Consider the following 81749-nt stretch of genomic DNA (forward strand, 5'->3'; position numbering starts at 1 on the left):
GCTGCGCAGACCGGCCTCTTGCCAACCCAGCCGATCACAGCTCAGATCAACCTAGGACTCTCGTTATGGCTGGATGAGAAACGGGGGTCACGTCATCCATAACGACGCCGCGAATGGCCCCTTCCTCCTCCAGCCGGAAACGGATGTCGCCTAGTCGGTGCGTCCCCTTGGCGAGGACAATCGCCTGCACCCGACGCACCATTTCCTGATCTACGCTGCCTCGCAGGGTCGGGGCGATCAGCTCGGCGTTCACCTGACGCTGTGTGCGAATGGTGCGTTCGGTCACCACGCGGTAGCCGACATCTCTCTCGGCGAAATACCGGCGAGCGGCGCGGTACTTCGGCGCCAGTGTTCCATACCCCGAGCGTAGGATCGCCAGCGGTTTCACCTCGAAGACCACGCGTCGAAAGCCGTGAGGCCAAGGCGAGCGTGTCTGCCAGACCGCCATGATGTCGGGCGTATAGGTACGCGCCTGGCCATCGACCGTAAGACTGATCGTCATCGGCTGAGTGACCACGTCGCGGATGTGGCCGTCCACCTCCAGCGACATCAGGAAATCGCGTTCCAGTTTGGACTCGTAAAGAAGCGGTCCGCTCGGATAGCGCGAGGGCATCTGCCCTGTCACTGAGCGGCGGCCCGGCGGAATGCGTCGGCGCTTATGCACTTCGGTATCTTGTCGCATTATTTGCCAAAGTCCTAGATTTTGTCGCAGTTTTTGGTGGATGAAATCGGAGCTTTGGGCACCGCTAACGGGTCATTTCAGGCTTGGTTTGTCGCATCGGGTGCCGGAACTCACACCTGGGCCGCCGCCTCGACCTCGACATCCCACGCCCCGGCCGCCGGCGAATGGCGCCAACGGACGCCGGGCGTCGCCAGCCGGCGGTTTCGGGTCTGCTGGTCCGCGTCATCGCTTTCGGTCAGGCCGTAGACATAGAGGTCGAGCGACCGCCGCTGGCCGAGGTCGCGAGTCCAAAACAGGCCGGCGAACTGCAGGTTGGAACTCTCTCGATCCCACGCGATCCGATTGTCCTCGATGGCGGCCCTGTCGTCCGGCAACCGCACCTGCGGCATGACCCAGAAGGCCGTCAGCGCGCCGTCGGCCAGGGGCGTGTCGAAACGGGCGCCGGTATAGGCGTTGGTGGTGTTGCGAAAATTCTGGCGAGAAACGAAACGCTTGGAACCCAGATCCATGGTGAAGCGGCCGAGTTTCAGTGTCCGCTCACGTCGCGCGCCGAGACGGATCTTGGCGTAGGCCTGAACCAACTCCAGCGCATTGACCTCGCCAACGCCGACCGACGACAGCGGACCTTGCCCGAACGCCCGCGAATCGAACACCTCGCCCGAACGTCACGTGACCCACATCCCGCTCGACGGCCAGCGTCAGCCGCGTCGTCAGGACGGCGTCGCTTGGCTCCGCCATCGGACAAAACTGGCCTGACAGCGTCTCTCCCCGCGCGCGCGCCGATCCGGAGACGCGCCAGCTATCCTGGGCGTCCGTGGGTTGCCCGGCGGCGGCGATCGCACCGCTCATGAGGAGGCCCATCAGCACCGGACAAGCGTTCCCGTGGTTGGCGCGGGCCTCTTGATGTCTCCCATCGTCGTTTCCTGCTGCGTTTTGTCGCAACAGGCCGGGCCAAGCTTAAGCCAGCCTTAAGGTGATTGCGACGGCATCCGCCGCCCAAACCAGCGGTCCACGCGATCGGCGTAGGCGGACCAGGCTGGCCCGAAGAGGGCCGTCAGGTGTCGTTCCTCGCGCCGGATGGCGAGGCGGTCGGTGGCGAAGGCGGCGACGGGGGCGGCCACGAAGAACCAGGCGTTGTCGAACAGGCCGCCGAGGCCGAGCAGCAGCAGGCCGTTGGCGAGATAGATCGGGTTGCGGCTCCAGGCGAACGGACCGGTCGTGACCAGAGCGGTCGCCGCCCGGTGCGGCAGGATGTTGGCGCGCCACCGCCGCATCACCAGCATGGCCCAGAGGTCCAAACCAAGGGCGAGCCCGACCAGGAGGCCGCCAGCGGCGAAGGCGCCGGGGAAGAGAGCGGGCGGGGACCACAGACGCGCCGTGATGAGCGCGACAAGGACGGCGCCGCCCGTGATGAGCGGCGGCCAGGGCCAGCGGTTCGGCGCCTGCGGGCTCACCCCCCGGCCAGCTTGAGAACGCCGCGCAGCAGATAGGCGACGATGCCCAGGACGCCCACGCCCAGCGCCCAGAGCGCGACGAACCAGAGGCCCTGCCGGAGCCCGTTTGTGGAGCCGCGACGCATCAGTGGTAACCGTCGTCGCCGACCTTGCCGCGGAACACCCAGTAGGCGTAGGCGGTGTAGGCTAGGATGATCGGGATCAGGATCAGGGCGCCGACCAGCATGAACAGCTGGCTGGAGGCGGGAGCTGCGGCCTGCCAGAGGGTGATCTCGTCGGGTACGGCGTAAGGGAAGACGCTGACGCCCAGCCCGGCGAAGGTCACCGCGAACAGGCCCAGCGACAGCAGGAAGGGCCAGACCTCACGCTTCTGACGCATGGTCCAGAAGAAGGCGGCCGCGACGATCAGGACGAGCAACGGCACCTGGGCCGTCAGAAGCACGCCGGGCCAGTCGAACCACCGGCGGGCGTATTCGCCGTCGAGGAACGGGGTGGCCAGGCTGACCGCGCCGATCATCAGCAGGGTCGCCGGACCCAGTTTCCAGGCCTGCGAGCGCGCGTGGGTCTGGAGCGCGCCTTCCGTCTTCATGTTCAGCCAGGTGGCGCCCAATAGGGCGTAGCCGACGACGACGGCGGCGCCGGTCAGCAGGCTGAAGGGGCTGAGCCAGTCCCACGAGCCGCCGCCGTAGGCGCGACCGGACACCTCGACCCCTTGCAGAATGGCCCCGAGGGTCACGCCCTGGGAGAAGGCGGCCAGCAGGGAGCCGCCAAAGAAAGCGACATCCCAGATGGGCTTGGCCCGCACCGTCCGCCAGCGATATTCGAAGGCGACGCCCCGGAAGACCAGCCCCAGAAGCATGGCGATGATCGGCGTGTAGACCGCCGGCATCAACACGGCGTAAGCGAGCGGGAAGGCGGCGAACAGACCGCCGCCGCCCAGGATCAGCCAGGTTTCGTTGCCGTCCCACACCGGGGCGATCGAGTTCATCGCCTTGTCGCGCTGATCGCCGGCCTTCAGTGTCGGGAACAGGATGCCGACGCCCAGGTCGAACCCGTCCATGACGATATAGGCGAAGACGGCGAAGGCCAGCAGGCCGGCCCAGACCAGGGTCAGATCAACGCTCATGATCGGTCTCCTCGCCGGTCGGGATGGGGCGGTCCGGGTCGATGGCGGGGGCGGGGGTGATGCCCGCCGTGCGGATCGGGGTTTCCGCCACGCCCGGCTCGTCCCGGTGCGGCGCATGGCTCATCAGACGCAGGATGTAGAAGACCCCGGCGCCGAAGACGGTGAAATAGACCACGGCGAAGGCGGCCAGGGAGGTTGCGACGGCGGGCGCCGCCAGGGGCGCAGCGCTGTCGGCGGTGCGCAGCAGCCCATAGACGGTCCAGGGCTGGCGGCCGACCTCGGTGGTGATCCAGCCCGCCAGCACGGCGACGAAGCCCATCGGTCCCATGATCAGGGCGAAGCGGTGCAGCCAGGGGGCGTCGTAAAGGCGTTTGCGCAGCCGGGCGTACAGCCCCCACAGCCCCAGCATCAGCATGGCCATGCCGAGGCCAACCATGACGCGGAAGGACCAGAAGACGATCTCCACCGGCGGCCAGTCTGCACGATCGATGGTGTCCAGACCCGCCAGGGGCGCGTTCGGATCGTGCTTCAGGATCAGGGACGACAGCTTGGGGATCTCGACCGCGCCGTGGACGGTGGCCGCCTCTCGGTCAGGAATGCCGAACAGGATCAGCGGCGCCCCGTCCGGGTGGCTTTCGAAATGGCCTTCCATCGCCATGACCTTGGCGGGCTGATGCTCCAGGGTGTTCAGCCCGTGCATGTCGCCGATGAAAATCTGGACCGGGGCGGCGACCAGGATCATGCCCATGGCCATGGCGAACATCTTACGCGCCCCCTTGTTGGTCCGCTCCTTCATCAGGTGCCAGGCCCCGACCGCGCCGACCACGAGGCCGGTGGTCAGATAGGCCGCCAGCAGCATGTGGGCGAGGCGATAGGGGAAGGAGGGATTGAAGACGATCTTGAACCAGTCGGCCGGTACGAACTGGCCGACCTCGTTGATGGCGTAGCCTTGCGGCGTCTGCATCCAGCTGTTCACCGACAGGATCCAGAAGGCCGAGGCGAAGGTGCCGATTGCGACCATCAGGGTGGCCAGGAAGTGCAGTTTCTTGCCCACGCGGTTCAGGCCGAAGAGCATCACGCCCAGGAAACCCGCCTCCAGGAAGAAGGCGCTGAGCACCTCATAGGCCATCAGGGGGCCGATGACCGGACCGGCCTTGTCGGAAAAGACCGACCAATTGGTGCCGAACTGGTAGGACATGACCAGGCCCGAGACGACGCCCATGCCGAAGGCGACGGCGAAGATCTTCAGCCAATATTTGAACAGGTTCAGATAGAGGTCTCGCCCCGTCTTCAGCCACAGGGCCTCCAGCACGGCCAGATAGCTGGCGAGGCCAATGGAGAAGGCCGGGAAGACGATGTGGAAGGCGACGGTGAAGGCGAACTGCATCCGCGCCAGGATCAGGGCGTCAAGTTCCATGGTGTGGTCTCACCCGATCAGGCCGAGCGCGCCGGCGCTGCGGTAAAGCATATAGAAGGCGACGACGAAGATCAGCCCGGCGAAGACGGTGTTCAAGACGCCTTTTTGTCCCGACAGCGCCTTGGCCAACCGCGCGCCGACGAGGCCCCCCAAAACGCCGCCGCCGATGAACACCGCCGCCAGGGGCCAGTCGACCCAGCCGTCCAGAGCGTAGTTGAAGGCCGTGGTCAGGCCGAAGGCGGTGACGCCGACAAGCGATGAGCCAACCGCATAATAGATCGGCATCCGGGTCGAGAACATCAGGCTGGGCACGATCAGGAAGCCGCCGCCGATGCCGAAGAAGCCCGACATCACGCCCGTGGCCAGGCCCGTGCCGACGAGCTTGGGTGCATTGCGGCGATCAAGCTGGACGTTCGGGTCACCGCCGGCGGAGCGGCCCCGCAACATCAGCACCCCGACGACAAGCATCAGGACGGCGAAAAGGGCCAGCAGCTTCTGACCGTCCACGGCCTTGCCCAGGCTCGAACCCAGAAAGGCTCCGAGCACCCCAGCGACCGCGAACAGACTGGCGATTTTCCATTTCACCGTGCCGTGGCGGGCATGATTGATCACATTGGCGAAGGCGTTGGCGGCCACGGCGAAGGCGCTGGTGCCGATCGCCAGATGCGGCTCCTTGACCCCGACCAGATAGACGATCAGCGGCACGGCCAGGATGGACCCGCCGCCGCCGACCAGGCCCAGGGTGAAGCCGACGAGCGAGCCGGCGCCGGCGCCGAGGCCGTACTGCAGCGGAGACAGGTCCATGATCAGGCTCAGGCGACAGCAGGGCGAAGCTGGGGGGCGGGTTCGATGTGGTGGGGGCCGGCCAGCCATTCGCGACCGCGCAACATCCCAAGCCAGTAGATTTCGGGCAGGGCCTGGGCCTTCAGATGCCAGGCCAGACGGGTCGGCTTGGTCCCGTCGAGCATCCATTTCGGGAAGCTGGGCAGGAGCTTGCCGCCATAGCCGAACTCGGCCAGCACGATCTTGCCGCGCTCGACCGTGAGCGGACATGAGCCATAGCCGTCATAGACCGCCCGCATCGGCTGGCCGTCCAGCAGCGACAGGATGTTCTCGGCCACCACGGGCGCCTGTTTGCGGGCGGCCGCAGCAGTCTTGGCGTTGGGCGCCGAACAGGCGTCGCCCAGACCGAAGACGTTTTCGAACCGCTTGTGGCGCAAGGTGGCGTCATCCACCTCGATCCAGCCGCTTTCGGCGGCCAGCGGACTTTCGCGAATGACGTCCGGCGCGGTCTGCGGCGGGCAGACGTGCAGGAAGTCGAACTCGCGCCGAACCTGACTGACTTCGCCTTCCGCGTTCGTCACGGCGAAGGTCGCCGTCCTGGCAGGACCATCCACCGCGACCAGTTTCGATCCGAAGTTCAGGTCGATGCGGTATTTGCGAACATATTCCATCAGGGCCGGGACGTAGTCCTTGACCCCGAACAGCACGGGCCCGGCGTTGTGGAATTCGATCTCGATGTCGTTTCGGCCGTGGTCGCGCCAGTGATCGGCCGACAGATACATGGCCTTCTGCGGGGCGCCGGCGCATTTGATCGGCATGGGCGGCTGGGTGAAGATCGCCCGGCCGCTCTTCATCGCCTGCACCAGCTTCCAGGTGTAGGGCGCCGTCTCATAGCCGTAGTTGGAAGTGACGTTGTTGCGCCCGAGCGTTTCCGCCAGGCCCGGGATGGCGCCCCAGTCCAGCTTCAGTCCCGGCGCCGCGACCAGCATGCGATAGCCGATCCAGCGGCCGTCGGTCAGTTCGACGCGATCGTGGATGGGGTCGAAAGCCGCGACCGAACCCCGCACCCACTGGGCGCCTCGGGGGATCAGGTCCTCGGTGCGGCGCCGGGTCCGCTCGGGCGTGAAGACGCCGGCGCCGACCATGGTCCAGCCAGGCTGATAGTAGTGATGCTCGGACGGCTCGACGATGCGGACGTCGAGACCCGGGCGACGGCGCAGGAGGCTGGCGGCTGTGGCGATGCCGGCGGATCCGCCGCCGACGATCAGGACATCGCAGGACTCCAAGGGGGCGTACTGGGCGCTCATGATGCGGCTCCTTCAAGACGGGGACGCAGGGCGCCGAGGTCGTAGCCGGCGCTCTTGGCGCGGGCGATCAGATTTTCAGGAGTTTGTGCGCCGGCGTTCGCCAGCGCCCACAGGGTGGTCGTGCGCGTACCGGTGCGGCAGAAGCCGAACACAGGCTGGGGCAGGTTGGCCAGAGCCTCGCGGAAGTCCGCCACGTCCTGGTCGGAGATGGCGCCGCCGACCACGGGGACATGGGCGAAAGCCAGTCCCGCAGCCTCGGCGGCCTGGCGCAGATCTTCGGCGCTGGGCTGGCCGGGCTCTTCGCCGTCGGGTCGGTTGGAGATCACCGACCGGAAACCCTGGGCCGCGATGGCGGGCAGGTCTTCCGGGGCGATCTGGGGCGAGGCGGACAGGGCCTCGTCCAGGGGGCGGATATCCATGGCTTTGTCTCCCTAGGGTCTTTTCTGGTTCAGGCGTTTCGGTCGAGCGTCAGGCGGAACAGCGCCATGCCGGCTACGAGGGCGCCCACGAAGACGAAGGCCTGCCAGGCGCCGGTCGTCAGGGCCGCCAGCGCGGGGCCGGGGCACAGACCGACCAGGCCCCAGCCCAGGCCGAACAGGACGGCCCCGCCGACCAAGGGGGTGTCGATGTTGCGGCTCTCAGGCACATGGAAGGTGTCAGCCGCGACCGGAGCCTCCATGCGCCGGCGGATCAGATAGGCGATGGCGGAGGGGATCAGCGCCCCGCCCATAACGAAGGCCAGCGAGGGGTCCCAGGCGCCCGTCACATCCAGGAAGGCCAGGACGCGGGCCGGGTTGATCATGTCGGACACCACCATGCCGGCGCCGAACAGCAGGCCGCACAGGACTGCGACGATCAGCCGGTTCACGCCAGGCCTCCCAACAGGTGTCGGGTGATGAAGACGGTGAGCGCCGCGACCGCCATGAAGACGCCGGTGGCCACGATGGAGCGGGGCGACAGGCGGGCCAGGCCGCAGACGCCGTGGCCGCTGGTGCAGCCCGAGCCCCAGCGGGTGCCGAAGCCGACGATCAGGCCGCCGAGCACCAGCAGCCAGACCTCCGAAGTGATCTGCACCTCGGGCCTGCGGATCAGCGCCGAGGCCAGGGCCGCGCCGCCCAGCAGGCCGGCGATGAAAAGCAGGCCCAGAATGCGCGGCGCGCCTTTTGACAGGCCGGTCGCTGCGGCGGTCAGGCCGGAAATCCCGGCCACGCGCCCGTTGAGCAGCAGATAGAGGCCAGCCGACAGGCCGACCAGCAGACCGCCGGCCAGCGGCCAGATGAAGGGGAGGGGCTCAAGCATCGGGGGCTCGTCTCACAGCGCGTTGAGCGGGACCTTGAGGTAGCGCACCCCATTGTCCTCGGGCTCGGGCGGGCGGCCGCCGTTCATGTTCACCTGAACCGACGGCAGGATCAGCTTGGGCATGGGAAGGGTGGCGTCGCGCTGGGTGCGCATGGCCACGAACTCGTCCTCGCTGACGTCGTCGCGGATATGAATATTGCCGGTGCGTTGGGCGCCGATGGTGGTCTCCCAGGCGAACTCGGTCCGGCCCGGGGGCGCCTTGTAATCGTGACACAGGAAGACCCGCGCCTCGTCCGGCAGGGAGGTCAGGCGATGGATCGAGCGATACAGGGTCCGGGCGTCGCCGCCAGGGAAGTCGCAGCGCGCCGTGCCGTAGTCGGGCATGAACATGGTGTCGCCGGGGAAGACGGCGTCGCCGATGACATAGGCCAGACAGGCCGGGGTGTGGCCGGGCACATGCAGGACCGTGGCCTTCAACCCGCCGATCTCGAACCGGTCGCCGTCGTTGAACAGATGGTCGAACTGGCTGCCGTCGCGGCGGAAGTCGGTTCCTTCGTTGAAGATCTTGCCGAAGACCGCCTGGACGGTGAGGATCTCATGGCCGATGGCGAGCTGACCGCCGAGCTTTTCCTGAAGATAGGGCGCCGCCGACAGGTGATCGGCATGGGCGTGCGTCTCGAGCAGCCACTGAACCGTGAGACCTTCGGATTTTACGTAATCAATGAGCGCATCGGCCGAAGCGTGCGTGGTGCGGCCCGAAGCCGGATCGTAGTCCAGCACGCTGTCAATGATGGCGCAGACATCGGAGCCGGGATCGCGCACGACATGGCTGACGGTGAAGGTGGCCTCGTCGAAGAATGATTTGACCAAGGGGCGTTGAGCGGGATCGGCGAGCGCGGCGCGCACGATGTCGGCGGCGTGGTCGCGGGCGGGATCGGGGATGGGCGAGGACATGGCGTGTCTCCGTTTCGGTGACTCAACACATATACCAATTCATAGTTCATACAAGTATGTATTTTAATGTAGCGGAAAGGGCGTGAAGCGCTTAGCTTGCCGCCATGGAAACGACAGACACTGCGCCGACCGTCGACACCGCCGCGATGCGCGCCCTGCGCATCAACGACACGGCGCCGGATTTCACCGCGCGCACGACCCAGGGCGAAAAGCGCCTCAGCGACTACCGTGGACGCTGGCTGGTGCTGTTCTCGCATCCGGCGGACTTCACCCCGGTCTGCACCAGCGAGTTCGTGGCTTTGGCCCGACAGGCCGACGCCTTCGCGGCGATCGACTGCGATCTGATGGCCCTGTCAGTCGACAGTCTGTATTCGCACTTGGCCTGGCTGAAGGACATCTACCGCCGCTTCGGCGTGAAGGTGCCGTTCCCGATCATCGAAGATCCCTCCATGGCCATCGGCCACGCCTTCGGCATGGTGGACGCCGGCTCAAGCGACAGCGCGACGGTGCGCGCCACTTTCGTGATCGATCCCGAAGGCGTGGTGCGCGCCATCAGCTGGTACCCGATGAACATCGGCCGCTCGGTTGATGAGCTGCTGCGTCTCGTCACCGCCTTGCAGACGTCTGACCGTGAGGCGGCCTCCACGCCGGCGGGCTGGACGCCCGGCGACGCCCTGCTGGAGCCGGCCGCCACCACTCTGGACGCCGCCATCGCCGACGGTGACGGCGATGCGCCCTGGTACTATCGCGAGCGCCGCGCATGACCGACGATCAAGCGGCCGCCATGGAGCGGTTGAAGGAAAAGGCGCCGGAGGCCGCAGAGCTGTTACGCCAGCTGGCCAACGCCAACCGGCTGCTGATCCTGTGTCACATCGCCGAAGAGGAGCGCTCGGTGGGCCAGCTCGAGGCGGACCTTGGCATCAAGCAGCCGGCGCTATCCCAACAACTGGCTGAGCTGCGCCAGTATGGCCTGGTCAAGACCCGCCGTCAGTCCCGCTCGATCTTCTATTCGATCGCCGACGACCGGGCCCAGGCGGTCATGGGCATGCTCTACGAAATCTTCTGCGGCGATGCGAAGGCGGTCGGCGCGCGAGCCGCCGCCCCGGCGCCCCGCACATCGACGCCGGCGCGCGGCGACACGGCGCAATTCGCCCGCATCACCGCCGTCGCACGGCGCTGACGGCAAACCCGCACAGGAGACTCTCGTGAAGGGCTTCATCGACAATATCGAACGTCTGACGGAAGAGAACACAGACTTTCGCCGCGTTCTCTACACCGGCCACAATCTGCAGCTCGTCCTCATGGCCATTCCGCACGGCCAGGAGATCGGCGAAGAGGTCCACGACGACCGCGACCAGTTCTTCCGCATCGAGGCGGGCGAGGGCGAAATCTGGATCGACGGCGTTCGTCATGCCGTGAAGGCGGACGACGGGGTCATCGTCCCTCGGGGCGCCCGCCACAATGTGGTCAGCACGGGGTCCGAACCGCTTCGGCTCTACACCCTTTATGGTCCGCCGGAGCATCGCGACGGTACGGTTCACGCCACGGTGGAAGAGGCCTCCGCCGACCACGAGCATTTCGACGGCCGCACGACCGAATAACCGTCAGGGGCCGACGTCGTCCGCATCGGCGCGCCGGTCGTCGGGCCGCGGCAGCTGCAAGGCGATACCCAACGCCTCCGCCAGACGGGTGTCGCGACGATAGATGTCATCGCGAAAGGCGACGCGGCCCTGGCCGTCCAGAAAGGCCGTCCAATACAGCAGGCGCACGTCGATCGGCCGACCGGTCGCCACCCGGACGGTCTCGCCGCTGTCCAGCGCGGCGTCGAATCGGGCGAGCCTTGCGGGGTCGGGCGCGAGCAGTAGCCGAGCGAAGCCGACCGCGTCCTGCACCCGCACGCAGCCGTGACTGAGATGGCGGAAGCTCCGCTCGAACGCACCCCGCGACGGGGTGTCGTGCAGGAAGATGGCGTAGCTGTCCTGAAGTTCGAACTTGACCTGGCCCAGGGCGGCGTTCGGGCCGGCGCGCTGAACCACCATGCCATTCTGAATCGTCATGTTGTTCGCCCGCATATAGGCGGCGCCGCGCGGCAGGATCTCGCGCTGGGCGATGGAGGTCGGCACCGTCCAGGGCGGATTGGCGACGACCGAGGCGAAGGGCCGTTCGAGGCTGGGCGTCGCATTGTCGGCGTCACCCGTTACGACCCGCATCGAATGCACGGGCCGGCCGTCCTTCCAGTAGACCATGATGGAGGCGGCGGTGTTCACCTCGATCCGCTCCGGGGCGACGTCTCTCTTTAGCCAACGGCGGCGTTCCAGATTGAGCGCGATCTGGCGAGCACGGGCCTCGGCCGAAATCGACAGCGCCCGCTGGGTCGCCGGGCCGATGCGGGCGTCCGCCTCCAGACCGTGGCGCACCTGGAACGCCCGAACGGCCTCTTGCAGAACAGAGCCGTAGTCACCGCCAGACGGGCCGATCATGGAGGCGGCGGCGTCGCTGAGATCGCCTTCCACCCGAAGGCGCGGCAGGAGGGCGGGAAGGCGGGGGTCGGACGCAAACGGTTCGATCGTCGCGCCCATGGCGAAGGGCGGCCAGCCGCCGCGGTCGGCGATGGCGCGATAGCGGAGGAAGCCGTCGCACAAGCCCTGATAGCCGCGGTCCTGGGGCGCAAGGCCCGCCATCGTCTCGGCCAACGTTCCGTCCTCGACGGCCTTGGCCAACAGCGGCGGCGTGTCGACCTGGTTGCGATCCATCTCCCAAAGGGTCTCGACCGTTGCCGGGTCGACCCGGCCATGGGCGAGCGCCTCGGCCAGGGTCAGGACGGCCTGTGTCAGCTCGGCTTCGCCCAGGGCGAGGCCGTCGGGCGCTGATAGGCCGTGGCGGTCCGCCAGAGCCAGGGCGTCCATGGCTTGCCGGCGCGCTGGCCCCGCCCAGGCGGGGCGTCCGCCGCGGGCGGCGTAAAAGGCTGCGGTCAGGGCGGTGATGTTCGATGTCGCGGGCGCCGACGCGGCTCGCGCGGTCGTCGAGAGCCAGAGCGGCGCCGCGGCCGCCAGCAGGTGTCGGCGGTTCAGGGTGAAGGAGCGACGGTTGGCCATGCCGCCGACACCGCAGGGTTCACCTTAAGGCAGGCTTAAGGTTGGCCGGTCCGCCAGCCCCACCGCGCGAAGATGGCGGCCCCCTCGTCGGACTTCAAAAAGTCTAGGAAGGGCTGGGCGTCGGCGTCCTGGCGGCCGGTCTCGGTCACAACGGCGCCGGCGTCGCGGTAGATGCGATAGGGCTCTTTGACCTCGACCACATCAGCGAGGTCCGGATTGGCGACCTGCCAGATGCCCCAGATGATCCAGGCGTCCAGCGTCGGGTCGTCGATCCAGGCCTGTCGGGCCTCGGCGCTGTTGCGGGCGTAGACGACGATGTTGCGACGCAGGGCGCGCACCTTGGCGATGTCGCCGGTGCGACCGGCCATGTCCTCCCACAGGCCGTTCTGGCCCGCGCCGTTGACAACCAAGACCCGGCGATCGGGCTGGAAAAGATCCTCAAGGCCGCCGATGCCGTCCGGATTTCCCGGCCGAACGAGGATGGAGGCGGTGCGCAGATAGAGCGGCTCGACCGCCTCGGCGCGGATGCGGCCCTCCAGGGCGCTGACGAAGTCGGTCATCATCGTCTCGGAGCCTGAGAAGATCAGGTCGCCATCCGCCTTGGCCTGGTCCAGCCATTGGGGCGTGGGTCCGGCGACGACGGCCACGGCGCGACCGGTGCGCGCCTCATAGGCCTTCGCGGCGTCGCGCATGGCGGGGGAGGGGCCGCCGGGACCGTAGACATGAAGTGGATCGGCGGGCGTCTGGGCGTGGGCGGCCAGGGCCGTTGCGCTCAGGAGGGCGGCCAGCGTCAGTGCGGACGGGCGCATCAAGAATTCTCCTGGGGTGGGGCGAAGTGATTGGCGGGAATCTTGAAATAGACGCGCCCGTCCGGCGCGGCCGGCGGCAGCACCCCGCCGCGGATGTTCACCTGAAGCGCGTAGAGCATCAGATTCGGCAAGGGCAGGGTGGCGTCCCGATCGTCGCGGAGCCGCACGAAATCCGCCTCGCCGCGTCCGCCGCCGACATGGATGTTGTCCGCCTTCTGCTCTCTCACGGTGCTGAAGCAGGCGGGCTCGCGGCCATCCGGGCCATAGTCGTGGCCAACGAAGACGGCGGTCTCTTCAGGCAGGGCCAGGATGTCCTGGATGCTTCGGAAGAGAGTCTTCGAGTCGCCGCCCGGAAAGTCGGCGCGCGAGGTGCCGGCATAGGGCATCATCAGGGTGTCGTGGACGAAGGCGTTGCCGCCAATCACATAGGTGATGGAGGCCATGGTGTGCCCCGGTGAGAACATCACCCGCGCCGGCAGGTCGCCAACAGCGAACGTGTCGCCAGCCTTGAAGAGTCGGTCCCACTGGCGACCATCGGCCGGAAAGTCGTCGTCCAGGCCGTAGATGTCCTTCCACAGCTTCTGGACGCCGATGACCTTTTCGCCGATGGCGGTCGGCGCGCCCAGTTTCTCGTTGAGGAAGGGCGCGGCGGAGAAGTGGTCGGCGTGGGGATGGGTGTCCAGCAGCCACTCGACGGTCAGGCCCTCCGCCTTGACGTAGTCCAGGATGGCGTCGGCGTTGCGGGTCGAGGTCGCCGCCGCCTTCTCGTCGAAATCCCAGACCGGATCGATGATCGCGCATTTGCGGCTGACCGGGTCGGAGACGACATACTGCCAACTGCCGGTCTTCTTGTCGTGGAGCGCCGCGATGCGCGCTCCGCCGTGGTCGATGATCTGCATGAAGGCTCCGTTTGGTTTGCGAAGAAAAAGGCCGGACCGCTTGCGAGGTCCGGCCGGAATCCGATCAGGCGGCTTTCGGGGCGTCGGGGAGGTCGCGCGTCGAGAAATACCAGTCGGTGTAGACGTAACCCTCGGAAGCGCGAGCCTCGGCCGCCTCGGCGGCCTTGGGCGGGGGGACGATGGCCGGTTGGCCAGGGCGCCAGTTCTCAGGCGTCGCGACCCCGTTGGCGTCGGACGCCTGGAGCGCGGTGAGCAGCCGAACGAACTCTTCGATGCTGCGGCCATTGCTCATGGGATAGTAGACCATGGCGCGCAGCTTGCCTTCCGGATCGATCAGGAAGGTGGCGCGAACAGCCGAGGTGTCGGCCGCCCCGGGGTGGATCATTCCGTAGGCCTGGGCCACCTCCATCTTCAGATCCTCGATGATGGGGAAGGGGATTTCGACGCCGAACTTCTCCTTGATGTTCCGGGTCCAGGCTAGGTGCGAGAAGATGCTGTCTATCGAGAGGCCCAGGAGCTCGCAGTTCATGGCGGCGAACTCATTCGCATGCTTGGCGAACCCGATGAACTCGGTCGTGCAGACCGGGGTGAAGTCCGACGGGTGCGAGAAGAGGATCAGCCATTTGCCGCGGTAATCGGCCAAGCTGCGATCCCCGTGCGTGGTGCGGGCGTGAAAGTCGGGGGCGGGTTCGTTGAGGCGGGGCAGTCCGGTCATGTCGATATCTCCTTCAGACGCCCCAATGAACAATTACATAAATACTTACGCAAACTAATAGTTCTTATGCTCAGGAAAGGTTCCGCCTATGCCGAGCCGTCAGTTCACAACCAGGGCGTATCCGGCCTGTTGAAGGTGGATGACCGTCATCAGGGCGGCGAGATCAACGCTCACGCCCGCTTCGAGATCGGCTTGCGCGATGCCGTTCCCCGCCATGGCCTGGCCGCACAGTCGAACCTGGACGCCGGCGGCGATGAGGGCGCGGATCAGGGCGCTGTTGGGGTTGGCGTCGCCCTTGCCGCGCGCGGTCCAGGCGGCGTCGGAGAGAACTGCAGGGGTGGCGGCGCCGTGCAGGACGACCACGATCTGACGGTGGTCGGCGTCCACGCCGCCCGCCGCCAGCATATTCACCAGCCGCGCGACGCGATCCAATCCCTTCAGCGGCCTGTCGTCCGCACCGCCCTGGGACACGTCGAAGATGACCCGATAGATGCGCGACGGATCCGGCTGTTCGCCGGCCTCGGGCAGGGGCTTGAAGCCGCCGAAGCCTGAGACAGCCTGGGCGAAGCTCGGGGAGGCCGCCAGGGAGGCGGCCAAGGACAGGGCGATCACGAGGGTTTTCATGGCGGGTTCCGGTGTGCGGGCGCTGGGGGTCAGGGACGGCGGGCGATGAGATCGATCAGGGCGGACCGGCCGCTGTGGCCGGCGCCTTCGGAGACGTCGCTGTCGTGGCTTTTCAGATGCAGGATGTCGAAGTCGGCGAAGGCGTCGCGGAGCAGCGCCTCGGTGTAGAGGTTCTCGACCTGCCCCGGACCGCCGGTGCCATAGGCGATCTGTTCCGGCCGATAGCCCTGCAACAGGACCAGGCCGCCAGGCTTCACGGCCGCCTTCATACGCTCGAAAAGTCGGTCGCGCTGGGGAGGCGGGGCGAACTGAATGAAGACGGCGACCACGACGTCGAACGCACCCTGCGGCCAGCCCCAGGTCTCGAAGTCCGCCACCTGGGCGTCCAGTGTGACGCCACGTCGCTCGGCCAGGGCGAGGGCCTTCTCGACCGCGCGCGGGGCGATATCCGTGGTGGTGACGGCCAGGCCCTGTTCGGCGAGCCACACGCCGTTTCGGCCCTCGCCGTCGGCGACCGCCAGAGCGGTCATGCCGGGCTGGAGCCGCGCGATCTGAGCGGCCAGGAAGGCGTTGGGCGTCTCGCCGAACAGATAGTCCTGGCGGTCATAGCGGCTGTTCCAGAAGTCGCGGGCGGCGACGGAGTCCATAAGGTGTTCCTTCAGATGATGAGGACGCTGACGGGCAGATCGGTCTCGCCAGGCGTATGGTCGGCGAACCAGGATTCAAGCGCGCCCACAGTGTCGATGTCGAGCGTCCGGCGGTCTCGCCCGTAATGTTCGGGCACCCCTTGGGCGGTGACGAAGGCCACCAGATAGTCCGCCTCCGGCTCGACAGGGCGGTCTCCGACCAGCAGGCGGTCGAGGCGCTGCCCCTTGGGATTCTCAAGCTTCACGAAGGCCGTGAGACCCCGGCAACGTTTGATGTAGCCGCCCATCTGCTCATACGGGTCGGCGGCGAAGGTGCGCTCCAGATTTTCTTCCAGCATCGCTTGCAACTCGGCCCCGGTCAGCGTCGTGCGTGAGATCGGCGGATTCATCGGCGCCATATTGTAGAGGTCGCCCAGAGTGACCGGACCCGGCGCGACGGGCGCGCCGTAGCGCCAGCCGTTGGAGAAGGCGATGTCCACGCCCGCCGCCTGCGCCGCCGCCGCCAGCAGGACGTCGTCCATCGGCGCGCTGGCCATGGCGTAGCGGTGAAGGGGGATGGCGGTGCGGCCGACGATGCGCGCCAGACGCTCGCGCTCGGGCGCCAGGGCCATCTCCACCAAGCCGGCGACTTGATCGTCTTCGGGGCCAGCGTCCACGGCTATGAGCCGATGGCGCCGCAGGCACACGCGGCCCTCTGCAATCTCCAGATCCAGCCGGCCGATATAGGCGCCGTGGCAGCCGGACTGGATGATCAGGGTGTCGCCGACGCGGGCCGGTTCGTGCAGGCGGTTATGGGTATGACCGCTCAGGATCACGTCGATGCCCGGCGTTTCGGCGGCCAGCTTCAGATCCTGCGGAAAGCCCAGGTGCGACAGCAGGACGACCAGATCGACCTTTTCCTCGCGGAGCTGGTGCAGCTGCTCGCGGGCTTCGGCCACACCCATTTCAAACCGCACGCCTTCAGAGAAGGCGGGGGGCATCGTCTTGTCGATGATGGGGCAGGCCAGGCCGATCACGCCGATCCTCAGACCGCCGCGCTCGAACACCCACCGCCCGTCGAACTCCGGCGCGCCGTCATCCTTGCGGAAGACATTGGCGGCCAGGACGGGATAATCCAGTCCCGCCGCCAACGCCTTGAACCCCGCCGGGCCATAGGCGAACTCCCAGTGCGCCGTCATGGCGTCGATCTTCAGGGCGTTCATGATCGGAACCAGCGCCTCGCCCCGGCTGGCGACGGCGACCCGCGTGCCATGGAAGGTGTCGCCGTTGTCCAGGGTCAGGCATGCACCTTCGGCGCGCGCCTCTTCGAAGAGGCGCGCGATGCGGGCGACCCCGCCCAGCCGTTCGAACCGCCAGCCGCCTTCGGTGCGCACCAGTTCGGGATGCGGCTCGAGATAGCCGTGGAGGTCGTTCAGCTGGAGCAGGGTCAGGGTGGTCATGGTCGGCTTCAGCGCAGCGGTTGTCCGGAGCGGATACGACCGATCACCGCTTCGAGTTGCGCCTGGGGCATGCCGCCGGGGATCAGATTGCCGTTGATGATAAAGGCGGGCGTGCCCTGCAGGGCCAGGGCCGCCGCTTCTCGACCATTTCGGTCCAGCACCGCGTCGATGTCTGCGCGGTGTTCGGCCAGGTCCTGATTCAGGCGCGCCATGTCCACGCCGGCCGACTGGACCAGACGGGTGATGTCCGCCTGGTCGCCGATGCGCGACGGCGACAGCATGAAGGCGTTATGGACGGCCTCGTACTTGCCCTGATAGGCGGCGGCGAGGGCGGTCCGGGCGGCGGTCTCCGAGACGTCGCCGAAGATCGGCCAATCCTTGTACAGGACGCGCACCTTGGTGTCCGCCTTCAGCAGGCCGTCGATCTCAGGCTGCATCTTCTTGCAGTAGGGGCAGTTGTAATCGACGAAGCCGATGATGGTCACATCGGCGTTCTCGGCGCCGATGAAGGGCGCTGCGGGATCGCGCAGCAGGTCATTGAAGCCGACCTGGGCGATGGGCGGCATGTCTTGTCCGGAGGCGGCGGAAGGGCTGGCGGGCGCCGCGCCGTTGTCGGCGTCGGCCGGGCCGCAGGCGGCGAGCGCCAGGACGGCGGCGAAGGCAGGGGCGAAGGTGCGGTTCATGGAAGCTCCGTGAGGCGAGGGGGTCAGTGCAGACGCGCGATTTCGGTCGCGATCTGTTCGGGGGCGATTTCCCCCATGTGGGCCTTGGCCAGACGGCCGTCGGCGTGGAGGAACAGGGTCACCGGAATGCCGGCCGTACCGTAGTGGCGGGGCAGCGCCATGGCCTCGTCGAACAGCACATGGTCGAGGGCCAGCCCCTGGCTCTGCAGAAAGGCCCGAACGCCGGCTTCGCCCTCGCCCTGGTTGACGAAGAGGAAGCGCACATTCGGATGGGCTTTTTCGGCCTGGGCCAAAGCCGGCATCTCGCGCCGGCAGGGCGGGCACCAGGTGGCCCAGAGATTGATCACCGTAGGCCGATCGATCGGCGCCGAAAGGTCGATCGCCGGTGCGTCCATCGCGGCCAGCGTCAGGGCGGGCGGCGCCATGGGCTGCGTCGCCGAGGCCAACTGATGGGCGGTGGTCCAAACCAAGGCGCTGGCCAGCACAGGCGCAATGGCCCAGGCGCGTTCGCGCGTCGTGCGCAGCAGCAGAATGGTGGCCAGGATCACGACCGGCGCGACCCAGATCCAACTGAATCCGCCCTGCCAGACCGCGAGCGCCCGCCACGGGTCAGCCCCGAAATACTCCCAGTGCGTCGCCACGTGACCGAGGCGGGCGACCGCCAGACCGCCGAAGACTAGGACCGTGCTCCACAGGTTGAAGCGCGGGCTGACCCGGCTGGCCAACAGCCCGACGCCGATCATGAAGACGAACACGCCGGCGATGATGGCGAACCGCTCGCCCGACAGGACGAGCGGGCCCAGGGTGATGGCGTTCATGCGGCGGCTCCGGCGCTCTGCAGGGCGGAGGCGACGTCTTGGGCCGACATCTCTCCGATCAGTCGGCTGCCCGGCGCTTCGGTCGCCGAGGGCGACAGGAAGATCATCGTCGGCGGTCCGATCACTCCGTGCCGCTCAAGAAGCGCGCGCGCCTCGGGCGTGCTGCGCGTGACGTCGACCTTGATGAGGTCGGTGTTCGAAAGGCCGGCGATGACCGCGGGGTCCTCGAACACCGTCCGCTCGATCACCTTGCAGCTGACGCACCAGTCGGCGGTGAAATAGACCAGGGCGGGACGTTCGCGCGCGGCGGCATCGGCGACGGCGCGGTCGAGCGCCGTCTGATCCAGCACGACCGCTGCGGTTTCGACCGGCGCGGCGGCTGAGATTCCAGCGGGCCGCGCCAGGGGCTCAAGCGGACGCCACGGGTCGTCCGCCCCGAGACTGAGGCCGACCAGCAGCAACAGGCCCCAGGTCGCGGCCGCCAGGCCAGCGACACGTGCGACGCCGTTTCTCAGATTCGGGCTCAGCGGCTGGAACAGGCCGAGAGCCGCCGCCAGACCGAGCGCCAGCGCCGCGCCGAAAGCCAGCGTCGCGCTCGGCGGCAGGATGCGGCCGGCCAGCCACCAGGCCATGCCCAGGAAGATGAAGCCGAACAGCATCTTCACCCGGTCCATCCACGGCCCAGCCTTGGGCAGGAAGCGCGCGCCGACCGTGCCGAACACGATCAAGGGCACCCCCTTGCCCAGGCCCAGGAAGAACAGGGCCGCCGCGCCCAGCCCAACGTCGCCGGTCTGTGCGATATAGAGCAGGGCGCCCGCCAAGGGCGCGGTGACGCAAGGGCCCACGATGAGGGCGGAGACGAAGCCCAGACCTGCGGCTGAGGGCAGGGACCGCCGTCCGTCACCGCTGTCGCGGGACAGGCGGCTGGTCCAGGCCGAGGGCAGTTGCAACTCGAAGCCGCCGAACATGGACGCGGCGAGAACGACGAAGACGACAACCAGAGCGCCGATCGCCCAAACCGACTGGAGCGCCATCTGCAGGTTCTGTCCGGACCAGGCGGCCGCGACGCCCAGCAGGGCGAAGGCGACGGAAAGGCCCAGCACATAGGCGACCGAGAGCATCAGGCCTCGGCGCGTACCGCGCCCGTCCACGCCGCGTCCGATGACGCCGGCCAGGATCGGGTACATGGGAAAGACGCAGGGCGTGAAGGCCAGAAGCACGCCGAAACCGAAGAAGGCGAGCAGGACCCAGGTGGCCCCGCCCTGCAGCGCCAAGCGATCGACGAAGCCCGGGCTGGGGTCCGGGATGACCGCCGGCGATGGCGCGACCGGCGGAGGCGCCAACGCGCCCTCATCACTCGCGAGTGCGGGTGTGGGTGCAGCGCCCGGCGCCTGGATCGCCAGCAGAGCGGCGGCCTGAGCGGTCTGCGCATCGGCCTCCCGAGCGGCAACCTCGGACTGCGGCCGGGTCGGCACGTCCACTGTCCGCGTCATCGGCGGGTAGCAGATCGAGTCCTCGAGGCACCCCTGGTAGGTGATGTTGACCGACGTCGGGCCGCCAACCTGCGTCAGGGTCTGCGCCGATAGGGTCGCGCGACCCTCGTCATGCCAGACGTCGACGACGCCAAAGCCCGGATCGTCCTTGGTTTCGCCGGTCGCAAGCTCCAGAGGCAGCGATGCTTTCCCGCCCGGCGTGCTGGCGACGGTGTGGTCACGATAGAGATAATGGCCGGGCGCAATGTCCCAGGCGAAGGCCAGGTCGCCGTCAGCCTCACGCGTCACCGTCAGGGAGAAGGCCTTGTCAGGCGATAGCGGAGCCTGACCCAATGCCGAACCCGGAAGGGTGAAGGACAGGATCGCGAGAGCGGCGGGCAACAGTCGGCGGAAAAACCTCATGGCCATCTCGTCGGCAAACGAGCTTAAGTCAGGCTTAAGCCGCAACTTCCACCTCACGCCGCATGAGACTGCTCGCCATAGAAGATGATCCCGTTCTCGCCGACGGCCTCCAGGTCGGGCTCAGCGCCTGCGGCTGGACGGTCGAAGTCGTCGGGCGGGTCGAGGACGCCCTCGCGGCGCTGGAAAGCTCGGCGTTCGATGCGGTCGTGCTGGATTTGGGTCTTCCTGATGGCGACGGCCTTTCGGTGCTGCGTTTCGTTCGCGAGCGCGACATGGATGTCGGCGTGGTGGTCTTGTCGGCGCGCGATGACAGTCGGGACCGCATTGTGGGTCTGGACGCCGGCGCGGACGACTATGTCGGCAAGCCTTTCGATCTCGACGAACTGGCGGCGCGACTGCGCGCGGTGCGGCGTCGCCTGCTTGGGCGCTCGGCGCCCGCCTTGCGCCACGGCGGGGTGACCCTTGATCCCCAGTCGCGTCTGGCTTGGCGTGAAGAGGGGGACCTGCCCCTTTCGAGACGTGAGTTCGCCATCCTGGAGGCCCTGATGGAACGGCCTGCACAGGTCCTCTCGCGCAGTCAGCTAGAAGAACGCCTGTACGGTTGGCAGGAGGAGATCGGCTCTAACGCGGTGGAAGTGCACATCCACTATCTCCGGGCCAAGTTGGGAGCCGGCTTCATCCGCACCGTCCGCGGCGTAGGATACACCCTGCAATGAGCTCGATCCGCCTGCGTCTGTTCGCCACCCTCGCGCTCGTGACCGCCCTCGTCTGGGGCGGCGCGGTCGTCTGGGTCGAGATCCAGACCCGGGCCGAGGTGCAACGGGTGCTGGACCGGCGCCTGATGGAGTCGGCCCGCATGGTCTCGTCCCTGATGCAGGCCGGCAGCGTGCGCCCGGCGATGCAGGCTCCGGAAAGCGGGGCCGCCGATGTCTACGACCGTCAGCTCTCCTGCCAGATCTGGTCGCTGGAAGGCGATCTGATTGGTCGGTCCCAAAGCGCGCCTGCGGAGCGGTTGTCGGAAGGGGGCGACGGTTTTTCAGAACGCACGATCCGGGGCGAGCGCTGGCGCGTCTACACGGTGCATGATCGTGATGCCGGTTTCAGGGTCATGGTCGGGGACAATCTGGCCGTTCGCGAGCACCTGGTCGGCAATGTCGTCACCGCTTTGATCGGTCCGGCGGTCCTTGGTCTGCTGGTGCTTGGCGTATTGATCTGGTGGTCGGTAGGGCGGGGGCTGACCCCTATTCGACAAATGACCCGCAGCCTTGCGGTACGGGATGCGGAAGATCTGACGGCGTTGGACGTATCGCCGGACGCCCGCGAACTCCGTCCCTTCGCCCTGGCGCTGAACGACTTGATGTCACGCCTTGGCGCAGCGCGACGTCGCGAGGCCGAGTTCACGGCCGCTGCCGCGCACGAATTGCGTACGCCTCTGGCAGGCCTGCGCGTCCAGGCGCAGATTGCGGCGTCGTCTTCGGATACGGCCGTTCGAAGACGCGCGCTGGAGCAGATCCAGACCTCTGTCGATCGCACTGCCCGCCTCGTCACAGGTCTTCTCGTCTTGGCGCGCGAGGACGAGATGCCGGTTAGCGACGAAGATCGCCGCTGGGTGACGCTTCGGTCGCTGTTTGCAGGAGCGGAAGGCGATGATCGGGTGTCGATCGTTGAAGGTGACGCGCTGCTTAACGTGGATCCAGATCGCTTCGAGGCAGCGGCTGCCAATCTCCTCGCCAACGCGCAGGCGCATGCGGCATCCTCAGTCGTGATCAGTTACGACCCGACTTCCGGGCGTTTAATCGTCGAGGACGACGGCCCGGGCGTGGCCTTCTCGGATCTGCATCGGCTGGGTAGGCGCTTCTTCCGTGCGGCCAATGCACCTTCCGGAGGGAGCGGTCTGGGCCTCTCTATCGTCCTCGCCACAGTGAAGGCCCATGGGGGACAGGTGCAGTTCTTGCGCTCACCAGGAGGCGGTCTCCGTGTCGAGGTGATAGTTGCTATTGAGGCTTCGGGGTCGATGCATAAGCCTAGCACGCTGACCGACTAACAACGATCTCGGCACGCCGAAAGGGTGAGCTCGGGGCCGATCGCGGATCGGAGGCGGACATTAGATGTTCTCACCTCCAGCGTCTGCTGATGCAAACGGCTGCTGGTCGCACAGCGAGGATAGCCCGCACGCACCCCACTGCTGGCTCACTAAGTTGGGCTAGGGCTTTCGGCGGCTCAGCGGCCGCTGGTCGGGAGATTTCCGACCGGGTTTCTGCTATGGGATTTCAGGAAGTGGGTATTGATCCAGATTGCTGGCTCTTCCCCTCTTCTGGTGACCATATGGTGACCAATCGTCGCTGAGATTTCCTAAGTTCTTAGAAAAATCAGCTTTATCAATAGGATAGAACGAGAGTTCGCGGCATCGAATATCCTGTACTGGGACATCGAGCTGGAGCCCTGAATTTCGTCGGATCGCGGCGTCAGGCGAACCGGCCGGAACGCCGGCGGTCCAGGCCGGCGGGCTCGGCGCAGGTCTTCCAAGACACGGCATGAACCTTGTCGCGCCCCAGGACGGCGGCCATCGGTTCTGAGCCGAACAGGTCCGCTATGGCCGGATCGCAGACGTCCAGTCCGCCGGTGAAGGCGCCGAAGGCCGGCAGGATCAGGCGCGATCCGTCGGTGATGAAACAGGGGCGGCGAACGCCGCGGCCATAAGCGACCACGCGGGCGGCGGGATGCAGGTGGCCGGCGACCTCGCCCTGGCGGTCGTCCGTCCCGGTGCGGGGCTCGGGCTCGTGGGTCAGGCGAAGCCCGCCCAGCCGCATCTCCGCCAGGACCACGCCGGGCAAACCGAGCGTGGAGGCGGTCAGGGCTTCACGGTCGTGATTGCCCTCCAGCCAGGTCCAGTCGCGCCCGGCCGCCAGCCGGTCCAGGCGGAGGCGGTCTTCCACCGCCATGCGTGGCACGGCTTTTCGGTCATGGAAGCTGTCGCCCAGCAGGATGACCCGGACCGGGTCCAGTTCGGCGATCTCGGCTTCCAGCCGGTCCAGGGTGGCGCGGCTGTCGTAGGGCGGCAGCATCTGGCCGCGCGCGGCGAAGGCCGAGCCCTTTTCCAGGTGCAGGTCTGCCGCGATCAGGGTGCGATGGGCGGGAAGCCACAAAGCCCCGGAACAGCGCAGCACGCAGGTCTCGCCCGCGATCTGGACCCGCAAGGACCCGCAGGGCTTGCGCGTGGGGGACAGGGTCTGGCGCAGGGCGGCGTTCACGGCGCCGCCTCGTCCATGACCTCGGCGATCAGCTGTTCGGCGCTTTCGTCCAGGATCATTTCGGCGGCGTCCCCGCCGACCCGCTCGCGCCCGATCTGGACCAGGACCGGCACGCAGAAGGGCGAGGGGCGGGTCAGGGGCTGATGACGGATGCGACCCTCGATCCGCGTCAGCATCTGGCCCAGCCGCGCCACGTCCAACAGGCCGGACGCGGCGTCGGCGCGGGCGGTCTTCAGCAGCAGATGATCGGGTTGGTGGCGGCGGAGCACGTCGTAGATCAGGTCGGTCGAGAAGGTCACCTGGCGGCCGGTCTTTTCGGCGCCCGGCTGGCGGCGCTCGATCAAGCCCGAGATCAGGGCGCAATTGCGGAAGGATCGCTTCATCATGAAGCTCTCCTCCAGCCAGGCCTCCAGGTCGTCGCCCAGCATGTCCGGTTGGAACAGGGCGTCCAGGTCGATCCGGTCCATCGGCTTGATGGACCAGACGGCCAGGGAATAGTCGGTGACCACGAAGCCCAGCGGCCCGACGCCCAGCCGGTCCAGCCGCCGGGTCAGCAGCATGCACAGGGTGGTGTGGGCCAGATTGCCTTCGAACGGATAGGCGACCAGGAAGTGCCGACTGCCGCGCGGAAAGGTCTCCACCAGCATGGATTCGGCGTCAGGGATGGCGGAGCGCTCGGCCTGGAGTTCCAGCCACTCCTGCACGTCGGGCGGCAGGACGCGCCAGTGGTCCGGGTCCTGAACCATGGTGCGAACCCGGTCGGCTAAGGATGTCGACAGCGGGAATTTGGACCCGCCCCAGGAGGGGATCTTGGGCTCCTTGTCGTTGGCGTGGGTGACCAGGGCGTCGGTTCCGACGATGCCCTGAAAGGCCCAGACCTGGCCGGCGAACAGAAAGGTGTCCCCGGGCGTCAGCTGTTCGAAATACCATTCCTCGGCCTCGCCCACCTTGCGGCCGGGGACCAGCTGTCGCGCGGCGCCGCCCCGGCGCCCCGCGACCCGCACGTTCAGGGTTCCGGCCGAGACGATGGCGCCGACATTCATCCGGTGGCGCTGGGCGATATGTTGGTTGCGGACCTTCCAGCGGCCGTCCGGCGTCCTGACGATGCGGGCGAACCGGTCGTAGGTGCGCAGCGCATAGCCGCCGGTGGCGACGAAATCGACCACCTCCTCGAACTGTTCCCAGCTCAGGCCGCGATAGGGGCCGCAGCCGGTGATCTCGTCGTACAGGGCCTGCATGTCGAAGGCCTCGGAGCAGGCCACGCCCATCACATGCTGGGCCAGCGTGTCCAACGTGCCGATATGGATCGGCTCCCAGTCGAAGGCGTTGTCGGCGACCGCCTCGCGCGCGGCCTGGCATTCCAGCATTTCGAACCGGCTGGCGGGGACCAAGAGGGCGCGCGACGGCTCGTCCAGCCGGTGATTGGCGCGGCCGATCCGCTGGACCAGACGGCTGGACCCCTTGGGCGCCGCCATCTGGATGACCAGATCGACGTCGCCCCAGTCGATGCCGAGATCCAGGGTCGAGGTGCAGACCACGGCCCGCAGGTCGCCCCGCGCCATGGCCGCCTCGACCTTGCGTCTTTGTTCGGCGGCCAGGGAGCCGTGGTGCAGACCGATGGGCAGGCTTGCATCATTGATTTCCCACAGCTGCTGAAAGACGAACTCCGACTGCCAGCGGGTGTTGACGAAGATCAGGGCCAGGTTGGCGCGCTGGATGGCGGCATAGACCTCGGGGATGGCGTGCCGGCCGGTGTGCCCCGCCCAGGGCACATGGCCCTCGGAGATCAGCACGTCGATGACGGCGGGAGCGCCGGGATCGCCCTTGACCAGGCGCACCAAATCTCCCCCCGATGGGGGGAGGGGACCAGGCGAAGCCTGGTGAGGGGGGCTTGCTTCGGAGTCGGCGTCAAGGTCGGCCCCCTCCACCGCTTCGCGGTCCCCCTCCCCCAATGGGGGAGGATTGAAGCGCGGCGCCAGCCATCCCCGGATCAGGTCCGGGTCTTCGATCGTCGCGCTCAGACCCACCCGGCGCATGCCGGGTGCGAAGCTCTGCAACCGCCCCAGACCCAGCGACAGCAGGTCGCCGCGCTTGCCGCTCCAGATGGCGTGGACCTCGTCCAGCACCACGCATTTCAGATCGGCGAAATAGGACCGGGCGCCCTCCCAGGCGCAGAACAGGGCCAACTGTTCCGGCGTGGTCAGCAGGATGTCGGGCGGGAAGTCGCGCTGGCGCTGGCGTTTCGACTGTTTGGTGTCGCCCGTCCGCGTCTCGACATGGATGTTCAGCCCGATCTCGCGGATCGGCGTCATCAGATTGCGTTCGACGTCGGTGGTCAGAGCCTTCAGCGGCGACAGATAGAGGGTGTGGACGCCCGAGCCCGGTCCCGTCTGCGGCTTGGGTCCGCGTTCCGCCAGGTCGATCAGACTGGGCAGAAACCCCGCCAAGGTCTTGCCGCCGCCGGTCGGCGCGACCAGCAGGGCGTGCGCCCCCGCCTGGCCCGCCGCGACCATCTCCAGCTGATGCCGCCGAGGCGACCAGCTGCGCCTGGCGAACCAGTCGGCGAACAGGAGCGGAAGCGTCGTCATCCGCTCCACGGCGACAGCAGACGGCAGCCGCTGTGTTCGAAATGGCGGGTGTTGCGCGTGACGAGGGTCAGATCATGGACTAAGGCGGTCGCCGCGATCAGTTCGTCGATCACGCCGGGCGTCAGACCCTGCCTCCGATGTGCGTCGCTGACGGCGCCCCATCGCCGCGCGACGTCGACATCGACGGGCAGGATCCGCTTTCGATAAACCGACAGGATCAAATCCCGCCGCTTCGAAAGCTCGGCCCGCTTGGGACTTTCAGGCAGGTTCAGGATGCCGCGATCCATCTCGCCCAGTAGAAGAACGCTTAGGAAAATTCCCTCTTGCCGGTCCGCAGTTTCGGCCTGCTGGTCGTGCCACGCCATGAAGCCGGGATCGGGGCGAGGCTTGCCCAGTTCGCTGATGGCGTTGGTGTCGAGCAGAAACCTCAAAAATCAGCCTCGCGCGCCGGCCGGGGGTCGCGGGTAAGATCGACGTCGGACCAGTCCATGCCACGGAGAATCTCCAGCATGGTCGGTTTGCGCTTCTGCATTTCCTGGAACCGATTCAGGGGGATCACGACCAAAGGATCGTGGCCTTCGACCTCCAGCTTTTGAGGGCCGTCAGCCTCGACACGAGCGGCGAGCGCTTCCAGCCACGCATCGGGATCAATCGGCTTGTTCACGGCGATCTCCTCGTTTGGACGACATATAGAGGCAGAAGGCCGGCGAAACCAGATGTTCCCGTTCCGTTTCAGCCCCGAGGTCGCTATCTATCGGCCGTGTCCGACGAATCCGTCACCGCCGAATCCCGCCTGACCGGCGCCGAGCCCTGGCTCGATCTGCCGCCGGCGCTCGCCACCCCGCCCGGCGCGGGGGCGGTGTGCGATGAGGCGGGGGCCAGGAAGATCGGGCGGGGGGCGGCCGAGGGTTTCTTCACCGGCGGGCCGGTGCTGGTGGCCCATGCGTCGCTGACCGCGCGGCGGCTGGGGCTGACGCCGCCGCCTCGGTCCGGCGACCTGATGGATGTGCTGGAGCTGTACGCCTTCGTGCGGCCGGCGCGGTTCTGTGCGCCGTCGCCGACGGGGCTGGCGCTGTCGCTGGGCTTGGCGGAGCCGAAGTCGCCCGAGGCGCAGGCGGCGGTGTTGCGTGAAGCGGCGGCCGTGCTGCTGCGTGAGCTGGCGGCGCCCGCCTATCCCCAACGTGAAGCGGCCTATGTGCTGGCCCTGACCCTGCAACGGGCGGGTTGGGCCTGGGGCGAGCGGGTGGTTGAGGCCCTGGAGGCGGGCGGGGTGCGGGCGCGCCAGCATCGCGGGTCGGGTCTGGATGTCTGGAGCCGGCTGACGGAGTGGGAGGACGAGGCGCCGCGCGGCGAGGCGGGGTCGGCGCCGGTCGACAGCGAGAGCGCCCGCATCCGGCTGGAGAAGCTGCTTCAGGCCTCGGGTCTGGACGAGACGCGCCCGACCCAGTCCGACTACGCCGCCGAGGCCGCCTTCGCTTTTTCGCCGCGTAATGAAGAGGGGCGGCCGCGGGTGCTGCTGGCCGAGGCGGGGACGGGCACGGGCAAGACCCTGGGCTATCTGGCGCCGGCCTCTCTCTGGGCCGAGCGGAACCAGGGGGCGGCCTGGATCTCGACCTATACGCGGGCCCTGCAGCGCCAGATCGACCGGGAAAGCCATGCTCTGTGGCCCGATCCAGACGAGCGCCGCCGCAAGACAGTGATCCGCAAGGGGCGCGAGAACTATCTGTGCGTTCTTAATCTTCAGGACATGGTCCAGGCGGCCCAACTGGGGAACGGCGACCTGATCGGCCTGGGGCTGGCGGGTCGGTGGGCGCTGCACACGCGCGACGGGGACATGACCGGGGGCGACTTCCCCGGCTGGCTGTCGGGCCTGTTCGCCGTCCCGCCCGCCCATGCGGCGGGTGCGGCCAATCTGGTCGACCGGCGGGGCGAGTGCGTCCACGCCGCCTGCCCCCACTACCGCACCTGTTTCGTCGAAAAGACCATACGCGCCAGCCGTCGCGCCGACCTGGTCATCGCCAACCACGCCCTGGTCCTGACCCAGGCCGCCTTCGACGGGGCGCGCTCGGCTCGGGGGCAGCAACAGGACGGAGAGACGGCGGCGCTGAAGCGGATCGTCTTCGACGAGGGCCACCATCTGTTCGACGCGGCCGACAGCGCCTTCTCCGCCTGCCTCTCGGGTCAGGAGGCGGCCGAGCTGCGCCGCTGGATTCGCGGACCCGAGGGGCGGGGGCGGCGCGGACGCGGGCTGGAACAGAGGCTGGGCGATCTGGTCGGGGACAATGAGGCGGCGCTGAAGGCGCTGCAGGATGCGATCCGCGCGGCCGCCGCCCTGCCCGGGGAGGGGGTGTCCGGCCGGGTGGCGCCGGCCTCGGGTGAGGTCAATCCGATCGGGCCGATCGAGGCCTTTTTAGCCGCCGCCCTGGATCAGCTGCGCGCCCGCACGGCGGAAACCCCCTATGGCGGGGCCGAGTTCGGCATGGAGTGCGCGCTCAAGCCCGTGACCGAAGCCGTGGCGGAGACGGCCCGCGCCGCCGCCCAGGCCCTGGCGGCGGTCGAGGCCCCGCTTCTGGCCCTGGCACGGCATCTGGAAGATGTCCTCGACGACGAGGCGGCCGAACTGGACGGGTCGCAGCGGTCGCGGATCGAGGGGGCCTTGCGGGGCCTGGACCGGCGCGCCCGCATGACCCTGCCCGGCTGGCGGTCGATGCTGGCGGCGCTGGAGGACGGCGGGAGCGAACCGGATCCCGACTTCGTCGACTGGCTGTCGGCCGAGACCGCCTTCGGCCGCATCCACGACGTGGCCCTGCGCCGCCACTGGATCGATCCCACCGTCCCGCTGGAGGCGGCTGTGATCGCGCCCTCGCACGGGGTGCTGGTGACCTCGGCGACCCTGTCGGACCCCTTGCAGGACGATCCGTTCGATCTGGCGCGGCTCAGGACCGGCTCGGCCCGGCTGATCGAGCCGCCGCGCACCCTGAAGGTCGAGAGCCCGTTCGACTATGCGGCCAGCAGCCGGGTCATCGTCGTCAACGACCTGGTCAAGGACGATCCGCGCCAGACGGCGGCGGCGATGCGTGAGCTGTTCCTGGCGGCCGGGGGCGGGGGCCTGGGCCTGTTCACCGCCATCCGACGTCTTAAGGCGGTCTATGAGCGGCTGGGGCCGGACCTCGCGAAAGCCGGAGTGCCGCTGTACGCCCAGCACGTCGATCCGCTGGAGGTGGGCGCCCTGGTCGACATGTTCCGGGTCGAGGAGAACGCCTGCCTGCTGGGCACGGACGCGGTGCGGGACGGGGTGGACGTGCCGGGCCGGTCGCTGCGAGTCCTCGCCTTCGATCGCGCGCCTTGGCCGCGCCCGGACCTGCTGCACAAGGCGCGGCGCGAACGGCTGGGCGGCCAGTTCGGGCAGGGCAGGGGCTATGACGACGCCCTGGCCCGCGCCCGCATCGCCCAGGCCTTCGGCCGGCTGATCCGCCGTGCGGACGACAAGGGGGTCTTCCTGATGCTGGACGCCGCCACCCCGACGCGGCTGTTCGCCAGCCTGCCGCCTGGGATAGAGGTGCAGCGCATGGGTCTGGCCGACGCCGTCGCCTTGACCCGTGACTTTCTTCAGACGACGCCGCAGACCGAGACCGATTGAGATGTCGAAGACCACGCCCGCCACCGTCGCCCTCGCCAAGGCGGGCGTCGCGTTCGAACTGTTTCCCTATTCCTATGATCCCGATGCGCCGCGCACGGGGCTTCAGGCGGCTGAAGCCCTGGGGCGGCCGCCGGAAGAAGTGTTCAAGACCCTGATGACCCTGGCGGACGGGGCGCCCGCCTGCGTCGTCATTCCCTCCGACGCCGAGGTCAGCATGAAGAAGCTGGCCGCCGCCCTCGGCGCCAAATCGGCCCAGATGATGAAGCCGGCCGACGCCGAACGGCTGACGGGCTACAAGGTCGGCGGGGTCAGTCCCTTCGGTCAGCGCAAGGCCGTGCCGACCCTGTTCGACGAGACGGCGGCGCTGTTCGACCAGATCCTGATCAACGGCGGCCAAAGGGGGCTGCTGCTGGGTCTGGCGCCGGACGAGGCGGTGCGGGCGGCGGCCGCGCGTCTGGTCGATCTGACGGCCTGACGCCTTATGCGGCCGGGGTCGGTTGGGCTATAGCGGCCTTAAACCGGAGTTTGCATGACCCAGCCTTCGACCCCGCGACACAGCCGCGCCGGCCTTTACGGCCCCTTCATCCTGGTGCTGATCGCCCTGGCCGCCTGGACGGGCTGGTGGTTCTATCTGACCCGCCGGATCGACGCGGGGCTGGAGGCCCAGGCGGCGAAGCTGCGCCAGCAGGGGTGGGAGGTCCGCTACGCCGACAAGCGGATCGTCGGTTGGCCGTTCCGCGCCCATGTGCGCCTGACCCACGTCACCGTGGCCGCGCCTTCGGGCCTGGCCCTGGCGGCGCCGGAGCTGGAGGCCGAGGCCAACGCCTATCAGCCGACCAAATGGGTGGTCGCGGCGCCGGAGGGGCTGGTCCTGACCCGCGCCGGCAAGGGCAAGGTGGCGGTCCACGGCGATGCGATCCGCATGAGCGCCAGCGGCATTGACCAGCGCTGGCCCAATCTGGCGCTGGAGCTGGTCAATCCGATCTTCACGGCCCTGCCCCAGGGCGAGCCCTTCCCCATCGCCCGGGCGGCGCGGATCGAATTCTACACGCGGCCGCATCTGGAAGGCTCGACCGTCGCGACCGACGACATCGACGTCATGTTCCGACTGGTCGACGGCCAGGGACGGCGCGACGGGCCGGTCGAGGGCTTCGCCCAGGACGGGCAGCTGACGACCCAGCTGGAGGCCACGATCGGTCAGGCCAGTCTGTTGAAGGGGGGCGACGCCGCAGGGGTCTTTTCCGCCTGGACCAAGGGCGGCGGGACCTTCCGCAATCTGCGCGGCGATCTTCAGGCCGGCGAAAGCCGCGCCACCCTGAGCAGCGACGTTCTGAGGGCCGACGCCGACGGGCGGCTGACCGGCCAGGTGACGGTCCAGTCCCAAAAGCCGCTGCCGGCGCTTTCGGGCCTGCTGGAAAGCCGCAGCCGGCCCGGCGAACGTCTGGGCGCGGCCGGGGCCGCCGCAGCGGCGGGCGCCGCCCAGGCGGCCGGGGGCGAAGAGGTTCCGCTGACCCTGGTCTTCCGCGACGGCCGGACCTGGCTGGGGCCCTTCGCCCTGGCCCCTGCGCCCAAGCTGTTTTGATGGCGTTCCTGAACGAGCCCCCGGCCGATGCGGCCCTGGACGCCCTGGACCGCGCGGTGGTCGAGGCGGTGCGGGCGCGCCTGGCCGCCGGCCCCAGGACGCGCCTGGACGCCTCGGTCCTGAGTCTGCGCGCGCTTCTGGCTGGGGCGCAGCCTGGCGATACGAAGGTGCTGAAGGCCCTGTGGGGGCGGATCGAGGCCGCCGCCGGGCCGTCCCTGATCACCAGCGGCGGCCTGGCTCAGGTGCTGGCGGCCGATCGCTACGGCCTGGGCGGGCGGCCTCTGCCGGCCGAGGAGGCGCTGAAGGCCGCCGAGGACGGGGCGCGGGCTTTGATCGACCTGTCGTCCGATCGTCCCTGGTGGGGTCGGCTCCTGGCCCGGCCGGAGCTGAAGATCGCCGGGGCCCTGCCGGACGACGCCCGCGCCCGTCCCCAAGCCTTTCTGGTGACGCGCGAGGGGTCCGGGCCGACCGGCGAGGATCGGACCTTCTGGGTCACCGACAGCGGCTGGTCCGACACTAAGATCGTTGAGGCCATGGGCGAGGCCGGGTTGATCGCCGATCCTTTGGCTGCGGCAGGCGGCTTGAAGCTGTTCGCCCTGGCAGGCTATGTGCAGGCCGAGGACGGGCGGCTGACGAACGCCCCCGGCCGCCTGACCGGCGTCATCGGCGCCGCCCCCATCTTCTGAGATCAAGGTTTTCCATGACCGACGCGCCCCAGGGCCCCCAGCCCAAGCCCGGCATCCTCGACATCGCCCCCTATGTCGGGGGCAAGTCGTCCATCGCCGGCGTCGCCGAACCGATGAAGCTGTCCTCCAACGAGAACATGCTGGGCGCCGGGGAAAAGGCGCGCGCGGCCTATGAGGCGGCGGTTCGCAACATCCACATCTATCCGGACGGGCGGGCGACCAAGCTGCGCACCGCCGTGGCCCAGACCCACGGGCTGGAGCCCGAGCGGCTGATCTTCGGCAACGGCTCGGACGAGGTCTTCGCCCTGCTGAACCAGACCTATCTGACCGCGGGCGACAACATCGTCTGCGGCCAGTACGGCTTCCTGGCCTATCGCATCAGCGCCAAGGCCTGCGAGGCCGAGGTCAAGCTGGCGCCCGAGCCGAACTACAAGGCCGAGGTGGACGCGCTTCTGGCCCAGGTCGATGAGCGGACCAAGATCGTCTATGTCTCCAATCCGTCGAACCCGACCGGCAGCTACAACTCCGGCGAAGAAATCCGCCGCCTGCACGCGGCCCTGCCGGCTCACGTCATTCTGGTGATCGACGAGGCCTATGCCGAATATGTGACCGAGCCGGATTGGGAGACGGCCTTCCCCCTGGCCAAGGACGCCGAGAACATCGTCGTCACCCGCACCTTCTCCAAGATCCACGGCCTGGGCGGTTTGCGGATCGGCTTCGGCTATGCGCCGCTGAAGGTGGCCGAGGCGATCGACCGCATCCGCCTGCCGTTCAACGTCTCGGTTCCGGGGCTTGAGGCGGCGACGGCGGCCCTGGCCGACGAGGCGCACCAGCAGGCGTCGCGCGAACTGATCGCCACGTGGAAACCGCGCCTGACCCAGGCCCTGCGCGGCTTCGGCCTGGAGGTCCTGCCCAGCGCGGGCAACTTCGTCCTGGTGCTGTTCGAGACGGCCGAACGGGCGGCGGCGGCCAGCGACTATCTGAACGGCAAGGGGATCATCGTCCGCCCGGTCGGCGGCTACGGCCTGCCGCAGGGTCTGCGGATCACCATCGGCACCGAAGACCAGAACCGCGCCGTCATCGACGCGCTGAGCGAGTTCGCGGCGACCTGATCGGTCGCCGCATCCCGCCTCAGCCGCCGAAACGGCGGGCGAAGAAGACGCCCGTGCGGATCGTGTCGTCTTCCTCAGACAGGGGGCTGTCGGCCACGTCGCCCAGGCGGCGTTCATAGTTGACCAGGGCGCCGGCGCCCCATTTGTCGTTCAGCGGGACCAGCAGGAACAGGCTGGCGCCCGCCCCTTGCAGGCCGCTGCCCGGCGAATAGGGGGCGATGCCGTTGCGGGCGGCCTCTTCGGCGCTGACGCCGTAATAGGCGTCGGCCAGTTTGGCGTCGCCGCCGCGCGCATAGACCGAGACGTTCATCAGGCCGATCGGCGTCACCCGCTGATGGCCGACCGAGGCGTAGTATTCAGTCCCTTCGCTGACGTCGGTCACATCGCGGCTGACCCGGCCGCCGACGACGATATTGCCCGGCAGGCGCTGGAAGGCGTAGGCGGCGACGTCGGCGCCGAAGTCGGGCCGATCCAGGTCCAGGCCCTCGATGTCTTCCGGCGAAAAGCGGGGGCGCAATTGCAGCCCGGCGCGGAAGCTGTCGGTCTTGACCGCATTCCAGCCCAGGCCGTCGATGGCGTTCAGATAGACGACGTCGCGATAGTTGGCCGAGACCCAGGGCACGACCCGCGTCTCAGAGCCCGTGTCGCCCCCGCTGTCCTTGCTGTAGAGGGCGCCGACGCCCAGATCGACGGTCCAGCCGTCGGCTGCGGGGCGGATCTGCTCATAGGGCTGGGACTGGGCCAGGGCGGCGCCCCCGGTCAGGGCGGCGGCGGTGAAGGCGGCGGCGGTCAGGGCCAGGCGGCGCAGGGACATGGGGGAGCTTCCTCGTACGGGATCGGTCACCCCATACGTTCGAGCGCGGCCTTTGGCTCCAACAGGGCGGCGGAAGCCGTCTCGATGCGACTTTCCAGCAACGCCATCATCTGTCCGCGTTTCAGTCCGGCGGGAATCGGCTCCAGGAACTCGAACACCACCGTCCCCGGATAGCGGCGGAAGCCGTGGGCGGGCCAGTGGACGCCCGAGTTGGTGGCGACGGGCCAGCAGGGCCCCTCCAGATCGCGATAGATGGCCGCGACGCCGGGCTTGTAATCGCCGGGGACGCCGGGTGCGTTGCGCGTGCCTTCAGGGAAGATGACGATCTGGCGGCCCTCGGCCAGGCGGTCTTTGGCCTGGCGCGTCATGTCCTTCAACGCCTTGGCGTGACCGGCGCGATCCACGGCGATCATCTTGGACCGCCAGGCGAACCAGCCGAAGAAGGGCAGGGGCATCAGCTCCTTCTTCATGACGAAACAGGCGTCGGGCAGGACCGCCAGCAGGGCGACGATGTCCAGCATCCCCTGGTGTTTGGAGGCGATCAGGGCGGCCCCGGTCGGGGCGTTCTCCAGCCCGCGCACCTCGACCCTGACTCCGGCGATCCAGCGCAGGCCGAACAGGGCGACCCGCGCCCACAGCTTGCACACGCCTTGAACATAGCGGTGCGGCGCCAGCAGCACGGGCGACAGGCCGATGGCGATGATCGGCATCGACAGATAGAGCCAGGCGGTGAAGAGCAGGGAACGCAGGGTGTTCACTTAGGCGGGGGCCTTTTCGGTCGGGACGGAAGCTTCGGGCTCTGAGGCTGAGGCTGGGGCTGGGTTTGGGGCGTCTCGGCTGAGCCGCCGAACGGCCTCGCGCCCCAGGGCGGCGAGGTATTTCATATATTCCAGGGTCATCCGCCGGGCCGTGACCGTCGCGCGCCACCAGTGCCGATTGTCCAGCGACGGGGTCGAGACGGCGTAGGGGGTCAGTTTCACCCCCGGCGCCTGGCCCCGGATCTCCACCAGGGAGCGGGGCATGTGATAGTCCGAGGTGACGACGATCAGATGGTCATAGCCCTTGGCCCGCGCCCAGGCGGCGATCTCCTGGGCGTTGCCCACCGTGTCCTCGGCCTCGAAGCCCAGATCGACACAGCAGTTGAACAGGCGGCTCGAGCCGGGGGTCAGTTCGCGCAGTTCGCGACGGCGGACCTCGCGGTTCACGCCCGAGATCAGCACCCGTTCGCCCTTTCCCTGCTCCAACAGGCGTATGGCGGCGTTGACCCGTTCGGACGAGGGGCCGGTCAGGGCCACGATGGCGTCGGCGGGGGCGGGCTCTTCCGCCGGGGTCAGTTCGCGCACCCGATGGGCGAAGGCGAACAGGCCGACCAGCCAGATCAGGGCGACGATGCCGATGACGACGAGCAGTCTCATGCCTTCCCCCTGCCTGAGCCCAGCACCTGCATGGCGGCGAATCTGGCCGCGACAAGCGCCACCGTAGCCGCCAGCAGCGGACATGGCGAGAGCAACAGCAGATCCCCCCAGGTCACGGGCAGGGCCTGGGTCAGGCCGCCCGATCCGCCCAGGAACCGCACAAAGGCCAGAAGCAGGGCCGCCAGCACGGCGCCGACGGCGCCGGCGCCGGCCGCGATCAGGGCGAACCGCCGCTGGAACAGCCAGGCGATGCGCCCGTCGGTCGCGCCGTTCAGGCTCAGGGTCTCGATCACGCCCCGGCCGGCGGCCAGGCCGGCGCGGGTGGCGTAGGCGATGGCGGCGGCGGCGGCGAAGGCGATCGCCAGGAAGGCCGCGCCCGCCAGAACGGTGATCAGGGCGGCCGACCGTTCGACCTCGCCTCGCCACAGACTGTGGTCGTCCACCGTGGCGTCCAGACCGGCCTCGGCCAGGGCGCGGCTCAGGGTCACGGCGCTGGCCGGGGCGTCGGGGTCCAGCCGGACCGTCACCAGATGCGGCAGGGGCAGGTCGGGCAGGACGGCGTCGCCCAGCCAGGGCCGCAGCAGATCCTCGGCCGCCTTGCGGTCAAGGGCGGCGGCCTCTTCGACGCCGTTGACGCCCGCCAGGGTTTCGGCGGCGCGGGCGGCGGCGGTGTCGCCGCTTTCGCCGACGCGGGGCCGCACCTGGACGGTCGCCTCCGCCCCCAGTTGACGCGCCCAGCCGTGGGCGGCCCGATCGGCGGCCGAGGCGGCGACGGCGGCCAGACAGGCCAGGAAACACAGGACGGCGATGACCGTCATCAGCCAGGGCTCGCCCGCAGCGGCGGGGGGCAGCAGGCCGGGTCGACGTCGGGGAAGGCTCCGGGCCAGGATCGACGGCGTCATGCGGCCATCCTGCCGGCTTCGCTCAACCGGCCCTGGTCCAGCTTCAAAACCTTGGCTCCCGACCGTTCGGCCAGGGCCTGATCGTGGCTGGCGATCAGGACGGTGGCCCCCAGGCGGTTCAGCGATTGGAACAGACGCAGCAGCTTGTCGGCCATGACGGCGTCCACGCTGCCGGTCGGTTCGTCCGCCACGATCAGGCCGGGACGGGTGATGACGGCGCGGGCGATGGCCAGCCTCTGCTTCTCGCCGCCGGACAGGGCGGGCGGACGGGCGTCCATCCGGCGGCCCAGCCCGACCCATTTCAGCATCTCTTCGACATCGGCGGCGTAGTCGGCCTCGCGCCCGCCCGCCAGCCGCAGCGGCAGGGCGGCGTTCTCGAAGGCGGACAGATGGTCCAGCAGGCGGAAATCCTGAAACACCACCCCCATGCGGCGCCGAAAAGCGGGGATGTCGCGCCGGTCGATGTGTGAAACGTCGGTCCCGAACAGGCGCAGGCTTCCCTTCGTCGGCCGGTCGGCCAGGGTCAGAAGCCGCAGCAGCGACGACTTTCCGGCGCCGGACGGTCCGGTAAGGAAGTGGAAAGAGCCTCGCGTCAGAATGAGGTTAACGTCTCGCAGCACGTCGGGCGCGTCCGCATAGCCGAAACCCACGCCCGACAGGCGGGCGGTCTCGGCGACGGGGGCGGAATCGGCGGCGCTGGGGGGCGGGGACGGCATAGGGTTTGTTTTCAGGGACAGGGCGTAGACCGCGCCTTACGGGAGGGGGCGACAGCCTCGCAGTCAGCCACATGATACTGACCTGCCCCGCCTGCGCCACCAGCTATTTCATTCCCGACGACGCCTTGGGGGCGAACGGCCGCAAGGTCCGCTGCAAATCCTGCGGCGAGGTATGGCGGGCGAGCCCCGATGAACCGCTGGAGCTGAGCGTCGCGCCCGAACCGCGCGTCATCTCTACGCCCGAGCCGGAAGCCGTCTCTGAGCCCGCCAGCCTGGCCGAAACCCCGGCGCCGGAACTGCCCAAGGCCTTCCGCGCCCGCGCCGAACAGCAGCGACGCCTGCGTCGGGCCGCCACCCACGGCGTGGTCTGGGCCGGTCTGGCCAGCGTCTTCGTGGGCCTGATCGTCTCGGCCTTCCTGTTCCGGATCGAGGTGGTCGACGCCTTTCCCCGCGCCGCGGCCGCCTATGCCGCAGTCGGCGCCCCGGTGAACCCCGTCGGCCTCGACTTCGAGGCCATGAGCGCCAAGGAGGTTCCTTCGCGGCCCGGCATGGTCCTGGTCTCCGGCGCCCTGCGCAACGTGCGTGACACCGAGATCGTGGCCCCGCCGGTGCGGGTGGCCCTGCTGGACGAACACGGCGCCGAGATCGGCTTCAAACTGGTGACCATCGACGCTGCGCCGGTCCTGCCCGGCAAGGTGCAGGGCTTCGCCGTCCTGATCCCCGACCCCGGCGGACACGCCGCCGACATCGGCGTCAACTTCGTCACCGTCGAGGCGCCGCCCGCCGCGCCGAACGGCCACGCACCGGCTCCCTACGGGTCGCCCGAAAGCCATGGAGACGAAGGCCATGGGGTCGAGGCCCACGCCGAGGCCCATGCGCCGCCCGCCGCCGCCCACGCTCCGGCCGATCATGCGCCGGCCGCCGCCTCCGAGGGCCATGCGCCCGCCGACGCCCATGCGGAACTGGCGCCGGCCTCCAACGGCCTGCGCTCGGCGGTGGCGCCGGGGATGGGCGAGCGTCAGCCTGCTCCGATCGAGGCCCGACCCCTCGCGACGGTGGACAGGGCTCATGGGGAGGCGGTATCCGCCTCTCATGGCTGATCCCTCCCCCACGCCGACCGTTCTCCTGGCCGAGGCCGACATCGCCCGTATCGTGGCGGACCTCGCCGCCCGCATCGCCCCCGTCACCGATGACGAGACGGTGGCGGCCGTGCTTCTGACCGGGGGGCTGTGGTTCGCCGCCGACCTGACTCGCGCCCTGTCCCGCATCGGCCGCAACCTTCGTTTCGACGCGCTTTGGCTCGCCTCCTATGGGGACGAGAAGACCAGCCGGGGCGCGATCGACGTCTATGCGCCGTTCCAGCGGCCGATCGCCGGGCGCAAGGTGCTGATCCTGGACGACGTCTTCGACACCGGCCTGTCCTTGGCCGAGGCGGCGCGGATCGCGCGCGAAGGCGGGGCGTCCGAGGTCCTGACCTGCGTCTTCGCCCGCAAGCCCTGGCCCGCCCCCCGCGCGCCCGAGCCGGACTTCGTCGGTTGGGAGGCTCCAAACCGGTTTCTGGTCGGCTACGGCCTGGACAACGCCGGCGGCCTGCGCGGCCTGCCGGACATCTGCGCGCTGGACTGACGATAAAAGCGGCCGGTTCGGCGTTGACTCTGAGACGCCCTTCCGTATATGTCGCCGCTCTTCGCCCCCGGGGGTCCTCCCGGAGGGCGTATTCTTTTTTGCGTTTGCGCTGAGGCTTCAACATGTACGCGGTGATCAAGACCGGCGGCAAGCAGTACCGGGTTCAACCGGGCGACACCATCGTCGTCGAAAAGCTCGACGGCGACGCCGGCGCTGAGCTGAAGTTCGACAGCGTCCTGATGCTGGGCGGCGACAACGGCGTGACCGTGGGCGCGCCCCTGGTCGACGGCGCCTTCGTCGGCGCAACCCTGATCGAGACCCGCAAGGGTGAGAAGATCAAGATCTTCAAGAAAATCCGTCGCCAGGGCTATCGCCGCACCAACGGCCATCGCCAGATGGAATCGGTCCTGCGCATCACCGGCATCGAAGGCGCCGGCCAGTCCGCCAAGTGGGACGGCAAGGTGGAGCTGATCACCAAGGCCGAGATCAATCTGCGGGCCCGCGGTCTCGCGACCCGCGGCGCGACCTCGTCGCTGGGTTCGACCGAGACGGTCGTGACCGAAGCCGACGGCGCCGACGTCAAGGCCGCCGTGGTCGAGAGCTCGGCTCCCGCCAAGAAGGCCCCGGCCAAGAAGAAGGCCGCGCCCAAGGCTGAAGCCGCCGGCGACGAAGCCTAAGACATTCACCGGCGCCCCGGCGCCAGACCAGTTAAGAGAGACGTCCTCAAATAGGCCGACAGGCCGGTAGGACGCTCAGGAAAGACGGAGCGGCAAGATGGCTCACAAGAAATCCGGCGGTTCGTCGCGCAACGGTCGCGACTCTGAGTCGAAGCGCCTCGGCGTGAAGAAGTTCGGCGGCGAGCGCGTGCTGGCCGGCAACATCATCGTGCGTCAGCGCGGCACCACCTTCCATCCGGGTGAGAACATCGGCATGGGCCGCGACCACACCCTGTTCGCCCTGACGAACGGTGCGGTGAAGTTCACCACCAAACGCGGCGGCCGTTGTTACGTGTCGATCCTTGCGGCGAATGACGACGCCGCCCAGGCGCTCGCCGCCGAGTAACGCAGTCTGGAACACTCCGGATCGCGTTGCTCACCGAAGCAGCCGATCCGGACCAGGGAACTATTCCGCGGGGAGTCTGGATCACCAGGCTCCCCGTTTGCGTTTCCCCGCCTCGAAGACCGCCCGAGCCCTCCAAGGAGGCGGTCCGAACGGAGGCGAACGCCATGTGCGTCATCGAAACCTCTCCCGTCGTGGAGACCCGGCGCCTGATCCTGCGCGCCCCTGCGCCGCAGGACGCGCCGCGCATCGCGGCCCTGGCCAATGATCTGGACATTGCGCGCATGACCAAGCGAATGCCGCACCCGTTCCGCATCGAGGATGCGGAAGACTTCGTCATTCAGGTCGCCTCCCAGGACCCGGCGCGGGCCAACACCTTCGTCATCGAGCATGAGGCGGAAGGGCCGATCGGGGTGATCGGCCTGTTCGAAGGCGAGGACCGGGTGCCCGAGACCGGCTATTGGATCGGCAGAGACTATTGGGGGCGCGGATTTGCGACCGAGGCGCTGGACGGCGCCCTTGTCTGGGCCGGACGGCGGTGGAAGCGGCGCGCCCTGGTCGCCGGCCATTTCGCCGACAATCCGGCGTCGGGCCGGGTGCTGGAGAAGGCGGGCTTTCTCTATACGGGAGAGACCCGCCGCGCCTGGAGCCGCGCGCGGGGCGCCGAGGCGGACACGCGGATGATGGTCTGGCTGGCCTGAGCCGCGCCTCTCGATCAGCCTGCCAGGCCGGGGCCGTAGACCACGGCCGCTCCGACCAGGCCGGCCAGCAGCATGGCGGTCGCCCCGGCGATGAAGGCGGCCGCCGTTCGGGCGCGGCGACGGCGCGCGCCGCCCGCCCGATACTGGCGAACCAGGATCATCGGACCCCGGGTGAAGGCTTCGGACCCGATGATATTATGCTGGGACATCAAGACCCTCCCCTGATCTTCGGCGACAGGCGGGGATAAGTCGGGGCCGGTCGCGGCCAGAAGATGGCGATCCCCGTTACCGGAATCGCAACTTCGTGAGCTTCATCCGTACGAAGACGGTTCTGCGGCTCAGCCGCAGAAGACCAGTCGCCCGTCGTAGGTGCGGTAGTAGCCGCCGACCGGGTCATAGGAGCGATAGGAGGCGCGGCACCAGGCGACGCGATAGGGATCGCGCGCCGCGCCGTAGCCGTAACCCCGTCCATAGTCCTGGCCGTAGCCGACGCCGCCGCCGGGATAGATCAGGTCAGGGCGACCGTAGGCGCCGGGATAGACGCCGGGGCGGCCATGGCCGTAATCCGGCGCCCAGCGGCGATCGCTCCAGGCCCGATCGCGGACCGGCCGCTGGTCGCGCCAGGCGGCGCCGCAGTCGCTGCGGCCGGCGTCCCAATAGCGGTCGCAGCGATAGTCGCCCGGCCGATCCGCCTGGCCGTTGAAGTCGTAGCGGCGGTGGGCGTCGCGGCGCCAAGCCCGGTCCTCATGACCATAGCCGTACTCATAGGTCCGGTAGGAGCCGTAGCTGGAATAGGTCTGAGCCTGGGCCTGGGTCGGGGCGGCGACCGAAAGGCCGGCCGACGACAGGAGGAGGACGGCGAGGATCGGGGCGGGTCTCATGTCAGTCTCCCTGAACGGGGCCCGGCGGTTCGCCGGGCGGAGGATCGTGGGGACGCTACGGATCAGCTTACAGGGTGACGTTGACGACGCGGCCGCCGCGCGTGTCAACGCGCCGCATCAGGACCAGGGGCGGCTCGTCGCCCGTCCGCACCGGCACGATCAGGAACCAGCCGCCGTCGGGCAGGTCGCTGAAACGGAACCGGCCGTCGCGGCAGGGCTCGGATCGGACAAAGCCGGTGTAGTCGGCGCTGGCGTCGGGCACGGTGCGGGCCCGCACCACGGCGGCGGGGACGGCGGCCCGGTCGGTGGAGCCGTAGAGGGTGCGGAAACGGGCGCGGGTATAGGGGGTCTCGGGCGTCAGGCCGGCCGAGGCGACGCAGGCGTAGGACTTTCCGTCTTGGGCGTAGGCGACGCGGCCCTCTATGGCGGCCTGGCCGGTGCGCTGGGACCAGGCGAAGTCGGCCGCGTTGAAGGCGGCGGGGCCGCCGGTCGGGGCGCCGGCGGGGAAGGTCGTGGGGGCGCAGGCCGAAAGGGCGGCGGCCGCGACGGCGGCCAGGGCGAGGGGGCGGATCGACATGGGGGCTTCCTTCCGAGAATCCGGCCCCAGGGGAAGGGCCGGGATGCGACGGTCCATCGCACGACCCACAACGCCCTCGCCACGGTCAAGGTTGCACCCTCTGGACCCGGAACCGACAAAGCGCGAAAGAGGCGGCGGAAATGCTCGGGCGCAGCGCCCGGCAGGCAGTACTGGAGCCCGCCTATATGACCGTCACCTTCGCCGATATCGAGGCGGCCCAGGGCCGGATCGCCGGTCAGGTGGACCGCACCCCCGCCCGCTATTCCCGCAAGCTGTCGCAGCTGACGGGGGCCGAGGTCTGGGTCAAGTTCGACAATCTGCACTTCACCGGCAGCTTCAAGGAGCGCGGCGCGCTGAACCGGCTGCTGATGCTGACCCCCGAGGAGCGCAAGCGCGGCGTGGTCGCGGCCAGCGCCGGCAACCACGCCCAGGCCCTGGCCTATCACGGCGGACGGCTGGGGGTGCCGGTCACCATTGTGATGCCGGAGGGCACGCCCTTCGCCAAGATCAACGGCACCCGGTCGCACGGGGCGACCGTGGTGATCGAGGGGCTGGACTTCACCGGCTCGACCGAGGCGGCCAAGCGGCTGGAGGCGGAGAAGGGCTACGTCTTCGTCTCGGCCTTCGACGACGAAGGCATAGTGGCGGGCCAGGGGGTCTGCGCCATCGAGTTCCTGGAGGACGCGCCGGATCTGGAGGGCCTGATCATTCCGATCGGCGGCGGCGGCCTGATCGCCGGCTGCGCCATCGCGGCCAAGGCGATGAAGCCGGACATCAAGGTCTTCGGGGTGGAGGCGGCGCGCTATCCCTCCTTCACCGCCAAACGGGCCGGAAAGCCCCCGGTCTGCACCGGCCAGACCATAGCCGAGGGGATCGCCATCAAGGCGGTCGGCGACATCCCCTTCGCCCTGGCCAATCCGCTGATCGACGAGGTCTTCGTCTGCGAGGAGGCGGACTTCGAACGGGCCGTCTCCTATTACGTCACCTATGAGAAGACGGTGTCGGAGGGGGCGGGCGCCGGCGGTCTGGCGGCGCTTCTGGCCTATCCTGATCGGTTCAAGGGGATGAAGGTCGGGCTGGAGCTGTGCGGGGGCAATATCGACCCGCGGATGCTGGCGGTGGTGCTGAACCGCGAGATGGTCCGTGAACGGAGGTTGATCGTCTATCGCATCCTGGGCGACGACCGGCCGGGCATGTTGTCGGCCATGGCGGCGGTGATCGGCGGCCTGGGCGGAAACATCATCGACGTGGTCCACAACCGTCTGGCCCTGGACGTGCCGGCCAAGGGGGCGGAGTTCGACATCATGGTCGAAACGCGCGATAGCACCCACGCCGACGAGATCGGCGAGGCCTTGAAGGAACGCGGCTATGAACTTCGGATGGGGTAGGGCGGCGCTGCTGGCGGCCGTGTTGCTGGCGGGCTGCGGCCGATCCGAGCCGGTCGATCCGAACGCGGGCAAGGCCGAGGCCGTCGCCTTTCTGGAGAAGAACGCCAAGGAGGAGGGCGTCGTCACCCTGCCCAGCGGGCTTCAGTACAAGGTCGTCCAGTCGGGCCCGGCCGGCGGCGTCAGTCCGGACCGCAACGACCTGGTCAAGGTCGATTACGAGGGCAAGCTGATCGACGACACCGTCTTCGACAGCTCCTTCGCGCGCGGCGCGCCGGCCATCTTCACCCCCGAGGAGGTGGTCAAGGGCTGGACCGAGGCCTTGCAGAAGATGCATGTCGGTGACGAATGGATCCTCTATGTGCCGCCCGAGCTGGGCTATGGCGAACGCGCCAGCCCCAAGATCCCGGCCAATTCGGTCCTGATCTTCCGGCTGAAGCTGCTGGACGTGGCCAAGGCGCCGGGCGGCGGATCGGGCGTCGGGACCGCGATGGGGTGAGGCCCGCACGATCCGTCTTCTCCCCACGTCGTGGGGAGGAGACGAAAAGTGCACTGCGAATTTTTTGAGTGCACTTTCGTGCAGATTTTTGCGATCGGCTCGCAGCGTTGCGGTGAATGTCAAAGATCAGGACGGCAGTATAACCGTCTCGGCGCGCGCGGTGGGTTGAAGAGCGCTGATTTCGAGCAAGCTTTTGAAATCGCGTCCGTCCATCGCGTGGGTCATGAGGACCAAGCCGTTTCGGACCGCCGCCATTCCTCCAGAACCTGGGGATCGGTTTCGGTCGTCGCCTGGGCCAAGGCCGCAAATTCGGCGGGCGGCGTCAGCTGCGACAGGGCCCAGACGGCGGCGCCGCGCACCAGGGGCGAGGGGTCAGCCAGCAAGGCTTTCGTCGGGGCGATCAGCGTCGCGTCGTCCGAGTTTCCCACGGCGTAGAGCACGTTCCTCAGAAACCGATCCCGGCCGATCCGCTTGACCGGGCTCTTGGCGAAGAGGGCGCGAAAGGCGGGGTCGTCCAGCCCCAGCAGGTCGTCCAGGCGTGGGCTTTCAAGGGCCGGGCGGGGCTGAAGCCGGATCTCGCGGGCCTCTTGCGCGAACTTGTTCCACGGACAGACGGCTAAACAGTCGTCGCAGCCATAGATGCGCGATCCGGTCAGGGTGCGGAACTCGACCGGCCAGGGACCGCCGAATTCGATGGTCAGGTAGGAGAGGCAGCGTCGGGCGTCGAGCTGGAACGGGGCGGGGAAGGCCTTGGTGGGGCAGGCGTCGAGACAGGCGGTGCAGCGGCCGCAGTGTTCGGTCTCGGCCGCGTCCGGCTCGATATCGGCGGCGGTCAGGATCACGCCCAGAAACAACCAGTTGCCGTGGGTGCGGCTGAGCAGATTGGTGTGTTTGCCCTGCCAGCCCAGTCCGGCGCGCTGGGCCAACGGCTTTTCCATCAGGGGGGCGGTGTCGACGAAGACCTTGATGTCGGCGCCGTTGCGGGCGGCGATCTGGCCCGCCAGCTGTTTCAGCCGGCCCTTGATCACCTCATGATAGTCGTCGCCCCGCGCATAGACCGAGATATAGGCGGCCGAGCGGTCGGCCAGCTGGTCCAGCGGGTTGTCGTCGGGGCCGTAGTTCATGCCCAGGACGATGGCGGTCCTGGCCTCGTCCCACATGGCGGTGGGGTGTGCGCGGCGATCCAGCGTCGTTTCCATCCATTCCATGTCGCCATGCCGGCCCTCGTCCACGAAACGCCGCAGCCGCTCGCCCGCCGGCCAGGCGTCGGCGGCCGAGGCGAAGCGGCAGACGTCGAAGCCGAGCTCGGCCGCGCGCTGGCGGATGAAGGTTTTCAGGCGGTCGGACACGGGGCGGGGGATAGCACGAAATCGGGCGAGGAAGACCTTCCCCCGCTTGCGGGGGAAGTGTCAGCGCGTCGAGCGGAGCGAGACGGCTGACGATGGGGGAAGTTCAGCCTTTGGCGACACTTCCCTCTCCGACCCTGGTCCGCTGCGCGGACGCCGGGCCGCCTCTCCCGCAAGCGGGAGAGGATTCTGGGGCGGTCATTCGGTCGATGCGGCGCCGTCGAACAGCTCAAGGATTTGGGTCTGGATGTCGGGCGACCACGGGGCGATCAGGGCGGCGAGCCGGTCGCGGTCGCCGGCGAACAGGGCGCGGCTGGCCTCTTCGAAATCGGGGGCGTCGCCGGCTGTTTCGACCATGAAGCCATAGGCGGCCTCGGTGCGGCGGCGCCGCGCGTCGTCGTCTGCGCCGGTCTTGCGGGCCTGGTCCACCAGACGCCGCAGGGCGGCCGAGGCGCCCCCCGGCTGGCTGGCCAGCCAGTCCCAGTGGCGGGGCAGGAGCGTGACCTCGCGCGCGGCGACGCCCAGGCGCGGACGGCCGCGCCTGGCGGCCGGAGCGGCTTCTGTCTCGCGGAGGTCCAGGTCGACCGGCCGACCGGTCGCCAGATCGAACACGCGCAGCGCGGCTTGAGGCGCCGCCTCCAGGGCCTTGCGCAAGGCGGCCGCTACAGCGGCGTCCGAGCCTCTGGCGATGCGGCGGGGGCCGTCGAACAGAACCAGATTGCGATTTTCGTCGCCCATGTATTTACCCGGATGAAATTAGTCGTCATATTTATACCCGGATAAATAAGAGAGCGCCATGACCCAGACAGATCGCAAGACCCTGATCGCGGAATATAAGGAGCGGCCGACCATCGCCGGGGTCTATGCTGTGATCTGCAGCGCGACGGGCCAGGTCTGGGTCGGCAAGAGCCGCCACATCGACACCGAACAGAACGGCCTGTGGTTCGCGCTGCGTCACGGCGGCAGCCCCTATCGGTCGCTCCAGGCGGCCTGGAAGGCGCACGCACCCGAGGATTTCCGCTTCGAACAGCTGGACCGTCTGCCGGAGGACGTCTCGGACCTGCGCCGCAAGGATGAGCTGGTCAGTCGAGCGAAGCTGTGGATCGCGCGATTGGGGGCCGAGGCGCTTTAGAAGTCCAGATCGGCATACCACCCCGACGGCGGCACGCCGACGAAGCGGTCGGCCAAAAGGGGGCGGAAGCAGGGGCGGGATTTGAGCTTGGAGTACCAGAGTTTCAGCGACGGCCAGTTGGCCCACTGGACCTCGCCGAAATAGTCGAGGACCGACAGGTGGGCGGCGGCGATCAGGTCAGCCTGGGACAGGCGGCGGCCGGCCAGCCAGTCGCGGGCGGCGACCAGGTCTTCCAGCATGGCGAGGTGGGATTTCAGGGCGTCGCGGCCGTGGCGCAGGGCGCGGGCCTCGGGCGGGCCGAGCTTCAGCAGGGGTTTCTCCATCCGCTCGTGCAGAAGGACGGCGTCGACCTCGTCGGTGAAGCGGCGCTCGAACCAGCCGGTCAGGCGGCGCGCCTCGGCCCGTTCGGCAGGGTCGGCGGGCAGGAGCAGGGGGGACTTCTGCTGGTCCTCGATCCAGCCCAGGACGGCGGGCAGTTCGCACAGGGTCAGGGGGCGACCGCGGTCGGTCGTCTGGACGACGGGCGGCAGGCCCGAGGGGTTCAGATCATTGACCGGGCAATCCTCTTCCCACGGACGAACCGGCGTATCGGTCCATTCGATCCGCGCCTCGCCCAGGCCCAGGCGCGCCGCGCGCGAGGCGGGCTGGAAGGGGAAGTGGAACAGGACGCAGGAGCCGGACATAGGCCCTAGATGCGCCCGCACCCGTTAATGTCCGTTTACCGCATCGACGGCGGAGCCGTCAGGACCAGGGGCCTTTGGGCGGGGCCGGCGGCGTGTCCGCAGCAGGGGCCTGGGCCTCGGCGGCGGGCGCCGGTTCGGACGGGGCGGCAGCGACGGCGCGCCCGCGCGGGTCGGCGTGGATCAGGATGTCGGCCGTGGGATAGTGGCTGAGCACGCGGCGTTCGGCCTCGACGACGATGGCGTGGGCCGCCTCCAGACGCAGGTCGGGGTCCAGATCGACATGCATCTGGATCATCATGACCGAACCGGCCATGCGGGTGCGAAGCTGGTGGACGCCCTGGATGCGGGGGTCGGCCAGGACGGCCTGGGCGATGGCGGCGCGGTCGCTTTCCGGGGCGGCGCGGTCCAGCAGATGGTCGGCGGCGGCCCTCAACATGCCGATCGCGCCCCAGAACAGCCAGACGGCGACCACCAGTCCGGCGGCGGCGTCCAGCCCCGGCGCGCCGAGGAAGGCGCCCGAGATCACCCCGACCAGCACCACCAGATTGGAGGCCAGATCGGCGGCGTAATGGGCCCGGTCGCCCGCGACCGCCAGGGAGCCGCTGGTCTTCAGAGCGCGGGTCTGCATCCAGACCAGCCAGGCGGTGACGGCGATGGAGGCGATCATCACCCCGACCGCCCAGCCGCCGGCGGTGACAGGACGCGGGTCGAAGATGCGTTGCAGCCCCTCCCAGCCGATGAACAGGGCCGAGGCGAAGACCAGACCGGCCTGGACCAGGGCCGACAGGGCCTCGCCCTTGCCGTGGCCGTAGCGATGGTCGTCGTCCGCAGGCGCGGCCGCCCAGCGCACGGCGAAGAAGGTCGTCAGGGAGGCCGCCAGGTCCAGAACCGAATCCGTCAGGCTGGCCAGGATGGAGACCGAGCCGGAGGCGCCCAGGGCGAAGGCCTTGAGCGCGATCAGGGTCAGGGCCGCCCCGACCGACAGCCGCGTGATGCGGCGCGTGGCCAGATGCGGATCCTCCGAAGGGGGCGGGGCGGGCGGTCGGGCGGGGGCGGGCGGCGTCGTCATCGGCTGGTCTTGTCGCGCAATCGTGGCGGAAAGCCAACCGGGGCGCTCATTTGGACTGGTCCAACTGGATCGGGCGCGTCATTAGGGTTAAGGACACGAAACGGCGCTATGTCGATTTCCGTTCATACGGGGCATCGGTCGTAGTCGTGGGGGCGGCATGGACGCTGACGAACGCTGGATCGCGAGACATGAGGCCCTGACCCGCCTGGGGGTCAAGGCCCAGACCCTGTACGCCTATGTCAGTCGGGGACGGATCGCCGCCCGTCCCGACCCCGCCGACCCCCGCAGAAGCCTGTACGCCGCCGCCGACGTGGCCCGCCTGTGCGGCGACGGGGCCGAAGGCGAGACCGAGGTGCGGGCGCCGGTCGTGGGGGCGGCGGCGCGCGGCGAGGCCGACATTCAATCCTCCGTAGGCCTGATCGCCGAAGGCCGGCTGTTCTATCGCGGTCTGGACGCGGTGCAGCTGGCCGAGACGGCGACCGTCGAGGCGGCGGCCCGCCTGCTGTGGGACGTGCGGGACGGGGACCCCTTCGTCGGACTGAAGCCGCGTATCGATCCGATCGTCGGCGGTTCGACACAGAGGCGGGTTCTGGCCGTGCTGGGCCGTCGCGCGATCGAGGACCGCTCCCTGCGCAGTCACGATCCGGCGGGCCTGAAACAGGAGGCGGCCTCGCTGCTGAACGAGGTGGTGGACAGCGTCTCCGGGCCCGGGCCGCGCCTGTATCTGCACCAGAGGCTGGCGCGCGGCTTCAAGGCGTTCGAACGCGACAGTCCTCTGATCCGCCGCGCCCTGGTGCTGGGGGCCGACTGCGGTCTGGACGAGGCGGTGCTGGCGACGCGGGCGGCGGCCTTCGGCGGCGCGCCCCTGGCCGGGGCGGTCCTGGCCGGAATCACCACCCTGAGCGGGACCCCTCTGGGCGAACTGGGCGAGGTCGTGGCCTATGTCGGGGAGGCGCGGCGCGATCCGTCGGGCGCGGCGCGACGCTGGCTGGCCCTGAAGGGCGGGGTTCCGGGCTTCGAGGAGACGGCGGCCTTCGGCCGGGTCGATCCGCGGGCGCGGGCGCTGTTGGAGGCGGCGGGGCTTCCGGCCGATCTCCAGGCCCTGCTCGCCGAGGGCGAGGCGGCGGCGGGCCGGCCGGCCGGCTTCCATCTGGCCCTGGCCCTGATCGCGCGACGGCTGGACCTGGGGCCGACGGGAGCGGGCGACCTGCTGCTGCTGGGGCGGCTGGTCGGCCTTTTGGCCCATGCTGTGGATCAGGCGACGGACGGCTCGCCTATCCGGGCGCGATTGCGCTATGTGGGGCCCGAGCCGGGCGCGCACTGACCTCCGGCCTGTGACGGGGACTTCATGTCGGACTGGCTTGCGGCGATCATTCTCGGCCTGGTCGAAGGACTGACCGAGTTCATTCCGGTGTCCTCCACCGGGCACATGCTGCTGCTGGGCCATTTCATGGGCTTCCAGAGCGCGGGCAAGACGTTCGAGATCGTCATCCAGCTGGGGGCGCTCTTGGCCATCGTCAGCGTCTATTTCAAACGGCTGTGGACCCTGGCGACGCGCTGGCCCTTCGATCCGGAGGCCCGGCGGTTCCTGATCGGCCTGCTGCTGGCCTTCGCCCCGGCGGTGGTGATCGGCTTCCTGGCCTACGACTTCATCAAGACCGTGCTGTTCGAGACGCCCCAGGTGATCTGCGTCGCCTTGATCGTCGGCGGGGTGATCCTCTTGGCCCTGGACCGGATGGACAAGCGGCCCCAGTGGCTGGACGCCAGCCAGTATCCGATGCGGGTCTATTTCCTGATCGGCCTGTTCCAGTGCCTGGCCATGATCCCCGGCGTATCGCGATCCGGCGCCACCATCGCCGGCGGCCTGTTGCTGAAGACCGACAAGCGGTCGGCGGCCGAGTTCAGCTTCTTTCTGGCCCTGCCCACCATGGGGGCGGCGGTGGCCTATGACCTATTGAAGAACCATAAGACGCTGGACTTCAGCGACGTCGGTCTGATCGCGGTGGGCTTCGTGGTGGCCTTCCTGACGGCCCTGGTGGTGGTGCGCTTCCTGCTGGACTTCGTCTCCAAGCACGGCTTTGGCCCCTTCGCCTGGTGGCGGATCGTGGTCGGGGTGGTCGGTCTGGCCCTGTTGCAGGCGGGGTTCTGACGCCCCGGCTGGCGATTTTCGCCCCCAGCCTCTAAGGGGCGGGGCATGAGCACGCTTCTTTACGGCCGACCGCCGGTCGTCTTCGATCCGCCCAGCGCCGGCGCCGGCGCCGCGATCCAAGTCTCGCCCCTGATCCCCGGCTCGACCGCCCTGGAGGCTGTGAGCGAAGGCTCGGTCGACGAGATCATGATCTACGCCCCGCCCGGCGTGCTGGAGCGGCGCTACACCCTGGCCCTGGCGCTGAGGGCGCTGAAGGTCGGGGGGCGGCTGGACGTCATGGCCTTGAAGGACAAGGGCGGGTCGCGGCTGAAGAAGGAGCTGACCGGCTTCGGCGTCGAGGTGGGCGAGACGGCCAAGGCGCACCATCGCCGCTGCGTCGTGGTCAGGCCCGAGGCGATGACGGATATCGACTCGGCCATAGCCGAGGGGGCGGCGCGGATCGTGCCGGGGCTGGAGGCTTGGTCCCAGCCAGGGATCTTCGCCTGGGACCGGATCGACGCGGGCTCGGCCCTGTTGGCGCAACACCTGCCGGCGCTGAAGGGGGCGGGCGCCGATCTGGGCTGCGGCTACGGGGCGCTGGCGACGGTGGTCCTGCGGTCGCCGGGGGTGACGGGCCTGCGGCTGATCGACCTGGATCGCCGCGCAATCGAGGCGGCGCGGAAGAATGTCGAAGACCCACGGGCGAGCTTTGAATGGGCCGATGTGCGGACCCTGCCCGCCGGAGGCGACCTGAATTTCGTCGTCAGCAATCCGCCCTTCCACGACGGCGGGGCCGAGGATCGACGGCTGGGCCAGGCCTTTATCCGCAAGGCGGCGGAACTGCTGAAGAAGGGCGGGACAGCCTGGATCGTGGCGAACCGGCACCTGCCCTATGAGGCCGAGCTGAACGCCGCCTTCGGCCGGGTGCGACTGGTCGCCGACGAGGGCGGGTACAAGCTGTTCGAGGCGGTGAAGTGAGGCGCTCTTCTCTGAGCCGTCATCCTCGCCCTTGTGGCGAGGATCCAGACTCCCGGTGTTCGACGAGAGTGCTGTCTGCCGACGCACCGGGAGTCTGGATCCTAGGGACAAGCCCTAGGATGACGGGCGTCGGGGGTGCGACATGACCAAGACCCCCACGTCGCGCGTCGATCGACTGCTCGGCTCGATGGGCTACGGGTCGCGGGCCGAGATGGCGCGGATGGCCAAGGCGGGCGGGATCCTGCTGGACGGCGCGGACCTTACCGACGTGTCGAGGCGGATCGCCGTGACGCCGGACCTGCCCAGCCGGATGGAGATCGACGGGGAGCCGCTGGATCCGGTGCAGGGTCTGGTGATCCTGCTGAACAAGCCGCTGGGCATGACCTGTTCCCATAAGGAAGAGGGCGCGCTGGTCTATGATATCCTGCCGGGCCGGTGGCGGCGGCGCGATCCGGCCATCTCGACCATCGGACGGCTGGACAAGCAGACCAGCGGCCTGTTGCTGCTGACCGACGACGGCGACCTGCTGCACCGGGTGATCAGTCCCAAACGCCATGTGGCCAAGGTCTATCGCGCCGGACTGGCGCGGCCGCTGACGGGGACGGAAGGGGCGCTGTTCGCCTCCGGCGAGCTGGTGCTGGAGGGCGAGGACAAGCCGCTGGCGCCCGCCGTGCTGGAGGTCGTGTCCCCGACCGAGGCCCTGCTGACGGTGACGGAGGGACGCTATCACCAGGTGCGCCGCATGTTCGCCGCCGTCGGCAACCATGTGGAGACCCTGCATCGCGAGCGGCTGGGCGGGCTGACGCTGCCGGCCGATCTGGCGCCGGGGCAGTGGCGGCTGCTGACGCCAGAGGAGATCGCGCTAATCTTCGACTGATTGGACATTGGACGGTCAGATGGCTATCTTGATGGCCATGTCCAGCTACTCCGTCGCCGAAGCCAAGAACAACCTGCCCAAGCTGCTGGATCGCATGCTGGCGGGCGAGGCCGTGACCATCACACGGCGCGGCGTGCCTGTGGCGCGACTGGAGCCGGCGCAGGAGGTCGAGCCGACGTCAGGGCCGATGGACATGGACTGGCTGAAACGTGTGCGGATCAAGTCTGAAGCCGAGATGGACTCCGTAACCCTCTTGCGCCGGATGCGGAACGAAGAGATTTGACCGTCTATCTGGACACCAGCGTCCTGATGTCCCTGTTTCAGACCGACAAGCACACTGAGCGGGCGTCGGTCTGGATCGCGGGTGTCGATGCCTTCGTCATGAGCAGTTGGGCTCTCACAGAGTTTTCCTCCGCCTTGGCGGTGAAGACTCGTATGCGCAATCTGCGCGACAGGGATCGGCGCGAGTTCGAACTGCAACTGGACCAATGGTTGAGAGGCAGGGTCGTCCTTTCTGTGGTTGACGGTGACATGGTGGAAGCGCGGCGCCTGGTGAAAAACGACGTGAGATTGCGCGCTCCCGATGCGCTTCATCTCGCGCTGGCGGCGAGGCATGGCTGCAGCCTGGCGACTCTTGACGAGGACATGGCCACGGTCGCCACCGACATAGGGCTGACGGTGATTGTCCCATGACGATCAAGATCAAGATCTGCGGCCTGACGACGCCCGACACCCTGGACGCCGCCCTGGACGGCGGGGCGGACTTCGTGGGGGCGGTGGTGTTTCCCAAGAGCCCGCGTCACCTGGCGCCTGCGGCGGCCGCCGACCTGTTCGAGCGGGCGCGAGGGCGGGCGAAGATCGTGGCGGTGACGGTCGATCCGGACGACGCCTTGCTGGAAGAGATCGCGCGGACGCTGAGGCCGGACTTCATCCAGCTGCACGGGGTGGAGAGCCCGGCGCGGGCGGAAACCGTGCGGACCCTGACCGGGGCGGGGGTGATCAAGGCCCTGCCGATCCGGCATGGCGACGACTTCGCCGCCGCTGACGAATGGGATTATCACGCCGATCATCTGATGTTCGACGCCAAGCCGCCCGAGGGGTCGGTCCTGCCGGGCGGGGTGGGTCATAGTTTCGACTGGACCCTGCTGGCGGATCGGGCCTTCCGTCATCCGTGGTTCCTGGCGGGCGGGCTGAACCCCGACAATGTGGCCGAGGCGCTGCGGATCGCCGGGGCGCCGATGCTGGACGTCTCCTCTGGCGTGGAAAGCGCGCCGGGTGTTAAGGACGCCGACCGGATCGCGGTCTTCATCCAAAACGCGCGCCGGTCGTAATTACGACGCCTCTCCGCGTGAAAGTCGAAACCGTGAACGCTCAAACCCCCTTCCAAGCTCCTGATCCCGCTCAGCCGCTCTCCAACGCCTATGCCTGGCCGGACGCGCAGGGACGGTTCGGGCCTTACGGCGGGCAGTTCGTGGCCGAGACCCTGATGCCGCTGATCCATGAGCTGGATGCGGCCTATAAGGCGGCCAAGGCGGACCCCAGTTTCCAGGCCGAACTGGACGGCTATCTGACCCACTATGTGGGTCGCGAGAGCCCGCTGTATTTCGCCGAACGCCTGACCGAACATTTCGGCGGGGCCAAGATCTGGCTGAAGCGCGAGGATCTGAACCACACCGGCGCGCACAAGATCAACAACTGTATGGGCCAGATTCTGCTGGCCCGGCGCATGGGCAAGACCCGGATCATCGCCGAGACCGGCGCCGGCCAGCACGGGGTCGCCTCGGCCACCGTCTCGGCGCGGTTCGGCCTGCCCTGCACCGTCTATATGGGGGCGGTCGATGTGGAGCGGCAGCAGCCGAACGTCTTCCGCATGCGTCTGTTGGGGGCCGAGGTCTTCCCCGTCACCGCCGGCGCCGCGACCCTGAAGGACGCGATGAACGAGGCGATGCGCGACTGGGTGACCAACGTCTCGGACACCTATTACATCATCGGCACGGCGGCGGGTCCGCACCCCTATCCGGCCATGGTGCGCGATTTCCAGTCGGTGATCGGCAAGGAGATCAAGACCCAGTCGATGGCCCGGATGGGCAAGCTGCCGGACGCCGTCGTGGCCTGTATCGGCGGCGGATCGAACGCCATCGGCGCCTTTCACCCCTTCATCGACGATGCGGCCGTGCGGCTGATCGGGGTCGAGGCGGCGGGCCACGGGCTGGACACGCCGGACCATGCGGCCTCGCTGAAGGGCGGGCGGTCGGGGGTGCTGCACGGCAACCGGACCTATCTGTTGCAGGACGAGGACGGCAACATCGTCGAGGGCCATTCGATCTCGGCCGGGCTGGACTATCCCGGCATCGGGCCGGAGCACGCCTGGCTGCACGACATCGGCCGGGCCGAATATCGCTCGGCGACGGACAATGAGGCGCTGGAGGCCTTCCAGCTGTGCTCGAAGCTGGAAGGCATCATCCCGGCCCTGGAACCGGCCCACGCCCTGGCGCGGACCGGCGAAGTGGCGCGCGAAGTCGGCAAGGGCGGCGATGTCGTCCTGCTGATGTCGGGCCGGGGCGACAAGGACATCTTCCAGGTCGCCCGTCATCTGGGAGTGGAATTGTGATCCGCAGCCTGTCGGCGATCGCCGCCGCCCTGAGCCTTTCGACGGCCGTTCAGGCCCAGACGCCGGTTGAGGTTAAACCCGCCGATGTCGCCCTGCTGCCGGGCGCGCAGCTTTCGCCCGATTGCGGCGGTCTGAACAATCTGGCCGGCCGGGCCTGGTGCGTCACCGCGCCCCTGGGTCAGGTCGGCGCCCTGGCCGAGGCCTATATCGCCGATCTGGAGACCAAAGGCTGGCTGGCGGCGGGCGGCGACGAGAACCGCGTCGTCCTGATCAAGCGTCGCGAGGGCGGCGGTTGCGACGGTATGCAGATGGTCGCCTTCTACGACACGGCCAGGGTCGCCGTCGCCGAACTGCCCGCCTATCTGGGCTTCGCGACCATTCCGGGCGACGTGTGCGCAGCCCAGGCCGCCGCCGAGAAGCCCGCTTCGGACACATCGACCCAATGACCACCACTCGTATCGACGCCTGTTTCAAGGCGCTGAAAGCCCAAGGCCGCGCGGCCTTTATTCCCTATGTGATGGGGGGCGATCCGTCGCGCGAGGCGGCGCTGGCGATCCTGAAAGGGCTGCCCGCCGCCGGGGCCGACATCATCGAACTGGGCTTTCCGTTCAGCGATCCGATGGCCGAGGGGCCGCCGATCCAGCGGGCCGCCATTCGCGGACTGAAGGCCGGGTTCGGCCTGCGTTCGACCATGGATCTGGCGCGGGAGTTCCGCAAGGACGACCAGACGACGCCGATCATCCTGATGGGCTATCTGAACCCGATCGAGAGCCTGGGATACGACGCCTTCGCCGCCTATGCGGCCGAGTGCGGCGTCGACGGGCTGATCGTGGTGGACTGCCCGCCGGAAGAGGCCGCGCCGCTGATCGAGGCGCTGGACAAGGTCTCGATCTCGCTGATCCGCCTGGCGACCCCGACCTCGGACGACGAACGGCTGAAGATCGTGGTCCAGGGGACCTCGGGCTTCGTCTATTATGTCGCCGTCGCGGGCGTGACCGGGGTCAAGGAGGCGAACGCCGACGTCGTGGCGCCGGCGGTGGAGCGGGTGCGCAAGGCCTCGGGCCTGCCGGTCGCGGTCGGCTTCGGGGTCAAGACGCCGGAACGGGCGGCCGAGATCGCTCGCGTCGCCGATGCGGTGGTGGTCGGCTCGGCCCTGGTGGACGAGGTGGCCGCCGCTCTGGAGGCCAATGCGCCCGCTGCGCCGCGCGTCCTGGCCCGCGTCAAGACCCTGGGCGACGCGGTTCGATCGGTGACTAGTGCTTCCGCAGCGGAAACCGTCTAAGAGCCCGCCCATGGTCGACAAGAACAAACCTCAGGAAAAGCGCGGCGGCTGGCTGAGCCGTTTCGCGCCCGGCGTCCGCAAGATCGTGTCGCGCCGCGACACCCCCGACAATCTGTGGGTCAAGGACCCCGATACGGGCGAGATGCTGTACCGCTCGGACCTGGAGGCCGCCCTGTGGGTGACGCCGTCGGGCCGCCATATGCGGATCGATGCGCCGACGCGGTTGAAGGCCACCTTCGACGGCGCCGTCTATGATACGATCGAGACGCCGGACGTGCCTGAGGATCCGCTGAAGTTCTCGGACGGCAAGTCCTACAAGGACCGGCTGAACGCCGCGCGCAAGGCGGCGGGGCGCAAGGACACCATGGCGATCGGCTGGGGTTCGGTCGGCGGTCAGAAGGCGGTGGTGATCGTTCAGGACTTCACCTTCATGGGCGGGTCGCTGGGCATGGCGGCGGGCGAGGCCTTCATCAAGGCGGCGCGCGAGGCCGTGGCCCGCAAGGTTCCGCTGGTCTGTTTCACCGCCGCCGGCGGGGCGCGGATGCAGGAAGGCGCCCTGTCGCTGATGCAGATGGCGCGCACCACCCTGGCCATCGAAGAGCTGAAGTCGGCGAAACTGCCCTATGTGGTGGTGCTGACCGACCCGACCACGGGCGGGGTGACCGCCTCCTACGCCATGCTGGGCGACGTGCATCTGGCTGAGCCGGGGGCCTTGATCGGCTTCGCCGGTCCGCGCGTGATCGAGGCCACCATCCGCGAGAAACTGCCGCCGGGCTTCCAGCGCGCCGAATATCTGCAGGAGAAGGGCATGGTCGACCGGGTCGTGACCCGCGCCGATCTGCCCCGCGTCCTGGGCCGGATCCTGTCCATGCTGATGGGCGGAAACCGCCTGGCGGCCTGACGGCCTTGGACCCCATCTCCGAGCGGCTGCGCGCCCGACATCCGCAACGGATTGATCTGTCGCTGGATCGGATGCGCGCCCTGTGCGCGGCCCTGGGCGATCCGCAGCATCGGTTGCCGCCGGTGGTCCATGTGGCGGGGACGAACGGCAAGGGATCGACCGTGGCCTTGATCCGGGCCGTCGCCGAGGCGGCGGGGCTGAAGGTCCATGCCTATACTTCGCCCCATCTGGTGCGGTTCAACGAGCGGATTCGGCTGGCAGGACGGTTGATCGAGGACGATCATCTGCACGCCATCCTCGATCGGATAGAGTCCGTGTCCGGCGAGGCGACCGTGTTCGAGAGCACCACCGCCGCCGCCTTCCTGGCCATGGCCGAGACCCCGGCCGATCTGGCGGTGATCGAGGTCGGCCTGGGCGGGGTGCTGGACGCCACCAATGTGATCGAACGGCCGCTGCTGAGCGTGATCACCCCGGTCGACTATGATCATGCCGAGTTTCTGGGCACGGACCTGGCCGGGATCGCCTCGGAAAAGGCCGGGGTGCTGAAGGCGGGAGCGCCGGGCGTGATCGGGCGCCAGCGTGAGGAGGCGTTCAAGGCCATCGAACGCCGGGCCGCCAACGTCCGTGCGCGGCTGACGGTTCTGGGGGTGGATTTCGACGCCTGGGCCGAGCGGGGCGGCATGGCCTTCCAGACGGCGGACCTGTTCATGGACCTGCCGGCGCCCGCCCTGGCGGGGGCGCACCAGATCGACAATGCGGCCGTGGCCATAGCCGCCGCCCTGGAGCTGGATCTGCCGGAAAGCGCGATCATCGAAGGGCTGAGGGCCGTGCGGTGGCCGGCGCGGCTCCAGCGGATCTCGACCGGACCCTATGGGCAGGCGGCCAAGGCGGCGGAGGCGGAGCTGTGGCTGGACGGGGGGCACAATCCCCATGCCGGACGGGCGCTGGCGGCCTTTCTCGCCGAGCGTCAGGCGCGGGCGCCGCGCCCCCTGGCCCTGATCTGCGGCATGTTGGGCAACAAGGACGCCGGCGGTTTCTTTGCGGCCCTGAAGGACAGCCAGGCCACGGTCTTCACCGTCGGCTTCGACGGGGCGGCGGCCGAGCCGGCGGCCCTGGCGGCCGTGGCGCGCGGCCATGGTCTGGCGGCGACCCCGGCAGGCTCCGTCGGCGAGGCCCTGGACCTGGCGCTGCGCCTGGGTGCGGGCCGGGTGGCGATCTGCGGGTCTCTGTATCTGGCGGGCGAGGTGCTGGGCGCCAGCCCGGAGACCTGGCCCGTCTAGCGGGTCATCCAGGGTTTGGACTTGCCGGCGGCGAGGCGGGCGGCCTGTTCGCGCTGGAAGCGTCCGCCCCGCGGCGGCTTGGGCCGAGCCTCCAGCTTGGCGGTCTTCAGGCGCAGGGCCTTCTGAACCGGGGTTTCGCCGGGGATGTCGTCCGGGATGTGGTCGGGCGGGGTTTCGTCGCTCATGAGCGGCCTTCTAGCAAAAACGCCCGTCGGTCGGTACCGGCGGGCGTCTGTCGTTCAGATTTCGTCCGAGATCAGGCGGCGTCGGCCTTGACGCCCGCCTCGGCCAGCCATTCGACGATCTTGCCCTTGGGCATGGCGCCCACCTTCATCGAGGCCATCTGACCGTCTTTGAACAGCATCAGGGTGGGGATGCCCTTTACGCCCAGTTTGGACGGGGTCATGGGGCTGTCGTCGATGTTGATCTTGGCCACGGTGACCTGGCCGCCCAGTTCGTCGGCGATCTGTTCCAGGGCCGGGCCGATCTGTTTGCAGGGGCCGCACCATTCGGCCCAGAAGTCCACCAGAACGGGGGTGGAGGATTTCAGGACGTCGGCGTCGAAGCTTTCGTCCGTGACTTTGACTGTCGCCATAAATGGCTCCTTGGGCCCTATCGCTCGGCGCACGGCGCCTCGCGACATCAGCGCGAATGGGGTTGGCCGGATCCGTCCGGGTTCGGCCGCAGATGTGGGAGCGAATCGCGGGCAATTCAACTGCCGCCGTCGCTCCCCCTCCCTCTCCGTCCGTCATCCTCGGGCTTGACCCGAGGATCGGATGATCCGTCCCTCGTGCGAAGACGGCGACGCACAGCCCGATCGACGCCCGTCCTCGGGTCAAGCCCGAGGATGACGGAGGGTCAGGGCGCGAGCGCCGCCTCCAGCATGGGCTGCGGGATCGGCATCAGCTTGGGTCCGTCGGTCCAGACCAGGGCGGCCTCGACCGGGCGGTCGGGGTAGAGGCGTTCTAGCACGGCGACATAGACGGCGGCCTGAAGCACATAGGCGGGATCGACCCGGTCCAGGGCGTCAGGGGCGGGGCGGTTGGTCTTGTAGTCGATGACCAGGACCCGGTCGGGCGTGACCACCAGTCGGTCGATCCGGCCGTTGATCGCCGCGTTCGACGGGCTGGGCAGGGCGCCGGTCAAGGCGACTTCGGCGCGGGAGCCGGGGCCGAAGACGGGGGCGAAGCGGGCGTCATCCAGCACCGAGAAGGCGGCGGCGATCATTTCGGCGCGCTGGGCCTCGTCCAGATCGGTCTCGCGCGCCAGCAGACGGCGCGCCGCGTCGGGGCGGTCTGCGGGGGCGATCTCGGGCAGGCGCTCCAGCAGCCGGTGGATCAGGTCGCCGCGCCGGAACCGGCCCAGTGCGGCGCCGCCGGCCGCGCTGCGGGCGAGCGGCGAGGGGGCGGGGATGCGGACCTGGCCCTCCATCCGCGACGGCGCGGCGAAGCGGGCGGCGGCGTCAGCGGGCGGCGGGACGGCGGCCCAGGCGGGCAGGGCGTCGGCGGCGGCGGTCGCGGCGGCCTGCGTCGGGCGATGTTCGGGGTCGACGCCGAAGCGGCGGACGCCGTTTTCGACCTCGCGCACCTGGTCGCCCAGCCGGTCGAAGGTCTCCTCGATCACCGACCACCAACTGCCGGGCTCGGCGCCCCGGCTGGAGGCGCGGCCCATGACGATGACGCGGTCCCGCGCGCGGGTCAGGGCCACATAGAGCAGGCGCAGGGTCTCGTCGTCGGTGCGGGCCTGACGCGCCGCGCGGGCGTCGGCCGAGGCGGGGCAGTCGTCCTTGGCCGAGCCGGGCGCCATCAGCCAGGCCTCGCCCTCGCCCTCGGGCGTGACGGCGGGCATCAGGGACGGGCCCTGGGCCTTCGCCTTCATGGTGGTGTCGGGCAGGATGACGATCGGCGCCTCCAGCCCCTTGGCGCCGTGGACGGTCATGACGCGGACCTCGCCGCGCGCCCCCTCAAGTTCGCGCTTCACCTCGACGTCGGCGGCCTCGAGCTGGGCCAGGCAGGTCTCCAGATCGATCGCGCCGCGGTTCTCGGCCGCCAGCACCTGGTTCAGGGTCTCGTCTATGGCTTCCTCGGCCTCGCGGCCCAGCCGGGCCAGGATGCGGGCGCGGCCGGAGAGCCCCAAGTCGTCCACGCGGTTCAGGGCCTGGGAGAAGAAGGCGAACGGGTCGCCGCCGCGCGCCGCTATGGCGGCCTGGAGCGTGTCGCGCGCGCGGGTCCATTCGGGGCGTTCGTGCGCCCGGTCGCGCAGGTCGCGCCACAGCTGGCCGCCTTTCCGGTTCTCGCGCCCGGCGAGGGCGTAGAGGCCGTCCTCGTCCACGTCGCACAGGGGGCTGCGCAGCACCTCGGCCAGCGACAGGTCGTCGTCGGGGAAGAGGGCGAAGCGGGCCAGAGAGATCAGGTCGTCGAAGACGATATGGCTGGACAGTTTCAGCCGGTCGGCGCCGGCGACGGGGACGCCCTCGGTCTTAAGCGCGCGGATGATCTCTTCGAAGGTGGCGTCGCGGCGGCGGACCAGGACGATGTAGTCGCCGTAGCCGGCGGGGCGCAGATCCCGCGTTCGGCTGTCGAAGACGGCCAGGCCGCTTTCGACCTGGCGGCGGATCTCGCGGGCCAGGTCGCGGGCCAGGCGCTTCCTGGCGCTGCCGGCGCTTTCCTGATCGACCGGATCGTCCCAGGCGTCGGTCTCGGGCGCGGGTTCGTCCAGGAACAGGGGCCACAGGTCGACGGCCCCGTGCTGGCCGATGCGGGCGGGGATATGGCGGGCGATGTCGCCCTGGGGGCCGGTCAGGGCGCGGGTGCGGTCGGGATCGGCGAAGACGGCGTCGACGAAGGTCAGCACCTCCTCGGTCGAACGGTAGGAGGTGTTCAGCTCCGGCCCCGCGAAGGGCTCGCCGGCGCCCTCGGCCAGGGCCAGGAAGTCGGCCCGCTCCTGGCGCAGCCGTTCCGGCCGGGCGCCCTGGAAGGAGTAGATCGACTGTTTCTCGTCGCCGACGGCGAAGACGGTGCGGCCCGACGTCTGGCCTGAGTAGAACTCTCCGGTCAGGGCGCGGACGATGGCCCACTGGTCGGGGGCGGTGTCCTGGGCCTCGTCGATCAGGACGTGATCGACCCCGCCGTCCAGCTTGTACAGCACCCAGGCGGCGGCCCCGCTGCGGGTCAGAAGGGCGGCGGCGCGGGCGACCAGGTCGGGGAAGTCCAGCGCGCCGCGCTGGGCCTTGGCGGCCTCGTAGAAGGCGGCGTGGGCGCGGGCCAGGGTCAGAACCTTGATCGTGTCGTCGGCGACCTTGGCCTTACGCAGGGCCTCGCGGGCGGCGAGGTATTTGGTCTGGAGGTCCAGCAGCCAGCCGACCGCGCCTTGCGGCGCCGACTTGGTGCCCATGCTCTTTCGCGGCTCGCCCGCCTGGGTGCAGAAGACGCCCGCCAGGGCGGCGAAACCGGCGTAGGGCGGGGCGGCCACGCTCATGGCGTCGGCGATCTTGCGGTCGTTGGCCGAGCCGGTCGCCATGGCCTCGGCCATGCGGTTCCATTCGGCGGGGTCGATCCAGGCGACGAAGTCCCGCTCCAGGTCTTCCGGGCTGCGGCCCGCCTCGGCGCCGGTGAGGGCGTAAGGGTCCGGCGCGGCCCCCGCCTCGGCCCGGTCGATATAGTCCAGCAGATCGGCGCGCCTGGCCTCGATCATCGACAGCAGGGCCTGGAACCGCTGCCAGTCCAGTTCGACGGCGAAATGGCTGTAGGCCTGGCCGATAGGGCCGTCCGGATCGGCGACGGCGGCGCGGGCCAGGTCTTCGCGCGCGGCATGGCTGAGGGCGGCGGCGGCCTGGTCTTCCAGCACGGTGAAACGGGGCGAGACCCCGGCCTCCAGCGGGAACCGGCGCAGCAGCTTCTCGCAGAAGGCGTGAAGGGTCTGAATCTTCAGCCCGCCGGGCGTTTCCAGCGCGCGGGCGAACAGTTTGCGGGCGCGGGACAGGGCGGCGTGATCGAGGGTCTGCGGATCGCCGTCGTCCAGCCGGGCCAGTTCACGCGACAGGGCGGCGTCGTCCAGCACGGCCCAGCCGCCCAGCTGGTCGAACAGCCGGGCCTGCATCTCGGCGGCGGCGGCCTTGGTGTAGGTGACGCACAGGATGGCGCCGGGATCGACCTGATCCAGCAACAGCCGCGCCACCCGGTTGACCAGGGTGGTGGTCTTGCCCGAGCCGGCGTTGGCGGTGACGAAGACGGTCAGGCGCGGATCGGCGGCGACGATCTGGGGGGACACGCTCATTCTTCGTCCCCGTCGCCGATCACCGACCATTCCCAGACGCGGGCCAGATGGTCGTAGTTGCCGCCCTGGGCGCCCATGAACTGGGGCGCGGCCCAGGAGACATAGGGGGTGTTCGGGTCGTCGAAGCGAGCGACGCGGCGCTTCAGCCCCTCCAGCGCCGCCTGGGCCAGGTCGGCGGCCTCGGCGCCCGAGGCGCGGGTGATGACCTCGCCCGCCGTCTTGCGCCCGACCACGCGGACATAGGTCAGTTCGTCGGGCGTGACGGGGCCTTTGGCGCTCTCGAACCCGCCGTCGGCCAGGATGGCGGCGGTCAGGGTCAACTGCGGGGCGAAGCCGGACTTGACCTGTTTGGCGGACGGCGCCGCCCCGGTCTTGAAGTCCATCACCGCCGCCCCGTCGGACGACAGTTCGATCCGGTCGGCGAAGGCCTTGACGGTGAAGGGGCCGGCGGGGGCGTCGAAGGTCAGGGCGCCCTGTTGCTCGACCAGGATTTCGATCCCGCGCGCGCGGCGGCGGCGCTCGAAATCGGTCAGCCAGCGAGCGCAGTTGCGGGCGAGCGGCGCCTCGCGCGCCATGGCCGCATCCTCGAAACCGCGCGCGCCCAGTTCGCGCAACAGGTGGTCGTGCAGGACGGCCTCGCAGTCGTCGGGCAGGTCATGGGGCCAGTCCAGCGTCAGCCGTTCGACGGCGGCATGGACGGCGTCGCCACGGGCGAGCGCTTCGGCGGACGCGCCGGGACGCTCCATCGCCTCCAGCCCCAGCACCCACAGGGCGTAGATGGCGTAGGGGTCGCGCACCCAGCGTTCGATGCGGGTGACATAGAGGCTGCGCGGGCGGCGATGCACCGGCGGGCGCGGCTCGGGCCGTTTGGCGAAGCGCGGCGGGCCGGGCGGAGGGGCGTCGAGCGCGCGGGTCCAGTCCAGGACGGTGCTGGAGCGGGGCAGGTCGACTCCCGCCCCCCGCGTCAGCATCTCCAGCCGCCACAGCCAGCGGGAGCGGACGGCGGGCTGGCCGCCGCGTCGTTCACTGTGGACCAGGATCACTTCCTCGGCGCAGGCGGCCTGGACGAAGTCCTGTGCCGTCTGGCCCAGGCGGCGTTCGGGCGGGGGCAGGCCGAGCGCTTTTCGCATCGGGCGCGACAGGAAGGGGTCGGTGGGCGCGGCCTGGGGCCAGACGCCTTCCTCCAAGCCCGCCAGGATCATCCGGTCGGCGCGCACCAGCCGGGCCTCGATGGCCCCGAGAATCCGCAGCGACGGATGGGTGGCGCCCCCGGTGCGGACCACGGTCTCGCGCACCAGGGAGGAGGTCAGCTCGGCCAGGTCGGCCCGGTCGATACGGCCCAGGGCGGCGCCCCCCTCGATCAGGCCGGACAGAAGGGCGGCGGCGGCCTCGCCGTCGGGACCGGCCCAGGCGTCCTGGCCGGCCAGGGTCTCGATCAGGCGCGTCAGGGCGGAGGCGGCGACGTTCAGGTCTGCGTCGGGGGTGAAGACGGCGGTAGCGGTCTCGACGGCGGTTTGCAGACGCTCGACCAGGCGGGTGGCGGCCGACAGGCGTTCCCGTTTCCACTCGGGCGGAGCCTTGCCGCGCCGGTCGGGCTGAACGGCTTCCAGCAGACGGCGGCGCACGGCGGCGAAGTCGCGGGGACGGGGGCCGCGCAGGGCGTGCTCCTCCAGCGCCGCGACGGCGGCGGCTTGAGGCGCGTCGCCCAGGTCGAACCGGACCAGCGGATGTTTGATGACGGCCAGCAGCAGATGGGGCTGGACCGGATCGGCGATCCAGCGGGCGCACAGATCGACCAGGGCGCCGGCGGGCAGGCGCGACAGGGGGCTGCCTGCCGAGGAATCCGGGATGACGCCCCAGCGCTCCAGCCGCGCGGCGACGCGGCGGCCCAGGGCCTGGTCCGGAGTGACCAGGGCGCAGGTCTTGCCCGGCGTTTCCAGCGTCTCGCGCATCATCAGGGCGATGGCCGTTGCGGCCTCCTCCTCGGCGCGGGCGGTCAGCAGGGACAGGCCTTGCAGACCTTCGGCTATGGGGTCGCGGGCCTCGCCGCGCGCGGCGGCGGTCGAGCGAAGGTCGCGGATGGCGCGGCGCCAGTCGTCGGTGGCCTCGGCGGGCCGCAGGGCCTCGTTGACCAGGCGCTGTCGGGCCTGGCCGCGGGCGAGGGCGGCGGGCGGCTGGGACGGGGCGAACCAGGGGCGGATGTCGGCGCGGGCGACCTCGACCCGGTCCAGCAGGCGTTTCATCGCGCTCTGCGGATGCTGTTCGTCCAGACGGTCCCAGACCGCCGCGTCGAGATCAAGGTCGAGACCGGGCAGGACGACGCAGCCCAGGGGCGCTCTGGCCACGGCGCCCAGGACGTCGGCGGCGGCGGGGACGGTGCCGGTCGAGCCGGCGGCGATGACGGCCTGGGTCGGGGGCGTGTGGTCCCACAGTTCGGCCAGGCGTCTCAGCAGGGTGGCGCGGCGCCAGGCCGGATCGACCAGACCCAGTTCGGCCAGACGCTTGGGCCAGGCCTCCACCGCCAGGCTCAGGAACTCGGCCGACCGTTCCCAGTGTTCGGCCATTTCGCCGTCGACCAGGGTCGCGATCCGTTCGGGGTTCGGAACCTCTTCCAGCTGGCAGGAATCGAGGAAGCCGCCCAGGGCATCGGCCAGATCCAGGGCGCGCATCGGCGTCAGGCTGTCGTCGAACTGTTCGACGATCATCCGCGCCATCTCGAACCGGCGGGTCAGGGCGGGGATGGCGGGCGGCAGATCGAGGCCGAGGGCGCCGGGGGTGAAGGGCGGCTCGTCCTCCTCCAGATCGCCCAGAGGACGGACCTGGGGCAGCAGGACGGGGCGGCCCTGGGAGAGTTTCGACAGGGCGCCGGTGAAGGCGCGGGCGGCGCGGCGGTTGGGCAGAAGGAGGGTGGCGTCCGACAGGGTCTCGGGCGGCAGATCGCCCAGCCAGGCCAGGACGCCGGCGGCCAGGTCTTCAAGGAAGGGCCGGTGGGCGGGGACTGCGTACCAGCGGGGGCGCACTTCTGTTTCCCTAGCGCCGACCGCGCGGCGGTCGGCTGCTTGAGGGAGGTCCGTGAAGGGGTCGAAGGGAGGCATGGCGGCCATCGTCATATCCCTCCCTCACAATCCGTCATCCTCGGGCTTGTCCCGAGGATCCATAGACTCGGTCGCGGCCGGCGCGCACCCTTTGAAACCGGGCGTATGGATCCTCGGGACAAGCCCGAGGATGACGAGGAAAAAACAGGTACGGTCACCCCACCCCCGCCAGTTTCGCCTCGGCCTCATCCCGGGCCTGGGGATCGCCGACGTGCATCCAGTCGCCGTCCAGGACGCAGCCGTAGAGACGGCCTGCGGCGGCGGACTTGCGCCACAGGGGGCTTAAGGAAAAGGGGCCGTCGGGCCCGTGGTCAGCATAGCCGGGGCGGGTGATGTGGACGCCCATATAGGCGAAGGGGGCGGAGGGGGCGTCGCCGCGGAAGGTCAGTCTCCCGTCGTCGGCCAGGAAGAAATCGCCGTCGCCCTCGAAGCCGATGGAGCCCTCGCGGCGGGCCAGCAGCAGGGCGGCGTCCATCGTGTCGGGGTTCCAAAGGCGCACGAGGTCCGCCAAGGCGTCGCCCCGGTCGATCCAGACGCTGTCGATATTGGCGACGAAGATCGGATCGTCGCCCAGCAGGGGGCGGGCCTTCTTCAGGCCGCCGCCGGTTTCCAGCAGTTCGGCCCGTTCGTCGGAGATGAGAATGCGGGGGCCGCGTCCGCGCGCGGCCAGATGGGCTTCCAGCCGGTCTGCGAACCAGTGGACATTGACGACCGCCGTCTCCACTCCGGCGTCGGCCAGACGGTCCAGCACATGGTCGATCAGGGCGCGGCCCGCCACCTCGACCAGGGCCTTGGGCCGGTCGTCGGTCAGGGGGCGCATCCGGGTGCCCAGGCCGGCGGCGAGCACCATCGCGGTTTTCGGCGGGGTCATGCGCGCACCTCGACAGGGACGTGGCGATCAAACCAGCGGGCGACGGGCGCCAGGGCCGGCTGGTCCAGATTGGCGTTCAGATGCCGCCACATGCGCGGCAGGAACTGGCGGTAGCGGGGCTTGCCGTCCCGCGCGATCAGTCGGGCGAAGATGCCGATGATCCGCGCCTCGTTCAGCGCGGCTAGCCCGGCATAGTCGGCCATGAAGGCGGCGCGGTCCACCTGGGGGCGAAGGGCGAAATAGCGGTCCAGGGCCTCGGCCTCCAGCGCCGGCGACACGTCGCGGCGGGCGTCCTGAAGCAGGGAGTGCAGATCCCAGGACGGGTGGGCGCGCACCGCGTCCTGGAAGTCGATCATGCCGACGCGGGCGGCGCCTTCACGCTCGGGCAGCCAGATCAGGTTCTCGGCGTGATAGTCGCGGTGGGCCATGACCGAGGCCCCGGCGGCGCCCGAGGCGACGATCGGCGCCCAGGCCTCTCGCCATTCCGCCACCGCGGCGGCGTCGAAGGCGACGCGCGCGTCCAGACGGGGCAACCAGTCGACGAACAGGTCGGCCCCGCCCTGGAGCGCCGTCTCGTCATAGGTCAGGAGCGGCCAGTCGCCGCCGGGACCGGTCAGCACCTCAGGCGGGGTCCCGGCCTCGTGCAGGGCGGCCAGGGCCTCGATGGCGGTCAGATAGAGGGGCGTCTCCTCGGCGCCGTCCTCGATGACGCGGGCGAACAGGGCGTCGCCGAAATCCTCCAGCACCGCCAGGCCGTTGGGCGCGTCCAAGGCCGGGATTTCAGGCGCGGACAGACCCAGCGACTTCAGATGGGCGGCGACGGCGGCGAAGGCCTCGATCCGACCGGCCGAAAGGCGGGCGACGGCGTTCCAGCCTGCGGCGTGACGCTGCTCGGGCGTCCAGGCCGGATCGGCGGGCGGGCTCTCGGCGGCGGGCGCCTGGTCCATCAGCATCAGGGTGGGGCCGCCCGGCGGGGTCAGCCGTTCGTAGCGCCGCGTCGAGGCGTCGCCCGGCAGAGGCGCGCGCGCAGCCTCGGCCAGGCCGGCGGCGGCCAGGAAGTCGAGGCGAAGCTGTTCGCGATCAGAGACGGACATGGTCGATCAGGTCTTCCCACCGGCCTACGCCGGAAACGGTCGCAACACGGCCGTCGCCGTGTTCGGAAATCTCAATGACAAGGCGGTCGGGCCCCAAGAACCGGCCCGGATCCTCGCCCAGCCGCTCGGGCCATTCAATGAGGGCGCAGCCCTCGTCCAGGGCCTCGTCCAGGCCGATCTCGAAGGCTTCTTCCGGCCGGGTCAGGCGATAGAGGTCGAAATGGGCGACGGGCAGGTCGGATTCATAGAACTGGACCAGGGTGAAGGTGGGGCTCGGCACCTCCTCGTCCGGCGTGGTCAGGGCGCGGATCAGGCCGCGCGCCAGGGTGGACTTGCCCATGCCCAGCGGCCCGTACAGCAGCAGGCTGTCGCCCGGCGCCAGAAGGGGGGCGATGACTTGGCCCAGACGGGTGGTGGCCTCGGCGTCAGGGAGTTCGACCTTCATGGGAAGACCGCGTCTGGATCGGCGGCCAGGGTGCGTTCGGTGAAATGTTTCAGCGCCACGGTGGCCTTTACGGCGTCCACGTCCAGCCGTTCGGGCGGGATGGGGCGGCCGACCAAGATATCGAAAGGCTTGCCCGCCTTGTTCAGCAGTTCGTGGAACAGGGTCACGTCGCGCAGCTCCTGCGAAACCTTGTCGAACAGGTGGAACAGCCGGCTGTAGGGGCCGGCGACGTGCATGGGCACGACCGGCGCGCCGTATTTCCGCGCCAGGGAGGCGGCGGTCGGCGCCCATTCGGGGTCGGTCAGCAGGCCGTCGGCGCCGACGCGGGCCAGACGGCCGGCGGGGAACATGACCACGCAGCGTTCGGCTTCGAAGGCCGCCTTGGCGGCGTTCAGCGTCGCGCGGGTCTTCTCGCGGGTGCGTTTGTCGTGAACCCATTCGACCGGGATCACCGTCTCGGCGAGCCGGGGCGAGACGCGCAGGGCGTCGGCGTTGGCGAAGAAGACCGCGTCGAGACGGCGCCGTTTTACGGCGTCATAGACCGCGACCCCGTCGGCTATGCCGGTCGGATGGTTGGCGACGACGACGCACCGGCCCGTCGCGGGCAGGCGGTCCAGAGGGGACGCCGTCACCTTCAGCCGAAGCAGGTCCGACACATAGTCCAGGCTCTCGGAGCCCGAGCGGTCACGCACAGCGTCGGCCATCCGCACGGCCGCCTTGTAGTTCAAGATCGAATAGAGCAGCGGGCGCACCGCCGGCCACAGCGGCGAGGCGGTCAGACGGGGCGCACGCTCGGCGATCAGCACATCGACGATGTGGGGCGAGCGGCGGACGGGAAGGGCGGCGGAATTCATGGACGACCGCTTGTCGCCGGTTCGGCGAAAGGGAGCAAGCCTACCAGAGCCGGGCCACGCCGAAGCCGTCGAACAGGGTTTCGTTCGAGACCAGGGTCAGGTCGTTGAGCAGGCCCTGGGCGATCAGCAGCCGGTCGAAAGGGTCGCGGTGATCGCCGGCCATCCGACCGGCCAGGCTGGCTTCGCGCCAGCTCACAGGGAGTTCGGCGAACCCCTCTCGACGCATGACGTCCGCAAACTGCTCGGCCAGGGCGTGGGCGTTCGGCAGCTTGCCGATGCGAAACTTGATCGCGATCTCGATGGCCGACACGCTGCTGACAAAGACGGCGTCAGCGTTCCGGATGGCGTCGTCGGCTGCGCCCGACAGCCGTTCGTCGTCCCAAACCCACCACATCAGGGCGTGGGTATCGAGCAGGAGGTTCAATCTCCCCGGCCCTCCCAGAGGCGGAGTTCCTCTTCGGGCAGCGGATCAAAAAAGCTCTCGTCGAAACGCCCCATGCCCTTCAGCCGACCTCGCCTGCGTTCAGGTTTCGCCGCCTCGAACGGCACGATCCGCACCGCCGGCTTGTCGCCGCGGGCGATCACCACCTCTTCGCCGCGTTCGGCGGCGGCGATCAGTTTGGAGAGATGGGTCTTGGCGTGGTGGACGGTGACGGTGGTCATGTCGCGCTCCTTGGTCCAAGCAGCTTAGCTAACTTCTGAGCTGTCAGCAACTTCCGCCCGGCGAACGAGGGTGCTACGCCTCGCCGCTGCAAGCTTTGCGAGGACTGCTTCATGCGCCACCGTTCCCTCCTGTTCGCCGCCTGCGCGGCCGTCGCCTTCTCGGGCGCCCTGATGAGCGCCGCTCCGGCCCTGGCCCAGGTTCCGCCCGCCCCGGTTCCGGCGCCGGCCGCGACGCCTGACGCCTTCACCTATCAGGACATGATCTCGGCCAACCGGCTGGGCGATCCGCAGGTGTCGCCGGACGGCCGTTACGTCGTCTATTCGGTGACGACGACGGATGTGGAGGCGAACCGCCGCAGCGGCAGCCTGTGGATATTGGACCTGGAAACGCCGGACGCCGCGCCGCGCCGGCTGGCCATTTCGGACCAGGGCGCCAACACCGCCCGCTGGGGCGCCGACGGCAATCTGTATTTCCTGTCGGGCAAGTCGGGGACCAGCCAGGTGTGGCGCGTCGCCTCGCCGACGGCCGCGCCGGTGCAGGTGACCAATCTGCCGCTGGACGTGAACGCCTATCGGATCAGTCCCTCGGGCGACAAGGTGGCGGTGTCTCTGGCCGTCTATCCGGACGCGGCCGACCTGAACGCCTCGGTCGAGATGGGCAAGGCCGTGGCAGAGCGGAAGTCGACCGGCCAGGTCTATGACCGGATGTTCGTGCGCCATTGGGACACGTGGAATGACCACACCCAGAACCACCTGTTCGTCCAGTCGATCGGCCGCAACGGCCAGGCGACCGGCAATCCGGTCTGGGTCACCAAGGGCTTCGACGGCGACACCCCGTCCAAGCCGTTCGGCGACGAAAGCGACTTCGTCTTCACCCCGGCCGGCGACTCCATCGTCTTTTCGGCGCGTCTGGCCGGCAAGAGCGAGCCGTGGAGCACCAATTTCGACCTGTGGAAGACCAACGGCCTGAGCGGGGACGGGACCTTCACCAATCTGACCCAGGACAATCCGGCCTGGGACGCGGGCCCGGTGTTTTCGCCGGACGGCCGCACCCTGGCCTATCGCGCCATGGCGCGGCCGGGCTTTGAGGCCGATCGCTATCAGATCGTGCTGATGGACGTGCAGAGCGGTCAGAAGCGCGAGATCGCCTCGAACTGGGATCGCTCGGCCGACACCCTGCAATGGTCGCGCGACGGCCAGACGCTTTATACGACCGCCGGCGACGTCGGCTCGACCAAGCTGTTCGCGGTGGATACGCGCAACGGGGTGGTGACGCCGGTCACCGGACCCGGCCATGTCTCGGCCTTCCAGCAGACGCCGTCGGGCTTCGTCTTCGCCCAGGACAGTCTGAAGTCGCCCAGCGATCTGTATTTCAAGACCTATCTGGGTCGTGAAACGCCGCGTCGCCTGACCCAGGCCAATCCGGCCCTGGAGGCCAAGGCCTTCGGGGAATACGAGCAGTTCAGCTTCCCCGGCTGGAACAATGAGACGGTCCACGGCTATGTCATCAAGCCGGTCGGCTATGTCGAGGGTCGCAAATATCCGGTCGCCTTCCTGATCCACGGCGGCCCCCAGGGGTCGTTCGGCGACAGCTGGTCCTATCGCTGGAATCCCGAAACCTACGCCGGCGCCGGCTATGCGGTGGTGATGATCGATTTCCACGGCTCGACCGGTTACGGCCAGGCCTTCACCGACGCCATCAGCCAGCACTGGGGCGACCGGCCGCTGGAGGACCTTCAGAAGGGCTGGGCGGCGGCTCAAGCGAAGTACGCCTTCCTGGACGGCGCCAACGCCTGCGCCCTGGGGGCCTCCTACGGCGGCTATATGATCAACTGGATCGCCGGCAACTGGTCGGACGCCTTCAAATGCCTGGTCAATCACGACGGGGTCTTCGACACCTTCGGCATGGGCTATTCGACCGAGGAGCTGTGGTTCACCGAGTGGGAATACGGCGGCACGCCGTGGGACAGGCCGGAGGGCTATCAGAAGTTCAACCCGGCCAACCATGTCGAGAACTGGAAGACGCCGATGCTGGTGGTCCAGGGCGATCTGGACTTCCGCATTCCGACGGCTCAGGGCCTGTCCACCTTCACCGCCCTGCAACGCCGTGGCATCGACAGCCGCCTGATCGTCTTCCCGAACGAGAACCACTGGGTGCTGAAGCCGGCCAACAGCCTGCAATGGCACAATGAGGTGTTCAGCTGGCTGAACAAACACCTGGCCCCCGCCCAATAGGGGCGGTGCTCCGGAACGACGCCGGAACGACGAAGGGGCGCAGCCGCAAAGGCCGCGCCCCTTTTTTAATGCGCGACGGGGTTAGAGGCCGGCGCGGTCCTGGGTCGAGGAGACCAGCCGCTCGTACTGCCGCTCGGTCATGCAACGGGGCGCGGCCCAATGTTCACCCGCCCGGCGCGCGGCCATGGCGTCCTCCGCCGTGACGAAGACGGGCGCGGCGCCGAACTCGCGCTGGTAGGCGCGCCGGGTGGCGGCGTCGGTTTCACAGATCATCACCGGCTGGACGGCAGAGCTGCGCGTCTGAGCGCGGTCGAGCTCGGCGCGAACGGCCTGAAGACGGGGCTTATCCTGCGTTTGGTGCTGGGTTTGGGCGTGCGCCAGGCCGGGCGCGATCAAGGCGGCGGCGATCAGGGCGGGGGTGATCAAACGGGTCATCGGGCATCCTCCTGCGGCCTGAATTAAAGTCAGGACTCGGACCAAATATGCGCGCATTTTCTACAATGTAAAGCTATTGCGAAAAATACGCTGCAAACGGACCAATATCGAGGCGGATGAGGCGGGCCCGAAAGGGGCGGCGGCGCCAAAACCGCCTTGGGGCGTTGTCTCTGCTTCTGGAGGCCCGCCCTTGCCCAAGATGTTGAACTGGAACGTTTTAAGGTCACGATTTGGCGCCCGCGCCGCCTCGGCCAAGGCGCGCGCCGTCAAGGGACGCGACTGGATCAGGCGCAATGACCCCGTCTACGCCGCCGTGCGCCGCCCGGGGCCGGCCGAATGGTGGGCCGGCGGCCTGACCCTGCTTCTGATCGCCGTCGTCCTGATCTTTCTGGCCTGGTTCGACTGGAATCGGCTGAGGGGACCGATCGGCCGTTGGGCCTCGGCGGAGTATCAGCGCGACATCGCCATTAACGGCGATCTGAATGTTCATCTCTTCAGCTGGACCCCCTCGGTCAGGGTCCAGGGACTGAAGATCGGCGGCCCGGACTGGGCGCGCGATCGCGATACGGCCAGAATCGACACGGTCGAGGCCTCGGTGCGGTTGCGGCGGCTGCTGGCGGGCCAGGTCGAAATGCCCCTGCTGCGCTTCACCCGGCCGCAGGTGGTCCTGATCGCCGCCGAAGACGGCCGCAAGAGCTGGGCTTTGAACGCCGACCGCGCCGACGACGGCCAAGGCATGAAACTGCCGGTGATCCAGAAGCTGGTCATCACCGACGGGCGTCTGGTGTTCGAAGAGCGGCGGCGCAAGATGACCCTGGACGCGGCCGTCGATGCGCACGAGGGCGCGGACGGCGACGCGGGCTTCCTCCTGCAAGGCGAAGGGACGGTCAACCGGTCGCCTCTGACGCTGCGCATCGAAGGCGGGCCCTTCATCAATATTCGCCGCGACCGGCCCTATCGCTTCAAGGCCCGGATGGCGGGAGCGGGCTCCAGCCTGACCGCCACGGGCGCCGTCACCCGACCCTTCGACCTGGGTCGGTTCGACGCGACCCTGACGTTGGAGGGGCGCGATCTGGCGGACCTCTACCTGCTGACGGGCCTGACTCTGCCCAATACGCCCCCCTATCGGCTGAGCGGCGCCCTGAAGCGGAACGAGGCCGTCTGGACCTTCAACGACTTTGACGGCCGGGTGGGGGCGTCGGACCTGTCCGGCGACCTGCGGGTCCAGGGCGGCGGCCGGCTGCAGGTCGAGGCCGAACTGGCGTCGCGTCGACTGGACATCGACGACCTGGCGGCCGTCCTGGGGGCGCGGACCGTCACCAATGCGCGCGGAACCGAGACGGAGGCGCCCGTGGCGAAGGGCGGAAAACTGCTGCCGGACGCGCCGCTCCAGACAGAACGGCTGCGCCAGATGGACGGCAGCCTGACCTATCGCGCCGCTGCGGTGAAGGCCAATGAGCTGGACGTGCGGGCGGTGAACCTGGGCGCCGAGCTGAAGGACGGGATATTGAACCTCGACCCGATCAGCTTCGACTTCAATCGCGGGGCGCTGAACGGGACGGCGCGGATCGACGCCACCCAGGCGCGGCCCTACAGCCGGGTCGACCTGCGGCTGAGCGGCTATCCTCTTGAGTCCATCGTGCCCGCCCGGAACGGCGCGCCGCCGCTGACGGGTCGCGCCCTGGGCCGCGCCCGACTGGAGGGACCGGGCGCCTCGGTCCACCAGTTCGCCGCCTCGTCCAAGGGCACGATCAGCCTGGTCGTGCCGGACGGGCGGATGCGGGCCGCCTTCGCCGAACTGTTGGGCATCAACGCCAGCGCGGGTCTGTTGAAGCTGCTGAGCGGAGATCAGTCGACCGCCCAGATCCGCTGCGCCGTCGCCGATTTCAACGTCAGCGGCGGGACGGCCACCGCCAAGACCCTGGTCATCGACACCGATGTGGTGCTGGCTCAGGGCGGGGGGACGATCGACCTTGGGCAGGAGACGCTGAACCTGCGGATCGACGGCGAGTCCAAGAAGCCGCGTCTGCTGCGGATCTGGGCGCCCATCACCGTCCAGGGGCCGCTGACGGCGCCCCGCGTCGGGGTGGACGTCGGCGCCGTGGCGAGCCAGGGCGGCTTGGCCGGCCTCCTGGCCACGGTGGCGGCGCCGGTGACGGCCCTGTTCGCCTTCGTCGATCCTGGTCTGGCGGAGGACGCCAACTGCGGCCAGCTGATCGCCGGCGCGCGATAGGGCCTTCCGGAAAAGAGTCTCGACGGTGTGAGCCGATCCGCCTCGTCGGGCGTATTGAGGTCCATGGATCGGATCAGATGACGCGCCGGGGCCTTTTCGCGCCCGCCCTGGGACTGGTGGCGGCGGCCTGTTCGCCCCTGAGCTCCCCGGCGCTTTCGCCGCTCGGCCTGTTGAACAGCCTGGGGCCGCGGGATGCCGGCGCGCGTCGCGTGGCGCGCGACCTGCCTTACGGCGACGACCCGCGCCAGCGCATGGACCTCTATGCGCCCAAGGCGCCGGGTCCCCATCCGGTCCTGGTCTTCTTCTATGGCGGGGGCTGGGATTCGGGGTCGCGCGACCTGTACGGCTGGGCGGCGCAGGCCCTGGCGGCGCAGGGGTTCGTCGTCGCCCTGCCGGATTATCGTCTGGTCCCGCAGGCGGTCTTTCCGGCCTTCGTTCAGGACGCCGCCGCCGCGACGGCCAGGGCGGCCGAGGCCGCGCCGGGCCATGGCGGGGATTCGCGCCGCCTGGGCGTGCTGGGCCATTCGGCCGGCGCCTATCTGGCCCTGATGATCACCCTGGACCGGCGCTATATGGCGGCGGTCGAGCGGCCGGATCTGATCCGGGCGGCGGCCGGTCTGGCGGGGCCCTACGATTTTCTGCCCTTCGACGTGGCGGCGTCCCGCAACGCCTTCGGCCGGGCGCCCGATCCGACCCTGACCCAGCCGATCACCTTCGTCCGCCCCGACGCTCCGCCGATCTGGCTGGGCCACGGCACGGCGGACGTCGTGGTCCATGACGAGGACACCCGCCTGCTGCACGCGCGCCAGCGCGCCGTCGGCGGCCGGTCTGAGGCCAAGCTCTATCCCGGCCTGGATCACGCCGATCTGGTGGCGAGCTTCTCGCCCCTGTTTCGCGCCAAGGCCCCGGTTTTGAAGGATGTGACCGGATTCCTGCGACGCGCCTTGGACCGGGACGACGAAACACTTGCTTAAGCACAAAAGCATCTTTTCAACACTGCGACTTAGTGGCAAAAGCCTTCGCAGGTCGAACCTGTATCGTACCTCGATCTTCCACGGCCTGTTCCGAACCTGACTGGCTCCGACGCGGCGACGCGCCGAACCTGACTGGCTCCGGTACAGGCCGTGCAGTGTCGGCCCGGCGTAATCGCCGCCCCGATCGCGCCGCAGAGGCGACCCTTCCACATCACAGGTCCGGCGGTCCGGCACGCGCATTACGGCGGCGATCGTTCCGGCGCGTCCGCTATTCGACACCCGGAAACATCGGCCGGCAGGTCCGGTTACCTCCGCATCCCAATCAAGGAGCGGATGTATGGCTGTGATGACAGACGACGTCTGGCGCGAGGTGTTCGTGACCGGACTGAAGAACGCCCATGGGGTCGAACATCAGGCCCTGGCCCTGATGGACCGTCAGATCGAACGCGCCAAGAACTTCACCGAGGTCGCCGATCAGCTGACGGCGCACCGGGCCGAGACCGAACAGCAGATCACCCGGCTGGAACAGCTGCTGGGACAGTTTGACGAGACGCCTTCCGGCCTGAAGGACGCCGCCCTTTCGCTGGGCGGATCAATGGCGGCCATGGGCCATGTCTTCGCCGAGGACGAGATCCTGAAGAACGCCTTCGCCAACTTCGCCTTCGAGAACTATGAGGCGGCCGTCTACAAGGGGCTGATCCTCCTGGCCCGGCACGGCGACTATACCTCAGCGCTCGATCCGCTCGCTGCGACCCTGGAGGAGGAGCAGCGGATGGCCCGCTGGGTCGACGAGAGCCTGCCGACCCTGACCGAGAAATATCTGCGTCTGAAACGCGACGGCGAAAACCCCAGCCGTTGATCGGCTACGCAATCAAGGATTGACCCATGTTCATGCACAACAAGAAGCTGATGTATACGGTGCGGGTGGCGGAGCCGAACCCCGGCCTGGCCACCCTGATGCTGGAGCAGTTCGGCGGGCCGCAGGGCGAGCTGGCGGCGGCCATGCGCTACTTCACCCAGGGCCTGGCCGACGAGGACGTCAATCGGCGCGACATGCTGATGGACATCGCGACCGAGGAACTGAGCCATCTGGAAGTCATCGGCTCCATCGTCGCCATGCTGAACCGCGGCGCCAAGGGCAAGCTGGCTGAGGCGGCCGAGGAAGAGGCAGATCTCTACGCCAGCATGACCTCCGGCGGAGACAGCCACACCATGTCGATCCTCTATGGCGGCGGCACGGGCCTGGTGAACTCGTCCGGCGTGCCGTGGACGGCCGCCTATATCGACTCCATCGGCGATCCGGCCTGCGACCTGCGCTCCAACATCGCCGCCGAGGCTCGCGCCAAGATCGTCTATGAACGACTGATCAATGTCACCGACGATCCGGGGATCAAGGACGCCCTGTCCTTCCTGATGACGCGCGAAGTGGCGCACCAGAAGTCGTTCGAAAAGGCGCTCTACGCCATCCCCGCCAACTTCCCTCCCGGCAAGATCCCCGGCCGGCCGGAGTTCGCCGACAAATATTACAACATGTCCCAAGGCGAGGGCGACGCCTCCGGTCCCTGGAACGAGGGCGAGCAGTGGGAGGTGGTGTCCGATCGCGAGATGCAGATGGCGGTGGACGGCGGCGACGGCCACGCCACGGTCGAGATGGACGCCAAGGCGGGCAAGGCGGTGGAAGCCTTCATGAGCCGGACCATGTCGGACCCCGAGTCGGACCCCGTGACCGGCGCGGACCTGGGCGCAGGGGCGGGCGCAGGTCGGACGACCCCGATCGAAGACTGAAGAGACGAGAAGAGAGACGGCGGGCGCGGCTGCGGCGGCGTCCGCCGGATCTGATCTTTGGTGCGGGTGGTCGGGCTCGAACCGACACTCCTCTCGGAACTGGATTTTGAGTCCAGCGCGTCTACCAATTCCACCACACCCGCACAGGCGCGAAGGCACCGCTCCTATACCGGCCTCGGCGGCAATTCAACCGCGTCGGCGTCGGCCCCCCGTCAAGCGGCGGGCGGCGCCGCGACCTCCACATGGGCGTCGGTCCCGCCGGCGAGGATGCGTTTGGCGCGAATGTAGATTTCGACGCGCTGCATGACGATCAGCCCCATGGCGAAGACCAGGAAGGCGTCGGTCACGGCCAGGGCGCTCAGATGCCACTGGGCGGCGTGATTTTCGATCAGGTCGCGCAGGGCCGTGCGGCCCGCGAACAGGGCGACCAGCAGGATCAGCCCCAGGGGCGAGGCCTGAGCCATGAGGCTGCCGTCCGGCTCCTTTTCGATGACCACCGTCTTGCCGCGATACCAGCCGGCCAAGCCCCCCAACAGTCCGCCCAAGGCCAGGATCGCCCAGCCGGCGGGGCCGAACGGCGCGTGGACCGCGCCGGGCGCCTGGGTCGAACCCCAAAGGCCAAGCGCGATCAGCGGCAGGACCACCGCAGGCGTCACCCAGATGAACTTCAGCTTCAGCGGCCGCCGCCGCCGGTTCCGCAGCAGGACAAGCGCCAGGACGGCCGGGAAGACCAGAAGCGGGATCAGTTTTTCAGGCGGCATGTCGTTCTCCGGGCCTCCCCCCGGAAGCCGACGTGGGGCAGCCTACACCCGTCAGGACCCGGCCGGAAGCGGGGCCACCGTCTGTTCGATCGCGCCGAAGATGGACCGGTGGTGATCGTCCAGCATCTCGATCCGCACCGTGTCGCCGTGGGTCAGGAAGGGGGTTTCGGGCGCGCCGCGCAGGATCGTCTCGACCGTGCGGACCTCGGCGATGCAGGAATAGCCCAGGCCGCCTTCCGAGACCGGCTTGCCGGGCCCGCCGTCGGCGTCGCGGTTGGAGACCGTGCCCGATCCGATGATCGTTCCGGCCGACAGGGACCGGGTCTTGGCCAGGTGGGCGATCAGGGTTCCGAAGTCGAAGGTCATGTCCACACCGGCGTCGGCCTTGCCGAAGTCCTTGCCGTTCAGCTGGACCGTCAGCTCGCCGTGCAGCTTTCCCTCCTTCCAGCGGTCGCCCAGGGCGTCGGGCGTGACGAAGACGGGCGAAAGGGCGCTTGAGGGCTTGGACTGGACGAAGCCGAAGCCCTTGGCCAGTTCGGCCGGGATCAGATTGCGCAGGGAGACGTCATTGACCAGGCCGACCAGGCGGACGGCGGCCAGGGCCTCGTCTCGCGTCGCGCCCTGGGGCACGTCGCCGGTCACGACCACGATCTCGGCCTCCAGGTCGCAGCCCCAGGCCGGATCGGCCAGCGGGATGGGATCGCGGGGAGCCAGGAAGCCGTCGGAGCCGCCCTGGTACATCAGGGGGTCGGTCCAGAAGCTTTCGGGCATTTCGGCGCCGCGGGCGCGGCGCACCAGTTCGACATGGTTCACATAGGCCGAGCCGTCGGCCCACTGATAGGCGCGGGGCAGGGGAGAGGCGGCGTCCCTTTCGTGGAAGCGGCCGCGCGGCACGGCCTCATGCTCCAGGCTCTCGGCCAGGGCCGCCAGCTGGGGGCCGCAGCGGGCCCAGTCGTCCAGAGCCGCCTGGAGCGTGGGGGCGATCAGAAAGGCGTCGGTGAACCAGTGCAGGTCCTGCGAGACGACCACGAGGCGGCCGTCGCGGCCGTGCTTGAGCGAGGCGAGTTTCATGCCCCACGCCTAGACCGAAATCGCGCCCGGGGGAACAGAGGGAGGGATCAGTGGGCGCTGCGGCCGTGGCCGGGCGTCTGGCCGCCGGGGCGCGGCGTGGACAGCTGGCGGTGGGCGGCGCGCAGTTCCTCGATCCGCTCCTTGCGGCGGCACCAGTGGTCGTTGAACTGGGCCACGGCCTCGCGCAGGGCGGCCAGCTGTTCGGCCTTTGTCATCTCTCGCTCGATCTCCTTCTCGACCGGCTTGGCGGGTGCGGGGGCAGGCGGCGGGGCGGGCTTGGGCGGGAGCGGGGCGTAGGGGGGCTTGTCCAGCACGGCGACGCCGGGGGCTTGGGCGGGGCCGGATTCATCGGCGGGGCCGTGCTCCACCCGGTCGCCCTTGATGACCACATGGCTGTTGGAGACCACGGTCACATTGGCCGGGACGGCGGGGTGAGGGGGGGGTGGACGGTGGGCCTCTTGGTCGGGCTTGGCCGTCGGGTCTTGCGGGGGCGTCTCTTCCTTCGGTTTGACCGTCTCCTTGATCCGGCCCTTCAGGGCGTGATCGACGGCTTTCAGAGGCTTGGACGGCCCCTCGGCCAGGACGACGACGGCGCCCAGACAGTCGTCATAGGTGGCGCGCAGGGCCTTGGCGGCGCCGACCAGGGCGTCGCTGTTGGCGGTCATGGCCGCGTGGCAGGCGCGGTCGATGGCGCGCCAGATTGATTCGGCGGCGTCGGCCTGGGTGGTCGAGGCGCCCTTGCCGGCCCGCCAGGCCAGGACCGTCAGACCCAGGATCAGGGCCGCCAGCAGCAGGAGCAGCAGCGGGTGGACGCCAAGGAGTAGAGTGGAGTCAACGGGTTCTAACGCCGCCGGATCGGGTGTCTGGAAATCCTGCGGATAGTTGGAGACGCTCGCCGACATGCCGCACCCTGTCTGACCCTTTGTTCGCCGAACCATGATGCCGCAGCGGCGAAGCCGGGCCAAGAAAAAGGTTAACGACAGCCCTCAGGCGGCAGGGGTCAGCAGGGCGCGGGCCTCGGCGCCGGTCCGGGCCGCGCGGTCGCGCACCTCGACCTCGACGATGACGCCGCCCTCGGGCTCGACCGCCCACAGATAGCGACGCTCGACCTCGACCGTGCGGCCCGACGGGGCGAACCCCTCGAACGCATCGCCCCAGGGGGTGATCTTCTTCAGCTCGACGAAGGGCATGGCGCAGGCGGCGTCCAGCTCCTCCTCGGCCATCTTGGTCAGTTCGTCGTCGGTCAACGGGGGTCTCCTTCGTCGGCGTATATGGCGACGCGGGTCGGGGTATTCGAAGACACCGCCCCCCGATACATGCCCGAGGTGTTCATGGCGAAGGCGGGGGTTCCGTTCAGGCCCATGACGATGACGCCGCCGTCGCCGCCGATCGAGCCGACGTCGGCGATTTCGGCCTCCGCCGCCGCCTGGACGGTCGCGCCGTCGGCGGTGCGGCGGCAGATGTCGCGGGCGACGGTGGAGCGGATGAAATATTCGCCCGAGCCGGTGGCCGAGACGGCGCAGCCGTCGGCGTTGGAGGCGTAGGCGCCCGCGCCGATGATCGGCGCGTCCCCGACCCGGCCCCAGCGTTTGGCGGTCATGCCGCCGGTCGAGGTGGCGGCGGCGAGGCGGCCCTGGCTGTCCAGGGCCACGGCGCCGACCGTGCCGAACTTCTTCTCGTTCAGGGGCGGGGCGACGCTGGCGTGGGGGGCGGCCGATCGGTCGACGGGCGCGGCGGCGCCGGCGGGGCGTTCCGGTATGGGCAGGCCGGCCTCGGTCAGGGCCTTGACCAGACCCTGCCAGCGGCGCTCGGTAAAGAAGAAGGCCGGATCGACCTGCTCCAACCCGACCGAGGCGGCGAAGGCGTCGGCGCCGGGGCCGATCAACATGACGTGGGGCGACCGCTCCATCACCGCCCGGGCGGCGGCGACCGGGTGGCGGGTCGCAGTCAGGCCGGCGACCGCGCCGGCGGTCAGGTCCGCGCCGTTCATGACGGCGGCGTCCAGTTCGTTACGGCCGGCGGCGGTGAAGACCGCTCCGCGCCCGGCGTTGAACAGGGGATCGTCCTCCATGACCTGGACGGCGGCCTGGACCGCATCCAGCGCCGAGCCGCCGCTCTTCAGCACGGCCGAACCGGCGTCCAGCGCGGCTTGCAGCGCGGCGCGATAGGCCGCGTCCTGCGCAGGCGTCAGGCTGGACCGCTCGATCACGCCCGCCCCGCCATGGATGGCGAGGGACCATTGCGGCGCGGCGTCCTGGGTCTCGACCTGGGCCTGGGCCGAGGAAAAACACAGTGCAAAGAGTGCAATCAGTCCAGAACAGGCGATGCGCATGGTGAAATCCCTCCGGGCGCCGAAAACCGAGTGCAATCGGCGCACCTTCTTAAGAGACGCCGGTCTGTCGCAGTGTAACGCCGCCTTCGCGCGTGTCAGGTCGATTGGCCGAAGAAAATTGGAAACGTCTGAAAATTAGAGTGTTGGCCTTGGGCGATGGGACGTGACGTGACCCCCGTTTCTCATCCAGCCATAACGAGAGTCCTTTGGTGATCTGAACTGGGGTTGGTGGGGTTGGCAAGAGGCCGGTCAGCGTAGC

The 81749-nt window shown here is 69.0% G+C and carries 89 protein-coding genes and 1 tRNA gene; 35 read left to right on the forward strand and 55 right to left on the reverse strand.

What is annotated here, in order from left to right; translation table 11 throughout:
• Positions 1-46: 46 nt before the first annotated feature.
• The 12 genes from GGQ93_RS14000 to GGQ93_RS14055 all read right to left on the reverse strand — a co-directional run bounded on the left by GGQ93_RS14000 (position 47) and on the right by GGQ93_RS14055 (position 9022).
• Positions 47-613: a TnsA endonuclease N-terminal domain-containing protein gene (locus tag GGQ93_RS14000; RefSeq protein ID WP_174086939.1), complete on the reverse strand. Its 567-nt coding sequence runs from the start codon at positions 611-613 to the stop codon at positions 47-49.
• 179 nt (positions 614-792) lie between these two features.
• The gene (locus GGQ93_RS14005) at positions 793-1335 is read right to left on the reverse strand and encodes an alginate export family protein (RefSeq protein WP_054764187.1); all 543 of its coding nucleotides are present in this window, start codon (positions 1333-1335) and stop codon (positions 793-795) included.
• Between the two features lie 315 nt (positions 1336-1650).
• Entirely contained in the window at positions 1651-2136 is a 486-nt protein-coding gene (locus GGQ93_RS14010; RefSeq protein WP_054764186.1) for a methyltransferase family protein, read from the reverse strand.
• Positions 2133-2261, reverse strand: coding sequence for a DUF2474 family protein (locus tag GGQ93_RS14015; RefSeq protein WP_137721941.1), 129 nt, complete (start codon positions 2259-2261; stop codon positions 2133-2135). The genes GGQ93_RS14010 and GGQ93_RS14015 overlap by 4 nt, the downstream gene beginning before the upstream one ends.
• On the reverse strand, positions 2261-3262 hold the full coding sequence (gene cydB / locus GGQ93_RS14020; RefSeq protein WP_054764185.1) for a cytochrome d ubiquinol oxidase subunit II: 1002 nt from the start codon (positions 3260-3262) through the stop codon (positions 2261-2263). Before cydB ends, GGQ93_RS14015 begins: the two co-directional genes overlap by 1 nt.
• A complete protein-coding gene (locus GGQ93_RS14025) occupies positions 3252-4679 on the reverse strand; it encodes a cytochrome ubiquinol oxidase subunit I (protein WP_054764184.1) in 1428 nt (475 codons plus the stop codon). Before GGQ93_RS14025 ends, cydB begins: the two co-directional genes overlap by 11 nt.
• A 9-nt stretch (positions 4680-4688) precedes the next feature.
• On the reverse strand, positions 4689-5483 hold the full coding sequence (locus GGQ93_RS14030; protein WP_054764183.1) for a sulfite exporter TauE/SafE family protein: 795 nt from the start codon (positions 5481-5483) through the stop codon (positions 4689-4691).
• 8 nt (positions 5484-5491) lie between these two features.
• A complete protein-coding gene (locus GGQ93_RS14035) occupies positions 5492-6769 on the reverse strand; it encodes an NAD(P)/FAD-dependent oxidoreductase (RefSeq protein WP_054764182.1) in 1278 nt (425 codons plus the stop codon).
• Entirely contained in the window at positions 6766-7188 is a 423-nt protein-coding gene (locus GGQ93_RS14040; RefSeq protein ID WP_054764181.1) for a protein tyrosine phosphatase family protein, read from the reverse strand. Before GGQ93_RS14040 ends, GGQ93_RS14035 begins: the two co-directional genes overlap by 4 nt.
• Positions 7189-7217: 29 nt before the next feature.
• Positions 7218-7637, reverse strand: a complete 420-nt coding sequence (locus GGQ93_RS14045; protein WP_197273334.1) for a DUF6691 family protein — start codon at positions 7635-7637, stop codon at positions 7218-7220.
• Positions 7634-8068 (reverse strand): YeeE/YedE family protein, encoded by a 435-nt coding sequence (locus GGQ93_RS14050; protein ID WP_054764180.1) that lies wholly within the window; start codon positions 8066-8068, stop codon positions 7634-7636. The genes GGQ93_RS14045 and GGQ93_RS14050 overlap by 4 nt, the downstream gene beginning before the upstream one ends.
• Before the next feature lie 12 nt (positions 8069-8080).
• The gene (locus GGQ93_RS14055; RefSeq protein WP_054764179.1) at positions 8081-9022 is read right to left on the reverse strand and encodes an MBL fold metallo-hydrolase; all 942 of its coding nucleotides are present in this window, start codon (positions 9020-9022) and stop codon (positions 8081-8083) included.
• Between the two features lie 104 nt (positions 9023-9126).
• Between GGQ93_RS14055 and GGQ93_RS14060 the strand changes: the two genes are divergently transcribed.
• Genes GGQ93_RS14060 through GGQ93_RS14070 form a run of 3 tightly spaced genes read left to right on the forward strand, consistent with a single transcriptional unit; the run spans position 9127 to position 10623 of the window.
• A complete protein-coding gene (locus GGQ93_RS14060) occupies positions 9127-9786 on the forward strand; it encodes a peroxiredoxin (RefSeq protein ID WP_054764178.1) in 660 nt (219 codons plus the stop codon).
• The gene (locus GGQ93_RS14065; RefSeq protein WP_054764177.1) at positions 9783-10202 is read left to right on the forward strand and encodes an ArsR/SmtB family transcription factor; all 420 of its coding nucleotides are present in this window, start codon (positions 9783-9785) and stop codon (positions 10200-10202) included. The genes GGQ93_RS14060 and GGQ93_RS14065 overlap by 4 nt, the downstream gene beginning before the upstream one ends.
• Before the next feature lie 25 nt (positions 10203-10227).
• On the forward strand, positions 10228-10623 hold the full coding sequence (locus GGQ93_RS14070) for a cupin domain-containing protein (RefSeq protein WP_054764176.1): 396 nt from the start codon (positions 10228-10230) through the stop codon (positions 10621-10623).
• Between the two features lie 3 nt (positions 10624-10626).
• Here the strand turns inward: GGQ93_RS14070 and GGQ93_RS14075 are convergent, their stop codons facing one another.
• From GGQ93_RS14075 to dsbD, 10 genes are all read right to left on the reverse strand, one after another.
• Positions 10627-12117, reverse strand: a complete 1491-nt coding sequence (locus tag GGQ93_RS14075; protein WP_128718843.1) for a L,D-transpeptidase family protein — start codon at positions 12115-12117, stop codon at positions 10627-10629.
• Between the two features lie 35 nt (positions 12118-12152).
• On the reverse strand, positions 12153-12926 hold the full coding sequence (locus tag GGQ93_RS14080; RefSeq protein WP_054764174.1) for a substrate-binding domain-containing protein: 774 nt from the start codon (positions 12924-12926) through the stop codon (positions 12153-12155).
• Positions 12926-13825 (reverse strand): MBL fold metallo-hydrolase, encoded by a 900-nt coding sequence (locus GGQ93_RS14085; RefSeq protein ID WP_052005015.1) that lies wholly within the window; start codon positions 13823-13825, stop codon positions 12926-12928. The genes GGQ93_RS14080 and GGQ93_RS14085 overlap by 1 nt, the downstream gene beginning before the upstream one ends.
• 64 nt (positions 13826-13889) lie before the next feature.
• Positions 13890-14540 carry a peroxiredoxin gene (locus GGQ93_RS14090; protein WP_054764173.1) on the reverse strand — a complete coding sequence of 217 codons (651 nt, stop codon included), beginning with the start codon at positions 14538-14540 and terminating at the stop codon, positions 13890-13892.
• 99 nt (positions 14541-14639) lie between these two features.
• Complete coding sequence (locus GGQ93_RS14095; RefSeq protein ID WP_052005017.1) at positions 14640-15164, reverse strand: DsrE family protein; 525 nt, start codon at positions 15162-15164, stop codon at positions 14640-14642.
• 29 nt (positions 15165-15193) lie between these two features.
• Positions 15194-15811 (reverse strand): SAM-dependent methyltransferase, encoded by a 618-nt coding sequence (locus GGQ93_RS14100; RefSeq protein ID WP_035308670.1) that lies wholly within the window; start codon positions 15809-15811, stop codon positions 15194-15196.
• An 11-nt stretch (positions 15812-15822) separates the two neighbouring features.
• A complete protein-coding gene (locus GGQ93_RS14105) occupies positions 15823-17250 on the reverse strand; it encodes a bifunctional metallophosphatase/5'-nucleotidase (RefSeq protein WP_035308671.1) in 1428 nt (475 codons plus the stop codon).
• An 8-nt stretch (positions 17251-17258) separates the two neighbouring features.
• Positions 17259-17933 (reverse strand): DsbA family protein, encoded by a 675-nt coding sequence (locus GGQ93_RS14110; RefSeq protein ID WP_035308672.1) that lies wholly within the window; start codon positions 17931-17933, stop codon positions 17259-17261.
• A gap of 23 nt (positions 17934-17956) precedes the next feature.
• Positions 17957-18751, reverse strand: a complete 795-nt coding sequence (locus tag GGQ93_RS14115; RefSeq protein ID WP_035308673.1) for a TlpA disulfide reductase family protein — start codon at positions 18749-18751, stop codon at positions 17957-17959.
• A complete protein-coding gene (gene dsbD, locus GGQ93_RS14120; protein ID WP_224764426.1) occupies positions 18748-20646 on the reverse strand; it encodes a protein-disulfide reductase DsbD in 1899 nt (632 codons plus the stop codon). Before dsbD ends, GGQ93_RS14115 begins: the two co-directional genes overlap by 4 nt.
• A 62-nt stretch (positions 20647-20708) precedes the next feature.
• Here dsbD and GGQ93_RS14125 point away from each other — a divergent pair, with 62 nt between their 5' ends.
• On the forward strand, positions 20709-21362 hold the full coding sequence (locus GGQ93_RS14125) for a response regulator (protein ID WP_035308676.1): 654 nt from the start codon (positions 20709-20711) through the stop codon (positions 21360-21362).
• Entirely contained in the window at positions 21359-22690 is a 1332-nt protein-coding gene (locus GGQ93_RS14130; RefSeq protein ID WP_035308677.1) for an ATP-binding protein, read from the forward strand. The genes GGQ93_RS14125 and GGQ93_RS14130 overlap by 4 nt, the downstream gene beginning before the upstream one ends.
• A gap of 421 nt (positions 22691-23111) precedes the next feature.
• Here GGQ93_RS14130 and pdeM read toward each other — a convergent pair whose 3' ends face one another.
• Genes pdeM through GGQ93_RS14150 form a run of 4 tightly spaced genes read right to left on the reverse strand, consistent with a single transcriptional unit; the run spans position 23112 to position 27149 of the window.
• Entirely contained in the window at positions 23112-23897 is a 786-nt protein-coding gene (gene pdeM, locus GGQ93_RS14135) for a ligase-associated DNA damage response endonuclease PdeM (protein ID WP_183217849.1), read from the reverse strand.
• Complete coding sequence (locus GGQ93_RS14140; RefSeq protein ID WP_183217851.1) at positions 23894-26485, reverse strand: ligase-associated DNA damage response DEXH box helicase; 2592 nt, start codon at positions 26483-26485, stop codon at positions 23894-23896. The genes pdeM and GGQ93_RS14140 overlap by 4 nt, the downstream gene beginning before the upstream one ends.
• On the reverse strand, positions 26482-26916 hold the full coding sequence (locus GGQ93_RS14145; RefSeq protein WP_183217853.1) for a type II toxin-antitoxin system VapC family toxin: 435 nt from the start codon (positions 26914-26916) through the stop codon (positions 26482-26484). The genes GGQ93_RS14140 and GGQ93_RS14145 overlap by 4 nt, the downstream gene beginning before the upstream one ends.
• On the reverse strand, positions 26913-27149 hold the full coding sequence (locus GGQ93_RS14150) for a hypothetical protein (RefSeq protein WP_054764169.1): 237 nt from the start codon (positions 27147-27149) through the stop codon (positions 26913-26915). Before GGQ93_RS14150 ends, GGQ93_RS14145 begins: the two co-directional genes overlap by 4 nt.
• A 96-nt stretch (positions 27150-27245) precedes the next feature.
• Here GGQ93_RS14150 and GGQ93_RS14155 point away from each other — a divergent pair, with 96 nt between their 5' ends.
• The 5 genes from GGQ93_RS14155 to hisC are packed head-to-tail and all read left to right on the forward strand — an operon-like array spanning position 27246 to position 33505.
• Entirely contained in the window at positions 27246-30125 is a 2880-nt protein-coding gene (locus GGQ93_RS14155; RefSeq protein ID WP_183217855.1) for an ATP-dependent DNA helicase, read from the forward strand.
• Between the two features lies 1 nt (position 30126).
• Complete coding sequence (gene ybaK / locus GGQ93_RS14160; RefSeq protein ID WP_007390298.1) at positions 30127-30600, forward strand: Cys-tRNA(Pro) deacylase; 474 nt, start codon at positions 30127-30129, stop codon at positions 30598-30600.
• Positions 30601-30654: 54 nt separating this feature from the next.
• Positions 30655-31707 (forward strand): DUF2125 domain-containing protein, encoded by a 1053-nt coding sequence (locus tag GGQ93_RS14165; protein ID WP_183217857.1) that lies wholly within the window; start codon positions 30655-30657, stop codon positions 31705-31707.
• Positions 31707-32393 carry a hypothetical protein gene (locus tag GGQ93_RS14170; RefSeq protein ID WP_183217859.1) on the forward strand — a complete coding sequence of 229 codons (687 nt, stop codon included), beginning with the start codon at positions 31707-31709 and terminating at the stop codon, positions 32391-32393. Before GGQ93_RS14165 ends, GGQ93_RS14170 begins: the two co-directional genes overlap by 1 nt.
• A gap of 14 nt (positions 32394-32407) precedes the next feature.
• Positions 32408-33505: a histidinol-phosphate transaminase gene (gene hisC / locus GGQ93_RS14175; protein ID WP_183217861.1), complete on the forward strand. Its 1098-nt coding sequence runs from the start codon at positions 32408-32410 to the stop codon at positions 33503-33505.
• Positions 33506-33524: 19 nt separating this feature from the next.
• Here hisC and GGQ93_RS14180 read toward each other — a convergent pair whose 3' ends face one another.
• The 5 genes from GGQ93_RS14180 to GGQ93_RS14200 are packed head-to-tail and all read right to left on the reverse strand — an operon-like array spanning position 33525 to position 37352.
• A complete protein-coding gene (locus GGQ93_RS14180; protein WP_183217863.1) occupies positions 33525-34319 on the reverse strand; it encodes a MipA/OmpV family protein in 795 nt (264 codons plus the stop codon).
• Between the two features lie 26 nt (positions 34320-34345).
• The gene (locus tag GGQ93_RS14185) at positions 34346-35077 is read right to left on the reverse strand and encodes a lysophospholipid acyltransferase family protein (RefSeq protein WP_183217865.1); all 732 of its coding nucleotides are present in this window, start codon (positions 35075-35077) and stop codon (positions 34346-34348) included.
• Positions 35078-35734, reverse strand: a complete 657-nt coding sequence (locus GGQ93_RS14190) for a YdcF family protein (protein WP_183217867.1) — start codon at positions 35732-35734, stop codon at positions 35078-35080.
• Complete coding sequence (locus GGQ93_RS14195) at positions 35731-36636, reverse strand: cell division protein FtsX (RefSeq protein ID WP_054764160.1); 906 nt, start codon at positions 36634-36636, stop codon at positions 35731-35733. The genes GGQ93_RS14190 and GGQ93_RS14195 overlap by 4 nt, the downstream gene beginning before the upstream one ends.
• Positions 36633-37352 carry a cell division ATP-binding protein FtsE gene (locus tag GGQ93_RS14200; protein ID WP_182714606.1) on the reverse strand — a complete coding sequence of 240 codons (720 nt, stop codon included), beginning with the start codon at positions 37350-37352 and terminating at the stop codon, positions 36633-36635. The genes GGQ93_RS14195 and GGQ93_RS14200 overlap by 4 nt, the downstream gene beginning before the upstream one ends.
• Before the next feature lie 71 nt (positions 37353-37423).
• Between GGQ93_RS14200 and GGQ93_RS14205 the strand changes: the two genes are divergently transcribed.
• The 5 genes from GGQ93_RS14205 to GGQ93_RS14225 all read left to right on the forward strand — a co-directional run bounded on the left by GGQ93_RS14205 (position 37424) and on the right by GGQ93_RS14225 (position 40738).
• Positions 37424-38452 (forward strand): MJ0042-type zinc finger domain-containing protein, encoded by a 1029-nt coding sequence (locus tag GGQ93_RS14205; RefSeq protein WP_183217869.1) that lies wholly within the window; start codon positions 37424-37426, stop codon positions 38450-38452.
• The gene (locus tag GGQ93_RS14210) at positions 38445-38978 is read left to right on the forward strand and encodes a phosphoribosyltransferase (protein ID WP_054764157.1); all 534 of its coding nucleotides are present in this window, start codon (positions 38445-38447) and stop codon (positions 38976-38978) included. Before GGQ93_RS14205 ends, GGQ93_RS14210 begins: the two co-directional genes overlap by 8 nt.
• Positions 38979-39100: 122 nt before the next feature.
• Positions 39101-39655 carry a 50S ribosomal protein L21 gene (gene rplU / locus GGQ93_RS14215; RefSeq protein WP_152949121.1) on the forward strand — a complete coding sequence of 185 codons (555 nt, stop codon included), beginning with the start codon at positions 39101-39103 and terminating at the stop codon, positions 39653-39655.
• A 97-nt stretch (positions 39656-39752) separates the two neighbouring features.
• Positions 39753-40040 (forward strand): 50S ribosomal protein L27, encoded by a 288-nt coding sequence (rpmA, locus tag GGQ93_RS14220; protein ID WP_054764155.1) that lies wholly within the window; start codon positions 39753-39755, stop codon positions 40038-40040.
• Positions 40041-40204: 164 nt separating this feature from the next.
• Positions 40205-40738, forward strand: coding sequence for a GNAT family N-acetyltransferase (locus GGQ93_RS14225; protein WP_054764154.1), 534 nt, complete (start codon positions 40205-40207; stop codon positions 40736-40738).
• Between the two features lie 14 nt (positions 40739-40752).
• Here the strand turns inward: GGQ93_RS14225 and GGQ93_RS14230 are convergent, their stop codons facing one another.
• The 3 genes from GGQ93_RS14230 to GGQ93_RS14240 all read right to left on the reverse strand — a co-directional run bounded on the left by GGQ93_RS14230 (position 40753) and on the right by GGQ93_RS14240 (position 42196).
• A complete protein-coding gene (locus GGQ93_RS14230; RefSeq protein ID WP_182714603.1) occupies positions 40753-40947 on the reverse strand; it encodes a hypothetical protein in 195 nt (64 codons plus the stop codon).
• Between the two features lie 129 nt (positions 40948-41076).
• Complete coding sequence (locus GGQ93_RS14235; RefSeq protein ID WP_182714602.1) at positions 41077-41619, reverse strand: BA14K family protein; 543 nt, start codon at positions 41617-41619, stop codon at positions 41077-41079.
• Positions 41620-41686: 67 nt separating this feature from the next.
• A complete protein-coding gene (locus GGQ93_RS14240) occupies positions 41687-42196 on the reverse strand; it encodes a hypothetical protein (RefSeq protein ID WP_054764151.1) in 510 nt (169 codons plus the stop codon).
• A 185-nt stretch (positions 42197-42381) separates the two neighbouring features.
• Between GGQ93_RS14240 and GGQ93_RS14245 the strand changes: the two genes are divergently transcribed.
• Positions 42382-43584 (forward strand): threonine ammonia-lyase, encoded by a 1203-nt coding sequence (locus tag GGQ93_RS14245; protein WP_183217924.1) that lies wholly within the window; start codon positions 42382-42384, stop codon positions 43582-43584.
• A complete protein-coding gene (gene bamJ / locus GGQ93_RS14250) occupies positions 43565-44080 on the forward strand; it encodes a BamJ family beta-barrel-assembly machinery protein (RefSeq protein WP_054764150.1) in 516 nt (171 codons plus the stop codon). The genes GGQ93_RS14245 and bamJ overlap by 20 nt, the downstream gene beginning before the upstream one ends.
• Positions 44081-44301: 221 nt before the next feature.
• Here bamJ and queG read toward each other — a convergent pair whose 3' ends face one another.
• Together queG and GGQ93_RS14260 are read right to left on the reverse strand one after the other, a co-directional pair.
• On the reverse strand, positions 44302-45429 hold the full coding sequence (gene queG / locus GGQ93_RS14255) for a tRNA epoxyqueuosine(34) reductase QueG (protein WP_183217871.1): 1128 nt from the start codon (positions 45427-45429) through the stop codon (positions 44302-44304).
• Between the two features lie 195 nt (positions 45430-45624).
• On the reverse strand, positions 45625-46164 hold the full coding sequence (locus tag GGQ93_RS14260; protein WP_183217873.1) for a DUF2239 family protein: 540 nt from the start codon (positions 46162-46164) through the stop codon (positions 45625-45627).
• 58 nt (positions 46165-46222) lie between these two features.
• Between GGQ93_RS14260 and GGQ93_RS14265 the strand changes: the two genes are divergently transcribed.
• The gene (locus tag GGQ93_RS14265; protein WP_182715162.1) at positions 46223-46558 is read left to right on the forward strand and encodes a GIY-YIG nuclease family protein; all 336 of its coding nucleotides are present in this window, start codon (positions 46223-46225) and stop codon (positions 46556-46558) included.
• Here the strand turns inward: GGQ93_RS14265 and fzlA are convergent.
• Positions 46555-47241 (reverse strand): FtsZ-binding protein FzlA, encoded by a 687-nt coding sequence (gene fzlA, locus GGQ93_RS14270; RefSeq protein WP_183217875.1) that lies wholly within the window; start codon positions 47239-47241, stop codon positions 46555-46557. The genes GGQ93_RS14265 and fzlA overlap by 4 nt on opposite strands.
• Positions 47242-47299: 58 nt before the next feature.
• Positions 47300-48310 (reverse strand): cation diffusion facilitator family transporter, encoded by a 1011-nt coding sequence (locus GGQ93_RS14275; RefSeq protein ID WP_183217877.1) that lies wholly within the window; start codon positions 48308-48310, stop codon positions 47300-47302.
• Between the two features lie 157 nt (positions 48311-48467).
• On the opposite strand from GGQ93_RS14275, the gene GGQ93_RS14280 reads away from it, so the two are divergent.
• The 12 genes from GGQ93_RS14280 (at position 48468) to GGQ93_RS14335 (ending at position 58367) form a co-directional block, all read left to right on the forward strand.
• Positions 48468-49634: a citrate/2-methylcitrate synthase gene (locus GGQ93_RS14280; RefSeq protein WP_221233733.1), complete on the forward strand. Its 1167-nt coding sequence runs from the start codon at positions 48468-48470 to the stop codon at positions 49632-49634.
• A gap of 24 nt (positions 49635-49658) precedes the next feature.
• The gene (locus GGQ93_RS14285) at positions 49659-50459 is read left to right on the forward strand and encodes an undecaprenyl-diphosphate phosphatase (RefSeq protein WP_183217879.1); all 801 of its coding nucleotides are present in this window, start codon (positions 49659-49661) and stop codon (positions 50457-50459) included.
• 45 nt (positions 50460-50504) lie between these two features.
• On the forward strand, positions 50505-51416 hold the full coding sequence (locus tag GGQ93_RS14290) for a class I SAM-dependent methyltransferase (RefSeq protein ID WP_183217881.1): 912 nt from the start codon (positions 50505-50507) through the stop codon (positions 51414-51416).
• A 142-nt stretch (positions 51417-51558) separates the two neighbouring features.
• The gene (locus GGQ93_RS14295; RefSeq protein ID WP_183217883.1) at positions 51559-52293 is read left to right on the forward strand and encodes a pseudouridine synthase; all 735 of its coding nucleotides are present in this window, start codon (positions 51559-51561) and stop codon (positions 52291-52293) included.
• Between the two features lie 19 nt (positions 52294-52312).
• On the forward strand, positions 52313-52576 hold the full coding sequence (locus GGQ93_RS14300; protein WP_182714770.1) for a type II toxin-antitoxin system Phd/YefM family antitoxin: 264 nt from the start codon (positions 52313-52315) through the stop codon (positions 52574-52576).
• Positions 52573-52986, forward strand: coding sequence for a type II toxin-antitoxin system VapC family toxin (locus GGQ93_RS14305; RefSeq protein WP_152949107.1), 414 nt, complete (start codon positions 52573-52575; stop codon positions 52984-52986). The genes GGQ93_RS14300 and GGQ93_RS14305 overlap by 4 nt, the downstream gene beginning before the upstream one ends.
• On the forward strand, positions 52983-53624 hold the full coding sequence (locus GGQ93_RS14310) for a phosphoribosylanthranilate isomerase (protein WP_183217885.1): 642 nt from the start codon (positions 52983-52985) through the stop codon (positions 53622-53624). Before GGQ93_RS14305 ends, GGQ93_RS14310 begins: the two co-directional genes overlap by 4 nt.
• Before the next feature lie 32 nt (positions 53625-53656).
• Positions 53657-54904: a tryptophan synthase subunit beta gene (gene trpB / locus GGQ93_RS14315; protein WP_183217887.1), complete on the forward strand. Its 1248-nt coding sequence runs from the start codon at positions 53657-53659 to the stop codon at positions 54902-54904.
• Entirely contained in the window at positions 54901-55350 is a 450-nt protein-coding gene (locus tag GGQ93_RS14320) for a hypothetical protein (RefSeq protein ID WP_183217889.1), read from the forward strand. The genes trpB and GGQ93_RS14320 overlap by 4 nt, the downstream gene beginning before the upstream one ends.
• Positions 55347-56186 (forward strand): tryptophan synthase subunit alpha, encoded by an 840-nt coding sequence (trpA, locus tag GGQ93_RS14325; RefSeq protein WP_183217891.1) that lies wholly within the window; start codon positions 55347-55349, stop codon positions 56184-56186. Before GGQ93_RS14320 ends, trpA begins: the two co-directional genes overlap by 4 nt.
• Before the next feature lie 10 nt (positions 56187-56196).
• Positions 56197-57087, forward strand: coding sequence for an acetyl-CoA carboxylase carboxyltransferase subunit beta (locus GGQ93_RS14330; protein WP_183217893.1), 891 nt, complete (start codon positions 56197-56199; stop codon positions 57085-57087).
• A 5-nt stretch (positions 57088-57092) separates the two neighbouring features.
• Complete coding sequence (locus GGQ93_RS14335) at positions 57093-58367, forward strand: bifunctional folylpolyglutamate synthase/dihydrofolate synthase (protein ID WP_183217895.1); 1275 nt, start codon at positions 57093-57095, stop codon at positions 58365-58367.
• On the opposite strand, the gene GGQ93_RS14340 is transcribed toward GGQ93_RS14335, so the two are convergent.
• From GGQ93_RS14340 to GGQ93_RS14385, 10 genes are all read right to left on the reverse strand, one after another.
• Positions 58364-58552 (reverse strand): hypothetical protein, encoded by a 189-nt coding sequence (locus tag GGQ93_RS14340; protein WP_183217897.1) that lies wholly within the window; start codon positions 58550-58552, stop codon positions 58364-58366. The genes GGQ93_RS14335 and GGQ93_RS14340 overlap by 4 nt on opposite strands.
• 71 nt (positions 58553-58623) lie before the next feature.
• Positions 58624-58962, reverse strand: a complete 339-nt coding sequence (gene trxA, locus GGQ93_RS14345) for a thioredoxin (protein WP_152949100.1) — start codon at positions 58960-58962, stop codon at positions 58624-58626.
• A gap of 263 nt (positions 58963-59225) precedes the next feature.
• Positions 59226-62642 carry a double-strand break repair helicase AddA gene (gene addA, locus GGQ93_RS14350; RefSeq protein ID WP_183217899.1) on the reverse strand — a complete coding sequence of 1139 codons (3417 nt, stop codon included), beginning with the start codon at positions 62640-62642 and terminating at the stop codon, positions 59226-59228.
• Positions 62639-65737, reverse strand: a complete 3099-nt coding sequence (addB, locus tag GGQ93_RS14355) for a double-strand break repair protein AddB (protein ID WP_446325282.1) — start codon at positions 65735-65737, stop codon at positions 62639-62641. The genes addA and addB overlap by 4 nt, the downstream gene beginning before the upstream one ends.
• A gap of 154 nt (positions 65738-65891) precedes the next feature.
• Positions 65892-66608, reverse strand: coding sequence for an N-acetylmuramate alpha-1-phosphate uridylyltransferase MurU (gene murU / locus GGQ93_RS14360; RefSeq protein WP_183217901.1), 717 nt, complete (start codon positions 66606-66608; stop codon positions 65892-65894).
• A complete protein-coding gene (gene amgK, locus GGQ93_RS14365; RefSeq protein WP_152949097.1) occupies positions 66605-67702 on the reverse strand; it encodes an N-acetylmuramate/N-acetylglucosamine kinase AmgK in 1098 nt (365 codons plus the stop codon). The genes murU and amgK overlap by 4 nt, the downstream gene beginning before the upstream one ends.
• On the reverse strand, positions 67689-68147 hold the full coding sequence (gene tsaE, locus GGQ93_RS14370; RefSeq protein WP_054764128.1) for a tRNA (adenosine(37)-N6)-threonylcarbamoyltransferase complex ATPase subunit type 1 TsaE: 459 nt from the start codon (positions 68145-68147) through the stop codon (positions 67689-67691). Before tsaE ends, amgK begins: the two co-directional genes overlap by 14 nt.
• Positions 68144-69001 carry a lysophospholipid acyltransferase family protein gene (locus GGQ93_RS14375; protein ID WP_054764127.1) on the reverse strand — a complete coding sequence of 286 codons (858 nt, stop codon included), beginning with the start codon at positions 68999-69001 and terminating at the stop codon, positions 68144-68146. Before GGQ93_RS14375 ends, tsaE begins: the two co-directional genes overlap by 4 nt.
• Before the next feature lie 40 nt (positions 69002-69041).
• Positions 69042-69425, reverse strand: coding sequence for a type II toxin-antitoxin system VapC family toxin (locus GGQ93_RS14380; RefSeq protein ID WP_054764126.1), 384 nt, complete (start codon positions 69423-69425; stop codon positions 69042-69044).
• A complete protein-coding gene (locus tag GGQ93_RS14385) occupies positions 69422-69664 on the reverse strand; it encodes a type II toxin-antitoxin system Phd/YefM family antitoxin (RefSeq protein WP_054764125.1) in 243 nt (80 codons plus the stop codon). Before GGQ93_RS14385 ends, GGQ93_RS14380 begins: the two co-directional genes overlap by 4 nt.
• Before the next feature lie 111 nt (positions 69665-69775).
• Between GGQ93_RS14385 and GGQ93_RS14390 the strand changes: the two genes are divergently transcribed.
• Positions 69776-71899 carry an alpha/beta hydrolase family protein gene (locus GGQ93_RS14390; protein ID WP_183217902.1) on the forward strand — a complete coding sequence of 708 codons (2124 nt, stop codon included), beginning with the start codon at positions 69776-69778 and terminating at the stop codon, positions 71897-71899.
• 81 nt (positions 71900-71980) lie between these two features.
• Here the strand turns inward: GGQ93_RS14390 and GGQ93_RS14395 are convergent, their stop codons facing one another.
• Positions 71981-72334 carry a hypothetical protein gene (locus tag GGQ93_RS14395; RefSeq protein ID WP_183217904.1) on the reverse strand — a complete coding sequence of 118 codons (354 nt, stop codon included), beginning with the start codon at positions 72332-72334 and terminating at the stop codon, positions 71981-71983.
• Between the two features lie 199 nt (positions 72335-72533).
• Between GGQ93_RS14395 and GGQ93_RS14400 the strand changes: the two genes are divergently transcribed.
• The 4 genes from GGQ93_RS14400 (at position 72534) to GGQ93_RS14415 (ending at position 77326) form a co-directional block, all read left to right on the forward strand.
• Positions 72534-74567, forward strand: coding sequence for an AsmA family protein (locus tag GGQ93_RS14400; protein WP_183217929.1), 2034 nt, complete (start codon positions 72534-72536; stop codon positions 74565-74567).
• Between the two features lie 77 nt (positions 74568-74644).
• Complete coding sequence (locus tag GGQ93_RS14405; RefSeq protein WP_183217906.1) at positions 74645-75541, forward strand: alpha/beta hydrolase; 897 nt, start codon at positions 74645-74647, stop codon at positions 75539-75541.
• Positions 75542-75878: 337 nt separating this feature from the next.
• Positions 75879-76400, forward strand: coding sequence for a ferritin-like domain-containing protein (locus GGQ93_RS14410; RefSeq protein WP_224764388.1), 522 nt, complete (start codon positions 75879-75881; stop codon positions 76398-76400).
• 26 nt (positions 76401-76426) lie between these two features.
• Positions 76427-77326, forward strand: coding sequence for a manganese catalase family protein (locus tag GGQ93_RS14415; RefSeq protein ID WP_183217908.1), 900 nt, complete (start codon positions 76427-76429; stop codon positions 77324-77326).
• Positions 77327-77384: 58 nt separating this feature from the next.
• Here the strand turns inward: GGQ93_RS14415 and GGQ93_RS14420 are convergent.
• From GGQ93_RS14420 to GGQ93_RS14445, 6 genes are all read right to left on the reverse strand, one after another.
• Positions 77385-77469 (reverse strand) — tRNA-Leu (locus tag GGQ93_RS14420).
• A gap of 69 nt (positions 77470-77538) precedes the next feature.
• On the reverse strand, positions 77539-78087 hold the full coding sequence (locus tag GGQ93_RS14425; protein ID WP_183217910.1) for a CcdC protein domain-containing protein: 549 nt from the start codon (positions 78085-78087) through the stop codon (positions 77539-77541).
• A gap of 51 nt (positions 78088-78138) precedes the next feature.
• Entirely contained in the window at positions 78139-79158 is a 1020-nt protein-coding gene (locus GGQ93_RS14430; RefSeq protein WP_183217917.1) for a fumarylacetoacetate hydrolase family protein, read from the reverse strand.
• Positions 79159-79205: 47 nt separating this feature from the next.
• Complete coding sequence (locus tag GGQ93_RS14435; protein WP_183217919.1) at positions 79206-80060, reverse strand: hypothetical protein; 855 nt, start codon at positions 80058-80060, stop codon at positions 79206-79208.
• Positions 80061-80144: 84 nt separating this feature from the next.
• Positions 80145-80405, reverse strand: coding sequence for a hypothetical protein (locus GGQ93_RS14440; protein ID WP_224764472.1), 261 nt, complete (start codon positions 80403-80405; stop codon positions 80145-80147).
• Positions 80402-81490 (reverse strand): isoaspartyl peptidase/L-asparaginase family protein, encoded by a 1089-nt coding sequence (locus GGQ93_RS14445; RefSeq protein WP_183217921.1) that lies wholly within the window; start codon positions 81488-81490, stop codon positions 80402-80404. Before GGQ93_RS14445 ends, GGQ93_RS14440 begins: the two co-directional genes overlap by 4 nt.
• Positions 81491-81749 lie beyond the last annotated feature (259 nt).

The organism is Brevundimonas aurantiaca (genome assembly GCF_014199955.1).
Classification (GTDB): Bacteria; Pseudomonadota; Alphaproteobacteria; order Caulobacterales; family Caulobacteraceae; genus Brevundimonas; species Brevundimonas aurantiaca.

Bases quoted from the DNA above. Each gene is read 5' to 3' on its own strand.
- GGQ93_RS14000 (WP_174086939.1), bottom strand. From the start codon at position 613: ATGCCCTCGCGCTATCCGAGCGGACCGCTTCTTTACGAGTCCAAACTG.
- GGQ93_RS14015 (WP_137721941.1), bottom strand. From the start codon at position 2,261: ATGCGTCGCGGCTCCACAAACGGGCTCCGGCAGGGCCTCTGGTTCGTC.
- cydB (WP_054764185.1), bottom strand. From the start codon at position 3,262: ATGAGCGTTGATCTGACCCTGGTCTGGGCCGGCCTGCTGGCCTTCGCC.
- GGQ93_RS14025 (WP_054764184.1), bottom strand. From the start codon at position 4,679: ATGGAACTTGACGCCCTGATCCTGGCGCGGATGCAGTTCGCCTTCACC.
- GGQ93_RS14030 (WP_054764183.1), bottom strand. From the start codon at position 5,483: ATGGACCTGTCTCCGCTGCAGTACGGCCTCGGCGCCGGCGCCGGCTCG.
- GGQ93_RS14035 (WP_054764182.1), bottom strand. From the start codon at position 6,769: ATGAGCGCCCAGTACGCCCCCTTGGAGTCCTGCGATGTCCTGATCGTC.
- GGQ93_RS14040 (WP_054764181.1), bottom strand. From the start codon at position 7,188: ATGGATATCCGCCCCCTGGACGAGGCCCTGTCCGCCTCGCCCCAGATC.
- GGQ93_RS14050 (WP_054764180.1), bottom strand. From the start codon at position 8,068: ATGCTTGAGCCCCTCCCCTTCATCTGGCCGCTGGCCGGCGGTCTGCTG.
- GGQ93_RS14055 (WP_054764179.1), bottom strand. From the start codon at position 9,022: ATGTCCTCGCCCATCCCCGATCCCGCCCGCGACCACGCCGCCGACATC.
- GGQ93_RS14060 (WP_054764178.1), top strand. From the start codon at position 9,127: ATGGAAACGACAGACACTGCGCCGACCGTCGACACCGCCGCGATGCGC.
- GGQ93_RS14065 (WP_054764177.1), top strand. From the start codon at position 9,783: ATGACCGACGATCAAGCGGCCGCCATGGAGCGGTTGAAGGAAAAGGCG.
- GGQ93_RS14075 (WP_128718843.1), bottom strand. From the start codon at position 12,117: ATGGCCAACCGTCGCTCCTTCACCCTGAACCGCCGACACCTGCTGGCG.
- GGQ93_RS14080 (WP_054764174.1), bottom strand. From the start codon at position 12,926: ATGCGCCCGTCCGCACTGACGCTGGCCGCCCTCCTGAGCGCAACGGCC.
- GGQ93_RS14085 (WP_052005015.1), bottom strand. From the start codon at position 13,825: ATGCAGATCATCGACCACGGCGGAGCGCGCATCGCGGCGCTCCACGAC.
- GGQ93_RS14090 (WP_054764173.1), bottom strand. From the start codon at position 14,540: ATGACCGGACTGCCCCGCCTCAACGAACCCGCCCCCGACTTTCACGCC.
- GGQ93_RS14095 (WP_052005017.1), bottom strand. From the start codon at position 15,164: ATGAAAACCCTCGTGATCGCCCTGTCCTTGGCCGCCTCCCTGGCGGCC.
- GGQ93_RS14100 (WP_035308670.1), bottom strand. From the start codon at position 15,811: ATGGACTCCGTCGCCGCCCGCGACTTCTGGAACAGCCGCTATGACCGC.
- GGQ93_RS14105 (WP_035308671.1), bottom strand. From the start codon at position 17,250: ATGACCACCCTGACCCTGCTCCAGCTGAACGACCTCCACGGCTATCTC.
- GGQ93_RS14110 (WP_035308672.1), bottom strand. From the start codon at position 17,933: ATGAACCGCACCTTCGCCCCTGCCTTCGCCGCCGTCCTGGCGCTCGCC.
- GGQ93_RS14115 (WP_035308673.1), bottom strand. From the start codon at position 18,751: ATGAACGCCATCACCCTGGGCCCGCTCGTCCTGTCGGGCGAGCGGTTC.
- dsbD (WP_224764426.1), bottom strand. From the start codon at position 20,646: ATGAGGTTTTTCCGCCGACTGTTGCCCGCCGCTCTCGCGATCCTGTCC.
- GGQ93_RS14125 (WP_035308676.1), top strand. From the start codon at position 20,709: ATGAGACTGCTCGCCATAGAAGATGATCCCGTTCTCGCCGACGGCCTC.
- GGQ93_RS14130 (WP_035308677.1), top strand. From the start codon at position 21,359: ATGAGCTCGATCCGCCTGCGTCTGTTCGCCACCCTCGCGCTCGTGACC.
- GGQ93_RS14140 (WP_183217851.1), bottom strand. From the start codon at position 26,485: ATGACGACGCTTCCGCTCCTGTTCGCCGACTGGTTCGCCAGGCGCAGC.
- ybaK (WP_007390298.1), top strand. From the start codon at position 30,127: ATGTCGAAGACCACGCCCGCCACCGTCGCCCTCGCCAAGGCGGGCGTC.
- GGQ93_RS14165 (WP_183217857.1), top strand. From the start codon at position 30,655: ATGACCCAGCCTTCGACCCCGCGACACAGCCGCGCCGGCCTTTACGGC.
- GGQ93_RS14170 (WP_183217859.1), top strand. From the start codon at position 31,707: ATGGCGTTCCTGAACGAGCCCCCGGCCGATGCGGCCCTGGACGCCCTG.
- hisC (WP_183217861.1), top strand. From the start codon at position 32,408: ATGACCGACGCGCCCCAGGGCCCCCAGCCCAAGCCCGGCATCCTCGAC.
- GGQ93_RS14180 (WP_183217863.1), bottom strand. From the start codon at position 34,319: ATGTCCCTGCGCCGCCTGGCCCTGACCGCCGCCGCCTTCACCGCCGCC.
- GGQ93_RS14190 (WP_183217867.1), bottom strand. From the start codon at position 35,734: ATGAGACTGCTCGTCGTCATCGGCATCGTCGCCCTGATCTGGCTGGTC.
- GGQ93_RS14195 (WP_054764160.1), bottom strand. From the start codon at position 36,636: ATGACGCCGTCGATCCTGGCCCGGAGCCTTCCCCGACGTCGACCCGGC.
- GGQ93_RS14200 (WP_182714606.1), bottom strand. From the start codon at position 37,352: ATGCCGTCCCCGCCCCCCAGCGCCGCCGATTCCGCCCCCGTCGCCGAG.
- GGQ93_RS14205 (WP_183217869.1), top strand. From the start codon at position 37,424: ATGATACTGACCTGCCCCGCCTGCGCCACCAGCTATTTCATTCCCGAC.
- GGQ93_RS14210 (WP_054764157.1), top strand. From the start codon at position 38,445: ATGGCTGATCCCTCCCCCACGCCGACCGTTCTCCTGGCCGAGGCCGAC.
- rplU (WP_152949121.1), top strand. From the start codon at position 39,101: ATGTACGCGGTGATCAAGACCGGCGGCAAGCAGTACCGGGTTCAACCG.
- rpmA (WP_054764155.1), top strand. From the start codon at position 39,753: ATGGCTCACAAGAAATCCGGCGGTTCGTCGCGCAACGGTCGCGACTCT.
- GGQ93_RS14225 (WP_054764154.1), top strand. From the start codon at position 40,205: ATGTGCGTCATCGAAACCTCTCCCGTCGTGGAGACCCGGCGCCTGATC.
- GGQ93_RS14230 (WP_182714603.1), bottom strand. From the start codon at position 40,947: ATGTCCCAGCATAATATCATCGGGTCCGAAGCCTTCACCCGGGGTCCG.
- GGQ93_RS14235 (WP_182714602.1), bottom strand. From the start codon at position 41,619: ATGAGACCCGCCCCGATCCTCGCCGTCCTCCTCCTGTCGTCGGCCGGC.
- GGQ93_RS14240 (WP_054764151.1), bottom strand. From the start codon at position 42,196: ATGTCGATCCGCCCCCTCGCCCTGGCCGCCGTCGCGGCCGCCGCCCTT.
- GGQ93_RS14245 (WP_183217924.1), top strand. From the start codon at position 42,382: ATGACCGTCACCTTCGCCGATATCGAGGCGGCCCAGGGCCGGATCGCC.
- bamJ (WP_054764150.1), top strand. From the start codon at position 43,565: ATGAACTTCGGATGGGGTAGGGCGGCGCTGCTGGCGGCCGTGTTGCTG.
- GGQ93_RS14260 (WP_183217873.1), bottom strand. From the start codon at position 46,164: ATGGGCGACGAAAATCGCAATCTGGTTCTGTTCGACGGCCCCCGCCGC.
- GGQ93_RS14265 (WP_182715162.1), top strand. From the start codon at position 46,223: ATGACCCAGACAGATCGCAAGACCCTGATCGCGGAATATAAGGAGCGG.
- fzlA (WP_183217875.1), bottom strand. From the start codon at position 47,241: ATGTCCGGCTCCTGCGTCCTGTTCCACTTCCCCTTCCAGCCCGCCTCG.
- GGQ93_RS14275 (WP_183217877.1), bottom strand. From the start codon at position 48,310: ATGACGACGCCGCCCGCCCCCGCCCGACCGCCCGCCCCGCCCCCTTCG.
- GGQ93_RS14280 (WP_221233733.1), top strand. From the start codon at position 48,468: ATGGACGCTGACGAACGCTGGATCGCGAGACATGAGGCCCTGACCCGC.
- GGQ93_RS14285 (WP_183217879.1), top strand. From the start codon at position 49,659: ATGTCGGACTGGCTTGCGGCGATCATTCTCGGCCTGGTCGAAGGACTG.
- GGQ93_RS14290 (WP_183217881.1), top strand. From the start codon at position 50,505: ATGAGCACGCTTCTTTACGGCCGACCGCCGGTCGTCTTCGATCCGCCC.
- GGQ93_RS14295 (WP_183217883.1), top strand. From the start codon at position 51,559: ATGACCAAGACCCCCACGTCGCGCGTCGATCGACTGCTCGGCTCGATG.
- GGQ93_RS14300 (WP_182714770.1), top strand. From the start codon at position 52,313: ATGGCTATCTTGATGGCCATGTCCAGCTACTCCGTCGCCGAAGCCAAG.
- GGQ93_RS14310 (WP_183217885.1), top strand. From the start codon at position 52,983: ATGACGATCAAGATCAAGATCTGCGGCCTGACGACGCCCGACACCCTG.
- trpA (WP_183217891.1), top strand. From the start codon at position 55,347: ATGACCACCACTCGTATCGACGCCTGTTTCAAGGCGCTGAAAGCCCAA.
- GGQ93_RS14330 (WP_183217893.1), top strand. From the start codon at position 56,197: ATGGTCGACAAGAACAAACCTCAGGAAAAGCGCGGCGGCTGGCTGAGC.
- GGQ93_RS14340 (WP_183217897.1), bottom strand. From the start codon at position 58,552: ATGAGCGACGAAACCCCGCCCGACCACATCCCGGACGACATCCCCGGC.
- trxA (WP_152949100.1), bottom strand. From the start codon at position 58,962: ATGGCGACAGTCAAAGTCACGGACGAAAGCTTCGACGCCGACGTCCTG.
- addA (WP_183217899.1), bottom strand. From the start codon at position 62,642: ATGAGCGTGTCCCCCCAGATCGTCGCCGCCGATCCGCGCCTGACCGTC.
- addB (WP_446325282.1), bottom strand. From the start codon at position 65,737: ATGCCTCCCTTCGACCCCTTCACGGACCTCCCTCAAGCAGCCGACCGC.
- murU (WP_183217901.1), bottom strand. From the start codon at position 66,608: ATGACCCCGCCGAAAACCGCGATGGTGCTCGCCGCCGGCCTGGGCACC.
- amgK (WP_152949097.1), bottom strand. From the start codon at position 67,702: ATGTCCGTCTCTGATCGCGAACAGCTTCGCCTCGACTTCCTGGCCGCC.
- tsaE (WP_054764128.1), bottom strand. From the start codon at position 68,147: ATGAAGGTCGAACTCCCTGACGCCGAGGCCACCACCCGTCTGGGCCAA.
- GGQ93_RS14375 (WP_054764127.1), bottom strand. From the start codon at position 69,001: ATGAATTCCGCCGCCCTTCCCGTCCGCCGCTCGCCCCACATCGTCGAT.
- GGQ93_RS14385 (WP_054764125.1), bottom strand. From the start codon at position 69,664: ATGACCACCGTCACCGTCCACCACGCCAAGACCCATCTCTCCAAACTG.
- GGQ93_RS14390 (WP_183217902.1), top strand. From the start codon at position 69,776: ATGCGCCACCGTTCCCTCCTGTTCGCCGCCTGCGCGGCCGTCGCCTTC.
- GGQ93_RS14395 (WP_183217904.1), bottom strand. From the start codon at position 72,334: ATGACCCGTTTGATCACCCCCGCCCTGATCGCCGCCGCCTTGATCGCG.
- GGQ93_RS14400 (WP_183217929.1), top strand. From the start codon at position 72,534: ATGTTGAACTGGAACGTTTTAAGGTCACGATTTGGCGCCCGCGCCGCC.
- GGQ93_RS14405 (WP_183217906.1), top strand. From the start codon at position 74,645: ATGACGCGCCGGGGCCTTTTCGCGCCCGCCCTGGGACTGGTGGCGGCG.
- GGQ93_RS14410 (WP_224764388.1), top strand. From the start codon at position 75,879: ATGGCTGTGATGACAGACGACGTCTGGCGCGAGGTGTTCGTGACCGGA.
- GGQ93_RS14415 (WP_183217908.1), top strand. From the start codon at position 76,427: ATGTTCATGCACAACAAGAAGCTGATGTATACGGTGCGGGTGGCGGAG.
- GGQ93_RS14425 (WP_183217910.1), bottom strand. From the start codon at position 78,087: ATGCCGCCTGAAAAACTGATCCCGCTTCTGGTCTTCCCGGCCGTCCTG.
- GGQ93_RS14430 (WP_183217917.1), bottom strand. From the start codon at position 79,158: ATGAAACTCGCCTCGCTCAAGCACGGCCGCGACGGCCGCCTCGTGGTC.
- GGQ93_RS14435 (WP_183217919.1), bottom strand. From the start codon at position 80,060: ATGTCGGCGAGCGTCTCCAACTATCCGCAGGATTTCCAGACACCCGAT.
- GGQ93_RS14445 (WP_183217921.1), bottom strand. From the start codon at position 81,490: ATGCGCATCGCCTGTTCTGGACTGATTGCACTCTTTGCACTGTGTTTT.